The organism is Croceicoccus estronivorus (genome assembly GCF_001625325.1).
Lineage (GTDB): Bacteria > Pseudomonadota > Alphaproteobacteria > Sphingomonadales > Sphingomonadaceae > Caenibius > Caenibius estronivorus.
This window is the reverse complement of the sequence record NZ_JRQQ01000007.1, coordinates 115,343-230,685: the sequence shown is the minus strand read 5'-3', so window position 1 is coordinate 230,685 and position 115,343 is coordinate 115,343. Positions and strand designations below refer to the sequence as shown.

The 115,343-nt window shown below is 58.9% G+C and carries 100 protein-coding genes and 1 pseudogene (2 of these 101 running past the window's edge); 39 read left to right on the top strand and 62 right to left on the bottom strand.

Annotated features, from left to right (window positions below; translation table 11 throughout):
- The 6 genes from MB02_RS12395 to MB02_RS12370 all read right to left on the bottom strand — a co-directional run.
- On the bottom strand, positions 1 to 1,412 hold the 5' portion of the coding sequence (locus tag MB02_RS12395) for an efflux transporter outer membrane subunit (RefSeq protein WP_067537832.1). It extends 7 nt beyond the left edge of the window; the window shows 1,412 of its 1,419 coding nt (coding positions 1-1,412); the start codon lies at positions 1,410 to 1,412; its stop codon lies beyond the left edge, outside the window.
- 10 nt (positions 1,413 to 1,422) lie between these two features.
- Positions 1,423 to 4,602 (bottom strand): efflux RND transporter permease subunit, encoded by a 3,180-nt coding sequence (locus MB02_RS12390; protein ID WP_067537829.1) that lies wholly within the window; start codon positions 4,600 to 4,602, stop codon positions 1,423 to 1,425.
- A 46-nt stretch (positions 4,603 to 4,648) separates the two neighbouring features.
- Entirely contained in the window at positions 4,649 to 5,845 is a 1,197-nt protein-coding gene (locus MB02_RS12385) for an efflux RND transporter periplasmic adaptor subunit (RefSeq protein ID WP_407919340.1), read from the bottom strand.
- 74 nt (positions 5,846 to 5,919) lie between these two features.
- Positions 5,920 to 6,324: a hypothetical protein gene (locus tag MB02_RS12380; protein WP_067537826.1), complete on the bottom strand. Its 405-nt coding sequence runs from the start codon at positions 6,322 to 6,324 to the stop codon at positions 5,920 to 5,922.
- A 407-nt stretch (positions 6,325 to 6,731) separates the two neighbouring features.
- The gene (locus MB02_RS12375; RefSeq protein WP_067537823.1) at positions 6,732 to 7,346 is read right to left on the bottom strand and encodes a TetR/AcrR family transcriptional regulator; all 615 of its coding nucleotides are present in this window, start codon (positions 7,344 to 7,346) and stop codon (positions 6,732 to 6,734) included.
- Positions 7,347 to 7,425: 79 nt separating this feature from the next.
- A complete protein-coding gene (locus tag MB02_RS12370) occupies positions 7,426 to 8,349 on the bottom strand; it encodes a LysR family transcriptional regulator (RefSeq protein ID WP_235829501.1) in 924 nt (307 codons plus the stop codon).
- A gap of 72 nt (positions 8,350 to 8,421) precedes the next feature.
- On the opposite strand from MB02_RS12370, the gene MB02_RS12365 reads away from it, so the two are divergent.
- From MB02_RS12365 to MB02_RS12325, 9 genes are all read left to right on the top strand, one after another.
- Positions 8,422 to 9,921 carry a CoA-acylating methylmalonate-semialdehyde dehydrogenase gene (locus MB02_RS12365; RefSeq protein ID WP_067537816.1) on the top strand — a complete coding sequence of 500 codons (1,500 nt, stop codon included), beginning with the start codon at positions 8,422 to 8,424 and terminating at the stop codon, positions 9,919 to 9,921.
- A 92-nt stretch (positions 9,922 to 10,013) separates the two neighbouring features.
- Entirely contained in the window at positions 10,014 to 11,156 is a 1,143-nt protein-coding gene (locus MB02_RS12360; RefSeq protein WP_067537812.1) for an acyl-CoA dehydrogenase family protein, read from the top strand.
- Complete coding sequence (locus MB02_RS12355) at positions 11,156 to 12,241, top strand: enoyl-CoA hydratase/isomerase family protein (protein WP_067537809.1); 1,086 nt, start codon at positions 11,156 to 11,158, stop codon at positions 12,239 to 12,241. Before MB02_RS12360 ends, MB02_RS12355 begins: the two co-directional genes overlap by 1 nt.
- Positions 12,238 to 13,020, top strand: a complete 783-nt coding sequence (locus tag MB02_RS12350) for an enoyl-CoA hydratase-related protein (protein WP_067538080.1) — start codon at positions 12,238 to 12,240, stop codon at positions 13,018 to 13,020. Before MB02_RS12355 ends, MB02_RS12350 begins: the two co-directional genes overlap by 4 nt.
- Positions 13,021 to 13,056: 36 nt before the next feature.
- Entirely contained in the window at positions 13,057 to 13,926 is an 870-nt protein-coding gene (mmsB, locus tag MB02_RS12345; protein ID WP_067537806.1) for a 3-hydroxyisobutyrate dehydrogenase, read from the top strand.
- Between the two features lie 251 nt (positions 13,927 to 14,177).
- Positions 14,178 to 14,336, top strand: coding sequence for a hypothetical protein (locus tag MB02_RS17720; RefSeq protein ID WP_156495511.1), 159 nt, complete (start codon positions 14,178 to 14,180; stop codon positions 14,334 to 14,336).
- 133 nt (positions 14,337 to 14,469) lie between these two features.
- Complete coding sequence (locus tag MB02_RS12335; RefSeq protein WP_067537801.1) at positions 14,470 to 15,876, top strand: aldehyde dehydrogenase family protein; 1,407 nt, start codon at positions 14,470 to 14,472, stop codon at positions 15,874 to 15,876.
- A gap of 220 nt (positions 15,877 to 16,096) precedes the next feature.
- Positions 16,097 to 16,735: a TetR/AcrR family transcriptional regulator gene (locus MB02_RS12330; protein ID WP_067537798.1), complete on the top strand. Its 639-nt coding sequence runs from the start codon at positions 16,097 to 16,099 to the stop codon at positions 16,733 to 16,735.
- A gap of 297 nt (positions 16,736 to 17,032) precedes the next feature.
- Entirely contained in the window at positions 17,033 to 18,202 is a 1,170-nt protein-coding gene (locus MB02_RS12325; protein ID WP_067537795.1) for an acyl-CoA dehydrogenase family protein, read from the top strand.
- 140 nt (positions 18,203 to 18,342) lie between these two features.
- Here MB02_RS12325 and MB02_RS12320 read toward each other — a convergent pair whose 3' ends face one another.
- From MB02_RS12320 to MB02_RS12300, 5 genes are read right to left on the bottom strand one after another with little or no spacing between them, the layout of a single operon-like run.
- Positions 18,343 to 19,110 carry an enoyl-CoA hydratase/isomerase family protein gene (locus MB02_RS12320; RefSeq protein ID WP_067537792.1) on the bottom strand — a complete coding sequence of 256 codons (768 nt, stop codon included), beginning with the start codon at positions 19,108 to 19,110 and terminating at the stop codon, positions 18,343 to 18,345.
- The gene (locus tag MB02_RS12315) at positions 19,110 to 20,378 is read right to left on the bottom strand and encodes an acetyl-CoA hydrolase/transferase family protein (protein WP_067537789.1); all 1,269 of its coding nucleotides are present in this window, start codon (positions 20,376 to 20,378) and stop codon (positions 19,110 to 19,112) included. Before MB02_RS12315 ends, MB02_RS12320 begins: the two co-directional genes overlap by 1 nt.
- Entirely contained in the window at positions 20,371 to 21,231 is an 861-nt protein-coding gene (locus tag MB02_RS12310; RefSeq protein ID WP_067537785.1) for an SDR family oxidoreductase, read from the bottom strand. The genes MB02_RS12315 and MB02_RS12310 overlap by 8 nt, the downstream gene beginning before the upstream one ends.
- Positions 21,228 to 22,742 carry an AMP-binding protein gene (locus MB02_RS12305; protein ID WP_067538077.1) on the bottom strand — a complete coding sequence of 505 codons (1,515 nt, stop codon included), beginning with the start codon at positions 22,740 to 22,742 and terminating at the stop codon, positions 21,228 to 21,230. The genes MB02_RS12310 and MB02_RS12305 overlap by 4 nt, the downstream gene beginning before the upstream one ends.
- 58 nt (positions 22,743 to 22,800) lie before the next feature.
- Positions 22,801 to 23,733: a BKACE family enzyme gene (locus MB02_RS12300; RefSeq protein WP_067537782.1), complete on the bottom strand. Its 933-nt coding sequence runs from the start codon at positions 23,731 to 23,733 to the stop codon at positions 22,801 to 22,803.
- 222 nt (positions 23,734 to 23,955) lie between these two features.
- Here MB02_RS12300 and MB02_RS12295 point away from each other — a divergent pair, with 222 nt between their 5' ends.
- The 3 genes from MB02_RS12295 to MB02_RS12285 are packed head-to-tail and all read left to right on the top strand — an operon-like array spanning position 23,956 to position 27,537.
- Complete coding sequence (locus tag MB02_RS12295; RefSeq protein WP_067537779.1) at positions 23,956 to 25,428, top strand: acetyl-CoA carboxylase biotin carboxylase subunit; 1,473 nt, start codon at positions 23,956 to 23,958, stop codon at positions 25,426 to 25,428.
- Complete coding sequence (locus MB02_RS12290; protein WP_067537776.1) at positions 25,428 to 25,925, top strand: biotin/lipoyl-containing protein; 498 nt, start codon at positions 25,428 to 25,430, stop codon at positions 25,923 to 25,925. Before MB02_RS12295 ends, MB02_RS12290 begins: the two co-directional genes overlap by 1 nt.
- 4 nt (positions 25,926 to 25,929) lie before the next feature.
- Positions 25,930 to 27,537, top strand: coding sequence for an acyl-CoA carboxylase subunit beta (locus MB02_RS12285; protein ID WP_067537774.1), 1,608 nt, complete (start codon positions 25,930 to 25,932; stop codon positions 27,535 to 27,537).
- Between the two features lie 91 nt (positions 27,538 to 27,628).
- Here MB02_RS12285 and MB02_RS12280 read toward each other — a convergent pair whose 3' ends face one another.
- The 3 genes from MB02_RS12280 to MB02_RS12270 all read right to left on the bottom strand — a co-directional run bounded on the left by MB02_RS12280 (position 27,629) and on the right by MB02_RS12270 (position 31,494).
- The gene (locus MB02_RS12280; RefSeq protein ID WP_067537771.1) at positions 27,629 to 28,408 is read right to left on the bottom strand and encodes an NAD(P)H-dependent oxidoreductase; all 780 of its coding nucleotides are present in this window, start codon (positions 28,406 to 28,408) and stop codon (positions 27,629 to 27,631) included.
- Between the two features lie 10 nt (positions 28,409 to 28,418).
- Entirely contained in the window at positions 28,419 to 29,294 is an 876-nt protein-coding gene (locus tag MB02_RS12275) for an HpcH/HpaI aldolase/citrate lyase family protein (RefSeq protein ID WP_067537768.1), read from the bottom strand.
- Between the two features lie 70 nt (positions 29,295 to 29,364).
- Positions 29,365 to 31,494, bottom strand: coding sequence for a PQQ-dependent dehydrogenase, methanol/ethanol family (locus tag MB02_RS12270; protein ID WP_067537757.1), 2,130 nt, complete (start codon positions 31,492 to 31,494; stop codon positions 29,365 to 29,367).
- 410 nt (positions 31,495 to 31,904) lie between these two features.
- Between MB02_RS12270 and MB02_RS12265 the strand changes: the two genes are divergently transcribed.
- Entirely contained in the window at positions 31,905 to 33,611 is a 1,707-nt protein-coding gene (locus MB02_RS12265) for an FAD-dependent oxidoreductase (protein WP_067537754.1), read from the top strand.
- Positions 33,612 to 35,111: an FAD-dependent oxidoreductase gene (locus MB02_RS12260; RefSeq protein ID WP_067537751.1), complete on the top strand. Its 1,500-nt coding sequence runs from the start codon at positions 33,612 to 33,614 to the stop codon at positions 35,109 to 35,111.
- A 69-nt stretch (positions 35,112 to 35,180) separates the two neighbouring features.
- Here the strand turns inward: MB02_RS12260 and MB02_RS12255 are convergent, their stop codons facing one another.
- The 3 genes from MB02_RS12255 to MB02_RS12245 are packed head-to-tail and all read right to left on the bottom strand — an operon-like array spanning position 35,181 to position 37,521.
- Positions 35,181 to 36,008, bottom strand: a complete 828-nt coding sequence (locus tag MB02_RS12255; protein WP_082826169.1) for an SDR family NAD(P)-dependent oxidoreductase — start codon at positions 36,006 to 36,008, stop codon at positions 35,181 to 35,183.
- On the bottom strand, positions 36,008 to 36,325 hold the full coding sequence (locus tag MB02_RS12250; protein ID WP_067537746.1) for a 2Fe-2S iron-sulfur cluster-binding protein: 318 nt from the start codon (positions 36,323 to 36,325) through the stop codon (positions 36,008 to 36,010). The genes MB02_RS12255 and MB02_RS12250 overlap by 1 nt, the downstream gene beginning before the upstream one ends.
- 23 nt (positions 36,326 to 36,348) lie before the next feature.
- Positions 36,349 to 37,521 carry a cytochrome P450 gene (locus tag MB02_RS12245; RefSeq protein WP_067538074.1) on the bottom strand — a complete coding sequence of 391 codons (1,173 nt, stop codon included), beginning with the start codon at positions 37,519 to 37,521 and terminating at the stop codon, positions 36,349 to 36,351.
- A gap of 243 nt (positions 37,522 to 37,764) precedes the next feature.
- Between MB02_RS12245 and MB02_RS12240 the strand changes: the two genes are divergently transcribed.
- Genes MB02_RS12240 through MB02_RS12230 form a run of 3 tightly spaced genes read left to right on the top strand, consistent with a single transcriptional unit; the run spans position 37,765 to position 40,881 of the window.
- Positions 37,765 to 38,643, top strand: coding sequence for an NAD(P)-dependent oxidoreductase (locus MB02_RS12240; protein ID WP_156495510.1), 879 nt, complete (start codon positions 37,765 to 37,767; stop codon positions 38,641 to 38,643).
- Position 38,644: 1 nt separating this feature from the next.
- A complete protein-coding gene (locus tag MB02_RS12235; protein WP_067537739.1) occupies positions 38,645 to 40,102 on the top strand; it encodes an aldehyde dehydrogenase family protein in 1,458 nt (485 codons plus the stop codon).
- Positions 40,099 to 40,881 carry an SDR family oxidoreductase gene (locus tag MB02_RS12230; RefSeq protein WP_067537736.1) on the top strand — a complete coding sequence of 261 codons (783 nt, stop codon included), beginning with the start codon at positions 40,099 to 40,101 and terminating at the stop codon, positions 40,879 to 40,881. Before MB02_RS12235 ends, MB02_RS12230 begins: the two co-directional genes overlap by 4 nt.
- Before the next feature lie 46 nt (positions 40,882 to 40,927).
- On the opposite strand, the gene MB02_RS12225 is transcribed toward MB02_RS12230, so the two are convergent.
- Together MB02_RS12225 and MB02_RS12220 are read right to left on the bottom strand one after the other, a co-directional pair.
- Positions 40,928 to 41,323 carry a carboxymuconolactone decarboxylase family protein gene (locus tag MB02_RS12225; RefSeq protein ID WP_067537735.1) on the bottom strand — a complete coding sequence of 132 codons (396 nt, stop codon included), beginning with the start codon at positions 41,321 to 41,323 and terminating at the stop codon, positions 40,928 to 40,930.
- Positions 41,316 to 42,143, bottom strand: a complete 828-nt coding sequence (locus MB02_RS12220; protein WP_067537731.1) for an SDR family oxidoreductase — start codon at positions 42,141 to 42,143, stop codon at positions 41,316 to 41,318. Before MB02_RS12220 ends, MB02_RS12225 begins: the two co-directional genes overlap by 8 nt.
- A gap of 207 nt (positions 42,144 to 42,350) precedes the next feature.
- On the opposite strand from MB02_RS12220, the gene MB02_RS12215 reads away from it, so the two are divergent.
- From MB02_RS12215 to MB02_RS12195, 5 genes are all read left to right on the top strand, one after another.
- Positions 42,351 to 43,226, top strand: coding sequence for a helix-turn-helix domain-containing protein (locus tag MB02_RS12215; RefSeq protein WP_067537729.1), 876 nt, complete (start codon positions 42,351 to 42,353; stop codon positions 43,224 to 43,226).
- A 167-nt stretch (positions 43,227 to 43,393) separates the two neighbouring features.
- On the top strand, positions 43,394 to 44,428 hold the full coding sequence (locus MB02_RS12210) for an NAD-dependent epimerase/dehydratase family protein (RefSeq protein ID WP_067538071.1): 1,035 nt from the start codon (positions 43,394 to 43,396) through the stop codon (positions 44,426 to 44,428).
- A complete protein-coding gene (locus MB02_RS12205; RefSeq protein ID WP_067537726.1) occupies positions 44,425 to 44,958 on the top strand; it encodes a nuclear transport factor 2 family protein in 534 nt (177 codons plus the stop codon). The genes MB02_RS12210 and MB02_RS12205 overlap by 4 nt, the downstream gene beginning before the upstream one ends.
- Positions 44,959 to 45,029: 71 nt before the next feature.
- Positions 45,030 to 45,794 (top strand): SDR family NAD(P)-dependent oxidoreductase, encoded by a 765-nt coding sequence (locus tag MB02_RS12200; protein WP_067537723.1) that lies wholly within the window; start codon positions 45,030 to 45,032, stop codon positions 45,792 to 45,794.
- Positions 45,795 to 46,016: 222 nt separating this feature from the next.
- Entirely contained in the window at positions 46,017 to 46,787 is a 771-nt protein-coding gene (locus tag MB02_RS12195) for an SDR family NAD(P)-dependent oxidoreductase (protein WP_067537722.1), read from the top strand.
- Between the two features lie 134 nt (positions 46,788 to 46,921).
- Here MB02_RS12195 and MB02_RS12190 read toward each other — a convergent pair whose 3' ends face one another.
- A complete protein-coding gene (locus tag MB02_RS12190) occupies positions 46,922 to 49,264 on the bottom strand; it encodes a TonB-dependent receptor (RefSeq protein ID WP_170304727.1) in 2,343 nt (780 codons plus the stop codon).
- A gap of 379 nt (positions 49,265 to 49,643) precedes the next feature.
- Here MB02_RS12190 and MB02_RS12185 point away from each other — a divergent pair, with 379 nt between their 5' ends.
- Positions 49,644 to 51,794, top strand: coding sequence for a molybdopterin-containing oxidoreductase family protein (locus tag MB02_RS12185; protein WP_067537716.1), 2,151 nt, complete (start codon positions 49,644 to 49,646; stop codon positions 51,792 to 51,794).
- A 213-nt stretch (positions 51,795 to 52,007) separates the two neighbouring features.
- On the top strand, positions 52,008 to 52,898 hold the full coding sequence (locus MB02_RS12180) for a helix-turn-helix transcriptional regulator (protein ID WP_067537712.1): 891 nt from the start codon (positions 52,008 to 52,010) through the stop codon (positions 52,896 to 52,898).
- A gap of 168 nt (positions 52,899 to 53,066) precedes the next feature.
- Here the strand turns inward: MB02_RS12180 and MB02_RS12175 are convergent, their stop codons facing one another.
- The 4 genes from MB02_RS12175 to MB02_RS12160 form a co-directional block, all read right to left on the bottom strand.
- On the bottom strand, positions 53,067 to 54,722 hold the full coding sequence (locus MB02_RS12175; protein WP_067537710.1) for an arylsulfatase: 1,656 nt from the start codon (positions 54,720 to 54,722) through the stop codon (positions 53,067 to 53,069).
- A gap of 25 nt (positions 54,723 to 54,747) precedes the next feature.
- A complete protein-coding gene (locus MB02_RS12170) occupies positions 54,748 to 57,411 on the bottom strand; it encodes a TonB-dependent receptor domain-containing protein (protein WP_156495509.1) in 2,664 nt (887 codons plus the stop codon).
- A gap of 68 nt (positions 57,412 to 57,479) precedes the next feature.
- On the bottom strand, positions 57,480 to 58,448 hold the full coding sequence (locus MB02_RS12165; RefSeq protein WP_067537707.1) for a FecR family protein: 969 nt from the start codon (positions 58,446 to 58,448) through the stop codon (positions 57,480 to 57,482).
- 1 nt (position 58,449) lies between these two features.
- Positions 58,450 to 58,917 carry a sigma-70 family RNA polymerase sigma factor gene (locus tag MB02_RS12160; RefSeq protein WP_067537704.1) on the bottom strand — a complete coding sequence of 156 codons (468 nt, stop codon included), beginning with the start codon at positions 58,915 to 58,917 and terminating at the stop codon, positions 58,450 to 58,452.
- A 417-nt stretch (positions 58,918 to 59,334) separates the two neighbouring features.
- Between MB02_RS12160 and MB02_RS12155 the strand changes: the two genes are divergently transcribed.
- Positions 59,335 to 59,688 carry a hypothetical protein gene (locus MB02_RS12155; RefSeq protein ID WP_067537701.1) on the top strand — a complete coding sequence of 118 codons (354 nt, stop codon included), beginning with the start codon at positions 59,335 to 59,337 and terminating at the stop codon, positions 59,686 to 59,688.
- 27 nt (positions 59,689 to 59,715) lie between these two features.
- On the opposite strand, the gene MB02_RS12150 is transcribed toward MB02_RS12155, so the two are convergent.
- The 3 genes from MB02_RS12150 to MB02_RS12140 are packed head-to-tail and all read right to left on the bottom strand — an operon-like array spanning position 59,716 to position 61,531.
- Complete coding sequence (locus MB02_RS12150; RefSeq protein ID WP_082826162.1) at positions 59,716 to 60,246, bottom strand: hypothetical protein; 531 nt, start codon at positions 60,244 to 60,246, stop codon at positions 59,716 to 59,718.
- A 15-nt stretch (positions 60,247 to 60,261) separates the two neighbouring features.
- Positions 60,262 to 60,714, bottom strand: coding sequence for a DUF2141 domain-containing protein (locus MB02_RS12145; RefSeq protein ID WP_067538062.1), 453 nt, complete (start codon positions 60,712 to 60,714; stop codon positions 60,262 to 60,264).
- A 52-nt stretch (positions 60,715 to 60,766) separates the two neighbouring features.
- Positions 60,767 to 61,531, bottom strand: coding sequence for a COG4705 family protein (locus tag MB02_RS12140; protein WP_235829500.1), 765 nt, complete (start codon positions 61,529 to 61,531; stop codon positions 60,767 to 60,769).
- A 319-nt stretch (positions 61,532 to 61,850) separates the two neighbouring features.
- On the opposite strand from MB02_RS12140, the gene MB02_RS12135 reads away from it, so the two are divergent.
- Positions 61,851 to 63,065, top strand: a complete 1,215-nt coding sequence (locus tag MB02_RS12135; protein WP_067537699.1) for a cation:proton antiporter — start codon at positions 61,851 to 61,853, stop codon at positions 63,063 to 63,065.
- A gap of 31 nt (positions 63,066 to 63,096) precedes the next feature.
- On the opposite strand, the gene hmpA is transcribed toward MB02_RS12135, so the two are convergent.
- The gene (gene hmpA, locus MB02_RS12130; protein ID WP_067537696.1) at positions 63,097 to 64,308 is read right to left on the bottom strand and encodes an NO-inducible flavohemoprotein; all 1,212 of its coding nucleotides are present in this window, start codon (positions 64,306 to 64,308) and stop codon (positions 63,097 to 63,099) included.
- 155 nt (positions 64,309 to 64,463) lie between these two features.
- Between hmpA and MB02_RS12125 the strand changes: the two genes are divergently transcribed.
- Complete coding sequence (locus MB02_RS12125; protein ID WP_067537694.1) at positions 64,464 to 64,889, top strand: RrF2 family transcriptional regulator; 426 nt, start codon at positions 64,464 to 64,466, stop codon at positions 64,887 to 64,889.
- 208 nt (positions 64,890 to 65,097) lie between these two features.
- Entirely contained in the window at positions 65,098 to 65,691 is a 594-nt protein-coding gene (locus tag MB02_RS12120; RefSeq protein WP_170304725.1) for a thermonuclease family protein, read from the top strand.
- A gap of 44 nt (positions 65,692 to 65,735) precedes the next feature.
- Here the strand turns inward: MB02_RS12120 and MB02_RS12115 are convergent, their stop codons facing one another.
- The 9 genes from MB02_RS12115 to MB02_RS12075 all read right to left on the bottom strand — a co-directional run bounded on the left by MB02_RS12115 (position 65,736) and on the right by MB02_RS12075 (position 75,708).
- Positions 65,736 to 66,629, bottom strand: coding sequence for a helix-turn-helix domain-containing protein (locus MB02_RS12115; RefSeq protein WP_067537692.1), 894 nt, complete (start codon positions 66,627 to 66,629; stop codon positions 65,736 to 65,738).
- A gap of 47 nt (positions 66,630 to 66,676) precedes the next feature.
- Entirely contained in the window at positions 66,677 to 67,846 is a 1,170-nt protein-coding gene (locus MB02_RS12110) for a lipid-transfer protein (protein WP_067537690.1), read from the bottom strand.
- Positions 67,843 to 68,259: a MaoC/PaaZ C-terminal domain-containing protein gene (locus tag MB02_RS12105; RefSeq protein WP_067537688.1), complete on the bottom strand. Its 417-nt coding sequence runs from the start codon at positions 68,257 to 68,259 to the stop codon at positions 67,843 to 67,845. The genes MB02_RS12110 and MB02_RS12105 overlap by 4 nt, the downstream gene beginning before the upstream one ends.
- A complete protein-coding gene (locus MB02_RS12100; RefSeq protein WP_067537686.1) occupies positions 68,249 to 69,403 on the bottom strand; it encodes an acyl-CoA dehydrogenase family protein in 1,155 nt (384 codons plus the stop codon). Before MB02_RS12100 ends, MB02_RS12105 begins: the two co-directional genes overlap by 11 nt.
- Before the next feature lie 3 nt (positions 69,404 to 69,406).
- On the bottom strand, positions 69,407 to 70,369 hold the full coding sequence (locus tag MB02_RS12095; RefSeq protein WP_170304724.1) for a bifunctional MaoC family dehydratase N-terminal/OB-fold nucleic acid binding domain-containing protein: 963 nt from the start codon (positions 70,367 to 70,369) through the stop codon (positions 69,407 to 69,409).
- Between the two features lie 16 nt (positions 70,370 to 70,385).
- Entirely contained in the window at positions 70,386 to 71,564 is a 1,179-nt protein-coding gene (locus MB02_RS12090; RefSeq protein ID WP_067537683.1) for an acyl-CoA dehydrogenase family protein, read from the bottom strand.
- Positions 71,565 to 71,567: 3 nt separating this feature from the next.
- Positions 71,568 to 73,385, bottom strand: coding sequence for a long-chain-acyl-CoA synthetase (locus MB02_RS12085; RefSeq protein ID WP_067537682.1), 1,818 nt, complete (start codon positions 73,383 to 73,385; stop codon positions 71,568 to 71,570).
- Positions 73,382 to 74,266 carry an alpha/beta fold hydrolase gene (locus tag MB02_RS12080; protein WP_067537680.1) on the bottom strand — a complete coding sequence of 295 codons (885 nt, stop codon included), beginning with the start codon at positions 74,264 to 74,266 and terminating at the stop codon, positions 73,382 to 73,384. The genes MB02_RS12085 and MB02_RS12080 overlap by 4 nt, the downstream gene beginning before the upstream one ends.
- Positions 74,267 to 74,499: 233 nt before the next feature.
- Positions 74,500 to 75,708 (bottom strand): TetR/AcrR family transcriptional regulator, encoded by a 1,209-nt coding sequence (locus tag MB02_RS12075; RefSeq protein ID WP_067537678.1) that lies wholly within the window; start codon positions 75,706 to 75,708, stop codon positions 74,500 to 74,502.
- Between the two features lie 271 nt (positions 75,709 to 75,979).
- Here MB02_RS12075 and MB02_RS12070 point away from each other — a divergent pair, with 271 nt between their 5' ends.
- Positions 75,980 to 77,008: a metallophosphoesterase family protein gene (locus MB02_RS12070; RefSeq protein ID WP_067537675.1), complete on the top strand. Its 1,029-nt coding sequence runs from the start codon at positions 75,980 to 75,982 to the stop codon at positions 77,006 to 77,008.
- Positions 77,009 to 77,049: 41 nt separating this feature from the next.
- On the opposite strand, the gene MB02_RS12065 is transcribed toward MB02_RS12070, so the two are convergent.
- The 8 genes from MB02_RS12065 to MB02_RS12035 form a co-directional block, all read right to left on the bottom strand.
- Positions 77,050 to 78,435 carry an alginate export family protein gene (locus tag MB02_RS12065; protein WP_235829499.1) on the bottom strand — a complete coding sequence of 462 codons (1,386 nt, stop codon included), beginning with the start codon at positions 78,433 to 78,435 and terminating at the stop codon, positions 77,050 to 77,052.
- Positions 78,436 to 78,495: 60 nt separating this feature from the next.
- Positions 78,496 to 78,666 carry a YezD family protein gene (locus MB02_RS17475; RefSeq protein WP_082826159.1) on the bottom strand — a complete coding sequence of 57 codons (171 nt, stop codon included), beginning with the start codon at positions 78,664 to 78,666 and terminating at the stop codon, positions 78,496 to 78,498.
- On the bottom strand, positions 78,663 to 79,715 hold the full coding sequence (locus MB02_RS12060) for a sulfate/molybdate ABC transporter ATP-binding protein (RefSeq protein ID WP_082826158.1): 1,053 nt from the start codon (positions 79,713 to 79,715) through the stop codon (positions 78,663 to 78,665). Before MB02_RS12060 ends, MB02_RS17475 begins: the two co-directional genes overlap by 4 nt.
- Positions 79,712 to 80,554: a sulfate ABC transporter permease subunit CysW gene (gene cysW, locus MB02_RS12055; RefSeq protein ID WP_067538043.1), complete on the bottom strand. Its 843-nt coding sequence runs from the start codon at positions 80,552 to 80,554 to the stop codon at positions 79,712 to 79,714. Before cysW ends, MB02_RS12060 begins: the two co-directional genes overlap by 4 nt.
- The gene (cysT, locus tag MB02_RS12050; protein WP_268872970.1) at positions 80,551 to 81,426 is read right to left on the bottom strand and encodes a sulfate ABC transporter permease subunit CysT; all 876 of its coding nucleotides are present in this window, start codon (positions 81,424 to 81,426) and stop codon (positions 80,551 to 80,553) included. The genes cysW and cysT overlap by 4 nt, the downstream gene beginning before the upstream one ends.
- Before the next feature lie 18 nt (positions 81,427 to 81,444).
- Complete coding sequence (locus MB02_RS12045; protein WP_328585423.1) at positions 81,445 to 82,497, bottom strand: sulfate ABC transporter substrate-binding protein; 1,053 nt, start codon at positions 82,495 to 82,497, stop codon at positions 81,445 to 81,447.
- 103 nt (positions 82,498 to 82,600) lie between these two features.
- A complete protein-coding gene (locus tag MB02_RS12040; RefSeq protein WP_067537668.1) occupies positions 82,601 to 83,059 on the bottom strand; it encodes an RrF2 family transcriptional regulator in 459 nt (152 codons plus the stop codon).
- Between the two features lie 60 nt (positions 83,060 to 83,119).
- The gene (locus MB02_RS12035) at positions 83,120 to 84,859 is read right to left on the bottom strand and encodes an SLC13 family permease (protein ID WP_067537665.1); all 1,740 of its coding nucleotides are present in this window, start codon (positions 84,857 to 84,859) and stop codon (positions 83,120 to 83,122) included.
- Positions 84,860 to 84,986: 127 nt separating this feature from the next.
- Between MB02_RS12035 and MB02_RS12030 the strand changes: the two genes are divergently transcribed.
- A complete protein-coding gene (locus tag MB02_RS12030) occupies positions 84,987 to 85,790 on the top strand; it encodes a lipid II flippase Amj family protein (protein WP_067537663.1) in 804 nt (267 codons plus the stop codon).
- 93 nt (positions 85,791 to 85,883) lie between these two features.
- Here MB02_RS12030 and MB02_RS12025 read toward each other — a convergent pair whose 3' ends face one another.
- Positions 85,884 to 86,636 (bottom strand): SDR family NAD(P)-dependent oxidoreductase, encoded by a 753-nt coding sequence (locus tag MB02_RS12025; RefSeq protein WP_235829498.1) that lies wholly within the window; start codon positions 86,634 to 86,636, stop codon positions 85,884 to 85,886.
- A 367-nt stretch (positions 86,637 to 87,003) separates the two neighbouring features.
- Between MB02_RS12025 and MB02_RS12020 the strand changes: the two genes are divergently transcribed.
- The 4 genes from MB02_RS12020 to MB02_RS12005 are packed head-to-tail and all read left to right on the top strand — an operon-like array spanning position 87,004 to position 90,837.
- Entirely contained in the window at positions 87,004 to 87,393 is a 390-nt protein-coding gene (locus tag MB02_RS12020) for a response regulator transcription factor (RefSeq protein WP_067537660.1), read from the top strand.
- Positions 87,380 to 88,462 (top strand): YaiO family outer membrane beta-barrel protein, encoded by a 1,083-nt coding sequence (locus MB02_RS12015; protein ID WP_067537658.1) that lies wholly within the window; start codon positions 87,380 to 87,382, stop codon positions 88,460 to 88,462. Before MB02_RS12020 ends, MB02_RS12015 begins: the two co-directional genes overlap by 14 nt.
- 3 nt (positions 88,463 to 88,465) lie before the next feature.
- The gene (locus MB02_RS12010) at positions 88,466 to 89,419 is read left to right on the top strand and encodes a HEAT repeat domain-containing protein (RefSeq protein WP_067537656.1); all 954 of its coding nucleotides are present in this window, start codon (positions 88,466 to 88,468) and stop codon (positions 89,417 to 89,419) included.
- Complete coding sequence (locus MB02_RS12005; RefSeq protein ID WP_067537654.1) at positions 89,416 to 90,837, top strand: glycosyltransferase family 2 protein; 1,422 nt, start codon at positions 89,416 to 89,418, stop codon at positions 90,835 to 90,837. The genes MB02_RS12010 and MB02_RS12005 overlap by 4 nt, the downstream gene beginning before the upstream one ends.
- 10 nt (positions 90,838 to 90,847) lie before the next feature.
- On the opposite strand, the gene MB02_RS12000 is transcribed toward MB02_RS12005, so the two are convergent.
- The gene (locus tag MB02_RS12000) at positions 90,848 to 94,396 is read right to left on the bottom strand and encodes a PAS domain S-box protein (protein WP_067537652.1); all 3,549 of its coding nucleotides are present in this window, start codon (positions 94,394 to 94,396) and stop codon (positions 90,848 to 90,850) included.
- A gap of 230 nt (positions 94,397 to 94,626) precedes the next feature.
- On the opposite strand from MB02_RS12000, the gene MB02_RS11995 reads away from it, so the two are divergent.
- On the top strand, positions 94,627 to 96,231 hold the full coding sequence (locus MB02_RS11995; protein ID WP_067537650.1) for a class I adenylate-forming enzyme family protein: 1,605 nt from the start codon (positions 94,627 to 94,629) through the stop codon (positions 96,229 to 96,231).
- 82 nt (positions 96,232 to 96,313) lie between these two features.
- Positions 96,314 to 97,213, top strand: coding sequence for a TorF family putative porin (locus tag MB02_RS11990; protein WP_067537648.1), 900 nt, complete (start codon positions 96,314 to 96,316; stop codon positions 97,211 to 97,213).
- A 44-nt stretch (positions 97,214 to 97,257) separates the two neighbouring features.
- Here MB02_RS11990 and MB02_RS11985 read toward each other — a convergent pair whose 3' ends face one another.
- The 4 genes from MB02_RS11985 to MB02_RS11970 all read right to left on the bottom strand — a co-directional run bounded on the left by MB02_RS11985 (position 97,258) and on the right by MB02_RS11970 (position 102,557).
- Positions 97,258 to 99,246, bottom strand: a complete 1,989-nt coding sequence (locus MB02_RS11985; protein ID WP_067537646.1) for a BCCT family transporter — start codon at positions 99,244 to 99,246, stop codon at positions 97,258 to 97,260.
- Positions 99,247 to 99,517: 271 nt separating this feature from the next.
- Complete coding sequence (locus MB02_RS11980; RefSeq protein WP_067537643.1) at positions 99,518 to 100,276, bottom strand: SDR family NAD(P)-dependent oxidoreductase; 759 nt, start codon at positions 100,274 to 100,276, stop codon at positions 99,518 to 99,520.
- Positions 100,277 to 100,311: 35 nt separating this feature from the next.
- Positions 100,312 to 101,397, bottom strand: a complete 1,086-nt coding sequence (locus MB02_RS11975; protein WP_170304723.1) for a phosphotransferase family protein — start codon at positions 101,395 to 101,397, stop codon at positions 100,312 to 100,314.
- Complete coding sequence (locus tag MB02_RS11970; protein WP_067538029.1) at positions 101,394 to 102,557, bottom strand: acyl-CoA dehydrogenase family protein; 1,164 nt, start codon at positions 102,555 to 102,557, stop codon at positions 101,394 to 101,396. Before MB02_RS11970 ends, MB02_RS11975 begins: the two co-directional genes overlap by 4 nt.
- Between MB02_RS11970 and MB02_RS18125 the strand changes: the two are divergent.
- Positions 102,459 to 102,836: pseudogene (locus MB02_RS18125) on the top strand (GntR family transcriptional regulator); the annotation flags it as partial. The gene MB02_RS11970 and the pseudogene MB02_RS18125 sit on opposite strands and share 99 nt — an antisense overlap.
- A gap of 63 nt (positions 102,837 to 102,899) precedes the next feature.
- Entirely contained in the window at positions 102,900 to 103,322 is a 423-nt protein-coding gene (locus MB02_RS18015) for an FCD domain-containing protein (RefSeq protein WP_235829508.1), read from the top strand.
- Between the two features lie 76 nt (positions 103,323 to 103,398).
- Here the strand turns inward: MB02_RS18015 and MB02_RS11960 are convergent, their stop codons facing one another.
- The 6 genes from MB02_RS11960 to MB02_RS11935 all read right to left on the bottom strand — a co-directional run bounded on the left by MB02_RS11960 (position 103,399) and on the right by MB02_RS11935 (position 108,204).
- A complete protein-coding gene (locus MB02_RS11960) occupies positions 103,399 to 103,788 on the bottom strand; it encodes a metallopeptidase family protein (protein WP_067537640.1) in 390 nt (129 codons plus the stop codon).
- Between the two features lie 52 nt (positions 103,789 to 103,840).
- Complete coding sequence (locus MB02_RS11955; protein ID WP_067537637.1) at positions 103,841 to 104,941, bottom strand: zinc-binding dehydrogenase; 1,101 nt, start codon at positions 104,939 to 104,941, stop codon at positions 103,841 to 103,843.
- The gene (locus tag MB02_RS11950) at positions 104,938 to 105,429 is read right to left on the bottom strand and encodes a VOC family protein (protein ID WP_067537634.1); all 492 of its coding nucleotides are present in this window, start codon (positions 105,427 to 105,429) and stop codon (positions 104,938 to 104,940) included. The genes MB02_RS11955 and MB02_RS11950 overlap by 4 nt, the downstream gene beginning before the upstream one ends.
- Positions 105,430 to 105,894: 465 nt before the next feature.
- Positions 105,895 to 106,857, bottom strand: a complete 963-nt coding sequence (locus MB02_RS11945) for an LLM class flavin-dependent oxidoreductase (protein WP_067537633.1) — start codon at positions 106,855 to 106,857, stop codon at positions 105,895 to 105,897.
- Between the two features lie 10 nt (positions 106,858 to 106,867).
- A complete protein-coding gene (locus MB02_RS11940; RefSeq protein ID WP_067537630.1) occupies positions 106,868 to 107,650 on the bottom strand; it encodes an SDR family NAD(P)-dependent oxidoreductase in 783 nt (260 codons plus the stop codon).
- The gene (locus tag MB02_RS11935; RefSeq protein WP_407919339.1) at positions 107,647 to 108,204 is read right to left on the bottom strand and encodes an SDR family oxidoreductase; all 558 of its coding nucleotides are present in this window, start codon (positions 108,202 to 108,204) and stop codon (positions 107,647 to 107,649) included. The genes MB02_RS11940 and MB02_RS11935 overlap by 4 nt, the downstream gene beginning before the upstream one ends.
- Before the next feature lie 323 nt (positions 108,205 to 108,527).
- Between MB02_RS11935 and MB02_RS11930 the strand changes: the two genes are divergently transcribed.
- Positions 108,528 to 109,379, top strand: a complete 852-nt coding sequence (locus MB02_RS11930) for an SDR family NAD(P)-dependent oxidoreductase (RefSeq protein ID WP_067537624.1) — start codon at positions 108,528 to 108,530, stop codon at positions 109,377 to 109,379.
- Between the two features lie 31 nt (positions 109,380 to 109,410).
- Here the strand turns inward: MB02_RS11930 and MB02_RS11925 are convergent, their stop codons facing one another.
- The 5 genes from MB02_RS11925 to MB02_RS11905 all read right to left on the bottom strand — a co-directional run.
- Positions 109,411 to 110,787, bottom strand: a complete 1,377-nt coding sequence (locus MB02_RS11925; protein WP_067537620.1) for a spinster family MFS transporter — start codon at positions 110,785 to 110,787, stop codon at positions 109,411 to 109,413.
- A 130-nt stretch (positions 110,788 to 110,917) separates the two neighbouring features.
- Positions 110,918 to 111,430, bottom strand: a complete 513-nt coding sequence (locus tag MB02_RS11920; protein WP_067537617.1) for a hypothetical protein — start codon at positions 111,428 to 111,430, stop codon at positions 110,918 to 110,920.
- Positions 111,431 to 111,468: 38 nt separating this feature from the next.
- Complete coding sequence (locus tag MB02_RS11915; protein ID WP_082826155.1) at positions 111,469 to 112,308, bottom strand: TauD/TfdA dioxygenase family protein; 840 nt, start codon at positions 112,306 to 112,308, stop codon at positions 111,469 to 111,471.
- Positions 112,309 to 112,327: 19 nt separating this feature from the next.
- The gene (locus MB02_RS11910; protein ID WP_067537614.1) at positions 112,328 to 114,073 is read right to left on the bottom strand and encodes an N-acyl-D-amino-acid deacylase family protein; all 1,746 of its coding nucleotides are present in this window, start codon (positions 114,071 to 114,073) and stop codon (positions 112,328 to 112,330) included.
- Position 114,074: 1 nt separating this feature from the next.
- A protein-coding gene (locus MB02_RS11905; protein ID WP_067537611.1) for a TonB-dependent receptor crosses the window boundary here: on the bottom strand, positions 114,075 to 115,343 show its 3' portion. 1,014 nt of this gene lie beyond the right edge of the window; the window shows 1,269 of its 2,283 coding nt (coding positions 1,015-2,283); its start codon lies beyond the right edge, outside the window — the gene reads right to left on this strand; it ends in the stop codon at positions 114,075 to 114,077.

The window sequence follows — 115,343 nt, the reverse complement described above, 5'->3', positions numbered from 1 at the left end:
TCCGTATCCTGCCATCCACCACCCAGGGCGCGAAAGAGATCCACTTGTGCAAACACCACAGCCCGCCTGCCGGTAGCCAGGTCTGCTTCAGCATTCGCCAACGTCCTCTGCGCGTCGAGAACTGCCAGAAAATCTATGCGCCCGGCACGCTGACGGGCGAGGCTGACATTGGCCGCACGCTCGGCCGCATCGCGCGCGGACTCAAGCCTTGTCTGGCGCAGCATGGCATTCCGGTAGGCCGAAAGCGCTGTTTCCGTTTCCTCAAGCGCCCGCAGAACCGTGCCATCGAAGGTCGCAAGGTCCGCCTTCGCATCCGCCCGGGCCTCACCGATCCGGGCGCGGATTGCTTCCTGATTGGGGAAGGACCACGAGATGAGCGATCCGAGCAGCCAACGCAGTGGCCCGCCTCCCAACAGGTCGGTCGCGCCAATCGCCGTGGTACCGGCCGATCCGCCAAGCATAATACGCGGGTAGAGATCCGCAGTAGCGACCCCGATCCGTGCCGTGTCAGCCGCAAGCCGCCGTTCTGCGGCGCGCACGTCCGGCCTCCGGGCCAACAGTGTGCGACCGTCGCCCACAGGTATCGGCTTGGAAAGCTCTGGAATCGTCGGGCGCTCGCTCGCTGCCTCAGGCAATTGCCCGGGCGTCCGGCCTGTCAGTGTCGCAAGACGAAACAGGGCTGCATCCCGATCCGCCATGAAAGACGGTATGGACGCGGCCTGCTGGTCGCGGAGTTGGCTGACCCTTATCACATCCAGCCGGTCAGCGAGCCCATGTTGCTCCCGCGCGCCGGTAATTCGCACGGAACTGTCCAGCAGATCGACCGTCTTTTGCGCGACTGCTATTCGTTCCGCCGATGCGGCGGCATCGACGTAGGCACGAACGGTATCGGCAACGACTGCGACACGCACTGCTGCTGCGTCTTCTTGCGTTGCCTCGTAATCTCCACGCGACGCTTCCACGCTGCGGGCCACGCGACCGAACAGATCGAGTTCATAGCCGATCTCGATCCCCCCATCGATCGTACGTCTTTCCCTGTCCGCACCGGGCGTGACCTGACTATCAGGAACCCTGCCATACGAGGCAGAAGCACCGATGTCCGTTGAAGGCAGCCGGCTCGATTGCGCCCCGCGTAACGAGGCCCGAGCCCGTTCGATCCGCGCGACGGCGACACGAATGTCCGTATTGGCGGCCAATGCATCGGCAACCAGCTGATCGAGTGTCGGATCTCCGTAAAGCCGCCACCAGTCATCCGCCGGTTCAGACTGGCTGACCCCAGGCGTGGCATCCGCTCCAAGAAATGGGCCAGACGACACCACTGGAGGAACCGGAGCGACATAATCCGGCCCGGCCGCACACCCCGTCAGGCTGGCACTGGCCAACAACGAAAGGAGGAGCTTGTTTGTCTGCATCTCTGCTGTCCTATTCTGCCGGCTGCAAGGCTGGTCCGGCATCAGGCCGTGCCTTCTTGCGCAAGTGTTCGGCAAGCTTGCGGCACACGACGTAGAAGGTCGGCGTAAACAGCAAGCCGAATGCGGTCACACCGGTCATCCCGAAGAATACCGCTGTGCCGAGTGCTTGCCGCAATTCAGCCCCAGCTCCACTCGCGATGACCAGCGGAACGGCGCCCAGGATAAAGGCGAAGCTGGTCATCAGGATCGGCCGCAGCCGAGTACGCGCGGCATGTACGGCTGCCTCCTCTGGCGACATGCCACGTTCCTCTTCCGCCTGTTTGGCGAACTCAACCACCAGAATCGCGTTCTTTGCAGCCAGTGCGATCAGGACGACGAGACCGATCTGCGTCAGGATATTGTTGTCCATTCCCCTGAAATTCACGCCCAGCATCGCAGCGAACAGGCACATCGGCACGATCAGAATGATCGCCAGAGGCAGTGTCAGACTTTCGTATTGTGCCGCGAGCACGAGGAACACGAAGAACACCGCCATCCCAAAGACGATCGCCGCGGTGTTGCCCGCAGTCTGCTGCTGGAAGGCGATGCCCGTCCATTCGTGGGCGTAGCCTGCCGGAAGCACTTCATCGGCCAGCTTCTCCATTGTCGCGAGCGACTGCCCGGATGAATATCCCGGTGCGGTATTGCCATCGACCTCGATGGCGGGAAGCAGGTTGTAGCGTACCACGCGATAGGGGCCGGTCCGGTCCTCAAAAGTGGCAACCGAACCGATCGGCACCATTGCCCCTGAGTTCGAGCGAGCCTTGAGATTGGCTATATCGGCTGTCGATCCGCGATAAGGGGCATCGGCCTGGGCAGTGACACGATACGTCCTACCCAAGAGATTGAAATCGTTTACGAAGGTTGATCCGAAATAGACCTGCATTGCCTCAAACACGCGCTGAGGCGGCACGCCAAGCAGGTCAGCCTTCTGTCTGTCGACGTCTGCGAAAATGCGCGGGGAGTTCAAGTTGAACAAGGTATAGACCTGCGCAAGGTCTTCCGTCTGGTTAGCCTTCGCAATCAGGCCGCCAGCAGCCTGCGCAAGCGGCCCATAACCGCGTCCCTCACGATCTTCCACGATCATGCGATAACCGCCGGCCGGGACGATACCATTGATCGTCGGAGGCGGCAGCAACACGATCTGCGCCTTGTCGTAGCCTGCGATCGCCTGGTGCGCCTGATCCATGATCTGCTGATAGGTGACGCCGAGCTCCTTGCGCTCATCGAAGCTCTTGAAAGGGAAGTAGATGGCACCGGAATCGGGCGACGCCGTCCGGGAGGGGCCATGGAATCCGGCAAACATCACAGCCCCCCTGATCCCCTTGATCGGCAGCAGCTTCTTGGCGACCTCTTGCGTCACCGCGTCAGTGCGTTCGAGCGACGAGCCCGGCGGCAGGAAAATCGCGGCCATGAAATAGCCCTGATCCTGCTGGGGAACGAAACCGGCTGGAGTAGCCCAGAACAGCCCCATGGTTGCCGCAATCAGACCGCCATAGACCATCATGACGCGCTTCGGCCGCTGCACGAGCCTGCGGGTCAGGCTGGAATATTGCGATGAAAGACGTTCGAAACCACGGTTGAAGCGGTCCGCCCATCTTTGCAGCAGGTGCTGCCAGTTGGATGCGTTTGCATCGACCGTACCGTGCGGGCGCAGCAGTACGGCCGCGAGCGCAGGGGACAAAGTGAGCGAAAGCAGGAGTGAGATTGCCGTTGCAGTCGAAATCGTCACCGCGAACTGCTGGTAAAAGGCCCCCGAAAGCCCCGTCAGGAACATTGTCGGCACGAACACCGCACACAGCACCAGGACAATGGCGACAAGCGCGCCGGAGACTTCGTCCATCGAAACGCGGGCCGCTTCGAGCGGCGACAGCCCTTCGCCAATGTAGCGTTCGACATTCTCGACCACGACAATCGCATCGTCGACAACAATGCCAATCGCCAGGACCAGTCCGAACAGCGAAAGGTTGTTCAACGAATACCCCAAGGCCGCCAGCATGACCGCCGTGCCGATCAGCGACACCGGAATAGCGATGATCGGGATGATGGCCGCACGCCAGTTCTGCAGGAAAACGAGTATCACGAGAACGACAAGCACCATCGCCTCGAACAAGGTGTGATAGACTGCGTCGATCGACTGACCGATAAACTCGGTCGGATTGTAGATCACGCTGTATTCCAGTCCCTTAGGGAATGTCCTGGCAAGGGAATCCATTTCGGCGTGAACCGCCTCGGCAGCATTGAGCGCATTCGAACCGGGGCGCTGAAGCACCGCGATCACCACTGTCGGCTTGCCTGACAGGTATGTGTTGATGTTGTAGTCCTGCGCCCCGAGCTCAACCCGGGCGACATCCCGCACACGTACCTGCCGACCATCGGCATCGGTACGGATCACGATATCGCGAAACTGTTCGGGGCTATCGAGCCGCCCCTGCATTTCAACGCCGACCTGATAGGCATTGCCCTTGTCAAACGGTGGCTGACCGATTGCACCGGCCGAAACCTGAACGTTCTGTGCCCTCAAGGCTGCCAGTATCTCGCCCGCGGTTAGGTCAAGCGCAGCCGCGCGGCCCGGATCGATCCAGATCCGCATGCCGTAGTCACGCGCACCGAACAGACGCACGTCACCTACGCCGTCAACCCGCGCAAGCCGGTCCTTCACTTGGGTGAGCGCATAGTTGGACAGGTAATTGCGATCATAGGTGCCGTCTGGCGATTGCAGGTTTACCACCATCAGGAAGTCCGGCGAGGTCTTGCGGGTGACGACGCCAAAGCGTTGCACTTCCTCGGGCAAGCGCGGAGTCGCAACCGCAACACGGTTCTGTACCAGCACCTGAGCCGCATCGAGATCGGTCCCGATCTTGAATGTGACAGTAATCGTGACCTGCCCGTCCCCGGTCGATTGGGAACTCATGTAGAGCATGTCGTCGACGCCGTTGATTTCCTGCTCGATCGGCGCGGCTACGGTGTTGGCCACGGTTTCGGCTGACGCACCAGGATATTGCGCGGTGACAGTGACCGTGGGTGGAACCACGTCAGGATACTGGCTAACCGGAAGACCCAGAAAAGCCAGCGCGCCGACCACGGTGATAATGACCGCGATTACACTGGCAAAGATCGGCCGGTCGATGAAGAACCGGGAAAATCGCATGTTGCTTGCCCCTTTGCGGGAAGGCCCGACAGTGCGCCGGACAGGATCAATCGACGAGAGTCGCCTGCGCGGCCATGGGTTCGGACGGTGTGGCGGTAGGCTCTGAGCGCTTTTCCGGCCGGATCGTCGTGGACTTCACAGAAACTTTCGATCCCGGTGCAGCCGCCTGAAAGTTCGAGATCACCACGGCATCACCCTTGACCAGCCCGGAACGGATCACCCGCAACCCGTCAACCAATGGACCGATCGTGACCGGCTTGGCAGCGACCGTACCTTCGCGCCCGACGACCAGAACGACTTTGCGTGTCTGATCCGACTGGACAGCGGCATCTGGCACCAGCATTGCCTGAACCGTACCACCTGTCGCCAGACGCATGTTCCCGAACATGCCTGGTGTCAGGAAGCCTTTCGAATTTGCGAAAGTCGCACGGCTTCGAATTGTCCCCGACCGGGAATCGAGCCCATTGTCGGTAAAATCCAGCCGTCCTTTCCAACGGTAATCGGTCTCGTCCTGCAGCCGCACTTCAACTTCACCCGGTTGCTGGTTAGCAGCCCGATCTCTCTGTGTTTTGAGGAACAAGGCTTCGGACGCATCGAAATCGAAATAGATCGGATCGATCGCGTTGATCGTGGTGAGCAAGGTCGCATTGGCACCACCTTCCCCCGATACCAGGTTGCCGGCATCGACCCGCCGATCCGAAACCCGGCCTGAAATCGGCGCGCGGACAGTTGAGAATTCAACATCAAGCGCACGTGTCCTTACCCGAGCCTGCGCTGCGGCAAGCGCAGCCGTTGCCGAACGAACCTTCGCTCGCAAGGCGTCGATCTCGCTGGCGGAAATCGCTTCATCGCCTGTCAGGCCGGAGACCCTGCCATAGTCCGCCCTCGCCAATTCCAGGGCACTGCGCGCAGAAGCGGCATCGGCCTGAGCTTCCGCCAATGCGGCACGATATGGGCGCGGGTCGATTGTAAAGAGCGGCGCGCCCTTTCGAACGTAGTCGCCGTCACGGAAATGAATTGCGGCAATCGCACCGGAAACGCGAGGGCGAACCTCGACGGACCGGCTCGGTGAAAAGCGACCAACATAGTCATCCCACTGCTTCACTTCGCGAATGAGCGGGTGGGCCACCCCGACAGTTACCTGCGGCACTGCCGCGACGGCACTGCCGGGCCAATCGATCAGTTTCCAGGATATGCCGCCGACAATGACGAACGCAGCGGCCACAATCGCCCAACGGCGAATATTGCGCTTGCCGGCTCGCGCACCGGAAACATGCTCCTCGTACACGGCTTGGTCGGAAGGAATAAAAGGCAGGTTCACGCTGCAACCCTCCGCAGACCCGCAATCGCTTCGATGATCTGCTTGACCTGAATTTCGCTGTAGCAGGCGGCGACAGCGTCCTTCATCGCCGATACCGGCAACGCATAGTCATAGTGCCAAGCCTGTACTTCCAGTCTCCGAAGGGCTTCGAGGCGCTTGTTGGCCAGTATGGCCGAAGGCGGCGTCGGCCCGAAGACGATCCTGCCCAGCCAGTTGCGGGGATGCTGCGGGCGCAAGGTTTCGATGCCGTCTCCTCGCGCCAGCTCAACCACTCGCCATTCCAACTGCGTCAGTTGCCCCGGCCGTGTTGCGGCGAGCACTGCTTCCGAACCCGTCTCATGCTCTATCGTCGGCGCAGTCACCGACTGACCACGCGTCCCGAAACCGTCCTCATATCTCATGTCTAAAGCTCCCTGAGGGTCCGGCGCGCGCCTATTGGGGGGGGTTGAGGGAGGCGCGCGCCGGGGTTCTCCGGTGTGCGCAAAGTGCACCGGAGAATTATCATGCAGCGATCCTGGCAAGGCGTTTCGTCTGAACGCCCTACCGTAATCAGCCATAAAATTATCGGGATCCGCCAACCGAATGGCAGTGCCACAAATCAGCCGGTCAGCACCGGCCTGTAATCAACTTATGCACACGGCCTCCATTCAGCTGTAGGCACGACCTACTTTCTATACTGATCGGTATATATTGCAATGCAGCAAGCCGTCAACCGATTTATGTACCGACCAGTAAGATTGTCGCCGAAATCCGGATTTCAAGACCTGAATCGCAGATGAATGGGAGTTTTTTATCCCGGCCCGAAACGCTATTTGCTTGGCCAGCAGGCCAGTGTCGTCGCCACAATGCGTTCGAGTGTCTCGCGACTCGTGCCTGCCCCCGCTTTTACGGAAAGGCCCTGCATCACCGTGGTGAGATAGGTGGCAAGCGCTTCAGGGTCTGAGTCTTCAGACAGATCGCCCTCTGCCCGCGCGCGTTCCAACCGGTCAACGAGCGCTCTTTCCGAAGAAGCACGCCGGGCGATGACTTCCTTGCGGATGGACTCCGCTTCGGATCCGCATGCGACGCTGCTGATCACGCCAAGGCAACCTTGCGGGTCATTGTCCCCGCAATGAGTCGCCAGCGCGCCGTGAAGCAAGCGTTCCGCCACTCCACGTGCGGTCGGCGCCTCAAGCGCCGAGCTGACGTAACACAGCTTCTCGCGCTCATAGAGATCCAGCGCCTTGCGAAACAGCGCTTCCTTGTTCCCGAAACACGCATAAAGGCTGGGCTTCGTAATGCCCATGGCCTCTGTTAATTCGGCAAGCGAAGCCCCTTCGTAACCACGCTGCCAGAAGATGCGCAGGGCAGTAGCCAGCGCGTCTTCAGGGTCGAACTCTCGAGGCCGACCGCGCGTTGCAGTAGTGGTGGCGGGACATTGCATAACGAACGATATGTAGTCTGCAACCAGGCTATCGTCCAGAGATGCGTTGATTCCAGTCTCGAAATTGCCTTTTGACCGGTTACCGGCCCGGCGGATTCAGGCGATTGCGATTTTCTTCAACCAGTTCTTTCAGCCACTCGCGAAACACCCTGATTTTCGCCAGTTGACGCGTATCCTTGTGGGTCACCAGCCAGAAACTTCGCGTCAATCGCCACTCCGGTAACAGCCTGATGAGATCGGGATCGCCTTCCCCCAGAAAGCACGGAAGAATGCCGATCCCGGCACCCGAAGCGATCATGCGGTGCTGTGCGAGGATACTCGAAGACCGCAAGCTTGGCGCCAGACCTTCCTGAAGTTCATCCAGATAATTCAGTTCAGGTGCATAGAGCATGTCCGGAATATAACCGACGAGGCGATGGCGTGAGAGCAGCGCGCGATGATCCTGCGGCAAACCGTCACGTTCCACTGATTTTCGCGACCCATAGAGTTGCAAAGCGTAATCGGCGAGCTTCCCGGCGACAACCGGGCCGGCTTTCGGGCGCGACAAAGTCACCGCCACGTCCGCCTCGCGCTTCGATGGGCTGAGAAAACCACTATTGGCAACAATATCGATGGAAAGCTGCGGATAGCGATCCGCGAACCCCTGCAGGTTCTGTGCGACAAGGCAACTGCCGAACGCTTCGGAAACACTGACACGCAGCAACCCGCTCGGCCCGTTGCCGCCTGCGGCACTGGCTGCAATTCTGGCCGCGGACCGTTCCATCGCCTCGACATTGGCAAGCATGGCCTCACCCGCCTCGGTCAACACCTGCCCAAGGCGGGTCTGCTCGAACAAGGTAACGCCAAGCCGCGCCTCAAGCCGTCTCAGCCTGCGCCCCACCGTCGTCGGGTCGACGCCCATCGCGGCTCCGGCGCGCCCGATATGCCCTGATCGGGCAATGGCCAGAAAGGCCTGATAGTCATTCCAGTCCGATACCTGCATTATTGCAGGAGTTAGTCGCATAATTGCACCTTGCCTGCAATCGTCAAGACGGGCAGCAGTCTGGGAAACCCGAAGTTGAGAGGATTCCCAATCATGCGTCAGATCGACCATTTCATCGCGGGCGGGTCAGATGGCACCGCCTCCCGCCTCGGGGATGTTTTCGATCCCAACAATGGCGGCGTGCAGGCGCAAGTCGCGCTGGCAGGTCAGGCAGTCCTTGATCGAGCGGTTGCCGCTGCACAGGCAGCACAGCCGGAATGGGCCGCAACCAATCCGCAGCGTCGCGCCCGCGTGATGTTCCGCTTCAAGGAACTTGTCGAAGCCAACATGGAGGAGCTGGCGCACCTGCTTTCCTCCGAACATGGCAAAGTCATTGCCGATGCCCGCGGCGACGTACAGCGCGGGCTCGACGTGATCGAATTCGCATGCGGCATTCCCCATGTTCTCAAGGGCGAATACACGCAGAGTGCGGGTCCGGGCATCGACGTCTATTCGATGCGCCAGCCAATCGGCATCGGCGCAGGCATCACGCCTTTCAACTTCCCGGCCATGATCCCCATGTGGATGTTCGGCGTGGCGGTTGCGGTTGGCAATGCCTTCATCATCAAGCCGTCCGAACGCGATCCGTCCGTGCCCGTGCGACTTGCGGAACTGTTCCTCGAAGCAGGAGCACCGGAAGGGATTCTTCAGGTGGTCCATGGCGACAAGGAAATGGTGGACGCGATCCTCGATCACCCGGCGATCGGGGCAGTCAGTTTCGTGGGTTCATCCGATATCGCGCATTATGTCTACAATCGCGGCGGCGCGGCCGGGAAACGTGTCCAGGCCATGGGCGGAGCCAAAAACCACGGCGTCATCATGCCGGATGCGGATCTCGACCAGGTGGTCACCGATCTCGTCGGTGCGGCCTTCGGTTCAGCGGGCGAACGCTGTATGGCCTTGCCCGTCGTGGTCCCCGTTGGCGACGATACGGCCAATCGGTTGCGCGAAAAGCTGATCCCAGCCATCGAAGCCTTGCGCGTCGGAATTTCTACGGATGCGGAAGCTCACTATGGCCCTGTGGTTACTGCCGCACACAAGGAAAAGATCGAAGGCTGGATCGCGAAATGTGCTGAAGAAGGCGGTGAACTTGTCATCGACGGGCGTGGTTTCACCCTGCAGGGACATGAGGATGGCTTCTTCGTCGGCCCCACGTTGATCGACCACGTGACGCCCGACATGGAAAGCTATCACAACGAGATTTTCGGCCCGGTGCTGCAGATTGTGCGCGCTGCCGATTTCGAGGAAGCGCTCACGCTGCCCAGCAAACACCAATATGGCAATGGCGTGGCGATCTTCACGCGCAACGGCCATGCCGCGCGCGAGTTCGCCGCCCGCGTCAATGTCGGTATGGTCGGGATCAATGTACCTATTCCGGTGCCGGTCGCCTATCATACCTTCGGCGGTTGGAAGCGGTCGGCCTTTGGCGACACGAACCAGCACGGCATGGAAGGCGTGAAATTCTGGACCAAGATCAAGACTGTCACCCAACGCTGGCCCGATGGGGGCGTGGGTGCCGCTGCCAACGCATTCGTCATCCCCACCATGGGGTGATCCAGTCCGACGAATTGCCAGTCAGCGCTTCTGCCAAGTAACCGCAGCGAAGCTGACTGGCGATTTGGTTGTACAGGCCGGAAGGAAAAGCCATGACCGACCAGTTCCAGCTCACTGATGACCAGCTTGCGATTCAGGAAATGGCACGCCGGTTCACTGCCGATGCGATCACGCCCCACGCTGCAAGCTGGGACGAAAACCATTCATTTCCGCGCGAAACGATCAAGGCCGCCGCAGAGCTCGGCTTCGCCGCGATCTACGTGTCCGAGGAAAGTGGCGGCATAGGGCTGGGGCGGCTTGAGGCCGCTTTGATCATGGAGGCATTGGCCTATGGCTGCCCGACGACCAGCGCATTCATATCGATCCACAATATGGCGTGCTGGATGATCGACTGTTTCGGGGGGGACGAAATCAAGGGCCGGTTCCTGCCGCAGTTGATCACCATGGACAAAATGGCGAGCTACTGCCTGACCGAGCCTGGTTCCGGCTCCGATGCCGCCGCGCTCAAAACCACGGCACGACTGGAAGGCGATCATTATGTCGTGAATGGGACGAAGCAGTTCATAACCGGCAGCGGCGTGAACGACATCTACCTGGTCATGGTCCGAACCGGAACGGAAGGGCCGAAAGGCATTTCCTGCCTCGTGGTCGAAAAAGGAATGGACGGTCTCAGCTTTGGCGTCCCCGAACGGAAGCTGGGCTGGAACGCCTCCCCCACCGCGCAACTGATGTTCGACAACGTGAAAGTGCCGGTCGCCAATCGGATCGGCGCGGAAGGTGACGGCTTTCGCTTCGCCATGGCAGGACTCGATGGCGGGCGGCTCAATATCGGGGCCTGTTCGCTGGGCGGCGCTCAACGCTGTCTCGATGAAGCCATCGCCTACACCAAGGATCGGCAGCAATTCGGCCAGGCGCTCGCCGACTTCCAGAACACCCAATTCACTTTGGCCGATATGGCCACCGATCTCGAAGCCGCCCGCGCCCTGCTCTACCTCGCCGCGTGCAAGGTCAATGCGAACGCGCCGGACAAGTCGCGTTTCTCGGCAATGGCCAAGCGGCTTGCAACCGACAACGGTTCATCGGTGGTGGATCGCGCCCTGCAACTGTTCGGTGGCTATGGGTACTTGTGCGATTACCCCATCGAGCGGTTCTGGCGCGATCTGCGTGTGCACTCGATCCTTGAAGGCACCAATCAGATCATGCGGATGATCGTCGGCAGGGACCTGTTGCGGTAATGGCTGACGAACCGGCAAGTGATGAAGTCCTGGTCCAGACCCGGGGCAATGCAGGAATCCTCTCGCTCAATCGCCCCAAGGCAATCCATGCACTGACACTGGGCATGGTCCACATCATGCGTGATGCCTTGATACAGTGGAAAGACGATCCGGCCATTGCAGTCGTGATTATCGACCATGCCCCCGCTCCGGATGGCGACGTCAAAAAGTCTCGAGGCTTTTGCGCCGGCGGCGATATCGCCTTCCTCCGCAATTCGGCGTTGAACGACGGGGGCGTGACCGGGCGGCAGTTTTTCTACGATGAGTATCAACTCAATCATCTGATCTTCACTTATCCCAAGCCCATCGTTGCTTTCATGGACGGGATCACAATGGGCGGCGGCGTGGGCATCTCTCAGCCTGCGACATACCGGGTGGCCACCACCAATACGCGGTTTGCCATGCCTGAAACGGGAATTGGCCTCTTTCCTGACGTCGGCGGGGGGTGGTATCTCTCACGGCTACAGCACCGCCTCGGGCAATATCTGGCGCTCACGGGTGCGCGGCTCGATGGTGCGGAATGCCTTTGGGCCGGACTTGCCACTCACTATCTGAACGCAGAAGCCCTGGCCGAGGCCAAGCGGAAGATCGCCGAGACACCAGACGGCATCGCCGCTATTCTGGACCAACTCTCCGAAACTCCTCCCGCCCCGCGCCTTGCCGAGCATGCTGACGAAATTGCCCGTCTGTTCGCCTCTGACCAATATGAAGCCATTTTGACCGAATTGGCGGCAGACGACAGTTCATTCGCGAGTGAGAATCTGGCCTCCCTCCAGACGAAGAGTCCGCAGACTTGCAAGGTCGCGTTGCGACAACTCGCAGACAGCACCCGGATGAGCGATTTCGCCGCCAATATGACAATGGAATATCGTATCGCCAGCCGCGTGCTTACCCGACCGGATTTCGCGGAAGGCGTGCGGGCGATCATTGTCGACAAGGACAACACCCCCAGATGGGATCCGGCAACGCCTGAAAGCGTGCCTTCCGAACTGATCCAATCTATTTTCGCGCCGCTTCCGGCAGAGCAGGAATGGAAACCGTTATGAGCTATGAAAATATCCTCGTCGAACGGCATGGCACCGTTTCGCTGATTACACTGAACCGCCCACAGGCGCTCAATGCGCTCAACTCGCAGGTGCTGGAAGAACTGATCTCGGCATTCACCGCGTTCGAGGCAGACCCGGATCTGCGATGCGCGGTAATTACCGGCTCTGGCGAAAAGGCATTTGCCGCCGGTGCAGACATCAAGGAAATGGCGGATAAACCTGCCGCGGATTTCTATGGCGAGGATTTCTTCGCCAAGTGGACCAGCCATCTGGTCAAAGCCACTCGCAAGCCATGGATCGCCGCTGTCAACGGCTTCGCACTGGGCGGCGGTTGCGAACTGGCAATGATGGCTGATTTTATCATCGCAGCCGACAGCGCGAAATTCGGCCAGCCTGAAATCAAGCTCGGCGTGGCTCCCGGCATGGGTGGCTCGCAGCGGTTGACCCGCGCAGTGGGCAAATCCAAGGCGATGGAAATGTGCCTGACGGGCCGCATGATGGGCGCAGACGAAGCGGAACGCTGCGGTCTGGTCGCGCGCATCGTACCGCTGGCCGATCTGCTTGCCGATGCGCTGAAAACCGCTGAAGCTATCGCCGCGATGCCTCCCCTGGCTGCCATCGCCAACAAGGAAATGGTCAACGCCGCATTCGAGACAACCCTCGATCAGGGCCTCCTGTATGAGCGTCGGCTGTTCCAGGTGCTTACGGCGACCGAAGACAAGGCAGAAGGCATGAAAGCCTTCATCGAGAAGCGTCCCGGCAACTGGAAGGGCCGCTAAGCGTAGAAATCCGGCGTTCCCGGTGGGAGAAACAACATGAAAATCGCCTTTATCGGCCTCGGCAATATGGGCGGCGGAATGGCCGCAAATCTCGTTGCAGCGGGGCATGAAGTCCATGCCTTCGATCTGAGCGAACAGGCTTTGGCCAGCGCGCAAGAGAGCGGCTGCGAGCCCTTCACTTCCGTTCGTGACGCCGTTCAGAATGTTGACGCTGTGGTCTCGATGCTGCCCAACGGCGCGATTGTTCAGCGCGTCTATACCGACGACGTTATCGGCCATGCTCCGGCAGGGGCGGTGCTGCTCGATTGCTCCACCATCGACGTTGCCACCGCTCGCGCGGTTGGGGAGGCCGCAAATTCCGCCGGGTACGACATGGTCGATGCGCCTGTTTCCGGCGGCATTGCCGCAGCCAATGGTGGAACTTTGACTTTCATGGTGGGCGGGACCGAGAGCGCATTCTCCCGCGCGGAACCGGTCCTGTCAGCCATGGGCAAGGCGGTCATCCATGCCGGGGCACTGGGCGCTGGCCAGGTTGCGAAGATCTGCAACAACATGCTGCTGGGCATTCACATGATCGGCACATGCGAAGCCTTCTCCATGGCGGAAAAGCTGGGTCTCGATCCGCAGAAGTTCTACGATATCAGTTCCGTCTCATCCGGTCAGTGCTGGTCGATGACCAGTTATTGCCCGATGCCCGGCGTGGGTCCGCAAAGCCCGGCGGATAATGGCTATCAGGGGGGCTTCGCCACTGCGCTGATGCTCAAGGACCTCAAGCTGGCCATGGAAGCCTCGCAAACATCGGGGGCCGAAGTCCCAATGGGGCAGCGTGCCAAAGAGCTCTATGAAGCCTTTGCCGAAGCGGGCAACGGCACCCTGGATTTCTCCGCGATTATCAAGACACTGTGACCTCCGGGCACCGGTCTCTCCATTTTTGCTTCAGTAAAACGGTGATAGGCAGTGGCCGGTGTCGGGTATTGCGTCACACGTCCTTTTTCCAAGGTTATTTACAAGACAACCCGCTCCAATAATCCCTTGCAAGAGGGATCAAGTTGAATATAGTTCATTTTCCGAATGAAGGCCGCTGCTTCCTATGAAGGCACGGCATGAGCATTCCAGTATATACTCCAAAGCGCCATGGCGCCGATATGGGAGACAGGATGTTCGATCTGGTGCATTGCCATGGCTTGGCTGCCTTCTGCGGCAATTTCCCGCTCTCCCGCGTTGCAACGGTTCCGCATTCGCGAGGACAAGACCATGCGATAAGGCTGCTGGCGGACCAGCAGTTTAATGATCTTGCAGGACCAGAGTGGGTCTGAATAATCTGGACGTTTCTCAATATCGTAACAACGACTTTTCATGGTATGAAAAAGTCATTCATGCAGAATACAAGATGCCGGAATACCCGGCCGAACTAACAATAGTGGCAATGAGTAAATGGGAGAGCCTGCCATGCCTAAATACCGCATGTTAATTGACGGAAAACTCGTCGACGGCGCGCAAACGCTGGATGTCATCAACCCCGCAACGGGTGAGGCTTTTACGCAAGTTGCTCGCGCAGACGAAGCGCAAGTGCTGGAAGCGATCGCTGCGGCAAAGCGGGCTCAGCCCGCATGGGCGGCCTTGCCCATCGACGAACGGCGTGCCTCCCTCCACCGCCTTGCAGACGCCATTCGCGACGATGCCGACACGTTCGCCCGCACGCTGGTGCAGGAACAAGGCAAGCCACTGGAACAGGCTCAGGCGGAAACCGCTTTCGCAGAGATCTTCCTGCGCTATTACGCGGACCAGTCGCTCGACCCGGAACTCATTCAGGATGATGCGGATTACCGCGTCGAAATGCATTATCGCCCGCTGGGCGTAGTGGCGGGTATCACCCCGTGGAATTTCCCTCTCCTGATCGGCGTGTTCAAGCTCGCCCCGGCATTGCTGCTCGGTAATACCTACATCTGGAAACCGGCTCCCACCACGCCGGTCATGGCCCTTATGCTGGCCGAACGCGCCGCTGGCATCTTTCCTCCGGGCGTAGTCAACGTCGTTGTCGATCAGAACGATCTGGGCGCAGTTTTGTCGAAGCACCCCGACGTCGCGAAAGTCACTTTCACCGGATCGACCGCAACCGGTCGCAAGGTCATGGAAGCCGGCGCCTCGACGCTCAAGCGCCTGACGCTCGAACTGGGCGGCAACGACGCCGGTATAGTCCTGCCCGACGCCGACGTGCGCAAGACGGCCGAACGGGCGATCGGCAGCGCCTTTTCCAACTCGGGGCAGGTCTGTATCGCTCTCAAGCGGCTTTACGTGCATAGCTCGATTTACGACGAAATGTGCGAAGCACTGGCGGAAGAAGCAGCCAAATATCCCGTCGGTGACGGCCTGCAGCAAGGCACCCGTGTCGGGCCGTTGCAGAATGCCGCTCAATTTGCAAAAGCGAAGGAATATCTCGCTGCGGCCAAACAGGATGGCAAGATCATCGCTGGCGGTGAGGCCCTGCCAAGTGACGGCTACTTCATTCAGCCGACTGTCGTGCGCGATATCACCAACGGTTCACGCCTGGTCGACGAAGAACAGTTTTCGCCCATCCTGCCGGTCATTTCCTACGACGATATCGATCAGGTGATTGATGCGGCGAACGACTCCGAATACGGCCTCGGCGGCTCGATCTGGTCGAATGATACGGATTCCGCGATGAAGCTGGCGGATCGCATCGCGTCAGGAACGGTCTGGATCAACCATCACACGCACTTCGGACCACACATTCCGTTTGCAGGCGCCAAGCAATCCGGGGTCGGTGTCGAGTTCGGCCGCGAAGGTCTGACCGAATTCGCCCAGCGGAGCGTCGTCAACCTCAGCAAGCAATAAGGGCCGGTGTAAATGCCCCCGATCCCTACCGGGAGAGGGGGCACTTCGCCCTGGCGCATGGCAGTGGCACAGCTCCGATATGCGCGCTATGGCGCGCTATTCACGAGTATGTTCCCGGCCGGACGGGGGCTACAGGTTGCAGCGTCGCGGATCACACATTGTCCGCGCCCGCCCTATACCCCTTTGCACCGGCCCCATGACTTGAGGGGCAAGCGACACGATGCCGCGCATCAGTAAGGAGCGCCAGCAGGATCGGCGAAATTCCATTCTGGCCGCAGGCCGCATGGTTCTTTCAGCACGCGGCTTCAACGATGCGGCCATATCCGCCATCGCGGCGGAAGCAGGCGTTTCGGATGGCCTCGTCTATCGCTATTTCACCAATAAACGCGACCTGTTGATCGCGGTCCTTGCCGACTTCTACGAAGGGATCATCGACAATCTGGAAGTCATACTCGACCAGTATGACACGTTCGAGGAACGTATCAGGGCAATTGTCTACGAACATATTGCCAGGTTCGCATCCGACAAGGAAATGTGCGAACTCTTCCTCACCGAAATTCGCGTCTCGAACAATTACCGGGAAACGGAAATCTTCCGTCTCAACCGCCGCTATACGTCGATCGTCGTGCGTACAGCGCAAGACGGTCTGGCACGCGGTGAAATGAATCCGGCCATCGGACCCCGCCTCTTGCGCGATATGCTGTTCGGCGGGATCGAACACTTCGCCTGGCGGCACATCGGCAGAGGTGTCGCAATCGATGTGGATGAAGGCGCCAGCAAAATTGCCGAAGTCTTGCTGCATGGCGTCTGTGCCAGATCCACCCCGCCCAATCCGCCGAAAGCTCATACAGGTAAGTAGCGGGCCTTGCCCCTCTCCATGTCCCTGATTGATGCTTGGGGATCCAAGGCACATGCTGCCATCCATGGCTCTTAATCTTGATGGTCGATCCGGATGTCAGGGCATGCTCTGACATCCTCGACAAACCATTTTTTCACCTCATTTCACAGGTGCTTCAGGCGCGATATCCAGTCTCATTTCATCCATGGCAAGCCGCTCTTGAACCTTCCCAAACGGCCATTCCATGCTATTAGTGAATCATATTCATCATGAGGTGCAGGCCAGTCTGCCCGCACTCGTCATAAAGAAGGTAATGGGATGAGCGACTTTGAACTGACGGAGGAACAACAAGCTGTTCTCGACACGGCGGACGGGTTCGCACGGGAAGAATTCTGGCCGCTGCAACAGCGCATGGATGATGAAGAATGGTGGCCTGATACGGCAATGCCGGCGCTTGCGCGCATGGGCTTCCTCGGCGTAACTGCCGATCCTTCCCTGGGTGGGGCAGGGAGCGACGTCATGACATCCGGCCTGATCGCCCAGGGCTTGGCGCGGTGGAACCATTCCCTAGCGTTAAGCTATGTCGCACACGAAAATCTCTGCCTGAACAATATCGCCGCCAATGGTTCCGACGACCTCTGCAAACGCTACATCCCCGGCTTGTGCAACGGCACCAGCATCGGTGCGCTTGGACTGACGGAACCCGGTGCAGGCTCGGACGCCATCGGTTCCATGGCGACGACTGCCCGGCGCGAAGGTGATACCTACGTCCTGAACGGTTCGAAACTCTACATCACCAACGGGCCAGTGGCGGACATCGTCCTCGTTTATGCCAAGACGAACAAGGCCGCGGGATCCAAGGGCATTTCCGCGTTCGTCGTCGAAACGAACTCACCGGGCTTCAAGGTCGCTCAAAAGCTGGACAAGATGGGCTTCCGCGGATCGACAACCGCCGAGCTGGTGTTTGAAGATTGCGTCGTTCCGGCCGAAAACCTGATCGGAATGGAAGACAAGGGCGTTGGCATCGTCATGAGCGGGCTTGACCTCGAACGGGCGGTGGTCGCCATGCTCAATGTCGGCATGGCAGAACGCGCACTCGATCTCGCGCTCGAATACGCAAAGACGCGCAAGCAGTTCAACCGCGCAATCGGAGAGTTCCAGCTGGTTCAGGGCAAGCTGGCCGAGATGTACGTCGCGGTCGAAACGATGAAGACATTCTGTTACCGGACTCTGGCCAAAGCCAACGCAATGGATAAGGGCACTGCCGGACGAGGGGAAATCCACAAGCTGACCGCAGCCGCCATTCTCTACGCGGCCGAGCAATGCACCAGGGTCGTATCCGATGCCGTGCAGATCCATGGTGGCACCGGATATATGCGTGAGACGGAGATCAACCGCCTCTACCGTGCTTCAAAGCTGCTTGAAATCGGCGCCGGCACCAGTGAAGTTCGCAAGATCATCATAGCCGGAGAAATGCTGCGCAACTGACGCAGCCAGCGCGAACACTGTCACTGAAACGAATCTGGCGCGATGCCTTGGCAACAATCAACCGCCACCGCATCGCGCCAGTCCCCCTCATGGCGTATTAGCCGAACGCTATCGGATGCCCGATGCGCCTGGCAATGCCATTATTCCCCCCGCCACACGGGCTTTCTCTTCTCTGCAAAGGCACGCGGTCCTTCCTGCGCATCAGCGCTGCGATAGGCGTGTTCCCATGCGTGACGCGCCGCCCGCAAGGCGGCTGTCTTGCCCATCTCGGTCGCAAGCTGGACAGTTTCCTTGCCAGCCAACACCGACAGCGGCGCATTGGCAACAATTTCCCGCGCAAGCCCAAGTGCTTCCTCCAACAGTTGTCCCGGCTCTGCCAGACGATTGACCAGCCCGACTTCGTAGGCACGCTGGGCCGTAATCGGTGCCCCCGTCAGGACGATTTCCATGAATATCCGTTGCGGGATCATGTGGATCAACGGCGCAGCCCACGGGGAACCGCGACCAACCTTCGCCTCCGTAATCGCGAAACGCGCGTTCCGGGCGGCAACGCAAAGGTCGCAGGCCTGCGCCAGCAGCCATCCGCCAGCATAGGCAACACCATTTACCGCGGCGATCGTGGGCTTGGTGATCTCAATGTTGTCGCCGGGGACCGGGAACATATCGCGCGGCGGGACGACGAGTTTCAGCTCCGCCATTTCCTTCAGATCACCGCCTGCACAGAAGGCTTTGTCCCCCGCCGCAGTCAGGATCGCAACACGCAGTTCAGGGTCGTTTTCGAACCGTTCCCATCCCGCAAACAGCCCTTCCCGCACCTCCCGGCCCAGCGCATTGCGGCTATCCGGCCGATTGATTGTCATTACAGCGATTCCGGGTTCGGGAACCTCGAACAGAACGGCGTCAGTCATCAAAAACCTCGTTTCAGCAAGTCGTGTGCCTGCTCTTCCAGACCGGCACGCATATCGGGATGTGCGATGGCGATCATGGCGCGCGCGCGCGCGGCAAGATCCAGCCCAGACAATTCAGCAGCACCATATTCCGTAACCACGACATCAATCTCGCTTCGCGCAGTCGTCACCGGTCCTGACAGGCGCGAGACAATCCGCGAAGCTGTCTTGGCCGTGGCAGGCAGCGCAATGATCGAACGCCCCCCGTGCGAGCGTGAGGCACCCCGCACATAGTCCACCTGCCCACCGGTCCCGCCGACGTAGGCACTGCCCACCGTCTCGGCATTGACCTGGCCCGTCAGATCCACCTCGATGGCGGAGTTGATCGAGACGAGCTTTTCAAGCCCGCAGAGGACCGCGTCGTCGTGAGTGGTTCCCGAACCGCACATCAGGAATACCGGATTTTCATGGGCAAAACGGTATAACCGTTCCGACCCGATCAGTGCGCCGGTCACGCACATTCCCTGCCACTGCCCATGCGTGGCATTGGTGACCACCCCGCTCTCGATCAAATCAACGACTCCGTCGCCGATCATCCCGCTATGAATACCGAGATCCTGCCGGTCCCCGATCAGTTTCGTGATTGCATCCGGCACTGCCCCGATACCGACCTGGATGATCGACCCGTCCTCGATATATTTGGCGACAAAGCCAGCGATTGCGCTGTCCGTATCACCAATGCGAGCCTCCGGAACCGAAACCGGATCGCGGTCTGTCTCAATCGCGACGTCGATGGCCGATCCAGGAATCGTCCGTTCGCCAACGGTGCGCGGAACACGGTGATTGACCTCAGCAATGACTACTCGCGCAGTCTCCACAATCGTCCCAACGTAATCCGCGATCAGGCCCATGCTATGATTGCCGTCCGCATCCGCCGGGCTGACCTGGATAAACGCGACATCGCAAGCGATCGCACCACGTTTGATCAACGTCGAGATCTGCCCGACATGGCAGGGAATAATCCCCAGCAGCCCTTCGGCAGACAGCTTCCGCAAAGTACCGATGGCCCCCATGCTGAAGACCTTGATTGCATCGCAATGTTCCGGCTTCAGCATGCCGGAAAAACTCGAACCCGCGAACAGGGACACGCCACCCAGGTCATGACGTTGGGCAATCAGGGCTTCAAACAATGTCGAAGGTTCGCCGCAGGCCTGCCCGGATACGATCCCGTCACCGGGTTTGATCCATTTGGCGAGATTCAGGACATCGGGTTCAACCCATTCAGTCATTCTCCAGATCCACCTTGAAATAGTCGGGCTTGTCGATCGTCCATTGATCGCCCCATATCTGGTTGCCGCCGTCCACATGGACGACCTCGCCCGTCATGAAGCCGCCGGCAGAACCGCCAACGAAGCAGACTGCATCGGCAATTTCCTCAATCTGCCCGAAACGTTTCATGACATTAGTCCGTGTCATTGCGCGGACAGCGCGCTGATCGTAAACATTCATGCCGCTGGTCGAAATGAGACCGGGCGCGACGCAATTGACGCGAATGCCCAGCGGGGCCCATTCGATTGCCACCGATTTGGAAAGCGAAACGACCCCGGCCCGCGCGGCAGCCGTGTGGGCAACGCCCGGCATACCCCGCCCCACGACTGCGATGATATTGACGATCGAGCCTCCACGCCCCACGTCGCGCCACGCAACGGCGGCCTGACGCATCATGTGCCATGTCCCGGTCAGATTGGTATCGATTACGGCATTCCAGCCGCGCGGTGAAATGTCGATTGCCGGTGAAGGGAATTGCCCGCCGGCGTTGTTGATGACGATATCCGCCGCGCCGAAGCGTTCCCCCACGGCTGCGAAGAGCCCCTCCACCGCTTCCGGATCGCGGATGTTGAGTTGATGGGTCAACAGGCCAGAGCCATACGGCGTCAGCGCCGCTTCTAGCTCCGCCAATGGCTCTGGTTTGCGCCCACAAAGCACCACATTGGCACCCAGCCTGGCCGCGAAATAGGCAATGCCTCTTCCCAACCCCGATCCCGCACCGGTCACGATAACGGTCTGGCCAGCGAAGTAGCCATCGCGCATGGATGGGGCCATCGACGCCAGTTGCGCGTCGGTCCTTCCGTAATCAGTCATATGATGGCTTTCTGCCGTCCTTCCCAATAGGGACGCCGCAGTTCCCGCTTCAGCACCTTGTTCGCCGGGCTGACCGGGAATTCCCCGTCAAAGAAGGTGATCGAACGGGGCGTTTTGTAACCGGCAATCTGCGTGCGGACATGCTCGATGATTTCGATTTCAGTCACTTGCACGCCGTCGTGAATGCGAATGATGGCATGAACCGACTCGCCCCATTTTTCATGCGGAATCCCGATGACAGCGACCTGCCTTACCGCAGGGTGAGAAGCGACGGCGTTTTCGACCTCGGTCGAATAGATGTTCTCCCCGCCGGAAATGATCATATCCTTGACCCTGTCGACAACGTAAACGAGGCCAAATTCATCCATGTAGCCACCGTCCCCGGTATGCATCCAGCCGCCGCGCAATGCTTCCGCAGTCTCTTCCGGACGACGCCAGTAGCCCAGCATCATCGTCTCACCGCGAACCGCCACTTCGCCGACTTCGCCGCGCGGCACCTCGTTGTCATTCTCGTCGACAATCTTGATCTGGACAGCGGGGATCGCCCGCCCGGCAGCGCGATTGCGGCCCTTGGCCCTGTGCTCGCCTTCCAGAAAGGCATGCGGCAACACGGCACAGACAGGCGACAGCTCTGTCATTCCATAGCACTGAATGAACTGCGAATGGGGTAAGGCGGCACTGGCCTTGTCGAGCAGGGTCGCGGTAATCGGGGCCGCACCGTAGAGGACCTTGCCGAGGCTGCTCGTATCGAAAGCCGCGAACTCGGGATGTTCGACCATCAATTGAATGGCGGTCGGAACCAGCAGGGTCTCCGTTATGCCATGCGCTTCGATCAGCTTCAGTGCTTCCAGCGGCTCGAACTGGGCCATCAGAACCGCAGTTCCCCCGCTGCCGATAATCGAAAGCGACGGCCAGGTGCCTGCGGCATGAAACATCGGGCCGTTAACCAGATAGACTGCGTCTTCCCGAAGGAACCCCTCTGCCCAGCAATAGGTGGCTTCGCTTACTACGTTCCGGTGAGACAGCATCGCCGCCTTGGAACGGCCCGTCGTACCCCCGGTATATCCCAACTGGTATACGTCATCACCGCCCCGCCCGGCATCGGCAACAGGTTCCGCATCGGCAACAAGCTGCGCATAGTACGGCAGGTCTCCGAAACCTTCAGATAGCGCGACAGTCTTCATTTCCGGGCGGGCTTGAGCAAGCTCCCGACCGGCAGCCGCCATGGTGTGGTCGAACAGCAGGACGGTCGGCTCGCAATCCGCAACGGCATCAAGCAGTTCGGGAACCGACCATCGCCAGTTGAGCGGCACGACAATGCCACCCGCGTGCGGCACTGCCGCCAGCAATTCGAAGTAGGGCATGTTGGTAAGAGACAGGATTGCAACGCGATCCCCTTCCCTCACGCCAAGATTGCGCAATGCCCCGGCAGCACTAGCGACACGATCCGCATATTCGGACCACGTGCGCTGCTCTTCCCCGAAGATCACGCCCACGTGAGAGCCCCGCATCTGGACTGTCCGCGCAAGCATTGTCGAAACCCCGACAGAGGGTCGCGGCGGTAACCCGCTAGAAGCCGACATCATCACCTCCCTTGAGCGACAGAATCTCGCGGGCTTCGTCGGGCGTGGCGACAGCCAGGCCGAGTCCCTCGATGATCTGCCGCACTTTCGTGACTTGTGCAGCGTTGGTTTGTGCCAGCTCGCCACGTCCCAGCCAAAGGGAATCTTCCAGCCCGACACGGACATGCCCGCCGATTGCGGCTGCGGTGGCAGCGACGCGCATCTGGGCCTGCCCGGCGGCCAGCACTGACCAGCGATAGTCTTCGCCAAAGAGACGATCCGCCGTGCGCTTCATGTGCATCACATCTTCCGGATGCGACCCGATCCCACCCAGCAGCCCGAAGCAGGTCTGTATGAACAGCGGGGCCTGAACCAGCCCCTCGGTCCAGAAATAATGCAGATTGTACAGGTGGCTGGTATCGTAACATTCGAATTCATACCGCGTGCCAGTCGAATTCAACGTTTCCAGCGCGTAGCGAATATCCTTGAAGCTGTTGCGAAACACGAGATCGTGGCTCGCCTCCAGCATCTCCCGCTCCCATTCGTGATCGAACTCGCTGTAACGCTTGAGCATCGGAAACAGGCCGAAGTTCATGGAGCCCATGTTGAGGCTGGCGACTTCCGGCCTCAGAACCTCGGCTGGCTTCACCCTGTATTCCACCGGCATATACGGCGAAGCACCGGTAGTGATATTCACCACGACATCGGACCGCTGCTTGATGACCCGTAGGAAGGGCATGAAGTCATCCGGCGTATGCACTGGCCGGCCATCTTCAGGATCGCGCGCATGCAAGTGCACGATTGCCGCACCCGCCTCAGCCGCCTCCACCGCGCTCTGGGCGATCTCCTGCGGCGTCACAGGCAAATAAGGTGACATCGAAGGTGTATGAATCGACCCGGTTATCGCACAGCTTATGATGACTTTTCCTTTATGAGTCATTCACTTGCTATCCCTCTCCTGTTCTCCGTTGACACTATAATGAACTCTATTCATTATAGTGTCAACGGAGTGGGGTTGGGTATTTCATGACGTACGAGGCCGCTTCTCGCCGGCCCTCCGCAACACCCACCCAACGATGCAACAAAGCCGCCGAGCCCTGGTTCGGGCGAGGCAAAAAGGAAAGAAAGGCCAACCCATTATGCCGGAAGGTACCGTCGGGTTATGACAAGCCTGTTTTCGGCCGTTCTGGTCGCCAATCGCGGTGAAATCGCCGCCCGTATCCTGCGTACCGTGCAAGCCATGGGGATGCGCGGTCTGGTCGTGTATCACGCGGTGGACCGCAACACGCCGGCAGTCCGCATGGCTGATGAAGCGATCGAGATCGACGGGCCGTCGCCGGTCGCGGCCTATCTCGACGGGGCACAGATCATTGCCAAAGCGCGGGCCGCCGGGGCCGAAGCAATCCATCCCGGCTACGGCTTCCTGGCCGAGAATGCCAACTTCGCACAGGCCGTCGCGCACGCGGGAATGACATTCGTCGGCCCCAGTCCTGACGCCATCGACCTCATGGGCGACAAAGTGCGCGCGCGTAATTTCGTTGCCGAACGAGGCTTTCCCGTGGCGCCTTCCGCCATTGAGGATGACGAACCCGCCACATTCGTCGAGCGGGCAAGAGCCGTAGGCGCCCCTCTGCTTATCAAGCCATCGGCAGGCGGTGGCGGCAAGGGGATGCGCATTGTCCGCGACCTGTCTTTGCTCGAAGAGGAAATCGCCCGGGGACGCAGCGAAGGTCAGCGTTATTTCGGCGACGGGCGTCTCTATGCGGAACGTTATGTCGAGCGGCCGCGCCATATCGAGGTGCAGGTCCTCGGCGACGCACACGGAAACGTCGTGCATCTGTTTGAGCGTGAATGCTCAATTCAGCGCCGCTTCCAGAAGGTGATCGAAGAGAGCCCGTCTCCCGCTCTCAGCCCCAAGCTGCGCGCCGACATCTGCGAAGCGGCTGCGGGCATCGCGCGCGCCGTCGGCTACACCAATGCCGGAACCGTGGAATTCATCTATGGCAATGGCGAGTTCTTCTTCCTCGAAATGAACACGCGCCTGCAGGTGGAACACCCGGTTACCGAAGAAGTCACCGGTCGTGACCTCGTGGCGGACCAGTTGCGCGTGGCCGCCGGTCAACCGCTGGGTTTCAATCAGGAAGACCTCACGATCAACGGACACGCAATCGAGTTGCGCCTCTATGCTGAAGATGCCGCTCGTGATTTCGCGCCGACCACCGGGCCGGTGATCGTTTTCCGTCCATCGCCCGATGCGCGCATCGATGCGGGGGTTGTGGAAGGCGGCGAAGTCACTGCCGCTTTCGATCCCATGATCGCCAAGGTTATCGTCCATGGCTCAGACAGAGCGGACGCGATTGCGCGGGCGGACAAGGCCCTTGCTGAGACGGTGCTGCTGGGCTGTCGCACAAATAGTGGCTTCCTGCGTCGCCTGCTGGCTGACGAGGACTTTCGGCACGGCGAATTCCACACCGGTACGATCGCGGAAAAGGCCGACCTTCTGCCCGAGCCGGAACTCTCTCCGGATCTCGCGAAGCGCGTACTTGCGGCAGCATCGCTTTCATTGCGGACAACGCGAGAGGCGGCAGAGGCCATTCCTGCCCCCCACAGCCTGATTGGCGACTGGAACAACTGATGCAGCATATTTTCACAATCGACGGCGAGAGAGCCGACGCCTGGCTCTCACCATCAGGAACCAGCTACGCACTCATTCATGAAGGCGAAGTCACGCCGGTCAAGCTCACCGAGCAGACCGGCAACCGTGCTGTCCTGACTTTGGACGGGCAGGATACGCCTATCACGATCGTCACGATCAACGATCAGGTCTGGGTCCACATCGACGGTGCGGCGCACGAAGTCGTGTTGCAAAGCGCAATTGATTTTCTGGGTTCCGCCGATGGTGGGGCGTCCTCCGGTACCATACTCGCCCCGATGCCGGGAACGGTCATTTCCGTCCAGGTTGCCGTGGGCGATGCGGTTTCTATCGGAGAAACCCTGATGATTATCGAAAGCATGAAGCTCGAAACAGCGATCAAGGCCCCCCGTGACGGCGTTATCGAGACGCTCGGCTTCGCTGCGGGACAAACGTTCGACCAGAACGCCCTTCTGGTTACTCTGGAAGGCGAGGACTGACCCCATGTCTCGATTGGTTTCACATCTGGACACGCGGTCGGAAACGTTCCGGCTGAACGCCACGCATAATCGCTCTTTGGCGGAGGAGCTGCACCGGATGCAGCAAACGGCGCGCCATTCCCGGCCTCAGCGTGATATCGAGCGGCTGGAACGGCAAAACAAGACGATCCCTCGTGAACGGCTCAAGCTCCTGCTCGATCCCGGCACGCCGTTCCTCGAACTGTCGACGCTGGCTGCGAACATGGCCTACGAAGGCGAGGCCCCCGGCGCGAGCCAGATCACCGGCATCGGCATCGTCGCCGGGCGGGAGGTCGTCATCCATGCCGACGATGCTTCGGTAAAGGGCGGCGCCTGGTATCCCCTGTCAGTCAAGAAAATCGTCCGCGCACTCGACATCGCGATCGAGAATCGGCTTCCAGTGATCCACTTATGCGATTCCGCAGGCGGCTTTCTGCCTCTGCAGAGCGACCTGTTTGCCGACCGTTATTATGCTGGACGGATTTTCCGCAACCAGTCGATCCTCTCGAAAATGGGAGTGCCCCAGCTGTCCGTCGTCCTCGGGCATTGCACGGCTGGCGGGGCGTACATTCCCGCACTTAGCGATTACAATGTCATTGTCCGCGGGACGGGTGCGATCTTCCTGGGCGGCCCCCCTCTGGTCAAGGCCGCGACGGGCGAAATCGTTACTGTCGAGGAACTCGGCGGGGCTGACATGCACACCACTGTCTCAGGCACTGCGGACTATCCCGCAGCGAACGAGCCCCATGCATTTGCGATCGCTCGCGAAATTGCGGGGACCTGGACACGCCCGGAAAAGGCCCGGGTCAATCTGCGTGATCCCGAACCACCGGCATACGACCCGGAAGAAATCTACGGCATCCTGCCACGCGACAGCCGCACCGTATTCGATATGCGCGAACTGATCGCCCGGATGGTCGATGGCAGCCGGTTCCACGAATACCAGCCGTCATATGGCACCACTCTCGTCTGCGGCTTTGCCCATATATGGGGATCCCCTATCGGAATTCTCGCGAACAATGGCGTGCTGTTCAATGACAGCTCTCTCAAGGGCGCACATTTCATCCAGCTCTGCGACAAGAACCGCACCCCCTTGCTGTTCCTGCAGAACATTACCGGCTTCATGGTCGGGCGCGAATATGAACGGCGCGGCATATCCAAGGACGGGGCCAAGCTGATCATGGCCGTATCCGGGGCATCCGTTCCCAAGTTCACTGTGAACTGCAACGGAGCGTTCGGCGCGGGCGTCTACGGCATGTCCGGCAGGGCGTTCGATCCGCGTTTCCTGTTTACGTGGCCCGGCGCGGGAACGTCCGTAATGGGCGCCGAACAAGCCGCCAATGTGTTGAGCGAAATCAAGATCCGCCAGCTGGAGCGCGAAGGGCGCACTCTGACTGAAGAGGAAATCGCAGCCATTCGCGATCCCGTGCTCGATGATTACAAGCGTCAACAAAGTGCATACTTCGCAACGTCGGAAATCTGGGACGATGGTGTTCTGGACCCAGTAGATACGCGCAACGCGCTCGGCATCTGCATGTCGGCGGCACTCAACGCGCCCATCGACGACCCGCATTACGGCGTGTTTCGCCTCTGAGGGCTTACAACTGCACTGACCGGCGATGTCACGTTGCCGGTCAGTAAAAATGCTTCAGAGTTCCTTATACGCTAAGGCGCTGCGTACCTTCCTATTCCGGTACCTGCCGATGAAGCGAGAATCCCGTGCCTTGAGCGAGGTCCGGTCTGAGCACGCCCCGTTCATAGTCACCGCCATGTTCGGTGCGATAAAGGATCGGAGGGGCCTCTCCGACTGTCAGGAGACGATCACAATAGGCATCACCAATAGCGTCCGCATCGTCCGCTGACATACCGGTCGTGGCGAACGTCACGAATGGATCGACGACCATCGCGCCAGCATAGAACAGCAACCCGTGCATGACCGGAAACAGCAGATCTTCAATCGGGCCGTGAATGCCGTGGGCTGAAAAATGTGCTGCCGGGCCGCCGGTGGATACGGCCACCATGGCCCGCTTTCCAGACAACGGCCCTTCACCATATCGCGCCGCGCCCCGCTGGCCCGGTCGCGGCACGCCGATGGCATAGCCATTGCAGAAAACCCGGTCGATCCAGCCCTTGAGAATTGCAGGCGCGCCGAACCACCACAGCGGAAACTGCAACACCACGACATCTGCTTGCGCCAGTTTCTCATGCTCGGCCGCAATGTCGGGCGACAATCGCCCGCCGGACCAAGCCTTGGCAGAGCTTTCATAATAGATCAGCCGGCTATCCGCAGGCGCATCCTCCTCGGCAAAATCATTGCGGTCCGCCACAGCTTTGAACCCCATGGCGTATAGGTCCGATTGCAGCACGGTATGCCCCGCCTGTTCGAGAGCAGCGACTGCCCGATCACGCAAGAACCCGTTCAAAGAGCGGCGTTCCGGGTGCGCAAAAACAATCAGGTAACGCATGGGTGGCGCATCAGCCCAGCCGTTCGGCTAACGCGACTGTCGCCTGCGCGCGTTTGAGATGGGGCACGTCGAGCATTTCTCCATCCAGGCCCAAGGTCCCGACCCCCGGATTGGCAGCGAACAATTCAACAATCCTGCGAGCCTTGGCGACTTCCTCGTCACTCGGCGTGAAAGCCCGGTTTATGGTTGCGACCTGATCGGGATGAATCGCCATCATGCCCCGGAAACCGGATCGACGCGCCAGAGCAGCCGTCCGTTCCAACCCCTCTGTATCCCTAAAGTTGCCATGGATCGTTTCGATCGCGACGACATCTGCCGCAGCCGCCCCGGCCAGACAAAGGCTGCGCGCCATCTGGTAGAGCGGCGCATAGTCCCCATTGTCATCACGGTTGTCCAGGGCACCGATGGCAGTGGCTATGTCTTCCGCCCCCCAGGTCAGAGCAGCAAGGCGCGGAGCACCTTGGTAATCACCGATCGAAAACAACGCTTGCGGGGTTTCGGTCGCAACGACGATCACCTTGATCGCTCCCGGTTCCACACCTTCCATCGCTTCCAGGGCGCAAAGGTAATGGTCCAGCCGCTCCACATCGGCGCGCGAACGCACTTTCGGCAGCATAAGCCCGCCCGGACACCCACCGACAATTGCTGTCAGATCCTGCAACGCATGCTGGGTATCCAATGGATTGATGCGAACCCACGGCCGCGAATGCGCCGGAGCCGCATCCAGGAACGCACGCACCATTTCACGAGCGGCGGGTTTGGCCGATTCCGCAACGGCGTCTTCCAGGTCGACCAGCAGCAAATCAGCATCTGCCGCAGCAGCCTTCTGCATTTTTCGTTCGCTGTCGCCCGGAACGAAGAGAAGCGAACGTGCCGTAAATTCCATTTAGTTGTCTCCGATTGCATATTGCCCGTCACCTGTCGTCGAAAACCTAGGCGACGGGCATCAGTATCGGCTAGCTACCTTTTTCGTCATCAGAGAGCATTTGCGCCCTCTGACCGATGAAAGCCCTAATGCTTTCGATTTCCTCCGGCGTGAGCTGGTTTGCAAAACCGATCATGCCCTGATCCTCAAGCGCGCCGTCATGGACGATAGTCTGCCAGGCATCCTTGTCCGTCAGATAGGGTGAGCGACGCAGATCGGGCAAAACACCCGCGTTATATGCCGCAGGGCCATGGCACAGGCCGCAGTTCGCACCATACAGGAACTCTCCGCGGTCGATGACAGACGCAGGCCAGATTTCCTTCGGCGGATTGGCCGGGAGCATCACCCTTTCGACTTTGGGTAGCTTGGCTGTTCCGTCCAGCTTGAAAACCAGAATGCGGCCATTCGGCTGACGCCCCTTACCCGACGGGAATGGGGAGCTGAGACCTGCGGAGCCGCCATAGCCGGCCATGACGGCAATGTATTGCTGACCGTCGATTGCATAGCTGATCGGCGGCGCAATGATTCCATTCGGTGTTTTGAAGGTCCAGAGCACTTCGCCAGTGTCGGCCCGCAACGCGCGAAACTCACCTGATCCCGTTCCCTGGAACACGAGGTTCCCCGCCGTCGCCAAGACCCCGCCATTAGACGGCAATTCCTGCGGAACACGCCACCGAGGCGACTGCGACACCGGATCCCAGGCGACCAGTTCCCCCTTGGCCACCTGTTTCAAGCCGTCTAGGCTTGCCTTGTCCCGGGGCCCCATCATCACGTGCGGGTCGTTACCCAGATTCCAGTGCCCCGGTTTGAATTTGAAGTCTTTCTCGTCCCGATAAGGGAATGGAACCAGTTGCACAGGAATATAGACGAGGCCGGTCAGCGGGCTGAAAGCCATCGGGTGCCAGTTATGCGCACCGAACGCGCTTGGCAGCGCAACCCAATCCTTCCGTGTCAGATCCCACCGCGCATCGTGTTTCACGATCGGTCGCCATGTCTTGGGATCGTAGCCTTCCGCCCAGTTGACGGGGACCACGTTCTTGATTGAAATCGGCACGCCCGTGTGGCGGTCGATCACGAAGAAGAAGCCGTTCTTGGGCATCTGCATCATGACCTGGCGCTGCTTCCCGTCAATTTCGAGATCGGCCAATATGATGTTCTGCGATGCCGTGAAATCCCAGGTTTCTCCAGGTGTTTCCTGATAGTGCCACTTGTATTCGCCAGTGTCGGGATCGAGCGCCACAATCGACGAAAGAAACAGGTTGTCCCCATCGTCGCCGGACCGCAATTTGTGATTCCACGGCGATCCATTGCCGACCCCGATCAGGACCTGGTCGAGTTCTTCGTCATAGACGATGGCATCCCAGACGGTTCCGCCGCCGCCCGTTTCCTTCCACTTGCCGTTGGCTCCCCATGTGGCGCCAGCCAGCTTCGCCATGATCCCGTCGGAGGCCGCCCCATCGGGTTTCCCTTCCGGATTGGGCACAGTGTAGAAACGCCAGGCCAGCTTTCCGGTTTGTGCATCATAGGCGGAAACATAGCCACGCACGCCATATTCAGCCCCGCCGTTGCCGATCAGGACTTTCCCCCGCACGACACGCGGCGCGCCGGTAATGGTGTAGGGTTGTGATGGATCGACTGTCAGTGTCGACCAGATTTCCTTTCCAGTCTTCGCGTCGAGCGCGATCAACCGCCCATCGAAACTGCCAAGATAGACCTTCCCGTCCGTAACGGCGACGCCGCGATTGACGACATCGCAGCAACCGTCATAGCCCTTTTTGCCAGGCACCTTGGGATCGAACGACCACAACAGTTTCCCGCTTGCCGCATCGAACGCAAATACTTTGGACCAGGCGGTGGTGGTATAAAGTACCCCGTCCGCGACAATTGGCGTAGCTTCCTGCCCCCGGCTGGTGTCGAACTCGTACGTCCAGGTCAGGTTCAACCTTCCCACGTTGGATACATCTACCTGATCGAGCGGGCTAAATCTCTGTTCGGCATAATCGCGCCCATGGCTCAGCCAGCTGCCCGGTTCCGCATCGGCATTGATGATGCGAGCTTCGTAGGACGATTGTTCCGTCTCTGCCGCCCCGCTGCTGCAACCGGCGGTCAGCAATGCAAGCCCTGCAAACAGCGCCTGCCTGACATGTGGATATCCCAGCATTTCCCCTCCCGATATATACCCGGGCGATCGGTCATTGCCGAGGTAATCCTGTACAACAACCGGGCCCATCTAAGTGGCTTGGCTTAATTGTTAGGTTGCTGTCGTTCGGATGGCAACTCGTCTATAATTAATGTCTGTTAGAAAATTGGCCCCGCCAATGTCCGCCCGCGAATTTGGTCGGAGAAAGACCGCATTGAGAAGTTTCTACGGACGGCCATCCGGCCTTTCGCAAACTGGCCAAATGTCGGTAAACTGACGTCTTGTCGTGCAGACCTGTGCCACGGCTTGTGTCTGCACCCGCCGCTGCGCATGATTGCCATCAATCATAGTCGGCAGATCGAAAACATGTGCGGCGATATGCCAGTGAAGCCCCCGCTTCGGTGTGGCTTGGGAAAGGTGCCATTCTAAGGATGCAATCTGATAGTTTTGACGTCGTGATCGTAGGATCGGGCGCCGGTGGCATGACCGCGGCAATCCGTGCGCATGATCTCGGCCTGTCTGTCCTGATGATCGAAAAGACGGCCGCTTATGGCGGGACGTCAGCGACATCAGGCGGCGGTTTGTGGATTCCCTGCAATCACCTGATGGAAGGGGTTGGCGTACCCGACGACCGGGAAGACGCTCTAGCTTACATGCGTTCGCTCGTCGGCAACGATGTGCCGGATGCCAATGTCGTCGCCTTTGTGGACAGCGGCCACGAGATGCTGCGCTGGCTGCATGAAACAACCGACGTGCGTTACATCGCGATGCCGCATTACGCGGATTATTATCAGGAACAGCCGGGCGCACGCGCCGGGGCACGGTCGATTGACCCCCTGCCGTATGATGCGCGCCGCCTTGGGGCCGACTTCGCCAACATGCAGGCACAGCACCGCCAGGTCCGGGTCATGGGGCTGATCGGTTACACGAACAGCGAGGGCGCAGTCCTGCTCAGCAAGGCACCTGGCTGGCGCAAGGTCGTGGCCTCTCTCGTCTGGCGATATGTGACCGATCTCGGCGGCAGAATACGCTCGATGCGATCACGCCGGCTGACAATGGGCAACGCCCTCACGGGCGGTCTGCGCAAGGCGATGCTGGATCGCGATATTCCGCTGTGGCTCAATACCCCTGCCCGCGAGCTACTGGCTGAAAACGGCGAGGTGCAAGGCGTCATAGTCGAACGAGGCGACACATCGATGCGCATCCATGCCCGGTGCGGAGTGATCCTGGCATCCGGGGGCTTCGAGCACAATCAGGCATTGAGAGAACAGCACCTCCCCCAACCCACCGATGAAAGCTGGTCCGCAGCATCCCCCGCCAACCGCGGCGACATGCTCCATGCCGCGCAGGCGATTGGCGCCAGCACCAGCTTACTGGATGAAGCCTGGTGGAGCCCCACCATTACCTTGCCCGGCGAGGATCGCGCACGCGCGCTCTTTACTGAACGATCCATGCCAGGTGCGATCGTCGTCAATCAGGCAGGCCATCGTTTCTTCAATGAATCAACGGGATATACAGCAGCGGCGCAAGCGATGTTCGCGCCCGGCAATCTCCCCGCCTACATGATCTTCGATGCGCGTTATCGCCGCGAATATCCGTTTGGGCCACTGCTGCCCGGCGGAATGCGTCTCGACTGGATGCAGAAGCGTTCCGTGCGAAATGGGCTACTGGCACAAGCGCAGAGCATCGCGGATCTCGCCCGCAAGCTGAAGCTTGATCCTGACGCCTTGAACGCAACCGTCGAACGCTTCAACGGCTTCGCACAAACCGGGGCAGATGCCGATTTTCGTCGCGGGGAAAACAGCTACGACCTCATCTACGGTGATGTGCGCGTCAGCCCGAACCCGTGCCTCGCCCCCATCCTCGAACCGCCTTTCTACGGGGTGGAAATCCATGCAGGCGACATCGGCACCAAAGGCGGCGTTGCCTGCGACGAGGATGCCCGGGTCCTCGACGGGACTGGAAATCCCATTCCCGGTCTCTATGCCGTGGGCAACGTCTCAGCCTCCGTGACGGGGCGGCATTATCCCGGTGCCGGAGCGACACTGGGCCCTGCCATGACATTCGCGTTCAGGGCTGCCAATCACCTGCACGCCACGGCCACCGGGCGGCCGAACCAGTCTGAAGGAGTTAGTTAAGTGAGCTGGATTCGTTCTTACGAAAGCATCCGGGATTTCGATTTCGAAACCGAAGTCGCCGTTGTCGGCTTCGGTGGTGCGGGTGGATGTGCCGCGCTGGAGGCTCGGCGCGCCGGGCGCTCTGTCATGCTCTTCGAACGCTCCAGCGGGGCTGGCGGATCAACGGCCCTTTCGGCCTGCGAGATGTACCTCGGCGGCAATGGCGGCACCGCGTTGCAGAAGGCCCTTGGCATCGAAGACACGAGCGAGAACTTCCGCGCCTATCTCGACGCCTGCTTTGGCAACAATTGCGATCCCGACCGTGTCTCGATGTTCGTCGATGGCGCAGCCCAGCACTTCGACTGGATGGAAGCTCTCGGCATTCGCTACAACCGATCATTGTTCAGTGGTCGCGATGTAGTGGCGATGACCGGGGATTCACTCCAGTTCAGCGGCAACGAACGGGTCAATTGGTTCGCCAAGCGCTCCAAACCGGTCCCACGTGCCCATCTGGCAGCGGACGCCGATCATAACGGCGGCCAAGTCGTGATGGCAGCGGTGATACGCAATGTCGAAGAAGCTGGCGTCGACATCCGTTACGATGCCCGCGCGACGGCATTGATTCAGGATGCGCACGGCGCGGTGCGTGGATTGGTCGTCCGGATGGACAATCGCGACTATACAGTCCGAACCAGCCACGGCGTCATCCTGTGCGCAGGCGGCTTCATCATGAACGAACTGATGACCCGCCAACACATCCCGCATCTGGAAGGGATCAGCACGCGCCACGGCAACCCCGGAGACATGGGCGATGGCATCCTGATGGGAGTCGCGGCCGGCGGCCAGGCCATCAACATGGGGCAGGCCTTCTTCGGCATCGCGACATATCCCCCGGCGGACCTGACCTATGGCATCCTTGTGAACGGCAATGGACAACGCTTCGTCGCGGAAGACAGCTATATCGCTCGGATTGGCGACGCGGCGCTGAAACAGCCGGATGGCGAAATCTACATGTTCATCGACAATCGTCATTTCGACCGGCCCCACTATGTTCAGGGCATAGAGATCGTGGCAGTCGGCGAAACCGTTGCCGAAGTGGAAGCCGAAGCGGGTTTTACCGAAGGCACGCTCCAGCATACGGTAGAATTCTACAATACCCACGCCGCCGAAGGGCGGGATCCACTGTTCGACAAAGCGGCAAACTGGCTGGAGCCGTTCGATACAGCCCCCTTCGCACTCGTCAGCTATCGCCTGGCCGACATTAAACAGACCGCATTCACGCTGGGCGGATTGGACGTCCTGCCGACAGGTGAGGTCGTGACCCCCAATGAGCGTGCGCCCATTCCTGGCCTCTATGCCGCCGGGCGCACGGTGGCCGGAATACCCCGCACCGGTGCGGGGTATGCAAGCGGCATGTCGGTGGCAGATGTAACCTTCTTTGGGCGTGCCGCTGGAAGGCAGGCTGCTGCAGCGAAACCCAATAATGCCCTCCCCGCAGGAGCGGACGCCGCCGAGGGCTAGCGGATACGCGAAGCGAGGTCTGATTTCCGTCAGGCGCCTCGTCGGCCCTGCGAACGGTTGCGCATGTCTTCAGCCGGGCCGCTTCAGCGGAACCCCGCCCAGACTGAAGCCACCGTCGAACTGTATCGACTGGCCGGTGATATACCCTGCCTGTTCCGATGCGAGGAACGCGAATAGCCACGCCGCTTCTTCGCTGCGCGCCGGTCTGCCCAGAGGGGTCTCCTCGCTGAGTTGGTTGAGAATGCTGTGAATGTGCGAAAGCTCCGGTTCCGGAACCTGAGCGACATCTTCGGCCTGCTCCGCATAACTCCTATCGGATACCCAGGAGACGCCGACACTGTTGGCGCGAATTCCGTAGCAGGCTTCTTCCGACGCGATCTGGCGCATCAACGCCTCGACAGCCCCCTTCGAAAACGGAGAGGCGCCATCGTAAGTGACTACGCGGTAATTGGCGACCGTGGTGCAGAAGGTGATCGATCCGCCGTGCTTCCGCAATTCCGGGATTGTTCGGGCGACAAGATTATGCGCGCCAACGGCATCGGCGACCAGAAAGCGCGACAGGGCCTCGCTGTCGATTTCCGATAGTTTGGCAAAAGGCATCATCGGCCCGCCTGCGGAGAAAACCGGGCCGAGCCCGCCGCCAAGCGTAATTGCAGCCTCTATCGCTCTGTCGATGGTTGCGACATCGGAAAGGTCGATCTGCACTGCCTGAACGTTCGCCCCCTCATCCTTCAGGGTGCGTTCCACGGTTTTAGCGCGCTCCGCATCGCTATGATAAGTGAAAACCACCGGAACTCCGCCACGCGCGAGCAGATGCGTAATCCCCGCACCCACCCGGCCAGACCCGCATACCAGTGCCGCTCCCTCTCCAAAACTGAGCGTAAGTGGCGGCATCATCAGCTCTCCCCGGGCACGATGACGCGTACGCCGTCATGGGCATTGGCGAGCTTTACCTGGCACCCGAGGCGGCTGTGCGGGCGGCGACTTGCCACTGTATCCAGCATCTCGCTCTCTTCCTCGTTTGCCTTGCCAATCAGGTCAGCCCATTCATCGGCAATGACGACATGGCACGTGGCGCACGAACAAATGCCGCCACAGCTTGCGAGAATATGGGGGACACCGCCCATCAAGGCAGCTTCCATCAGCGTCATGTCTTCAAGAGCGTCGACCTCGATCGTCGCCTCGCCTTCGGGTTCAAACAGGACTTTGGGCATGATCTACTCCGGCAACTGGCAAACTATCTGGCGAAACGCAGTGGAAGGCTGGTGAATCCCCGGACCTGAGGCGACTGCACGCGCTTCACACCGCTTGTATCGATGTCGAACTCACTCATCATTTTCGACAGCTCCTCCCAGGCGACACGCGCTTCGAGCCGTGCCAGCGCTGCGCCGAGACATGCGTGCAACCCGCCTCCAAAACCGAGGTGATCGCGTGGGTTGCGCGCAATATCGAACCGATCCGGCGCCTTATATTTTCGTTCGTCGCGATTGCCGCTCATATACAGCAGAGCGACCTTCGCGCCCGCAGGGATGGTCCCGCCATGCAGTTCAACGTCCCTGGTGGTCGTGCGCGCCATCATATGGGTCGGCCCGTCGAAGCGCATCGCTTCTTCGATTGCCTGCCCCCACAGATCGCCGCTCCGGCGGGCTTCGGAATAGGCGCCGGGAACGCGATCGAACTGCCATGCCATGTTGCCGATCAGCTTGGTCGTCGTTTCATTGCCCGCGATGGACAGAATATACAGGTAACCCAGCACTTCCTCGCGTGTCAGGCTGCCCGCCTTCTCCGCATCCGCCAGTTTCTGAACGATGTCATTGCGCGGGCTGCTTGCGCGCGCCGCCAGTTCCTTTTCGAAATAACCGTAGAGCTTGAGGGTCGCCTGCATCCCCTCCTCCGGCATTTCGAACACGCCTTCCTCGCGATGAACGCACAGGTCAGTCCATTCGCGCAGCATGTCTTCATCTTCCTGGCGAAACCCCAGCAGGCGGCAAATGATCGCCATGGGCAGTTTGGCCGCGAAGTCCGCAATGATGTCGAATTCCGCCCCTTCGCGAACAGGTTCGAGAAGCGCCTGCGCATATTCCCTGACAGTGGCCTCCAGACCTTGCACTTGTCCGGGAGTAAACAAGGGGGCAATCAAGTGCCTCAGCCGGGTATGATCCGGCGGATCGCAGTTTATAAGAACCGGAACCTGTTCCTTCAGTGTTTCGAGAGACGTGCCGAACTGGCTCGAAAACGTGCGAAAGTCGCGAACGGCCACAGCCACGTCGTCGTAGCGCGATAATGCGAAAAAGTTCCATTTCCGGTTGTGATACAGCGGATAATCGTCACGCAGCTTGCGATAGATCGGAAAAGGGTCATCGCCCGCCGCAAAGGCGAATGGGTCGTAGATTTCCGTTGCCAATGTCACGGCATCTCTCCTGGAACGCTTATTTTTCTTGCGAACCACCACAGTGGGTACTGCGAAATTCATAGGCCCTGCCCGCAAGTCGGCAAGGGCAGTATATGTTGCAATCACGCCAAAATATTTCCTGTAAGACAACAATACGGCCCTCCGCCGCGTGCGGGCTATCTTGCCCCGATTGTTCGGTTAGGTTTGGAAACAGGCGTCCATCGGCGCCGACGTACCGCACGAAACGATGCGGAAACTTGGGTGAGGTTCGGCAAGATCATGCGAATGGGCTTTATCGGTCTCGGCAACATCGGATTGCCTATCGCTCAACGGATTGTCAGCATGGGCGACCAGCCGCCGATGCTGTTCGATGTTGCCGCGAGCGCCTACGATCCGCTTTCCGGAAAGTTCGACAAGGCGCAGAATGCAGCCGCTCTCGCGCAGAACTGCGAACTGATCGGCATCTGCGTGCGCAACGGTGAAGATTGCGAAAACGTCGTGTCGGGGCCTGGCGGACTGCTGGAAGGACTATCGCAGAGAAAGCGCCCTGACGCCCCCTTCATCGCCATTCACAGCACAGTGCCGTTCAGTCTGATCGACAGGCTTTCGCATTCACTCGCCAGCCAGGGTGCGACCTTGATCGACGCCGCAGTGACGGGCGGCCCCTGGAACGCAGAAGAAGGGCAACTGGTGGTGATGGTCGGTGGCGAGGCGGCAGCAGTCGACTCTCTTCGCCCGATGCTCGATTGTTACTGCAACAAGATCATCCATGCAGGGCCTCTCGGCGCTGGAATGAAGCTGAAAGCTGCAAACAATCTGGTCACATATGCGGAGCTTCTGGCAGCTGTTGAAGCGGTCCGATTGCTGATGACCGGGGGTGTCGCGCCGGAGAAGCTCATCGACGTCATGGAGACGAACGGCAATCTCACACCCTCCATGCGAGCCTATCTGGTTTCTCGTGAAGGCGCGACGACCAGTGAACAACGTGAAAAGCTGCTCGCGGTCCAGTCAGCGCTGGCATCGCTGGCCGAGAAAGATCTCAGCGTGGCGCTAGAATTTGCCGAAATGCAGGAAATTCCGGCGGCTTTCACGGAGAGCGTGAAGGCGCTGTTCAGGCCTGCCGTAGAAAGGATCGACTGACGTGACCTCTTTTCCGACAAGCACCCTGTATATAGACGGGAAGCTATGTGAAGCTCAAGACGCGCGCCTCTATGACGTTGTCGCCCCTGCCACAGGCAAAGTGGTGGGACAGGCTGCGGATGCCGGCACCGCCGACATGGATGCTGCAATCGCTGCTGCCCGACGGTGTTTCGACGAAACCGCATGGTCCACCGATGTACGGCTCCGTGTCGATGCATTGCGGCGGCTGCAAGCCGAATTGCGCCGCCGTGCGGACGCAAATCGCGCACGCGTTGCTGCTGAAACCGGCTCCGCAGCGATGGTCATGGCCGGCCCTGGGCACGATCTGCCGATCGAATTCATGGACTGGACGCTGGAACTGGCGGAAAACTATGAATACGAACGGAAACTGGGGCCGACCCAGGCGTTCGGAAACCCGACTGAGCGGATCATCGTGCGCGAGGCAGCCGGGGTTGCAGGTGCCATCACGCCCTGGAACGTGCCGATGCAAATCAATCTTGCAAAGATCACGCCCGCCCTCGCCGCCGGATGCACAGTAGTATTGAAAGCTGCGCCCGAAACCCCCTGGACCGCCGCGTTGCTGGGGGAGGCTGCTGCGGCAGTGGATTTCCCCGCCGGTGCGCTCAACATCATTACATCCAGCGACAAGGTTGGTGTCAGCGAACAACTCGTCTCCGACAGCCGCGTGGATCTGATCAGCTTTACCGGATCGACCGCAACCGGGCGCCGGGTGATGGAAACCGCCGCCGCCACGCTGAAACGCGTATTCCTCGAACTTGGCGGAAAGTCCGCCAACATCATTCTCGACGACGCACCTTTTCCGCAGGCCATCTACAGTGCACTGACCGTTTGCTATCACGCCGGTCAGGGCTGCGCGATCACGACACGGCTGCTCGTCCCGCGTGAGCGGCATGACGAGGCCGCGGAGCTTGCAACGCAGCTTTTCGCCTCGCTCCCATATGGCGATCCGGATGCTCCCGATCAGATGTTGAGCCCGGTAATCTCGGAGACCCAGCGCCAACGCATCCTGCAATATATTCAATCGGGCATCGAAGATGGCGCAACGCTGATGGCTGGTGGCAAAGCCGATGACCGAAATGGCGGATATTATGTGGAACCCACAGTGTTCGCCAATGTCGATAACAGCATGCGGATCGCCCAGGAGGAGATCTTCGGCCCGGTGCTCGCAATCATTCCCTACGATGACGACGATCATGCGGTCCAGATCGCCAACGACAGCATCTACGGGCTGTCCGGCAGCATCCAGTCGGGAAATACCGATCGCGCGCTGGCGATGGCGAAGCGCATCCGCACGGGAACCGTCAATATCAACAACGCCAATGTCTTCGCGCCGGATTCCCCCTTCGGCGGTTACAAACAGAGCGGCATTGGCCGCGAAATGGGCGTCGAAGGCTTCGAAGAATATCTGCAACTCAAAGTGATCGGGGTAGAGGTATGAGCGCCAGGGACAAAGTCATCATCGTCACCGGTGCAGCCCGCAATATCGGCTATCACGCGGCGGAGACGCTCGCCCGGCGAGGGGCACGAGTGGCTCTGGTCGGACGTAGCGCCACTACAATCGAAGACGCGGCGGCACGGATCGGCGGCACCGCAACCGGGTTCGCCGCAAATGTTGCCGATCCCGAAGACGTCATCGATCTGTTCGCTCGGGTCTACGATCATTTTGGCGGGGTCGATGGCGTAGTGAACAACGCTGGCACCGCTTACCCTAACCCAATCGAAAAGCTCGACATCGCCGAAGTCCGCGAGCAGATCGACATCAACTTCTTCGCGCCCATCATCATGTGCAGGGCTGCAATCGGATACCTGCGCTCTCGTGGCGGGGGACGCATTGTCAACGTCTCATCCGCTGCAGCGCATACGCTGGACGCGTTTGCTCACCTGTCGATCTATGGTTCCACCAAGCTGGGGTTGGAACGCTTTACCGACGAGCTGCGCCATGAAGTACGCGGCGACAACATCGGCGTCACCAACTTCATTCCCGGCGATACCGCGACAGGTTTCGGGACTGGATGGGACGAAGCCCGCGCCGGTGAAGCTTACAAGAGCTGGCTTGAAACAGGGACGCACTTCGGCGGGATGATGGATGTGGCCGATGTCGGGGAACAGATCGCCCATATCTTCGACCTGCCTGCCAACTGCACGTTCGATTCCGTCACGATGCGGCCTGTCGGAAAACGGCCAAAGGTCATGGAAGCCGACATCGACCTGGCTTGATGGCTCCAACCATCAAGCCTGCAAAAGGACAGGCCGCTATTTCGTTTCAGGCGCTCTGATCGCCGTCTTCGGCAAAAATCCTGCCGAGCGCCTGTTGCAGCCCGCTTGCCCGCGGATATCCGACATAATTGACCATGAAGAGCAGCACTTCCTTCAGCTGCTCGTCCGTCAATTCACCTTTCTTGCGGGCCGCACGCATCTGGATTTCCACAATGCCCGCTTCCCCGAGTGCGATCGACGCCCCAAGCAGCAGGAGCCGCCGGTCGCGCACCGACAAAACGTCGCGCGACCAGATCTCTCCGAAGAGATGCCCGACAAGGTCATCGATGTAATCGTCTCGGGCCGCCCCTTCGGGCAAGGACACGATGCCGCCATAGACCTCATCGAACATTGCCTCGCCCAACGCCATGCGAGCAGCACGATCTTTCTTCTCGTCAGGCATCGGCGCTCATCGCCTCTGCCAGCAGTGCATCAAGGTCGATCTGGCCCGTGGTCATCGCCGCAGTGAACCCCGCGTCAACAATGAAGTTGCAACCATTGAGGTAGCTCGCTTCGCGGCTGCCCATGAAAATGAGCGGCCAGGCTTGTTCCTCCGGAGTGGAGCGGCGCCCCAGCGGCTGTGTGTAAACATCGATGATCGCAGGCCCGACGCTGTCGAAATCCGGGGTCATTCCGGTAATGGTCGGCCCAGGGCTGAGGCAATTCAGGCGTACACCGCTGCGGATAAAATCCGCGCTCTGGCGCAGGGTCCAGACAATGGCGGCCTCTTTCGAGAAAGCATAGGGATCGCCAAGCTCTTCAAGCCGGGGTTCGGCCCATGCGACCCCCTGATCGAAATCAGCCGTGGTGATAAAATCCGTCACCGTTTCCACCCGTTGCGGCCAGCCATTACCCGCAGTCGAAGCGATCAAAGAGACTGAACCGTCCTTTGCAATCTTTGGTCGCACACGTTCGATCATGTATCGCAGGCCGAGAAAGTTGACTTTCAGTACATCGAGCGGCGGGCGGGTCTGCGGCAGACCGGAGCAATAGAAAAATGCGTCGATGCCGCTGCCAAATGCCTTCAGCGCACCATCGATCGAACCTGTTTCTCGCGTGTCACATTCCGTGAAAGATGCGAGCGGCAGGTCACAGGGCCTGATGTCCGCCCCATGCACTTCGGCACCCAAGTCGAGCAGACCCTTGGCAGTGGCATGCCCGATACCTGAATAGCATCCCACTACGGCAACTTTCTTCCCCGAATAATCGCACATTCCCGGCATGCCCGCTCTCCTGATTCTATGATTGTTATCGCGCTCTATCTGGTTGTCCTGCATCCAACAGTATCGTGAGCATCGAACCAATTGCCTTGTCACGCCGAACTTAACATTCGCGGCCAAAAATTTGTCTGTCCGCGCATGCTTCGCTAGGATCTTCGCCTTTGCTGGCAGACCTGCGGCACGCTTCGCCAGCCATCAGGGAACAGGAAAATGCCGACAGGCTCGGGCCAAACCCAGACCTACGCACAGTTCGCAACCGAACAGTTCGTCATCGAACTGGCGCAGAACAAAGCGGAATCGCCATGCGACCTGATTATCGGGGAGTCCGACAATGTCGTGGCGATGCAACGACAACGCCTGCAAACATTTTCCACCGGCCGGTTCGAGACGGGCGGACAGACTTCGGATTATGTGAACATTGGCCGCATCATGGCGCTTCCCGCTGGCTGGCCCCTCCATGTACGCGCAGAAGGTGGTCTGACGGATTCCGTGCGCTGCATATTCACGGCCGAAACACTGGAGCGGATTACCGGCCGAACGACATTAATTGCCCCGCAGGATGCGCTGGCCTGTCTCAACATCCGTTCGCCCCATATCGCACAGACACTGACCAAACTTGCTGCAGAGGTGGAAAATCCCGGTCCGCTCTCCCCCGCGATGATCGACGCGCTCGGCACTACCGTAATCATCGAACTCACTCGCCATCTGGCAGATACGCAACGTCCGGGCGGGTTGCACCGCGGCGGACTGGCAAGGCGCACACTGCGTCAGGTTTGCGAATACATCGACAATCGCAATGGCGCAGTGACACTGAGCGAACTCAGCCGCGTGACCACTGTCAGCGAACGGCATCTCAGCCGTGCCTTCAAGGAAAGCACCGGCCAAACCCTGTCACAATACATGGCCGAAGTTCGCCTGAAGCGCGCCATGGAACTGCTTGCCGGTACATCGGCCCTGATCAAGGATATCGCAGAGAAAATCGGCTTTGGCAGTGCAGGAACCTTTTGCGTGTTCTTTGCCCGCGCCACAGGTGAAACACCGGGGGACTTCCGCCGCCGTGTGCAATCAGACGCAGCGCGCGAATAATGGGCTTATCGATTACGTTGGCTTGTCAAAAATGGCTGGATCAACCGATCCGGCCAATAGATTGACCGAAGCCTTGGCCTGATCCTTGTTCAGGCACGCGCCTTGCACTTATCCCTGCACAAACGTCATCTCATTGGCGTGCTAATTGGCAAATCCGGGGAATGGAAATGCTCGACAGCGCAGACCGCCCCGTTCTTGTCACCGGGGCCGGAGGCTTTCTTGGGAGCCATGTCGTCAAGCGTCTGCTTGCCGATAGACGCAAGGTCAGGGTCATCGTTCGCCAGACGACAAATGTGGAGGGAATAGCGGGGCTGCCGGTTGAATGGCATTATGGCGACATCACCGACCCTGCGGCTGTGGAGCGGGCGGTTTCCGATTGCGGAAGCATCATCCATTGCGTCGTCAACACCCAGGCCTGGCTGCGGGACCCGGCACCGATGTATCGGGTCAATGTCGAAGGGCTGATCAATGTCATGGAGGCCGCCCTGACACATGACGTCCGGCGTTTTGTAATGACCAGTACAATCGCGACTATCGGCCTGAACAAAGCGGGTGTCTCCACCGAAGAAGACACTTTCAATTATGCCGATCGGGCGGGGCCTTATGTCCGCTGCCGGGTTGAGGCCGAGCGACGCTTTTTCGAATACGTACACAATCGTGGCCTGCCTGGAATCGCAATGAATGTCGCCAATACCTATGGAGCGGGCGATTTCGCATTGACACCGCATGGGCGGCTCCTTTGCGCGGTAATGTTCGGCGATGCCCCTTTCACCATAAACGCCGGGCTTGCCTGTGTGGGGATAACAGATGCCGCCGATGCGATGGTGCTGGCAGAGCAGAAAGGCCGTGTTGGCGAACGTTATATCGTTTCCGAAAAATGGCTTGAACAGAGACGGCTCTATGAAATCGCAATCGCACAGGCAGGCACCAATGTGAAATTGCGGACACTGCCTCTGCCGCTACTTTACATCATCGGCTTCGTCTCTGATCTTGTGGCCAGGGTACGCAAGCGCGAAAGCCAACTGTCTGTTGAGTCCGTGCGGCTCAGCCATATCATGAATGACATGGACAGCAGCAGGGCACGGCGCGAATTGGGATGGCAGCCTGCCCCGGTCGAGGATTCAATCCGCGCCGCAGCAGCATTTTATCAGGCCCGGCGAAGCACACAGGCCGGCAATCTAACGAAAGAAGCAAACGGATGAACGATACATTGGAAAGTCTGGCTCAACGCGTTCAGACAATCGAAGATACCGCCGCAATCACGCAGTTGAAGATCCGCTATCTGCGGGCATGCGATCGCAAGCAGCCAGATGTAGTGCGCAGCTGCTTCACTGACGACGCAGTGATCGATTTCGAAGGCTTCCCGGTATTTGACGATCCCGATCCATTCGTCGCCCTCTATGCCGAGCATGGGTGCGTCCCCAACGTGCTCGACATGCATCACATGCAAAACCCGGTCATAGAATTCACCGGGCCAGACACGGCAACAGGCCTGTTCGATCTCTATTTCTTCCAGATCGACACGGCGGCCCGCACACTCATCCAACTCGCGTCCTCCTACGAAGACAGCTTTGTCCGGCAAAACGGGAAATGGCTGATGAACCGGAGCAAGTCCCGTCGCCTGTCCTTCCTGATGGACGAAGTGGACGCGGAAGGCGTCCGCAAAGTGGTCGGCCTGGGCGAACAAACGCAGACGGCCTTCGGCCAGGCTGCCGGCGGGCAAGACAACTAGAGAAAAGAGCTGCCTGCGGCCGCAGCAAAGCCTCATGCCGCAGAGATAAACAACGACGAGGAGAGAGTGAGATGGGCCTGCTTGACGGCAAAGTGGCGCTGATAACAGGCGCAGGGCAAGGTGTCGGTCGCGGCATAGCGGAAATATTCGCCACGGAAGGCGCCAGCCTTATGCTGTCCGGCCGAACGGAAGCGAAAGTCATAACTGCCGCCAGGGAGCTGCGTGAAAAGGGTGCGCAGGTGGAGGCGATGCGCGCCGACGTCACCATTCCCGCAGATATCGATGCGAACATCGCTCAGACGGTCGAACGGTTCGGTGGCATCGACATCCTCGTTAACAACGCCCAGATCGTCTATACGAACAGCATGTTGCTCGACACATCCGATAGCCAGATCGGCGAGATGTTCGACAGCGGCCCACTGGCCACGTTTCGGTACATGAAAGCCGCCCATCCCAACCTGAAGGCACGCGGTGGTGGAGCCATCGTCAACTTCTGCACTGCCGCGTCTGAACGATGGGACATGCAGGGATATGGCCCATATGCCGCGGCGAAACAGGCAATCCGCTCTCTGAGCAAGGCGGCAGCGGACGAATGGGGAAGCGACAATATCCGGGTCAACACGGTCGCGCCGATCGCAACCAGCCCCGCGTTCGAACAATGGTGCAAGGACCAGCCCGAACAGGCTGCGGACATCATGCGCCAGGTGCCACTGGGACGGTTCGGTGACCCGGTCACCGATATCGGGCAGGCTGTGCTCTTCCTTGTCAGCGACATGGCGCGCTATGTGAACGGGGTTACTCTGCCCGTTGACGGCGGCATGGCGAATTTCGGCTGATCGCCCCAAGCTCTCTCCGCAGCATGACGATTCTACGTGTTCAAAGTTTGTCCACTTGGCCGTCTCACACAATCCGGCCATCAACGCACCGCCCGGCCCGCCGCGGAATGAGCTTCGCCTTGTCGGGCAACAGGCGGCAGGCCATGGACAAGCCCTGAACTGGTGCCAGCCATGATGAGAGCTGGTGCAGGGAAGATATCCAAAACAGCGGAGAGAAAGACCATGACCATGACGTTCCCTGAAGGCGCCGCCATCGTATTTGGCGGTAGCGGCGGCCTTGGCCGCGGAATTGCAGCCAGCCTGGCGCAAGCGAAGAGCAACGTTGCCATTTGCTATCACTCCAAGAAGGAAGCTGCGGAAGAAGCCTGTCAGGAAATGGCCGCATTGGGGGTTAAGGCAACTGCACATCGCGTCGATGTTCAGGACATCGATCAGGTGCAACAGGTGTTCGACGAAGCAGCTGCGGCCCATGGCCGCGTGCACACTGTGGTATGGGGGGCTGGCCCGCTGGTCGATCAGGTGCCGTTGGCTGACGTGACGCCGCAGCAATGGCGGCGGGCAATTGAAATCGAGGTGTTCGGCTTCTTCAACGCGACACGGGCCGCCCTGCCCCATTTCCGTGCAAAGGGAGGCGGCTCTTTCGTGCACCTCGGATCGGCAGGCGACGACCTCTGGCCTGAACTTGACGGGCTTTCAGTCGCACCGAAGGCCACCAACGATGCGCTGATCCGCGGTATCGCGAAGGAGCAGGGCAAGCACAATATCCGTGCCAATACCGTGCTCGTCGGTGTGATCGAGGCAGGAATGTTTCTCGAACTGAGGGAACAGGGCGTTTTCGATCAGGCCTGGACCGACGAAGTGCAGAAGAATCTCTGCCTCAAGCGCTGGGGTAAAACAGAAGACATCGGCACGGCAGTGACTTTTCTCGCCTCCAACGCAGCCAACTACATTACCGGCCAGACAATTTCTGTTTCCGGCGGGTACGGTGTCTGATGTTCCAAGGGGGCCCGGCGCCCCCTTTTTTCCGCAGTTGCAATGTGCGCCTGTATGATATGACTGCGGGGCAGCCCGTCCGCTTTTTCAAGTCGAACGGTTTACCCCGCAGCCTTCCCCCATATTGAGAGCGATCAGAATTCCATCTTCGCCTCAACTCCCAATACCCGTGGACGATTGTATATCGCGGTTCCGAAGCCCAGCGCGCCGAAGTCGATCGTGCTGACACGATAGTGTTCGTTGAGCAGGTTTTCGCCAAAGACGGCCAGCATCAATTGGCCGCCGGCCAATGGAATTTCCGACAATGCGATACGCCCGCTCAGGTCGTTGCGCCCTCCACTACCAAGCTCGTCGCGAGCATTCGGCAGCCCGACAGGATCGGACGACAGGGATTCAAAGACACGCTTGCTCTTGTAGCTGTAATCCAGCGTGATCGAAGGAACGCCAAAGGAAGTCGCATCAAACTTGTAGGCCATGCCGACATGTGTCGACCACTTGGAAACGTAGCCGAATTTGGCCTCGTCCTTCAGATCCTGCCCCAGGAACAGGAACTGCTTGTACTTCGGGTCGACATAGCTTGCGTCGAAGATCAGCGTCAGGCCACGGGCGGGTACGGCCGTGAGTTCAAACTCGAAACCCTGATAGGTTGCCTTACCGGCGTTGACGACATTGCTGACAAAGCCAGCATCGTCACTGAAGCCCGGCTGAGTGATCTGCAAATTGCTGTAGTCGGTGCGGAACGCTGCCATGTTGGCACGCAACCGCCGGTCGAAAAGTTCCGACTTGATGCCGAATTCATAGACTTTCGCTTTTTCAGGTGCATAGGCCGGGCCATCGAACCCGCGTGGCGAGAAACCGCCCGCCCGATAGCTCGTACCGTAACGAACGTAGGCCGAGATATCCGGTGTCAGCTTGTAATTCACGGTAATGTTGAATGACGTGTTCTTGAAGGTCTTGGACTGATCGCTTTCCACTGCGGGCGGTACCCCGCCGCTATAGACTTGCGTGTCCACAGACTTCTTGTCGACCGTGTATCGAATACCGCCGGTCAACTCGAGATTTTCCTGCAAGATGGCCGGCGTATAGCTGACCTGACCGAATACGGCGTAGGACTTGGTCTGCCCCTGATAAGCAAGCCGCCCTGCGGAAGCGAGCCCGCCATCCACCACGCTGTCTCCAGTGAAGTCACCGACGTAGAGATATGTCTGCGGGTTATCTTCCGCATAATGCGCATTGTAATAGTATCCGCCAGCGACAAATTTGACATGATCGAAGCTACCGAGAAGCTGAAGCTCTTCAGTAAATTGCTTCAAGCGCTTCATCCCGCCGCCGATGTAAGGGTCGATGGTCGTGACCGTAGTACCGAATGGGTATGTCGAAAAATCGGTAATCAGCGGCAGTCGCAGATCGCTGGATGAACCGAACGGCTGTATTTCCGCACTATGCCACTTGCGGTGCCCCGTGATCGACTTGAACGTCAGGTTGTCCGATGCCTGATATTCAATCGTCAGCGCGTGATTATAACTGTTGTTGCGCGCCCGGGGGGCATCGTAGGAATTGACAGTCCCTAGACGCTTGTCGGAATACCGGAGAATATCCCCGCCGTAGAGCGGCGATTGCGAGACAAAATCCCGGTAAGCATCGGTAACCAGTGCCCACTGGTTATGGTAGCCATCGTCACGGCGGCGAACCATGTCAAACGTATAGTCGAGAGTGAGCGGGCCGCTGCCCGCGTGCAGTGCGGCACGCAACGCATGCGCTTCCGATGCCCCGGGGTCACGCCGGTCCGGCCGGGTAATATCGTCCACATAGCCGTCGCGAACACGATATTGATAACTCAAGGATGCCTTGATCCCCTCGGCTATTTCGCCGGTGTCGAGACGCACCTTGCCGACAAATTCGTCATGGGTGGCATACATGCCCTTGAGTTCGACACCGAATTCATCAGCCGGCCGCCGGGTAATGATGTTGATTGCACCACCGGTGGTATTCCGGCCAAACAACGTTCCCTGCGGTCCGCGCAAGACCTCGACCCGTTCCAGATCCAACGTGTCGAACTGACCATAGGAAAGGGCATTCACATAAATGCCGTCGATATACATCGCGACCGACGGTTCATTGGTCAGGATCGGATCGTATGTGGCAATACCGCGAATGGATACACCAACGCCCTGCGTGGTGCCCGAAGGCACGAGTTCCAGACCAGGGGTGAAATTGGCCAGCTTGGACACTTCCTGCACGTTCATTGCCTCCAGCCTTTCACTGGAGAACGCGGTTACCGACACGGGCGTATCCTGGAGGTTTTCCGCGCTGCGGCGCGCTGTAACCACAATCGTTTCCAATCCGCCGTCATCTCGCGCGTTCTCTGCTGGGGCGGTTGTTTGTGCATCTGACGCGGCGAGTGCGGGCGCGCTGCACAATGTCATCGCACCGACAAGGCTGGCGAGACAAACGGTAGATCGTAGTTCGTACTTCATGCGATTTCCCTCCCTCGTGCTTTTCTTTAGTAAATACATTGGCCAAGACATTTCCATCCAATGTAAAAATCTGAAATAGCTATGGAAATTATTCCATCATCACTCCAATAGCCCCCCATTCACTGGCCGGAGCAATGGCTGATGCAGTACATTCTGCGGATCCTTCGTAGGACGGCAGTTCTCCTCTCAAGTTGACGCTTGCATAGAATGAACCCATGGGGTGCGACAGACCTACCGGGCGGTTGCCGCCCAACCGTTGGCCGGATTGCATATTTTGGCCAAATCAGCGCGGACGCACGGCTCGCATAAGGCGCAAGACCTGCTTTAATGGTTCCCGAACAAAGCCGAAATTCATCGGGCGGATGACACGGGAGAGGTAATGGCCGACCGGGAAGCAAATTCGTTTTGCCGAATTTGCATGGGTAGTTGCGGCATGGTGTTGACCTTGGGCGAAGACAATCGCCTCAAGGCCATTCGTGCTGACCGAGAGGATCCGCAAACGCTGGGCTTTGCCTGCTTCAAAGGTCTGCAGGCAGTCGATGCCCATAACAGCCCAAACCGCATCCTCCGCCCGCTCAAGCGAATGCCGGACGGGTCCCATGTCGAAATTCCGCTGGAGCAGGCGCTCGATGAAATCGCCTCGAAGCTCTCGGCAGTCCGGAAGGAAAATGGTGCCGAGGCCATCGCCGGCTACAAGGGCGGCGGCGCATTCTTCACTGCCTCCGCCGCAGTCATGTTGAACGATTTTCTGCGTGCGCTAGGCTCCCCGAAGACATTCAGTTCGGCAACGATCGACCAATCTGCCAAGGCGGTTACGGCAGGTCGCATGGGCACATGGGGCCCCGGTCGCATACCCAATGACAAATGCGACATAATGCTGCTGGCGGGGACCAATCCCATGGTGTCCGTCAATCCTCCCTTCGACACGCGCAACCCGGTGAAGCGGATGAAGGAGGCCCGTAAACGCGGCATGAAATTGATCGTCGTTGATCCCCGCGAAACCGAAACCGCGCAGTTTGCCGACCTTTTCATTCAGCCTCTGCCCGGTGAGGACCCCACCCTGTTTGCAGGCATCATCCGGGCGATGCTCGACAATGGTTGGTACGATCGGCCCTTTTGCGATGCCCATGTGGCCGATCTTGACCTGTTACGCGAAGCTGTAGAGCCGTTCACGCCAGAACTCGTCTCGACCCGCGCAGATGTTCCAGCCGAACAGATAATCGAGGCAGCCAGGCTTCTCGGGGGATCGGGCCTGAAGGGTCTGGCAGGTAGTTCGACCGGCCCGGACATGGGGCCGCATTCCAATCTTGCAGAACACCTGATCGAAAGCCTCAATGTACTGATGGGAGCCTTCATTCGTGAAGGGGAAGAGATCCCCAATCCGGGCGCTATTCTCCCACGTTATCCGCGGCATGCCCAGGTTACGCCCGCCGGTCGTTGGTGGGAGCAAGGCCCGAAGAGCAGGATCGACGGCTCTGGCATGCTGATGGACGAGATGATGACCGGCGTATTGAGCGATGAAATCCTCATGCCGGGCGGTGGCCAGGTCCGCGCCCTGATTGTCCACGGAGGCAATCCGGCCTCGTCGGTCCCGGATCAGCGAAAGATCGTGAAGGCGCTACGCTCGCTCGATCTGCTGGTCTGCATCGATCCGGTCATGTCCGTGACAGCAGAACTCGCTGACTACATCCTGCCGCCGAAAATGCAGTATGAACGGCCGGACCTGCACTTCTGGCTGTACGAGTTCATGATCTACCGTGACAGTGCGTTTGCCCGTTACACTCCCGCTCACGCCGATGTCCCCGAACAGTCTGAACTGACCGATGACTGGTATGTCTTCTGGTCGCTCGCTCGCCGGTTAGGCGTGGAATTGCAGGTCAATGGCGTGCCGCTCAACATGGAGGAGCAGCCAACGACCGACGATATCCTTGCCCTCATTGCAGGCAACTGCGAACTGGAATTCAGCCAGTTGCAACAACACTCCCGCGGCGCGGTGGTGAATTCCCTGCCTCAATATGCCGAGCCGGCAGAACTAGGCTGGACAGGCCGCTTCACCCTGATGCCGGAAGATGTTCGGGCAGAATTGAGCGAAGTCGTGGAAGATATTCGACAAAAGGCCGAAGACGGCAGCAACGAATTCCGGCTTGCTGTGCGTCGGCTCCGCGAAACATTCAATTCAGTAGGGCGCGATCTACCTGCCACACGCAAGCGCCAACCGTTCAACAGAGCCTATCTCAACCCACAAGACATGAATTCTCGTGGGATCAGCAGGGCAGATGAGGTGGTAATACGCTCAGCTCACGGGGAAATCATGGCAGTGGCGGAACCGGACCCGACCGTCCGCAGGCGGGTTGTCTCCATTGCTCACGGTTTTGGCGGTTTGCCGGACAGTCACAACAATCGGGGTTATTATCAGGACGGTGTTTCCACCAATCTCCTCCTGGCCGACGTCCGCCGCGAAACCATCAACGCAATGCCACGAATGACGGGCCTGCCCGTTCATGTCGAACGGAAGGCACAACGGAGTTAATCCACCCAATTTCTCGCAGGACCAAAAAAAGGATTGGCCTCCTATCGCCCGAAATCTCGCGCAAATTCACAAGCATGCGACATTTATCGCACCGAATACGGGCGACAGGTATGCTCAGAAGGACTTGAATTGGAATGCAATATGGACGTATGTTTTTTCGATATTGCGTAAGAATATGAAAAGCATAACTGAAATCTGGTGAGAGTGTGTGTGATGCGGGCACATGAACCTGAATGCCTGGCCAGGGTGAACACTGCGCATGTCGTGGCAGAACTGATTACTCATCCAGGTGAACCGAAACCGGGTGAAGTCTTCGAAGAGCCTTTGCACATCGTCGCGTTGCAGCAGCGACAGCCATCCTATACCTGTCAGGGGCGTTACCACCTGCCGAACCTGCGTCCGGACTTCCACAATATCGGTCGCTTGCTGGTTGTGCCCGCCAGCGTCCCGCTGGAAATCTGCACGACGGAGCGCCCCGATGAAGTCGTGCGCTGTCTTTTCACGCAGGAAGTGTTTGACGAATATGGGGAGGAAGGCGACTTGCTGGAAAGCAGCGTCCTGTCTTCACTACTCAACTTCAGACATCGGGAAATCGAAGAAATCCTCAACATGCTGGGCAGCGAACTGCGCGCGCCGGGCTTTGGCAGCAACGTCGTCATCGAATCCCTCGGCATGGCCCTGCTCATCCAGTTTGCCCGGTATGTCCGTGAATGCCCCAAGGGTGAAATGGTCTATCGCGGAGGGCTGTCCCGCCGCCATTTGAACATCATAACCGCAGCAGTGGAGGGCCAGCGGAGTTGCCCATCCCTCTCGGAACTGAGCGAGTTGACCGGTGTCAGCCTGCGTCATCTGACGCGCAGCTTCAAGGAATCCACCGGGATGACAGTCTATGCCTATATCGAACAGGTACGGTTCGAGAAGGCACGATGTTTGCTGGCGGATACCGACCTTCTCGTGAAGGATATCGCTTTCCGTCTCGGTTTTTCCTGCGCCAGCAGCTTTACGGTCGCGTTCCGCAAACTTGCCGGAGAATCTCCGCAGGATTATCGGAAGCGCATCAAACGGTCAGGCAGCAAACTCATAGCCTCTGCATACACGCATTAGGCTGGCGGAAGCGCCAAGCTCATCGCAATCGCCCGATCTGCAGACCCGATCCCTTCGTCTGCCGGCGCCCATGTCAAAGCGGCTTACGGTCTAACCGTAAGCCGCCAACGTATTGCCAGGAGTTCCGCACGCGGCTTCTCCTGACACTACGATCGATCCGATCAGCCCTTAATTGCCAGGGATGATTGGCGGAACAACTCCCTTCTCATCGGCATATTTGTTCCAGTCCTTGACCATCTTGGCCAATTGATCCGAATTTTGCCGCGCAAGATTGTTCGTTTCACCCGGGTCCGCTTCCATGTCGAACAATTCCCAGTGGCCACTGCCGGTAGGCGGCGGAATGTGAACTGCTTTCCAGCGTCCTTCGCGAACATAGCGTCGGCCGAACATCTCGCCTGCCGCAAACTCGGGCGAAATCTGCGGAGCCGGGGCACCAGGGAAAATCCGCTGGGCGAAAGAAGTGCCTTGCGGGGCGATCACCGGCTTGCCGTTGTATTCTTCCGGATTGTCGACCTTGGCATGAGCCAGATCGAGCACCGTCGGCAATACATCGCGAACGGAAATGTAGCTGGGCTCTATCCCGGTGCGGGCATGCCCCGGATAGCTCAGGAAAGAAACGACCCGTGTTCCCCCTTCCGTTGGGAAGGATTTGTAGAGCCGTGACGGTGCGGAACCCGCTTCTGCCCAGTTCGACTTGTACCAGACATAGGACTTTGCAGTGCCGATGGAATCCAGGCTGTTGTCCGCGCTCGCCAGCATTGCCTTGCCAGCTTCGGGAATGATGAACGACTTGTCCAGTTCATGTCCTTCCGGCCCATTGTCCGAGAAGAACAGAATGACCGTATTGTCGTATTCCCCGCGCTTCTTCAGTTCACTGATCAACCGGCCGACGTTCTGGTCGATCCGATCGACCATCGCGGCATAGGCTTCCATCGTGCGCGCTTCGATGCGCTTTTCATCTTCCGTCAAATCAGTCCATCGCTTCGACGAACTTGGTTCGTGCGCCTTGACGTCCTGCGGCACAAGTTTGAGGTCCTTCAACCGCTTGAGCCGCTCCTGACGCAGGACATCATAGCCCGCGTCATATTTGCCGTGATAGCGCTTGATGTCTTCGGCAGGAGCCTGAATCGGATAATGTGGCGCAGTCAGGGCAAGATAGCCAAAGAAGGGTTGCTTGCTCTTGCCATCAGGAAGGAACGAAATGAATTTGTCCGTGAAATAATCCGTCGAATAGAATTTCGCCGGGATAGAGACTTCCTTTCCATCCTGTGTGTAAACCAGACCCACATTGGGAAGATCGGGCCGCTCACGCCCTTGATCCGCACCAAAGTGGTTATGTCCACCACCCAGCATGGTGAAAGAATGATCGAAACCCCGTGCAGCCGGATTGGCCCGGGGGTCATAACCCAGGTGCCATTTGCCTGATTGGAAAGTGGCATAGCCCGCATCTTTCAGACGCTCGGCAATCGTCACCACACGGTCATTCAGATAGCCTTCGTAACCTGGCTTATCGACCTGATTATCCTGACGTAATTCCGGAAAATTGCCGATCCCCGTCTGATGATGATCGATCCCGGTCAGCAGCTCTGCCCGGGTTGGCGCACAAACCGGGGTGGCGTGAAAGTTTGTAAATTTCACGCCCTTGTTCGCCAGAGCATCCAGATTGGGCGTGCGAATTTCCCCGCCAAATGCACCGATGTCCGAAAAGCCCATATCGTCGACCAGAATGACCACGATGTTGGGCCGGGCCTCTTCCGCCTTGGCCACCGAGGCTGCAATGCCGGTCATGGCCGAAGCCGCCAGCATGAGGTGAAGCATTTTCATAGTTTCCTCCTCTGTTCCGCACGCATTACAGCGATGTACGCAAGGTGACGCCGTATGTCCGAGGATCGCCGGGACCGCCGCTATACTGACCAGTATTAAATGCTGCTGCGTTTATGGAATTATAATACTTGGTATTGAACAGGTTGCGAGCATAAAGGGAGATATCCCACTGGCCATCCACGTGACGCAAGCCAATACGCAGGTTTGTTACACCATAACCGTCGATCACCGCATCTTCAGCTAGGTTGTAAGTGCCGTTGAACTTCGAACGATAGCTATAGTTTCCACTGAGATAAACTTCTGCCGAAGAGGATACTTCTGCCGCGTATTCTCCGCCAAGAGACAATGAATAGCGGGAAACACCCGGCAGATGACGCCCACTCAGGTCACACGAAGTTTGCAGGCCCAGATATTCCACCGGGCAAGGTGCATTCTGATAGTCCTTGTAAATGGCATCGACATAGCTGCCCGAGGCGAACAGGCTGAGATTGCGCATCGGCCGCAAGGATGCGTCGAATTCCAATCCCTGTGTACGGACTGTTCCGACATTGGCGATGTATGCCGTAAGAGCCCCCCCGATATCGATCTGCTGGCTTTGATAGTTCCGTATCTTCGTATGGAAAGCCGCGAGATTGAGGGTCATTGCCCGGTCGAACAATGTCGTCTTGATCCCGGCCTCGTAGTTATCGACCTTTTCCGGGTCGATGACAGGCGGTGCGCCTGTGGCATTGAGATTAAGTCCCCCGGACTTGTAACCTTTCGAGAACGTGCCGTAGACCATCACATCCGGCGTGACCTTGTAGGACAAGGTCAAACCGCCCGAGATGTTGTCTTCCTTCGTCTTGGCCGTGTATCGCGGAATATCGGCGCCAAAGGCATTCCGGATAGCCTGCGCTCCAAACGCAATTTCGGTTGAAGTGAGTGTCGGCCCGCGCTGAACTTGCTCAAAGAAGCCTGTTTTCTTTTCTTTCGTATAACGCACGCCAGCAGTGACATCGAACGCGTCCGACACATGCCAAACGATCTGACCGAACGCCGCGTAGCTCTTCGTGTCCGCACGAGCGGTACCGTCAACGAACAAACCGTTCAGGGCAGCCTGTCCACCAACGGAAGCTTGCGAACTACCCTGCGCGGGCCCGAGAACCCACAAGGCGGCATCGGGACCGTACTTGACGAAAATCTTGTCGTCGATCCGCTGGTTGAAATAGTACAGTCCCGCGACGTAATCGACCGCATTTCCACCATTCGACGCAATACGAATTTCCTGGCTGAACTGGCGCTGCTTCTCGTCAATTCCGGCATCGATGAAAATGTCGAGAGGAGCAAGGTCAGCATCGATCGTCGGCAGGTACTTGAGCGACCGCCAGCCTGTAACCGAAGTAATCGTTGCAGAACCAAGATCGTAGTCTGCGATTGCCGTAACCCCGTGCGTCTTCAGGTTAAGATTGACGGGCCGGTTCAGGTCCAGTTCGCGAGAAAAGGGATCGACAGGGAGAGGATCGTAACCGAACCGCGCCGCGCGAACATAGAAATTGTTGGGCAATACACTCCCGTCGGCCCGAGTGGTGCGAACGGTCGTGGTCGTGCCGATGCAGCAATTTTGTTTGTACTCGCTGTAATCTCCAATGACTCTCAGGGAGAACACATCCGTCGGCTTGAATAGCACTTGCCCGCGGACGGACAGAGTATGGAGATCGGACAATCTCTTGCCGTCATAGACATTCTTCAAGAAGCCCTTGTCGCGTTCCGTATCCGAGACTGTCAGGCGCACTGCCACCTTGTCATTGATCGGGGCGGATCCTGTGGCGCGAACCTGTAGCGACCGGTAGTTGCCGACGCTCACCTCGCCACGGAATTCCGGATCGAATGTCGGGGCTTGGGAAGTGATATGTATAGCACCCGCAGTCGTGTTCTTGCCGAACAGCGTGCCCTGCGGCCCCCGCAGAACTTCGACCTGCTCCAGATCGTAGAGATCGAACGCCGCCTGGGCCGGCCGGCTATAATAGACCTGATCTACATAGACGCCGACCCCATACTCCAGACCAAGACTGGCGAAAGCAGGGGTCGCACCTAGACCCCGAATATTGATGTTCGTTTGCCGGGCATTGGTCGATGTAATCTGCAGACTGGGGGCGAGCTGGGCGACCTGCGTCAGACCGACCGATCCAGGCACTGCCACCTGTTCATTATTCAGCGCGGTAACGGCAATCGGAACATCCTGCGCATTTTCCGCCCGGCGACGCGCAGTAACGACGATCGCATCGATACCAGACGCGCTGGCATCGTTGGAAGGCGCAGGTTCAGGTGCTGCTGCCCTGCGGCTCAAGGCCGGCTCTTGCGAGGCGATCGGGCGAAGCAGCGACGCAGGCCGTTTCCTTACGATCAAGGCCCCTGAAGGGTCGCGCACCACGTCCAGAGGCTTGCCTGCGACCATCCCCCGAAGTGCGTCATCGACTGACATCGCATTGTCGACCGGGTGTGAATTCATCCCACGAACTGCATCGGGCAGAAACAGTATGTTTGCCCCGGTCTTTCGAGCGAGTTCAGTCAACGCCGCGTCCAACGGCATGGAAGGCATCCTGATCGTTGCCGTAGCTTCACCCGCCAATGCAGGCGTTGCCGTTATCGGCAGCATGCCCATTGCGCAGCCAGCCAGCATGACAGACCGAACAGCCCTGAATCCCCTCATATCTCTCCCCTTCCGAATTTATCGTTTTTGCAAGATGCATTGTGGAGACGGACGAGACCGATTTTTCCTCAGTTCTTTTTTCTCTCCTCGTTCAGATCGAGTACGATCCTGTCTCCGTCGATCCGTGAAGCCACTGGCAACAAAAGCCCGAGGGATCTGGCGAAACCTTCGGGATCGTTGGCATCATAAACGCCGCTGACCTGAATAGCGGCAAGAGCCGGATCGCCAACAGACAGCTTCCGCTTGTTATAACGGTTGAACTCCGCAATCGCAGAGAGGAGCGTTTCCTGCGCGAAGACCAGCCTGCCAGATTGCCATGCCGACATCGCCGCCATGTCAGGCCGATCCGCCACCGCCAGCTCCTCTCCCAGAAATACGAGGCGGTCTCCCGGCGACATGACCTTTTCCGGCGCGATCGACAACTGATCTACCGACCGCACGACCACCTGGCCTTCGACCAGCACGACAGTCGTTTCTTCGTCGGCGCGATCCACATCGAAAGCAGTGCCTAACGCGATAACCTGCTGGCTGCCCGCCCGCACCATGAAAGGCCTGGAGACATCCTTGGCCACGGCGAAATGCGCCCTTCCCCTCACCAGTTCGATCTCGCGCCTTTCGGCACTCATGCGCACCGTGGCGAGACTGTCGGTATCGAGCAGCAGCGAAGACCCGTCCTCCAATGCCACGCGCCTGCGTTCACCAACGCGGGTGGAATAGGTCTGCTTCCCACTAAGCATCCATGCCGCAGTTCCACCTGCGGTTGCCGTCAAAACCGCGAGTGAACCTGCCAGAACCTTGCGGCGGCTATGTTTGTAGTCACCAGACGCCCGGCGCTGATGCACACTCATATTGGCAGAGGCTTCCCAGACGTCGGTCACATGCAGGAACGCAGCCGCATGGGCTTCATCCTCCGCCAGCCATGATCGGAAGGCGAGTTCGTCTTGCCCGGTTCGTTCATCCGAACGCAGCCGCGCGAGCCATGTTGCCGCTTCGGCCAGATCGTCGCGATTGTGGGGCTGGGAACCAGCTCGAGTCATCTCACCAGCCTTCCGCCCAGTCAGCGAGAAACAGGACGGCTTTCGCGATATGCTTTTCCACCGCGCTGACCGTTATTCCCGCTTCCTCTGCAATTTCCCGGTATTTCATCCCGTCAATACGATGCATCAGGAAGATTTCACGCGTGCGAGGGCTGAGCTTGTCCAACCCCTTGCTTACTCGTTCCAGCCGTTCGCGTACTTGCGCCACCTCGTCCTGCAAGGGCCGGTCATCGGGCAAATCTATCAAATCATAGACAGAGCATGGCAATTCAGCCCTGATCTGCGTGTGCCGCCCTTCATCACGGGCGATGTTCATGGCGACTTTCACCAGAAAGGCTTCAGGTTGGGCAACTTGCGTATGCACGCGATATTCTTCCATTCTGAGAAAGGCCGAATGCAACAGATCTTCGGCACGCTCCGGTCTTCCGGTGATGCGCGCGATCCGGGCCGCGATGCGACGCCAGTCCAATGGGCCGCGACCAGAAGGCTTGTTTCGGTTTGTCAAACGTCGCCGTCCGAGGAATCGGGGTGTGCCGCCGCCCGGCCCGTTCGGATCGCCTCCTGCATCACGCCCCCTTTCAAACTCACACTCGTCCTCACGCTAGACGATTGAACGGATACTTTCCTCAGTCAATCATGCGTCATTTGGGAAATTCGCTGAATCCTTCGGCCTCCCTCCTGCAATCGCCTCAGCGCCGCTGGCGACCGCATACGACACACTTCCGTATCAAGAATATTTTCCGAAAATACGGCGTTTCGAGTGGTTCGCTACTCGTGAACCTGTGTTCCAGGAATTAAATAAAATCACAGTTCCCTCCAAAAAAATCCATTGATGATAATAAAATTCATATCATAATATTGCCGATGTCTTTTGAGGGATTAGTCTATGTTGTCGATATTACTGGCTGCCGCTATCACCAGCGCCTCGCCCACGCTCAGCGAATATGAACTGACCTGCCTGAAAACCGGTGCGGCACCCGTACGCCTCAGAAAAAACCAAGTCCGCCACACGCTTATCGATACCGATGTACCCGTTCTGATTTCGATTTCCCTGGATCCGAGCGTGAACACACTCCCGATCTTGTTCAATATCGATAATCCGCAGGACAGCGACGGAAATACCTCTGTCCCCGCCGGGTCCGCCTATTTCGCGACTGGAAAACTCCTGGAGTTTGTTTCAGTGAGCACAGACATTTCCGCGTGTATTGATGCGCAACCGATGCACGCGATGCAGCCCTGACTTCTCTCAGTCTTCGCAAAATGCAATCTAGCCGGTGCCATTGGCGTCAGCCTCGGCCGGCGCGAATGACTGATTGGAATATGGAGGCGAAGTCGGCCGGGTAACTACGTTGTATCCGAAGCCAGAAGCCCTGTGACAAGCATTGCAACCTTGGGTCAGGTCATCGAAAGCAGTGATAAAAGCCACATTGTCCTGTTTTCGCACTGCCCCATCGAGGTGAGCCAGTGGGCCATCGACATATTCTTCAATCATCTGGCGCATCGGCTCCGGCACGGTCTTGTGTCTCGGATGGTAACGCTCGGCATCGCCAAAGCCTTCACGAATTTCATCAATCTCATATGCTGCCAGCGGCCAGTTCTCCGCCTTTCCGGCGAACCACAGCTTTGCATGCCGCATCTGGTTGAGCCCCATGATTTCGCCCAACCCCGCGACATACGCCGGGGGATCACCGCGGCCTTGTCGATCTTCCACACGATTTCCGCACCCCGCGAGCAAGGTCGCCGTGAAGAGCGCCAGAAACACGTCGCGGATCGCAAGGGATATCCTCTCAAAATGCATTGGATAGCTACCTGACTACCCGAACAGGTACTTCATTCTGATCGTAACCGTATTCCCCGGAGCCAAATTCACCAGAGACTTGTCGAAACCCGGCATCCCGCCGGGATTATTGGAGATCCCCACACCTTCCACCGGCATGCCGATGAAATTGTGCTTGGTCCGGCCATTGCCATCTTCGTCGTGGACCACTGTTATCGCGTAGTTTCCGGGAACCGGAAGCGGCAGGGCAATCGTCATTGTCCCCGCCTTGACAGACACGACCTTCCGAACGGCTGACTGGCTTTTTTCGCAGTTTGGAAAGCCCGCCTTATCCTTCCACAAACAGATGATGAGTTGCCCCTCGACAGTTCGCAACCCCGCAACAGTTACCTGAAATGTCGGGGACTGCGGCGTCTGGGCCGCCAAGGGAACCGACCCTGCCAATCCAGTCGCAGCGATCGCAACCAACGCCAGTGCCGATTTCTTCATGATGCCAATCTCCGCAACGTCTGCATCCCGCAACTCCCTGGCCGCCAGCTATTCAATGTGCTTTGCCCGCGCGCTGTGGCAGAGTGAGAATGAGCGTGATAATTGCCAGGGCCAAGGCCGCCGAGGCACCGCCGCGGCTGAGTTCCAGCCCGCCGTGAGCCACCGGCTTGTCGAGAAAATCCCCGACCACTGCCCCTAGCGGCCGCGTCAAGATGAAGGCCGCCCAAAACAACGCGACATGGCTGATTGCGGATCGAAAATAGGCGGCGGCGATGATGGCAAGCAGCCCGCCGAAAATGACAGCGGCACCAAGGTAGCCCAAGGCGCTGTCCGCTACCCAGTCACCCAGGGCAGTGCCCAGCGTCTGTGAGAAAGTGATAGTCGCCCAGTAGAAAATCTCAGCTCGACGAGATCGTACCGTGGTGATGGAAACGCTTCCCATGCTGCGGTGCCACACCGCAAGTGACAGCAAAACCGTACACAAGAGAAGGAATGAACCGCCAGCGTATCCCAAGCCGAGCGAACGGGTGGCGAAATCGGCCAGTGTCGTGCCAGCCGTGGTAGATGCTATGATCGTCGCCCAATAAAGCAATGGATGGAAAGCTCTAGCGACGATTTGCAGACCGACCAACACGGCAAGGATAACACCAAAGATCGCACTGCTCGCCAGATAGCCGTAATTGAATGACATGCTTAACGTGTCGCCGGCGGTTTCGCCAAAGGTCGTCGCCAGAATCTTGATGATCCAGAAACCGAGTGTGACCGCTGGCACTTTCGCACAGGCCAGCTCATTATTGCCCATTCTGTCAGCGGTCATCGGCAAGCTCCGCTCAAGGGCCATTTCCATACAGAAATATGGCGAATGCAGCGGCCCATGGAGAGATCGGCGCCCGGTCGCATCACGCCCCATCCCGGCCCGCACAATGGCCCTGGCCGAGTATGGGGAACATCTGAAATCAGGGATCGGCGGGATGAGAAATGCTTGAGCATGCTGATATGACGCCGCGCGCATCCAATATCCGCAGTCAAGTAGGCGGCATTTGCTCACAAGCCGCAAATGGCTCTCCCATTCATGAATAGTCCGTCAATATGAGCGGCATTTGGGTTGAAGGGGAAAGCCGCTATGGTCTGGCACCATGCCAACACTCGATTTCTCCACACTGGGGCTCATGCTGTTCGTCGCTTCCCTGGTCGCGATGCTCACCCGGAGACTTGGAGTCCCTTATTCGGTCGGGCTGGTATCTGCCGGAATTGCCCTTGCATTTCTGCCAGTCGGCCTGCCTATGCCGCTGACGCCCGAACTGGTATTCGAGGTGTTCCTGCCGCCACTGGTATTCGAGGCTGCAATCCAGATAGCCTGGAAACCATTCCGCCGGGAGATGCCACTGCTGCTTATGCTGGTCACTCTGGGGGTGGTTCTGGCGGCGGCGGTGGTAGCTGGCGGGATGCATTATCTGGTCGGTTGGAGTTGGCTGGGGGCGGCGTTCTTCGGGATACTGATTGCCGCAACCGATCCGGTTTCCGTTATCGCCATGTTCAAGACGGTCAAAGTGCCGGAAAGGCTGCATCTTCTGGTCGAAGCCGAAAGCCTGCTTAATGACGGGGTGGCGGCAGTCGGTTTTGCCATCCTGTTGATCGTAGCCCGCGGCACGGAGCCGACCGCAGGCATGATCTCTACCCAGCTTTTCACCACGGTCCTTGGCGGGGTTGCCTCTGGCGCCCTGATCGCGGTTCCTTTGATACTGATTGCCGGTCGGACAACCGACCGCCTCGTCGAGGTCACGCTTACCACGCTGATTGCCTATGGCAGCTTCCTGTTTGCCGAACATTTCCACTTTTCGGGGGTTCTTGCGACGCTGACTGCCGGCCTTATCGTTGGAAATTACGGCTTCATGGGATCGATTTCGGATGAAGGACACCCGGCGGTCGTGAACTTCTGGGAATATGCCGCATTCCTGGTCAACAGCTTGATCTTCATCCTAATCGGAGGGCGCGAAGCGCAGCAAAGCTTCATTCCGGTAATCGGCGCAGCAATGGCCGCAACCGCTCTGTCATTGCTCGGGCGCGCAGTTGCGATCTACCCCGTCGCAGGTCTTTTCGCCAGAACAGGCTTGGCAGTTCCCTGGAAATACAAACACGTATTGGTCTGGGGTGGGCTGAAAGGCGCCCTGGCTCTCGCACTGGCACTTGCCCTTCCCACATCCCTGCCGGAACGAAACGAAATTATCCCCGTAGCGTTCGCCGTGGTTGCATTTTCGATCTTCATTCAGGGACTGACAATGCCGGGTCTGATGCGGCGCCTTGGGCTGATTGAGGCGTCACACGGGACTGAAGGCCCTCAGTCCGTTTAGTGGAAAGAGGGCCTTGCAGGAGCTTGCGTCCTTAGGCCGCCAACAATTCGTCAGCTGGGCCGAAAAACTCGTAATGGATGCGCTGCGAGGCAACGCCCGCCAATGACAGGGCCGAAACCGCCGCTCTCAAGAAAGGGCGGGGGCCGCAGATATAAAAATCAGCGTGCTCTACCGGAGTGTTGGCAATCAACCAGTCGTCCGTGATGATGCCTGCCAAATCGAAATCCCCTCCCTCAACTTCGTCTGCGAGAGGAGTCTGGTGAAAATCGGTAACGGAAATAGCCGGGTTGCGTGCGGCAAGCTCGCGAACGTGATCGCGCATCGCGTGAGTCTCGCGATCATGCGTGCCGTGGATATATTGCACCGAGGGTAACTCATCCTGCAACGCCAGGGTTTCCAGCATGGCAACCATCGGCGTCAGACCAACACCGCCCGACAGGAGCACCACCGGGCGTTCAGGCTTGCCCTCAAGGAAGAATTCGCCCGCTGGCGGCGCAACTTTCAGGATCGTGCCGATTGCTGCCTCATCATGCAGCCAACCGGATGCCAGCCCCTGCGGCTCTCGCTTGACCGAAATGCGATAAGTCTCGCCATTGGCCGCACTGGATATGGAATAATTGCGCTTGATCGCCGGATGGCCGGCAATCTCAAACCAGAAAGTGAGATATTGGCCGGGTAAATGACGCATGACGCTTCGCCCGTCAGCCGGGCGTAGAACGAATGATGTGATAACACTGCTTTCCCTGACGATCTTCTCGATCCGAAATTCACGCCAGCCGTTCCAGCCGCCCTCAGCATCCCGCTGCTCATGATAAACCACGCTTTCTCGTGCGATCAAAATATCGGCCAGGAAGCCATAAGCCTTTGCCCAGGCATCCAGTATCTCCGGCGTCGCGGCATCGCCCAGAACGGTCTTGATAGCACCCAGCAAAGCCGCCCCTACATGGGGATAGTGCTCCGGCAGGATTTGCAGCCCGACATGCTTTTGGGCGATGCGCTCGACGGCAGGGGCCAGTGCTGCGAGATTTTCGATATTGCTCGCATAGGCGAGGATCGCACCGGTCAACGCTCTCGGCTGAGATCCGGCGTCGCCGTGATGCGATTGATTGAAGAGATCGCGAATATCGGGGTTTTCAAACATACGGGCATACATCTCCCGCACAATGTCGAGCCCGTGGGCTTCGAGAGCGGGAACAGTCGCCTTGACGAGCGCAATTGTCTGCTCATCGAGTGTCTTGGACATCAACGTCTCCTATGGTGGCATTTGCAAACGGGAATGGCGCAAATGGAATGAGATCGAACCGTCAGATGGGCACGACTCAAATCATGTATTGTTGATACATCTATTTCCACACACAGAAACATGCAACAACAATGCATCATTGAGGTGATCTATCGATGCGGCTCACTCGCTACACAGACTACGCGGTACGCGTGCTGCTTTATCTCGCGGCGCGAACGGATCGCCTTTGCTCCATTTCCGAGATCGCGACAGCATATGGGATCTCGCAAAATCACTTGATGAAAATCGTCAACGATCTGGTGAATTCAGGCTATCTCGAAAGCGTGAGAGGCAGATCGGGCGGCATTCGACTGGCAAGGTCGGCAGACGCAATCAACATCGGGCAATTGATCCGGCATACGGAAGACGATTTCGATCTGGTCGAATGCGGTTCATGCATCATTGCCCCGGCCTGTGGCCTGACCAGCGTGCTTGACGAAGCATTGGATGCTTTCTTCTCCGTTCTGGATCGCTATTCGCTCGCCGATGTTCTGGCACGAAAGGGCGATTTTACGCACCTGCTTCACGTCACGGCAAAATAGTCTGACAAAAACGAAGCTACATTCCAACCGGTTATCGGTTGCAATCACAAGGCTAAGACTTCCGTAAACATTGCCTTGTCAAAAAGGGTCTATGACACGGCCTTTATGGATCACCGGCCTGGCTGGCCTCCTGGCGATAATGCCGCAGGGCGGACACGCTCAGGCAATTGAGGGTAGCGCCACAGCCATTGACGGGGACACTCTTTCCATGACGGGCACAGTTATCCGGTTGCTCGGCATTGACGCCCCGGAAGAAAAGCAGACCTGCCAAAGAGACGGCATCGATTGGCCATGCGGTAGAGAAGCCAAACAACAATTGGCCGCACTGGTCGACGGCAAACAGATATATTGCCAACAGCAGGGCAGCGATCGTTCGGGACACATCGTAGCAGTGTGCACGGCAGGAGAGATCGACCTTGCCCAGGCTCTCGCGAGTGCGGGGCTGGCCCTGGCATTGCCTGCGGAAACTCAGGACTATGCCATGCCGGCTGCCAGGGCAAAGCAGTTCAAGCTGGGCATCTGGAGTTCAGAGTTCACGGAACCGGCCTTGTGGCGCGCTGCGCATCCAGATAGCGAACCGAAACCGACGCCCACTTTACAGGCCACCCGTCCGCCGCAGCGCGCGCAGCGTGTTTATCGGAACCATTTTGGCTGCGCGATCAAAGGCAATCGCAACCGCAAGGGGGAATGGATCTACCACCTGCCGGGCATGCCATATTATGACGCGACCCGTCCCGAAGACCTGTTCTGCACAGAGGCAGAGGCGCAGGCAGCCGGCTACAGGCGCGCCATCGTGCGCTAGCCAATCAGTCCGACGCCCCCGATCCTATGGAAATTTCGTTAGCATCATTGCTGATCCGGTTGCCGCATCTGCGCCAGTTCATGCCGATAGCGCCTGGGGCTTCTCCCGCTCCAACGCGTGAACGCAGTCGAAAAAGCCGAGCCCGACTGAAAGCCCACAAGGCCTGCTATCTCGCCAATGGACAAGGCAGGATCATCCAACAGTGACGTCGCACGCTTGAAACGCAGTTCGTCCAATTGCTGATGGATAGTCATCCCCGTGGTCTCGTGGAAAGCGCGGGTCAGGTGACGTTTACTCAATTCTGCCAGCGCGGCGAGTTCCTCCAGCGTAGGCGGGGGGCCACCCCCTTCCAGTCTGCGGATGACCTTGCGGTAGGCGGCTCTGGACAAGCCGCCACGAAGATTGCCATCGGCCGGTGTCTCCCGCAAATAGCGGACCAGTTCCACCAGTAACGTCTCGCCCAAAGCGTCAAGCATTTGGGAAGAGGCAAAACCTGGCGTCTCGATCTCTCGCGCAATTCGGAGCATCAGATCGCGGATTGCCGGGCGCTTGACATTAAGACAGGAATTGAGCCGGTTACGCGACTGATCGATCTCCTCGCCCAGCAAGTCCTCCAGCACAGGCGGGCGGAAGAAACACCGGATCGTATTCGTCACCACCCCGTCGGAGCGAATTCGCAGGGGAACGCCGGCAGGCACGAATATCGCACGCCCGATATCGAGAAACTCGCCCGGCGCATCGGGCGTCTCGAACCGTCCTACGGAAAGGCTCTGCTGTAATTGAAGTTGCAGAGACAGGGTATGGACTTTCTCGTCCAAAATGAAGTCCGCCTGCCCGGGCGAAACATGCGTGGCAAGTTGCGCTACGAGAACCGATGTCGAAACACTGACATCGATTCTCGTATCAAAGGCAGATGGCGTTGCTGGCGTCTGATTCACATCCCATCCGGCGATTGCAAAACGATCCGCAATTCATAGCACCCGAATCAACCGGCAGTCAGGATCAGTCCGGACGTTGGCACACCGGTTCCTGCCGTCACGACGACATTACGGCAATCGCCAGGTTGATTGACGCTTTGCCCGCGCACCAGCCTGACGCCCTCGGCCACGCCGTTAAGTCCGTGGATATATGCTTCGCCCAACTGGCCGCCATTGGTATTCACCGGCAACCGGCCACCCCGCGCGATGTTCCCTTCACGCACGAAGTCCGCTGCCTGCCCCTGCGGAGCGAACCCGAAGGCTTCGATCTGGGGTAGAACGAACGGAGAGAAGTGATCGTAGAGGATTGCCGCCTGAATATCATCAGGCCCCAACCCTGCCATCGCGTAAAGCTGATTGGCGACCAGATCCATTTCGGAAAGGCGCGCCACGTCAGGCCTGTAATAACTGGTCATCATCTGTTGATCGTCGCAGGCCCCCTGAGCCGCAGCATTGATGATGACCGGCGGCTGCCGCAATTTTCGCGCACGTTCAGCGGAAGTAACGACCACTGCCACTGCCCCGTCAGATTCCTGGCAGCAATCCAGCAGATGTAGCGGCTCGACAATCCAACGCGATGCCTGATGCTGCTCCAGCGTAATCGGCTGTTGATAGAACCACGCATTCGGATTGGTCGCCGCGAAATCCCGGAAACCGACCGCAATCCGGCCGAAGTCTTCCGACGTTACGCCATATTCGTGCATATAGCGCCGGGCAGACATCGCCACCCAGCTGGCCGGCGACATCAGGCCGAACGGCACATAATAGCCATAATGCGCGATTTCCGCGGTCGGCGTTGCATCCGGCGCAAAACCGGCGCCGAAGCGATATTGAGACCGTTCGTTCATCGCACGGTAGCAGACGACCACTTCGGCCACGCCCGTCGCCACTGCCATCGCCGCATGCATGATCGGCGCACAGGCCGCGCCACCGCCATAATGGATACGGCTGAAGAACTTCAGGTCCCGTCCGCCGATGTTCCGAAACAGCTCGATTTCCGGATTGTTGTCCATCGTATAGGTGGACAGCCCATCGACTTCCTCCGGATCGATTCCGGCATCGGCCAATGCCGCCAGCGTGGCCTCGACCGCAAGGCGCAGTTCGGAGCGCCCGCTGTTCTTGGAAAATTCGGTCGCGCCAATCCCGGTGATGGCTGCCTTGCCCGAGAGAGCGTTCATGCCGCATTCCTTTCAGGGAAATGAAGAGTAACGGTGGCGCCGACATGCTCGCCGATCCGGTTTCGACCGGAAACGGTCACAGCGACTTCACGCTTGGCCTGGTCGACATGGCTCACAGAGCCGTTGATCCGCATGGTATCGCCCACGAAGTTCGGTGCGCCCAGCTTGATTGCGATTTTCCGCACGCGCGCACTGCGCCCTGCCCACTGGCCGACATAGCGCTGGACCAGCCCATTGGTCGTCAGGATGTTCATGAAGATATCCGGCACGCCGGTCGCCTCTGCGGCGGCCTTGTCGTGGTGGACGTTCTCATAATCGTTTGTGGCCAATGCCCCGGCAACAATGGCCGACGCCGTAACCGGAAATTCCAATTCAGGCAGCGCGGCGCCTTCCGTGATCTGTTCAAACTGCATCGAAACCTCCACCAATGGCCGAAAGCGGGCGGGCACGGCCCGCGGCAATGGCTGCACCCAGTTCAGCGAGCATCGGCTGCGCACCACCGAGAGCGGATTCGACCGCCTTCGCGGCCAGGAAAAAGCGATGAATAGGATAAGTAATGTCTGCTCCCATCCCGCCATGCTGGTGTTGCGCTGTGTGCGTCACCCGGTGTCCGCCGATGGCAGCCCAGTATTTGGCGGCGAGAATTTCCGCATCGTCGCAAATGCCCTGGTCGATCAACCATGCCGCACGCCACGTGGTGGAGCGCATCGCCTCGACATCGATGTAACCATCCGCGGCACGTTGCTGGACGGCCTGCATCGAACCGATGGGACGCCCGAACTGTATACGCTCGGATGTGTAGGCGGCTGTTCGCCGCAAAGCCTCCGCTGCAATTCCCAATTGGCTGGCTGACAAAGCAACCCGCATCCGGCCCAGATGCCAGCGCAGCAGATCGGCGGCCCCTTCCCCTGCATCAAGCAACGCATCACCGGAAACATGCACATTTTCGAGATTGAGCAAGGCAAGCGGGGTCAGGTCCGTCCCGGTCTGCGCGTCCCGACGCAATCCTGCACTATCCGCAGGAACCACGAACAGGCCGACTCCGCCTTCATTTTCAAGACGAGCGGACAGCAGAATTGCAGTTGCTTCCATCCCCCAGGCGACGGCCGACTTCACGCCAGACAGACGCCAGCCATTGCCATCGCGCGTGGCGAGAGTTTCAGGCGCTTGCCATGCTGCACCGATTTCATCGCAGGCACTTGCCAGAATGGCCCGGCCCGCTGCGGCCTCGCCAATCAGCGCCGCATGCGCGCCACCAACCATGGCAAGCGTCTGTGCGCAGACAAGCGTTTCGCGCAACGGCACCGGAGCCAGCGTGGCCCCTGCCTGCTCAAGCAGAAACGCCGTTTCGATCATGCCGAAACCGGTGCCGCCGAGATCTTCCTCAATGCCAAGGCCGGTAAGCCCTGCTTCTGCCAACAAACTCCACAGGTCCGCATCGTAGGATTGCGCCGATGCAGCAAAAGCCCGCAGCTGTTCATCCCCGCAAAGGTCCCTCAGAATATTCCGGGCGAGTTCGACGATCGCTTCCTGATCGCTGTTGAGAGCAAATTCCATGGATCAGCCCCCCGTCCTGGCGGGCCGAAAGCCCGGCAGCAGATAACCCGGTTCGACTTCCACGAAGTCCAGTTCCAACGGCATGCCAATGGTCAGATCGCTTGCAGGCAGATCAATGCCATTGGCTACGATCCGCACGCCTTCTTCCAGTTCCACCAGCAGTACCGGCAGAGGATAGTCGAATGTCGGCAGCCGGGGGTGATGCATGGTCACATGGCTGTAAAGCGTACCCTTGCCAGACGCCTTTACGGTTTCCCATTCCAGCGACTGGCACTGCGGGCAGCCGGGGCCCGGCGGGTGGCGAAGATGGCCGCAATCGCTGCATTTCTGGATCAGCAGTTCGCGCTTCGCGATGCCTTCCCAATAATGGGCGTTATCATGCGTGATTGCCGGGCGCGGGTGCGGGAATTCATTGCCCGCACTCTCGGTCGCCGGGGCTTTCGCCTGCGCAAGATTGGGTTTGAACTTCAGCACACGGAACAGCATCCGCCCCACGGGACCCCCGTTCTGGTCCGTGAATTCATAGCGAATGGTTATGAAATGCCCGATGCCGAGACCGGTGCGCTTTTCTTCAGACACATCATCGACAATCGCGGTATAAGATACCCGGTCGCCCTCGACCAGATAGCGATCATATTCCTGCTCGATATTGGTCGCCACGACACCGGTGTAACCGGCCTCGTCGAACAGGTTCAGGACCGGGATACCCTCCTCAGGCAGGCGTCCGCCGGGGCGATAACGCGCCATGGTCCATACTTCCAGCATGGCGGGCGGGCTGACCGGTCCCGGGAACCCTTCGGCCTGGGCGGCTTCCGCATCGACATAGATCGGATTTTCCTCGCCCATGGCCTCGCACCAACGGCGGATCATCGGCACGTTGACCACATCACGCGCCATGGTGGGCTTGCCGGCTTCCTTGCCGATCCACGTCCGGGCGCGGGTGTAAAGATCGCTCACATCATTCATTTCGATCACCTCTTCCTCAGCGCGGCGCACGCGGCATGCCGAGCCCGAACTGCGCAACCATGTCACGCAGCACTTCCACCGCACCGCCACCGAATGTGTTGATCTGGCAAAGCCGGTATTCGCGTTCGATCCGCCCTTGCAGCAAGGCACCGGGCGAACCCGTCCGCACGAGGCCGGCCGCACCCAGAACATCGAGCAGGAGACGCATGACCTTGATCATGCCTTCGGTGCCGAACACCTTTACCCCGCCGGCAAGGTCCGGCTTGGTCGAGCCCTCAGCCACTTCCCAGCCCACGCGGTTGCCCATCGTTTCACTGGCGAGCAACTGGGCATAGGCTTCGGCCAATGCAGATTGCACCCAGGGCAAGTCGATTACCTTGGCGCCGGTTGCCCCGGCTGGCGTTTCCTTCGCCCACGCGACGACCCGGTCGAAATGGCCGTGCGCCGCATAGATCAGCGCTGCGAGCCCGATCCGTTCATGATTGAGCTGTTCGGCAATCAACCGCCAGCCGCCGTTTTCCTGCCCGATGAGCATGTCTGCCGGAACCATCACATCCTGATAGTAGCTGACATTGGTACGGATGCCGCCGACAGTGACGATGGGCGAAAATGAGAAACCCGGATCCCGCGTATCGACCATCAGGATCGAAATACCCTTGTGCGGCGGCGCGTCCGGATCGGTACGACAGGCAAGGAACACATAATCCGCGCCTTCCGCACCGCTGGTGAAGATCTTCTGCCCGTTAATGCGGTATTGGTCCCCTTCCCGCACTGCACGGGTCTTCAACGCGGCAAGGTCGGTTCCCGCTCCCGGCTCGGAGTAGCCAATGGCGAAAATCAGATCGCCTGCGGCTATCTTCGGCAAGATGGTCTGCTTCTGTTTTTCCGTTCCCATCCGCATCAACGCCGGCCCCACGGTATTGACAGTCACGAAGGGAAAAGGCGCGGCAGCAAGAACGAGCTCTTCCAGCAGGATCTTCTGCATGCGGGGGTCCAGCCCCTTGCCACCATATTCGGCCGGCCAGCCGGGGGTCAGCCAGCCATCGCGGCCCATCTGGCGGATCGTTTCACGATAAAGCGGCCCCCCCTCGGCTCCCAGCGTCTCCGCACGAACCTCATCCGTGACCAGCTTGTCCAGATAAGCGCGAAACTCCGCGCGTATGCTGCGCTGTTCATCCGTATATTCGACGCGCATCGGTCAGTTTCCTTCCTGTTCGAACGGCGCGATGCCAAGGCGTTCGAGCACCTCGCCTGTCACCGGCACATATGTCCGCGCATCCGGGTCGACGACAAAGACAGGCTCGCCAGTCAACGCGGGGTCATAGCCCTGCCGTTGAAGCGGCCCCTTGCGGAGCTTGTAAGTGGTGGTCATGTCTGCGGCGGCCGACAGACGAACAAAGACCGGCACGGCATAAGAGGCCAGCCTTGCGCTCGCGAAGGCATAGAAGGCTGCCGGATCGAAAGTACAACCCTCCTCGAAAGTCAGCGCAGCCATGCCCGCGCGCCCTTCGGTTTGCGGTATCCGCACGCCATACACGTTGACCATGTCGATTCCCGGGAATGCGGACAGGACATTTTCCAGTTCCTGAGTGGACACATTCTCACTCTTCCACCGGAACGTGTCGCCCACCCGGTCGACGAAGAACACATAACCGTCTTCGTCGATACGGATGAGATCACCTGACTTCATCCAGGCATCGTCAGGCTTGAACAAACCACGCAGCAGCTTGGCTTCGGTGGCTTCGGCAGACGTATAGCCTTCGAAAAAACCGGCCGGATCGTTGCCGTAAAGCACTTCGGCGACCAGTTCGCCAACTTCATCCGGCCCCGCCAGCACAGGGCGGCCCTCGGCATCCCGCACATACTCACCGGCATCCACGTCCCAGCGAAGCACCCGGATATTGCTGTATTCCGGATAGGGGATGCGCCCTACCGAACCGACAATGTTGTCGACGTTGGTAATTCCGTAATTGGCCTCGGTCGAACCCAGACCTTCGAAGATATTCTCGATCCCGAAGCGATCGACGAATGCCCGCCAGATATCGGGTTTCAGCCCGGCCCCCGCCATATTGCGCAAGGTGTGGTCACGATCGTCCGGCTGCGGCGGGCTCGCCATCAGGTAGCGAATGATTTCGCCGATATAGTAGGCCGCAGTCACTCGATGGCGCCGCACATCCGGCCAGAAACCTGAGCGGCTGAACTTTCGCCGCAACAGCAACGGCACACCGAATGCCAGCGCGGCCGAAGGAACGACCATGCCCCCGGCGCCATGATAGAGCGGCAGGACGCAGTAGAATACGCTGTCCTTGTTGAATTCCATCAGGCCACCCATCATCTCCCCGCTATTGAGGAAGCGCAGGTGGCTCATCTTCGCTGCCTTTGGCAGGCCGGTCGTGCCGGATGTGAAGATGAGATAGAGTGGGTCTGCCGCAACCAGGCCCTGGCGCCATTCCGCTGGCGGATTTTCATCGGAGGCGGCAGCTACCAACTGGGCAAAGTCCTGCTGCCCATCAGCCGGTGCGAAGTCCTTGCCCGCCTCGACATCCACCAACACCGGAATGCCAACCGGCCCGTCCAGAGTATCGAGCGCACCGATCAGGTCGCTGTCGACAATCACCGCCTGCGAATTCACTTGCGTCATGGCATGGCGCAGCACCTCGCCGGTGGCGCTGGTGTTGATCAGCGCAGTAACGATTCCCGCCTTGGACAGCCCCAGCCAAGTCAGCACGAATTCCGGCCGGTTGAGCATCAGCAGCGAAACCACATCGCCCTGCTTCCAGCCCAGGGCGCGTGCGGCATTCGCAATGCGGTTGGCCCGGCGGTTGGCCTCCGCGTAAGTAATGCGCTGCTCCTCGAACAGGATGAACGGCACATCGGCGCTGTCCTTGGCCCGTTCCTCCAGCCGGTCGGGAACGAGGTAGGGCATGTCGCGAGTGAACCCTGCCACGCGCTGTGCGCCCTTCATGAAGCGGGCCATACTTTCCTGGCGCGAAGGGCGCGGGCTATCGACGCTCATCGGCCAACCTCCTGCCCACCCGCATTTGCAAGCAGGAACGGAAGGATCGCTTCATTGAAGCGGGCATTGTCATCACCGGCTATCATATGGCGGGCTCCAGATATTTCGGCCTGCGCGACATGCGGCAGCGCCTGTTTGAGATGATCCATTGTCTCGCGACTGACGACATCGCTCTCGCTTCCGCGGACCACCATGACCGGACCGGGAATGCGCCCGACTGCCGTCATCAGCCTTCGCTCCAGAGCTTCCGGATCCCATTTCTGCTTGCTTCCCGCACTCATGAAGGCCGGGTCCCAGTGCCAGCGGTAGCGGCCATCGTCATCGCGACGCAGGTTCTTCAACAAGCCTTCCGGCCGGCTGGGCCGTTCGCGGTTGCGAGCATAGGCAGCGACAGCCTCCGATGCTTCTTCGAGAGTATCGAATCCATCCATGGTGTCCCGCATGAAAGTGCCGACCCGCTGCGTACCGTGCGCCTCCATCCTGGGAGCGATGTCGACCAGCACGAGCCCGGCGCACGGCGCCTGGGGATCCTCGCCACACGCCAACATCGCCGACAGGCCACCAAGAGAGGCCCCCACGATGACTGGAGGGGCCGGCATCTGTCGCGCAAGCGCGCGCAAATCGTCGGCGAAATGATCGAGTGAGTATTGACCGTCGGGGCACCAGTCGCTTTGCCCATGGCCACGCATGTCTACGGCATAGACACAGAACGTCTGCCCGCCACCATGCTGCGCCAGGTGTTGTGCGGTAGCGCCCCACGACCATCGCGTCTGCCCGCCGCCGTGCAGCAGGATTACCGGCAAGCCATCTTGCGGACCGAACCGGTCCGCCTGAAGCGAAATGCCCGCCGCAACGGGAAATTTGACGATTTCAGCCTGCATCACTCTACCCGAATATCTACGCTTGGCGTCTTCTGTTGGGGCAAACGGTAGAGTACCGCACCGGAGGCAACAAGGCGGCGCAGCCTGTCACGGCCACCTTTGGGCTCTTTTCATAAAATTGGCCCATGCAATAAAAATTGCATGATTGGGAATCGCCTTATCGTTCCAGCGCTTCGCAAACGGCCGCCCCTCGCTGGTGAATGCGCTACGCTGGCAAGTGCACTTGAACGAGATCAGTCATCAAGGAAACGCATTCCATCACGCAACCTCAGCTCGACGTCTCGCGAACGATGAGAGGATGCGTGGGAGTATTGAGTCAGCGCCAGTCCCAGCGACCAGATTGAGTGCAAGTGCGCCCGCTGTCTCTCGCTTGGGGACAACTGAGGCACCCCGTGCATCTTTCCCCGTTCAAGACGCATAAACAGGGCATCAGGCGCCAATTCCATTTCACGCCAACTGGCCAGGAACAATTCACACGATGTAAGGAACAGAGGCGCTTCACCCGCCATCTCATCCACGATCAGCTTGGCAAACAGACCCGCCGCAGGGGCCGCCTGGGCGCGTGGCTCGACCTCCTCCGTGCCCGCCGCCAACATAAAGCGCCTGTGGACCTCTCGATAAAGCGCCATCAGTAATCCGGTGCGGTTCGGGAAATGATACAAGACCGACGAAGGCGCCACTTTGGCGCGTGCGGCAATCTTCCGATAGCTCAACGCATCCGCGCCCACCTCAGCCGTCAGGGCCACGCAAACGTCCAGCAGACGCGCGTACAGGCCTTCCCCTTCTCCCGACGGGTCACTGTCAGGACGAGTTCTTTCATGCCTGGTCCGGTACCGTTCCAGCCAGAATCCACCATCCCAATCGCGTGCGCCGCAGGCAGAGCGAAACAGTTCGCGATTCAATATGTCATTCTCGCAGCGGAACCGCCCCGGCGCGCTCACCAGTGCAGCGCCGATCAGCAGCTCGACAAGAAACTGCGCATCACCCGTTCCCGCCACTCCGACACTTTCGAAAGCGGTTACCGTTCCTGCCAGCCACCGCGAGGCCAGATCACCATAGGACGCATCTCTGACCGCATGGACGAGAAGATGAAGGATCACCGACGTAAGAGTCGCGCGCCCTTCTTCACGCAGCCATTCCTGCATGACCGATGTCGCCATTTCGACGATTACACCCTGACGGGCAGGTTCTGCCACGCGTTCCGCATGCGGGAGAACCACAGGCAGCAACGCTGCTGCGGTAACCTCCAAATGGCAATCCACAGCCCGCGCATATATTCCGTGCAGCAAACTCTCCTTGGCGCGAAAGTGATGTTGCACGGCAGGGGCCGAAACACCCGCCCGATCCGCAATCGCACGAACGCTGGCGCCATCAGGCCCAGCCCCGGCGACCAGAGCCATGCCGGCATCCAGAATCAGATCCACCGTCTTTGTCGTGGCCATCGCTCGCCCCTAGCAGAACAGTCTTCAGCTCACCAAATACACGGCGCCGGAAAAACATTCGTATTGTATTTTCTCAGAAGGCCGGATTGCACGAGGTATTTCCTCACATTTATCTCTGATCTATGGGAATATTCCATATGGATTACCCTCCGGTACGCACAATCCACATTGAAACGAGTGTATTGTATCGTTAAGCAACGCCCAATCTAAAACAAATCTCAAAACCCCCGCCAGGAAGAAGAAAGGGATAGGCCAGATGATAGCAAAATGCATGAAAACGGGCCTTATGGCTCTGGCTGCGGCATCTTTGACCACATCCGCAGCGGCACACGCGGATCATCCTGCCTTTGTGCCCGATGCCCCCGCGCAAGAGGCGGTCGGCTGGACCGAGCCGCCCAGATCCGATCCCGATACGATCCGGTTTATCGTAATCGGCGACCGCACCGGGCTCGCCCGACCAGGTGTGTTCGAACAGGCTGTAAAGCAGGCTGATGGATTGCGGCCGGAATTCGTTATCAATGTCGGCGATCTGATCGAAGGCTACACGTCCGATGCGGCGGAATTGGCGCGCGAATGGAACGAAATCGACGCCGCCATCGCGGCAACCCGCACTCCGTTTTTCTTCGTTGCCGGCAACCACGATCTTGGCAACCAGTTGATGCTGGATAGCTGGCGTCGGCAGCGGGGCGAGCCGTATTATGCCTTCACATGGAAAGGCGCCCTGTTCCTCGTACTTGACACGGAAGATCCGCCTATTGACATGCCTCCGGCTTTCGCCGCCCAATTTCATCAACTGGCAGCCGCAATGAAAGTCGACCCGAAAGGTGCGGAGGAACAGCTCGGCGCAGCGCTGGCAGACGTTAACGCCAAACGCGCAAGTGGGGCCTCCGACCCTGCTATGAAAGCGATGGAAAGCGCACGTTTCAGCGACAAACAAGTGCAATGGGCGATCGACGTCCTTCGCCGGCACGCTGACGCCCGCTGGACGTTCGTATTGATGCACAAACCAGCCTGGAAACTCAATTCAGCGCAGTTCACCGAGATAGAAACCGCATTGGGCGACCGAGGGTACACAGTCATTGCCGGTCACAATCACTATTATGCCTACGAACAGCGCAACGGGCGCGACTATATTACCATGGGCACGGCCGGAGCCGTATCGCACCAGCATGGCCCCGGCGAGATGGACCATCTGGCATGGGTCACTCTCGAAAACGACGATGCCCCTTCGATAAGCCTGCTGAAGCTGACAGGTATTCTCGACCGCGAAGGGGAAAGTCATCAGCCACTCGCCAAATAGCCCGGATGCTCCTGTCGGCGGCGGCACTGCGTCGGTTTGCTTTATATCGTCAGTGTCACGTCGACATAACTGTACAGTGTTTCACCGAAACGATTGCGGTTGGGCGCTTCCCTGAGGAAATGCCCACGGATCAACGCCGCACCACCGGCTTCAAGCCGCAACGTGCCGGGAAGAAGCCAATAGCGGACACGAGCTTCCACCTGATGCCCTGCAAACCTGCCTGATTCCCCCGATCCATCCCGTATGCCCGTACTGGCGAAGCTGTCAGTCCCGCTCTCCAGCCAGGCTGCACGATAGAAAACGAAGCCATCCCATCGTTTGGATGGCTTTACCGCAAGGCGGATTCCCGGTGAGTTGATATTGCTGCGCCCCAGAGGTCCGTAAATGCCGGTTGGGCCATAATCGGACCGTCGCGGACCATACAGGCTGTCGAAACGGCCGTATTTCCCATCAGGGCCGTCACCAGTCGCCACATCATATTCGAGCGCCAGACGCGGTTGCCACGGCCCGGAGAAACTGTAGCCGACTTCAGCGTGCAGCATATGGGCAGACACATCCTGCTTGCGCGCGTCAGGAGACGAGTTCTCGCTGATGTGACCAAACTGATAGGCATACTCGAACTCGTAATCGAACACGCCCGGCGCCGGATCGCGATAGATCCGCACACCGGGTGTAAAGAGATGCCGATCACGCGTATTCCGGCCGGCCCGGTCATCCTCATCGAGCGCGAAGAAATATAGGTCCAGGTTATTGGGCCCCAGGGCCTGCCCCTTGCTGAAGATTCCGCCCCAGAAAAGCAGATCGCGGCCCTCCCGATCCCATTGCACCTTGTTGTTCAGAATGTCGGCCTTGCCAGAAGGGCGGCGCTGTTGGGGGTAGGTATAGAACAACGTGAGCTGTTCCCTCGCGCTGCCGCGAACCGCAAGTTTCAGACCTGTAAATGCATTGGTCGTGTTGCGAAAACCATTGCGCCCGACCAGCCGTCGCCCTCCCAGATCGAGCACGAAGCGCCCGACATCCAGACTGGCAGAACTACCCGGCCCGAAAACAGGCCCGAAATCGGCACCGATATAGGCCTGCACCGGTTCAAACGTGTTGACTTCACCTGTACCGACAGAGCTTCCAGTGCTTGCGCCATAGGCTCGCGCATCGATCAATTCCCCGCCAATACGGACCGGTCCCGTGCGGTATTCCGCCGCGATCGCAGTTCGTATCGTGAACAATTCGGCATTCTCGTCCAGCCCCGGACGGAACTGGTTCGCCAACGCTTCGAAGCGAACACGAACACTTGCGGTGATCTTGAAATCGGCGGGATCACCCAGCGCTTCCTGCAGCGTCCAGGGTTCATCGGCAGCCAGGACCTCTGCCGGGCTGACCACAATGGCAAGCGCGGCGATGCATGGGCCGGATAACAGGCGTGCGATCATCTTTTCATCCTTTCTCTAAGATCGCGAAGCCTCCGGTGGTCCGGTCAGCGTCGAAAGCGCTCAAAAAGCTCCGAGGCGCTTCTTTTCGGTAACGTCTATCTGCACCACCCGTCCTTCATGGACCGTGACGGCGACATTGCCATAGCGAAGTCCCAGAAGCGCTTTCCGCAACTCGCCCAAGCTCTCTTCCAGGTTTTTGCCTTTGGCGTCTGATTGCGAAAACTCCGTCATTGTGGCGCACCATTTGCAGCGAACAGGCGTGCACGTTTGATAGACAAACCAAGACGGCTGCCGATCGCCGGCGGAGCGGCGTCAGCGACAACGTCGACTTCCACGATGCGGCTGGAACCATCCACCGTGCCCTCGACCCGCCAACTCCCGCCGCGTCGATAGACTCCCGTCACGAGCAACGGCAGGGCGTCCGCCCCACCGGCATCGAGCACCACGTCGTGAGGCCGAAAATCAAGCCGCGCTCCGCCATTTCCGGTCTCTCCGGACAGTCGGTAGATAGGCCGTTCGTGGAAATATGCGCTCCCTTCGAACAGATCCACCGGCAAGCTGTTGCTGTCGCCCACAAAACGCGAGACGAACCCGCTGCTCGGTGTCATGTAGACTTCTTCCGGCGAACCTACCTGCTCGATTGTCCCCTGCTCCATCACGACCACCCGATCGGCAAGCTCCAGCGCCTCCTCCTGATCATGCGTGACGAATATCGACGTCAGCCCCATCTGCTCGTGCAGTTGGCGGAGCCAGCGCCGTAATTCCTTGCGAACTTTCGCATCGAGCGCTCCGAAGGGCTCATCCAGCAGCAGCAATTGCGGCTCGACGGCAAGGGCGCGCGCCAGTGCAACCCGCTGACGCTGGCCGCCGGAAAGCTGCGCAGGATAACGGTCCCCCAAACCACCGAGCTGGACCAGTTCGAGAAGCTCACGCGCGCGTGACCGGATTTTAGCCTTTGGCGGACGTTCTTTACGGGGCCGCACCGAAAGCCCGAAGCCGACATTGTCGAGGACGGTCATGTGCTTGAACAGCGCATAGTGCTGGAACACGAAACCAACCTTGCGGTCCGCGACCCCAAGGGCAGTCACATCCTCTCCGTGAAAACGCACCTGTCCCTGATCCGGGAAGGCCAGCCCTGCCATGATCCGCAGAAGCGTGGTCTTGCCCGACCCGGAAGGCCCCAGCAACGCGAGAAACTCTCCGTCCCGAACCGTCAGATCTACGCCATTCAGGGCAGCGAACGTACCGAAGCGTTTGGAAATATTATGCAAGGCGATCAATGCCGGACACTCCCATGCGAATAGTCGAATTTCCATTCGAGCGTGGATTTGAGGACGAGCGTCAGCAGCGCCAGCAGGGCCAGGAGCGACGCAACTGCGAAAGCGGCCGTAAAGTTGTACTCGTTGTAGAGGATCTCCACATGCAACGGCATGGTATTGGTCAGTCCGCGCAAGTGGCCGGACACCACCGATACCGCCCCGAACTCTCCCATGGCCCGGGCATTGCAGAGCAGGACGCCATAGAGCAGGCCCCAGCGGATGTTGGGCAAGGTGACGCGCAGGAACGTCTGCAAACCTCCAGCCCCCAGCGAAAGGGCCGCTTCCTCGTCGTCACGTCCCTGTTCCGCCATCAGCGGTATAAGCTCGCGCGCAATGAAGGGAAACGTCACGAACACTGTCGCCATCACAATGCCAGGGACCGCAAAAATGATACGGATTCCGTGCTCGATCAGCCATGGGCCGAACCAGCCCTGCGCGCCGAACAGCAGGACATAGACAAGGCCCACGACCACCGGCGAAACGGAAAACGGCAGGTCGATGAATGTGATAAGCAAGCTTTTACCGGGAAAATCGAACTTGGTGATTGCCCAAGCGGCGCAAATCCCGAAAATGACGTTGAGCGGTACACTGATCCCGGCCACCAGCAGCGTCAGCTTGATCGCGGCGAGAGCATCCGGTTCGGTCAGCGCGGCGACGAACACCGCCACTCCCTTGGACAAAGCCTCCACGAACACTGCGATCAGCGGCAGGAGCAGAAAAAGCGCTACAAACGCAGTTGCGGCAAGGGTCAACGCGATCCGGACCATCCGGTCCCCGCGAAATGGGACAGAGACGCTCATGAGTTCACCACCTTTCGCCGGCTCCACGCCTGCGCCACATTTATGAGCAGAAGCACTCCGAAAGATGCGAGCAGCATGACGGTGGCGATGGCTGTCGCCGCGCCGTAGTCGAACTGTTCCAGCTGCGTAACGATCAGGAGAGGAGCGATTTCGGACTTGTAGGGCATATTGCCCGCGATGAAGATGACGGAGCCATACTCCCCAATCCCACGGGCCAGAGCGAGCGCGAAACCAGTCAGCAGTGCAGGCGTGATGGCCGGCAGGATGACGTAGCGAAAAACCTGCCAGGGCCGCGCGCCCAGTGAGAGAGCCGCTTCCTCCACTTCAACGCTGAGGTCGGCGAGCACCGGTTCGACCGAACGCACGATGAAAGGCAGACCTACGAAGATGAGAGCGACCGTAATGCCAAGTGGCGTATAGGCGACCTGTATTCCAAGCGGATCGAGGAACTGCCCGATCCAACCGTTGGTGGCATAGAGAGTAGTCAACGCAATGCCCGCCACCGCCGTTGGCAGCGCGAATGGCAAGTCGACCATCGCATTCAACAGGCGTTTGCCGGGAAAGTCATAGCGCACGAAAACCCAAGCCGTTAGCAGGCCGAACACACCATTGACGATTGCAGCGGCAAAGGCAGTGCCGAAACTGACGATGTAGGCAGCCATCGCGCGATCAGAAAAACCGACCGCCTTGAAGTCGCTCCAGCCCAGGCCTGCCGCCCTTAGAAACAAGGCGCTGAGCGGCAGCAGGACAATCAAAGACAGCCATGCCAATGTGAAACCCATGGTCAGGCCGAACCCTGGAATGATGGACTTTCTGGTGCGCGTGGCCATTGGCTGCGCATGTGTGCGCCGCGCTGCGAAAGGTTCTTTCAATGCGATTTCCATCACGGCTCACTTTCGACCATCGGCGAAAATCCGGTCGAATATGCCGCCGTCACTGAAGAAGCGCTTCTGCGCGGCCTGCCAGCCACCAAAAGCCTGATCGACCGTCACCAGATTCACCTTCGGAAAGACATCGGCGAATTTCTTCTGAGCAGCCGGATCGACCGGGCGGTAGTAATTTTTTCCAATAATATCCTGAGCTTCAGGCGTATAAAGGAACCGCAGATAGGCTTCCGCCACTTTCTCCGTCCCGTGCCGTTTTGCGTTTCCGTCAAGCACTGTGACCGGCGGCTCCGCCAGAATGGAGAGCGAAGGAACCACGATATCGAACTTGTCCTCGCCCAGTTCCTTCCGAGCGAGAAAGGCTTCGTTTTCCCACGTAAGCAAAACGTCGCCAATCCCCCGTTCAGCAAACGTAGTGGTCGCACCACGGGCACCGCTGTCGAGCACCGGAACATGGGCGTAGAGCTTTTTGACGAAATCCTGCGCTGCCGTATCTGAACCATACTTGCCCTTGGCAAACGCCCAGGCGGCGAGGAAATTCCATCGGGCGCCACCACTGGTTTTCGGATTAGGCGTAATCACGGCGACGCCCGGCTTTATCAGGTCGTTCCAGTCGGAAACCCCCTTCGGATTGCCCTTGCGCACAAGGAAGACGATCGTAGAAGTATAAGGTGCGCTGTTGTTGGGGAGCCGCGTTTGCCAGCCCTTTGACAGAGCCGGTGTCTTTTCCGCAATCTCATCAATATCATAGGCAAGGGCCAAAGTGGCCACATCGGCATCAAGACCATCCATGATCGCTCGCGCCTGCTTGCCCGCACCGCCGTGGCTCATGTTGATAGTGACATCCTCTCCGGTTTCGGCCTTCCATCGGGCTTGAAACTTCGGGTTGATCTCCTCGTAGAGTTCACGCGTGGGATCATAGGATACGTTCAGTATCTCGATCCGTTTGCTGCCGCCTTCGCCAGCCTCACCTCGCGAGGCGCCACCTGAGCAGCCGGCCAGCAGGGCAGCGCCAAGCAGCGCAACAGTGAACGGCAGGCACTTTCCGGAAATCTTCACTTCGCATTCTCCCTGTTCAGGCCGGACGCACTTGTCCAAGAGCCGGAGGACAATCCCCCTTATCTCTACCTGCTAAATAGGGATATGCAAGACCTCTCTTGATTCAGCCTGCGAGACGCTGCTGATCCTCCCCTGTATCGTCGTAGGGAACATTGGCGAGGGCATCTGCAATAGTGCGTGAATCGAGCACCTGACGACTGGCATCATATGCGCGCGCGAATTCGCGCCTGATCTCGCAGTTCGCCTCGCTGGCACAGTCCTCACAGCGGCGATAGCTTTGCCGTGAAAGGCAGGGCAATGGCGCAAGTGGACCTTCAAAAATCCTCAGAACTTCGCCAAAAGTAATAGTGTCTGCGGGGCGAAGCATGATGTAACCACCACTCTTCCCCCGGCGGCTTTCGAGGATACCCGCCTTCTTGAGGTCGAGCAGTATCTGTTCGAGAAACTTATGGGGAATTGCATGACGGCGGGCGATTTCGGTGCTGGTCAACGCCTCTCCCTCCGGAGCTGCGGCAACGGTCAGAAGTGCCCGAAAAGCATATTTCGCCTTGTTCGAAATCACAGATCAATTCCCTACTTATAAAGTCGACATTTAGAGCGCAAAAGCATTTATTGCAATCGGTCATCCGGGTAACATGAAAGACAGAACGATGATGGCAACCACCAGGCAAAGGATCGTCAGTGGGAAACCGAAACGGGGAAAGTCAACGAACCGATAGCCCCCCGCACCCATGACGATCGTATTGTTGTGATGGCCGAAGGGGGTCATGAAATCGAGAGAGGCCCCGATCGCCACAGCCATAAGCAACGGTTCGACCGGGGCGCCCATCCGCGATGCCAGACCTGTCGCGATCGGGCTCAGCACGACTGCAGTCGATACGTTGTCGATGAATGGCGTGATGATAACCGCCAGCAGCAGCATGGTAACGGCAACCACCAACGGATGCGTTGCCGGAAGATAGACCGCAATTTCGTTGGCGATGACGCGCGCCGCGCCCGTATCCTCCACGGCCAGCCCCAACGGGATCATGCAAGCGAGCAGGATCACGATACTCCAGTTCACATCCTGTAGCGCGGTGCGCAGATTCAAGCTTCCGGCAAGGGCCAGAGCCAGTACTACCGCCCCGAAGGCGATTTCCGGAGGAACGAGATTGAAGGCGGTCAACAACACGCCTGCGGCAAAGATTGCAACGCTGCGCCCCGCTGGCCCGCTGAGCCGCGCGAACGTGCGCGATGACAGCGGCAGAAGGCCGCATTCAATTTCGACCTGACGCAGACTTTCACGTTCGCCCGCCAGGACGAGCACGTCGCCGATTCCGATCTGCAATTCTTCGAAGCGCCCTTCAATCCTGCCTCGCCTGCTTGTCAGGCCAACCACATCCAGTGAATGCTCCGCAAAGGAATGGACGCTGCCGATACGAGAGCCGAGCAAGAGACTCTCCGGCATGATTATGTATTCCTGCCGTTCCGCCGTTTCTCCGGCGGCATGTACCGCTTCCAGCACCCCTGCCTGCTCAAGATCGTCGAGCAGGGCCAGGTCGGCCTCCAACAGAACCACATCGCCTGCGGCCAGCGCAATATCCGCTCGTCGCGCGAATACGTGGACGTCCTGACGCAAGACCCCATGCACGAACAGGCCGCGTTCTTCCTCCAGCCAGGGAAGTGATTTGCCGATGAGTGACGAGCCAGCAGGAATACGGCGTTCAGCCACGATCTGAGGTGGGGCATAAGCGGCAGATCGCGGGCTGTCGGAGAACCCCGCGAAGGCTCGCGGTGCAGCTGCTATGATCCATATCAGGCCAGCCAGTGTGAGCGGCGCCCCGAGCAGGGCCAGTTCGAAATATCCAAAGGCTCTGCCCGTATCGCCGATCAGCCACTGATTGACTACCAGGTTGGCCGGTGTCCCGGTAAGCGACCACATGCCGCCCAGCAAAGTCGCAAAGCTCAGCGGCATGAGCACGCGCGCGGGGGGCAAATCCAGCCGCTGGCAAATGGACATCGCAACCGGGAACAGCAGCGCGAGCGCGCCGATATTGTTCATGAATATGGAAACGACGGCACCGGACAGGCACAATACCGTCAAGACCGGCCGTTCCCCTTGAACGCGTGAAACAATCCGCCGAGCAAAACCGTCGATCACTCGCGTCCGCGATAATGCCGACACAACCAGCAGAATTTCGATGACGGTTATCACCGCGGAACTCGAAAAACCCGCAAAGACGTTCTGCATCGGAACAACGCCGGTCAAGAAGCCGAGCCCGAGACCGCAGAGGGCAACCAGTTCCACCCGGATCCGCTCCATCGCGTAGGCAATCAGCATGCCGACCAGGATTGCGATGATCGCCACCTGTGCGAATGTCATGATGGGGTCTGTCCGAAATCGGGAATCACGCGTGCCTGCCATCCATCGGGTACTTGTGACCAATAGCTATAAACACACCAAGCGTCTAAAACCTAGTTTCCCTATCGGTTAAGAAGAGTGAGTCCCGGTGGATATCCAGTTGGCCGTCATCTGCAGCCTCACTTTCGCGATTCAGTTGATCGGGGCACTGGCCTATGCCGCCCGCATTGCAGGCATCAGAACCGGACGGATCGCAATGTCGTTTGCGCTGTTTAACGTGCTGGTCCTGCTTTCGCGTCTCTCAAACGGTTTCCTTGGGCCGTTTCTGGCAAGCCGTATCGAAAGCGCGCTGGCTCAGGGGACAGGAGAGCACTTGCTTGGCGATTTCAGACTTGTCCTGCTATCCGCAACGGGCGCAACAATTGCTGGCACTTTGCTGATCCCTACTGCCCAGCGGTGGTTTTGCAGCGCAATCGGACAGTTTCAGGAACATCGTTCAATCTCACGCCTGCTGCTTCACGCATTTGCGCGCGGCGGCGTGAGTTATCTGCGAAAAACGGCAACTGCCCCGCACCTCACCCATATCAAGGATCTGACCAAGCCTCGTGGCGTATCGTGGCAGGTTATCGTGCTCAATGTCCTGGCGCAGGCGTTGCTCACGGTTGGCGTCATCGCTTCACTCTACGCTGGCTATCTCTATCCGGAATACCGGGTCACGGCCTCGCAACTATCTGCAATAGTGAACGGTCTTGCCACCTTGATGCTTTTCATCCTTATCGATCCCCAACTCTCGGTCATGACCGACGATGTGATCGCCGGGAAAGTCAGCGAGCCGATTTTCCGCCGTACTATCGTCTGGCTTTCATTGAGCCGCATTGCCGGCACCGTGATAGCCCAACTCCTGTTTCTGCCAGCCGCATGGCTGGTAGTCATTGCAGCGCAAGGATTCTGATTACCCGAAATCCAATTCACCGAAAAGTGGCGCAAACCATCGGCAGCGACCAGCCAGACTCACGGCCAGTGCCGCCATCCCGATGACTATAGGCTATCGCGCAAGGTAGCCGCCATCCACGGCCAGCATGTGCCCGGTTACGAAGCTCGCCCATTCGGAACAGAGGAAAATGACCGCATCCGCCACTTCATGCGGTTGTCCCAGCCGGTTCATCGGATGCATCGAAGAGATGATGCGGGCAGACTCCGGATCTTTCATGGATTCTGCCAGCAAGGGTGTCTCAATGGCCCCCGGACAAACGGCATTGATGCGAATGCCTGCGGCCGCGTATTGCAATGCCGCCGAACGGGTCAGCCCGACCACGGCATGCTTGCTGGCACAATAGGCAGCGGTCGGCGTTCCCGCGACACCCGCAATCGACGCGGTATTGACGATTGCCCCCTTGCCCGCAGCGGCCATGTGCTTGAGCTCCGCAGTCATGCAATTGAGCACGCCCCGCTGATTGATGGAAACCACCCGGTCATAAATCGCATGATCGCCCCATGGGGTAGTGGTATCTTCCAGAGCAATACCGGCATTATTGAACGCACAATCGATGCCGCCCCATTCGCCGACAACTTGGTCCACGGCCATGTTCACAGCATCGGCATCAGTAACATCCAGCGTGATCGCCATCGCCTTGCCGCCTGCAGATTCCAGTTCGGATGTGACCTGACGGGCCGCTTCGCTGTTGTTGTCCGCTATCGCAACCCACGCCCCCTGTCGCATGAAGGCCAATGCCGCAGCATGCCCGATACCGCTGGCTCCACCTGTCACAAAAGCAATCCGATCCTCGAGTAGTTTCATTATTCCTCTCCCTCCGATTGTGGAAAACAACCGATCGCAATTGCGCAGCGTGATCCGACAGGTTCGTCATGCGACTAAACCGGTGAAGCCACCGTGTGAAGATCGAAGAGAAACACCTGCGGGGGTTTTTGGATCATTCCTGTCCGGGACAACAGAGAATGCGAAACGATGTGTCAAGGCTCTGAAACAGCTCGACCCGCTGCGTCATCTTCCCTTTACCGCATCGTTGTTCAGGTCTGAAATCTGCTTTCAGTGAGCGTTCAAATATCTCAGTTCGTCGAGATTAGGGGGATAAAACTATGAATTCTCACAAATCTCAACACCATCAGCCTTTACAAGTTTCGTTACACATCCGAATAAATTACCCATGGCTTTGATCCTCCTCGCCGACGACGATGATATTCTCGTCGATTTGGTCCGTCACCGCCTCGAAAGTGATGGGCACAGCTTTCTCGTCGCAAACGATGGCGAGACTGCCGTTCGGCTTGCCCAGAGCGAGAAGCCCGATCTCATCATTCTGGACGCCATGATGCCCATCCTAAGCGGCGTCGAAGCGTTGCGCCTCCTGCGGGAGAATGGTGCTACTCAGGATCTGCCGATCATGATGCTGACCTCCCGCAAGGGCGAAAGCGATGTCGTAAATGCCCTGAACCTGGGTGCGAACGAATATATCACCAAGCCTTTCCGCCCGCAGGAATTGGCCGCCCGTGTCGAAGCCTTGCTGCGCCAGTACAGGGCCAGCCGTGCCGCGCGCTAGAACGCTTCTGATAGCGGCGGTTCTCTCCGCGGCGCCCGAAGCTGTTCATGCACAGGATGCCAGCCAGCATGAAACGATCGAGTCACTCGCTGCTCAGGCTGCGAATGACCCGCAGAACACCGACATCATGCGACGGCTGGCGCAGGCCCAAGCGGCTGAGGGCAATCTGAACGGGGCACTGGCAACGATCGATCGGGCCATAGCCCTTGCTCCGCAAGACAACGACCTCCTGCTGGTGCGCGGCTACATACTTCTTTGGATCGGGCGACAGGAGGCCGCCGCAAGACAGGCTTCCACGCTGCAGGCCCGCGCACCGGGTTATCCGGGACTGGCCGAGCTGCAACAAGCACTGGATCGTGCGAAGGCAGGCGACACCGGCGGATGGAAAGGCGGGATGGCCGTCTATGCCGGACTGTCCGGTATCGATTTCACAAACGGCAGATCCGCGACGTGGCGGAGTGCGGGCGCGAGCCTGTATGGCAAACTTAACGACGCAACTACACTGGCGGCCAGCGCCGACTATGAGAAGCGGAGCGTTTCGGACACACGGCTAGGCTTGCGACTGGATCACCGCATCGGCTCGGGCACCGCCTTTGTGGCGGCATCGGTAACGCCAGGCGCGAACTTTCGCGAAAAGTGGAGCCTCGCGGCCGGTGGCGAGCTGCCTTTATCAGAAAAGGTCACAGTGATTGCGGACGCCCGCTACGCTGAATACGCGCAGAACGAGGTCGTCGTCGTGCGCCCGGCCCTGCGCTTCAATGCCACCGACCGGCTCTCTCTCACCGCCCAATGGATCAATCTGTTTCAGAGCGATGGCGGCCACCGCAGCGGCGCATCCGGGCGCGCTGATTATCGGCTGGCTGACGAAGGGAATCTCTTCCTGGGCGCTGCGACCTATCCGGATACGGAAGCAGGCGTGACTCGTCAGGTCCGTTCCATCTTCACCGGAATATCGCTGCCGCTTTCGCAAAAGCTGACACTGCGCGGGGCCCTGGAATATGAGGAACGGGCGCAAACCTACAAACGCAAGGCCGCGACCATCAGTCTTGGCTGGCGATTTGGCGAGTGAGCCGTGGCCTCTTTCATCTTGCAGATCTCCCTTCTGTCGCTGGCGGTCATGGGCTGCCTGCTGGCAGGACTGATCGCGCATCGCTGGTTTGACGAACATCTCCGTGACAAACGGAAAGACCTGAGACGTTCCGCCGTACAAGCCTACCTCACGCGCGTCGAAGGTCAGGAAGAGAGTGTCGCGGCATTGACCGATCATCTCCCCCTTGCCGTGAGGCTGGAGGCCGTCGCCCATCTGATGCGCCTCGTGCGTGGGGAACACCGGGAGAAGCTGCTGGCGCTGGCGGATGAGGAGAGACTGTTTGAAAAGGCCGTGAAGACTGCCAGGAACGGTCGTGCCGCGCAGCGGTCCGAAGCGATCCTGACACTCGAACAGTTCGGCAGCCCTCAGTGCATCAGGGCATTGAACGAACTGTTGGCGAACGAACCGCATATGTCCATTCGCCTGGAGGCGGCAAGCGCGCTGGCCCGTCTGGAAGCCCTGCCCTCCGTCCGCGACATCATTTCCCTGTTGTCGATCAGCAGCGAACGGCCAACACGCCTGCATCTGGCGTTGTTTTCTTCCATTGCAGCATCGCATCCCGAACAGATCCGCCAGCTTCTCGAAGACGAGCCAAGCGGAGCCATGCGGGCGATGTTGATCGAAGCGCTCTCCAACAGTGGCGATTTGCATGACGTCGCAGAACTCGAACGCGCGGCAAACGATCCCGATGCCGAAGTACGTGCGGCGACGATGCGCGCGGCGCGGCATATCGGCGATCCGCGCTGTGAACCCTATGTACTGCGGTTGCTATCGGACCCTGTCGATTTCGTGCGCATGCAGGCGGCACAGACTGTCGCAAAGCTGCGTTTCCAGAATGCCCGTCCAAAGCTTGAAGAGCTGGCGCAGGAAGGCTCGATCTGGGTACAGATCCGCGCCAGAGATGCACTGTCATTGCTCGAAGGACGCAAGGCATGACAGCGGACGAATGGCTCGGCCTGGCCGCCACCGGCATACTTTGGCTCGCCTGGGGATGTTTCCTGATCGTGTTGATCCGCAATCTGGTCAGTGTCATCCAACTGGCCGTTGCCGGTTGGGTGTTCTGGTCACGCCCCCGACCCACTTCAAAACTGATCGACCTCTGGTCGCGCGGTGTGGACCTGGCCCTGCCGATCTCGGTGATCGCGCCAGCCTACAACGAAGAACTGTCGATCACGCAAAGCGTGCGCGCATTGCTGGCGTTGGAGTATCCCGAACATGAAGTAATCGTGGTCAATGACGGGTCGGGCGACCAGACGCTGAAACAGCTGATACAGGACTTCGAACTCATCCCTGTCGATCGGCCACAGATTGCACAGTTACAGAAAACAAAAATTCTGGGCGTTTACCGTTCCCAGACACATCGCAATCTGATTGTCGTCGACAAGGAAAACGGGCGAAAAGCCGACGCCGTGAATGCGGGGATCGGTTTCGCCCAGACACCGCTTGTCTGCGTTATAGACGCAGATTCGATCATCGAGACCGACGGCCTGCTGCGGGCGGCCGAACCCTTCATGATGGATGAAGGGAAACTCATGGCGGTTGGCGGCGCCATTCGTGTGGTCAATGGCTGCGAAGTGCGTGGCGGCTCCTTGCAGCGGATCGGTATTCCGCGTGAGTGGCTCGCGCGTTTCCAGGTGGTGGAATATCTGCGCGCATTTCTCACTGCCCGCGTCGCCAATGCGGAGTTCAATGCGCTGTTGCTGATTTCCGGTGCCTTTGGCCTCTTTCGACGCTCCATACTGGTCGAAATCGGAGGCTACCGGCACGACACGGTGGGCGAGGATCTGGAAGTCGTCCTGCGCATCCATCGGCATTGCCGCGAACGCGGCATTCCCTACCATATCGGCTTCGTGCCCGAAATCGTGTGCTGGACGGAAGCCCCCATCTCGCTCGTCGGCCTTCGGAACCAGCGCGCACGATGGCAACAGGGCGCGCTGGAAACACTGCAGGCCCACAAGCGCATGATTTTCAATCCGCGCTACGGGAAGATCGGCATGCTCATGCTGCCGCAATTGGTGATCGAGGACGTTATCGGACCGCCTGCCGAATTGATCGGCTACCTCGTGATACCGGCGGCATGGGCGCTGGGGATCCTTTCACCAGAGCTTGCGCTTGCTTTCCTGGCGCTGACGTTCGTTTTCGGCACTGCTTTGAGTTTCGGCACACTGGCTTTGGAAGAGGCACAATTGAAACGCACTTCCAGCGCACGCGATCTTTTCAAGATCGCCTTGGCCGCGATCATCGAAAACTTCGGATACCGTCAGGCAAACCTGGTTTTTCGGCTGAGCGGCGTTGCCCGGTTTCTGCGCAAGGAAACGGGCTGGTCGGCCGTCCCACGCATCGGCTTTAACTGACCCGCAGCAATCAAAGGCCCCCTGCCCGCCGATGGGCATCGGTGATGACATCCTCGATCCTGCCTTCGGCCGCCCCCTGTTCCATGGCTTCGATCGCGTCTTCAAGTTCGCGCGCCAGGTCCCCCAGGGCCTCGTCACCGAACATCGCGGCAGATCCGGAAAGCTTGTGCATCAGCCGCTTCAGTTCAGCGAGATCTTCCGTATCGGGCCGAGGCAGCCTCTGGAAACATTTCTCCAGCTGATCCAGCGTTTCCCGCTTGAAGCGTTCATAGCGCGGGCGCAGTGCCACAACGCTGTCGTCAGCACCATCGGGATGGTCGTCGTCCCGGCGTTTCGGCAACCAGGCATCGAATATCCTGCCGAGTTGATCCATCTGGACCGGCTTGGCCAAATGTCCTTGCATGCCGGCTGCCAGACATTGCTCCACGTCCGATTGATATGCATTGGCCGTAATCGCCACGATTGGCAGATCGTCGGCTGAAAAGCCCATCTCGCGGATACGGCGGGTTGCATCGAAGCCGTCGAGATTGGGCATCTGGATATCCATCAAAACCATCGCATAGGGCGTGCCTGCCTTAGCCGCCTCCCTGACTTTACGCACAGCCTCCAGCCCGTCCTCGGCAATCTCGAAGCGATAGCCCGCCTTGTCGATCAGGGCGGTGAGCAAGAGGCGATTGATCTCGTGATCTTCCGCCAGCAGAACGCACCGCTCGTCCACTTCCGCACGAGGCACGCTGCGCCGTTCAGCGTTCCGCTCGTCCCGGCGAGGAACCTTTCTGGAGGTGGGACGATAAGGGATCGTCAGCGTGAACGTCGCACCCTTACCCAAGCTGCTGCGGACAGACAGCGATCCACCCATCAGTTCCGCCAGGCGACGGCTGATGGCCAGGCCCAAACCAGTGCCGCCATATTTGCGAACCGTGGAACCGTCTGCCTGGACAAACTCATCGAATATCGCTTCCTGTCGGCCCTTGGCGATGCCGATTCCGGTATCGGTAACGTCCAGCCGCAATTGCGGAACGTCATCCCCGTCCCGAAGCATGGCGCTGACTTTTACGGAGCCCTCATCCGTGAATTTGATAGCATTCCCGACAAGATTGGAAATGATCTGGCGCAGCCGCAGGCGGTCCCCGATTATAGCCTTGCCGATGGCCGGATCGTAGTCCGCCTCTATCGAAAGCCCTTTTTTTGTCGCAGCGGCACGCATCAGGCGCAAGGTACCCTCGACCGTGTGCCGCAGATCCATCGGATCGGTAGCAATCGTCAGTTGACCGGCATCGATCTTGGAAAGATCGAGAATATCGTTGATCAACGCCACCATGGATTGACCTGACTCCGCAATCAGTTCGGCATATTGGCGCTGAAGCGGGTCCAGATTCGTTTCCAGCAGCAGATCCGCAAATCCGTTCACTCCGTTCATCGGCGTTCGGATTTCGTGGCTCATATTAGCCAGAAAGCTGGATTTGGCCTGAGCGGCCTGTTCCGCGGCGTCACGCGCACGGCGGAGCTGTTCTTCCAGCGCAACACGCTCCGTAATATCACGCACGGAGGCGATGGTTTCCAGTGGCTCCCCCGTTTCGAGATTGCGGATCAGCCGGATATGCGATTCATGCCAACGCCATCCCTTTGTCTTGTGTTCGATGCGGTATGCCAGCTTGGTCCGCTCAAACTCTCCGCCAAAAAGCCCCTCATAAGCCGCCTTGAGCTCTACGGCATCCTCCTCGCCTGGCAGAACGTATACGGGCTTGCCGATGACTTCTTCCGGTGTGTAACCGGTCAGGTCGTAGATTGCCTGAGACACAAATCGACAAATGCCGTCCGGGCCCGCGGAAATAATCGCATCAGTCGCATTTTCGGCCAGATATTTGAACCGGCCGCGTTCCTCCTCCAGTTCGCGGCGAGCTTCCACCACATCGCTGAAATCCAGTACGACGCCGATATGGCCGGTGGTATTGCCATCCTCGTCCACTTCCGCTGCCGCAACAGCCATGACCGGGGTGATATGTCCGTCCGGCCTGCGAAAGCGGAATTCCTCTCTGAACGGAGCCCCGGTCTCCACCGAGACTTGCCAGCGCTGCCCCAGCCGCTCCGCATCGCCCGGATGCAGCCCCTGCACCCATCCATCGCCCATTGCGTCTTCGAACCGCATACCGGCAAAACCCATCCAGGCAGCATTTACGTAAGTGCATTCACCATTGAGAGCGGTCCGGAAAACGCCTGCTGGGGAAAGATTGGCCAACTGCTGGAAGCGCTTTTCACTCTCTCCCAATGCGTGCTGGGCCTCTCGTGCTTCCGTCACGTCCCGGATGTTGCCCGTGCTCCCTACGAACCAGTTATTTTCATCCCGGATCGCGCGGATGTTTACTTCCACATAACGCGTGGCCCCATCCGCACGCCGAAACTTCTGCTGCAGGACGAGATCTTCCACTTCTCCGCGAAACAGGCGCGCATATTGCTCGTGCGCACGTGCCTGCTCTTCCGGCAGCAGTAAAACGGAAACGTGCTGCCCCAGACTTTCGGCAATGGAATAGCCCGTCAGTTTCTCCCACGCAGGGTTCAGGAAAGTCCACCGCCCATCCATATCGGTGCGAAAGATGATTTCCCTCATGTTGTTGAGGATCGACCGGGCATAATCCCGGCTCTTCGTCAGTTCTTTTTCAAATTGATCCCGGCTCGCCAGGACTGCTGCAACGGGGATCGCCCCGGCAAACGTAAACGCAAGGAATATCTGGAGAACGAGAACCCTGGACTTCAGATCGCCGTGAACCAGATGGATCGGGCCCACGTCATTGGCCGTTGCGACCATTGCGAGTATTGCGACAATAGCAGTTGCAGCCGCTGCGCCCGTCATTCCCAAGCGGAAGGCCGCGAACAGAACGAACAGTGACGCCATGAACAGGAACGGATAGCTGGATTGCGCAAATACCAACGCAGTCCCGAATGTCCCGATGCCCATTACGGCAAGCCATTGAACCGCCTCCTTTCGCTGAAACTTCACGGTTCCTTGCAAGGCCCGGAAAAGCACGACGAACAACGGCGTTCCTACAAGCATCCCCAGCCCGTCCGCAGCCAGCCAGGTCATCCACGTATCGAATGTCCTGCCTATGCCCGCCAGGATCAGCGCCATGGTGGCAATACTCGCGGAAACCGTGGGCGCTACCAACCCGCCAATTAACGAGAACCAGGCCAGTGCCTTGATATCCGTCAGTTCGGGCTGCGCCCCCGCGAGCCGGCGAACCGCGAAATAGACGATGGCCACTTCTACCGTGTTGCAGGCCGCAAGAGCGATGGCGATTGTCGGCCCGTCTCCCATTGCAAGGCCAACCGCGACATTCGCAAGGTTGCAGGCCACCATTTTTGGGAAGGCCCGCCGCCAGTCGTCCTGCAGAATTGCCGCCACCAGCATCGCGTTCGGCAACCAGACGGCAGCAATACGGCCAACATCACGGGTAAGCGTAATCCCGAGCCAGGCAAAAAAGGCAAATCCGGCGGCAATCAGCAGAGTGCCGAACACAACCGTCGAGCCACCCGGCGCCCTGTCCCGCTCAAGAACCTTCACTCATCGCACTCCCACTTACGCGGGAGCCAGACTTTCACATGTTCACCTTAGATATGGTTAACGAATTTCTGGATCGGCACGGAACGTAGAAGTTGAATCTGTAGCGATATTTCCGTTTGATGGGCATCGGGATAGGATGTTGCGGCCATAAGCCGGAGATAGAGTGATTGGCCTGCAAGCGCGGTTAGCGGTTGCCCAATCCGATAAGAACTGAGGGGATAAAAGCCATTATGCCAAGCTGGCCAGTTGCCGAAGGGCAGTTCCGCATGGAAACACATTATGGAGACCATGCGGTGCCCTGTCTCCGCCATCGGCCTGCCTCGCTGTACGCGATGCTGGAAAACGCCGTATCGGCCCGTCCTAACAGCGAAGCCCTTGTCTGCGGAGATTTCCGCTGCACCTGGCAGGAACTCCACACCCTTTCACAGGCATTCGCGACAGGCATGGTCGCACGCGGCATAAAGCCGGGTGACAGGGTCGTGCTCTTCCTGGGCAACCGACCGGAATTCGTCATCACACTCTATGCAATCATGCGCATCGGCGCGGTTGCAGTGCCGGTCGGGATACGTGAACAGGCTCCAGGCCTCGCCTATATTGTCGAGCAGTCCGGTGCGAGCTTGATCCTGCACGAAGCTTCGCTCGCACACCTGCTCCCACAGGGAACTGATGCGGTGGCGATCGGCGAAACCGACACTCGCACATTCATCGCATCCTTTGCCGACCCGCAAACTCCAGCTCCGATCCATCCGCCCCAAGATGATGACGCGGCACTGATCATGTACACTTCCGGCACGACAGGGAGACCGAAAGGCGCAATTTCGTCTCACCTGGCCCTGACGCACATGAGCGCAACTTACGCCACCTGCATGAAGCTGAGCGAGCAAGACCGCTCTATCTGCATAGTTCCACTATCTCACATCACCGGTATCACAGCCGAACTGTGCGCGATGGCCTATGCACAAGCCTGCCTGATCATCGTGCCGGAGTTCAAAGCGGATCTTTTCCTCGCCCTCGCCGAACAGGAGGGGATGACTCACACCTTGATGGTGCCAGCGATGTACAACCTGATCCTGGACCGGGTTGATCTGTCGCAGTTCGATCTTTCCGCCTGGCGCATAGGCGCCTTTGGCGGCAGTCCGATGCCGATACCGACCATTCGCCAATTGAAGGGGCAGTTACCCCTGCTGCAACTGATGAATGTCTATGGGGCGACGGAGATCAGCGGCGCAGCCACAATCATGCCCCATGATTACGTGGAAGAGCGTTCTGGTTCTGTCGGGCTGGCGGTGCCGGGAACGACAATCCGTATAGTTGACGACACGGGTAATGACCTTCCTGCGGGCGAAACCGGTGAACTGTGGATCAGTGGCCCCACCATTACTCCCGGCTATTGGCGCAATACGGAAGCGACAGCCATCAATCTGATTGACGGATTCTGGCGTTCAGGCGATCTCGGCTTTCTCGACCAAGACGGATTTGTCCACGTTCTCGACCGACTGAAGGACATGATTAACCGCGGCGGGTACAAAATATTCACCGCCGAGGTCGAAAGTATTCTGATGGAACATCCGGCTGTTCTGGAAGCAGCGGTCATCGCCAAACCCTGCGCCATTCTCGGCGAGCGCGTGCACGCCTTTATCACGCTCTCGGAAGATACCGGCACAGTCAGCCAACACGAACTGACCGAGTATTGTTCAACGAGAATGACCGACTACAAACAGCCCGAAAGCTATACTATCGGCCACGTTCCATTGCCGCGGAACCTGAACGGCAAAGTGGTCAAGACGGAGCTTCGCCAGATGCTCGCCTTGAGGGCCAGCCCGGCAGCCTTTTGAAGTGAGCCGGCTTTTTGGAACAAGCACATTTGGAATCCGTTGATTCCGGATCAAAGTCTGTTTCAACGATCTGGAGAAGAACGTGAAGTATCTCCTTCCAGTCATCGCCCTGGCGCCGGGGTTTGCCGCGCCACTGGCGGCACAGGAAAGCGAACCGCCTGCGGAAATCGAAGCCACAGCCGCCGTCACTCTGCCGGATAACTCGGTTAAGCAGAGCAATCGACTGTCGGCCAATGTCGGTACCGGTCTCGTGACCGAGTACATTTCGCGAGGGGTGCTGTTTGCCAAGGAAGTCAGCCTACAACCCCAAATCACAGTGACGCTGGACCTGCCTTCGCTAGAGGGCGGAGCAATTACCGGGGCAAATGTCTTCGTCGGAAGCTGGAGCAGCATCAAACTGGGACCCGTCCCATCGGGATCGGGAGGAAGGCTGACCCGCTTTTATGAAACCGATCTCTATGCGGGAGCTGCGATTGAACTGGCTGACAGGTGGGCCGTTTCGGGCACCTACTATCGTTATGAATCACTGGGTAATTCATTTGCCGGCTACAATGATTTTGAAGTGATTGTCTCCTTCGACGACACAGGCATGTGGGACAACAACATTTCACCAGCCTTCAGCCTGTCCCCTTCCTTGCGGCTAGTTCAGGAAGCCGGACGCCCCGGTCGAAAAGACGCGCTGTATATTCAGCCTTCGCTCACGCCTTCCTTCGACACGCGACTAGGCAACACGAAGATCAATCTGGCTTTCCCGATCGTTGTCGGCCTATCCGACGAATACTATGACGGGACCGATGGCGGGAAAAAGACTTTCGGCTTTTTCCGCACTGGCATGATCGTTTCGGGAAAGCCCGCGCCAAGAGCAGCCCCCGGGCTGACTCTTAGCGGCGGTTTCGACCTGTGGGTGCCGAACAGCGAAGTCAAAAGCGGCCTCGATCAATACGATGTTGTCGGCCGCATCGGCCTTGACTGGAGCCTTTGAAAGACCCTGCCGTCGCACTTGGCAAATCTGAGGATCACATGTGGTCAGGCGATGCGCCTGGAATGACGGAACCGAGCATAGCGATTCAGCAGATCGTTGATTATCTGCTCCCTCGAAAAGCCAGTCACATCATGGGGTGTTTCGCTTTCGGATGTGTGAGCAATGGCACGGTAGTGTCGCGGTTCCGCATCTTGCGCCTTACGTGTTTCCGCCCAGACGAAGCTCGGGAGCAGAAACGGGCGGTTGCGCAGGGTGTAACGAAACGCGCCCCGCTCCCCATGCGGCACAGTGAGTTCCAGACAGTCCGGTTTCTCGACAAGTTCCGGCGCGAAGCCGCTTGCCTGCATTTCTTCAGACACCGCCTCCAACGCCGGGCGTGCGGTCGTCGAGAGAAAACTGGTGATGTGATCTTTTCCGAAATGGCCCATGATGGACGTGAGCCTCTGTTGCCAACTGAGTTCAGGGGTGAGCGGCGCGGCCGCCGCCAATTGCAGATCGGTCGAGGTGCCCTGGCTTTCCATGCTCAGTGCCCGATAAAGGCCGTAACAGATGAATATCATGACCACGGCGAATGGCAGGGCACTCGCAATCGCCGCGGTCTGAAGCGCTTCGAGCCCGCCAGCCACAAGCAGTACGGCTGCGATGCCGCCAGCACACATTGACCAGAAGAGCCGTTGCCAGACCGGCGGATTTTCTGCCGCACCCGAAGTGATCATGTCGATGACCAGCGCCCCGGAATCGGCGGAAGTGACGAAGAAGGTGATGACGAGCAGAGTCGCAATCAGCGAAGTGACAGCCCCCATCGGCAGCGCCGCCAAGGTCTCAAACAGCGCAACCGGCATATTGTTTGCCACTGTCTGCGCAATCGGCTCAGTCCCCGACAGGTCGAGTGAAATGGCCGTGTTCCCGAAGACTGTCATCCAGAGAAAGGTGAACAGCACCGGGACCAGCAGCACCCCGCCGATAAATTCGCGGATCGTCCGGCCATGGGAAATCCGCGCTATGAACATGCCGACGAAAGGTGACCAGGCGATCCACCAGCCCCAATAGAACAAGGTCCAGTCGGCCAGCCAGGGATTGGGCTCGTAGGCGTACATACGGAAAGTTCGCGGTATGACCGACCCCAGATAAGTCCCGACATTCTGCACGAAAGCTTGCAGCAGAAACACTGTGGAGCCCGAGAACAACACGAAGCCGAGCAGCAGGATCGCCAGAATGATGTTCAGTTCCGATAGCCGCTTCACACCCTTGTCGAGCCCCAGAAAGACTGACAGCCCTGCCATAAGAGTTATGACCGTGATCAGCACCAGTTGGACCGGCGTATCAATCGGGATCCCGAACAGATAGCCAAAGCCGGCATTCACCTGCAGCACACCGAGCCCCAGCGAAGTCGCCACGCCAAACATGGTGCCCAATACCGCGAAAATGTCGATTGCATGCCCGATCGGTCCGTCGATCCGGTGGCCGATCAGGGGATACAACGCAGACCGGATAGTGAGCGGCAATCCCCGGCGGAAAGAGAAATAGGCCAGTGAAAGGCCGACAACGATGTAAATCGCCCAGGCGTGCAGACCCCAGTGGAAAAAGGTTAGCATCATCGCCTGCCTGGCCGCCTCCACAGTGCCGGGATTTCCGGTTGGCGGGGATGCATAGTGCTGGATCGGTTCGGCCACGCCGAAGAATACTAGGCCGATCCCCATGCCCGCACTGAACAGCATCGCAAACCATGAAAGGTGGCTGTATTCGGGCTCGCTCTCATCGGGGCCCAACTTGATGTCGCCGTATCGGCTGAACATCAGATAGATGACGAAAAGCAGGAAGCCAGCGACTGATGAAATGTAAAACCAGCCGAAGTCCTGCACGATAAAGGACTGAACCTCGCTGAAGGTACGCTCTGCCCGCGCTGGGAACAGCGCCCCGAACAGGGCGAACGCCAGGATCAGGCCTGCGGACGTGTAGAATACAGGTGGATTGACCTTTATCCGACGGCTTTCCTCAATAGTGGCGGCTTCCGTAAGGACGGGATCGGACATGGCTCTCCCCTGCTCATCGTGTCCAGCTTCACTCCCGGAACGAACGGGATGGCAACAAGTTGCATTGCTATTTTCCCTTACCCTATCTCACCGGGACCCAATGGGGGAAGGCCCTGGCCTCATCGGCAGATCGCAAAAGCCAGAGCAGAGACGTGCGCAGGGTTAGTATTTCAGGCTTCGGGCAACATCCGATGCCTTGCGCTGGACCGGGAACGATACACTCCCCCAAACCGAAAGGAAGTACGAGAGAATTATTCGCAAATTCAGATAATTACAGAGTGGACAGAATGTGCCCGCCATCCACTGTGATGATACTCCCCGTCATGTATCGCGATGCATCCGATGCCAGCAGCAACAGGGGCCCATCGAGATCGGATAAGTCCCCCATTCGTCTCTGCGGAATGCGTTTCAACATGGCTTGGCCAGAGCCAGTCTCGAAAAACTCGCGATTCAAATCCGTTGTGAAATAGCCAGGAGCCAGCGCGTTCACGCGGATCCCATAGCGCGCCCACTCCAGCCCCAACTGCTTCGTCATCTGTATGACGCCCGCTTTCGAAACTGCGTAAGGCGTAATTCCGCCTGCGTTTCGTATGCCGGTAATTGACGCAATGTTTATAACGGAGCCGCCCCGCTCAGCCGCGACCATCGCTTTCGCCGCCGCTGTGCTTACATTCCAGACACCTTTCAGATTTGTATTCATCACCAGATCGAAGTCTGAGTCGCTCTGTTCCAATGCCGTCGCCGAACGCGCAACCCCTGCATTGTTCACGACAATGTCGGGGACACCGAACTCCTCAAAAGCAGCGTTGACTGACGCGCTGTCCGTAACGTCCATCACTACCGCATGCGCTTTCCCCCCGCGCGCTTCAATATCACCAATCACCTGCTCCAGGAGGTTGAGGCGCCGCGCAGCGACAATTATTTCAGCACCGGCCTCGGCCAGTACCTTTGCAAAATGCGCCCCGAAACCGGCACTGGATGCCCCGGTTACAAGCGCAATACGCCCCGCAAGATCGAAATTCGCACCCATGCTTCATACCTCCCCAAGAACCAGGGCAGGCAAGTTCAGGCCTGCCTGCCTGCTTTCACCACCTGACGCCATGCAAGATCGACCAGTTCCGGCAGAATTTGAACCCGTTGCCTCGCCTGCGCGCTTGAGGCGTTGCCGCGGATCACCCGCCCCTTGATGCCGTGGAAAATCGCGGCCAGCCGAAAGAAATTGAATGCGAGGTAATATTCATACGCCGGCATTCCATTGCGGCCCGTACGGCGGCAGTAACTCGCGAGATATTCCTCTTCCGTTGGAATACCAAGCTCTGCAATATTCGTTTCAGACAGTCCCGCCACGATATGGGGCGGCATTCGGTACATCATCGCGTGATATGCAAAGTCGGCACCCGGATGGCCCAGCGTGGACAGTTCCCAGTCCAATACCGCAACGACACGCGGCTCGGTCGCGTGAAATTTCATGTTATCGATGCGAAAATCCCCATGCACGATCGAAGTCATGTCGTCTGCGGCAGGAATGTTTTCCCGCAGCCATTCGATCACACGTTCCAGGGTCTCATCACGGCCAGCATCCACATCGTCGCGGTACTGGCGGCTCCACCGGTCAATCTGACGGGCAAAGAAATTACCTGATCTGCCGTAGTCGGCCAGACCGATCGATGTGTAATCAATGCAGTGCAACCGGGCGATGACCTCGTTCATCGCATCGTACATCGCAGCCCGCTCAGCGTTGGTTACATCGGGAATCGACGCATCCCAGATGACCCGGCCATCCACCATTTCCATGACATAGAAGGGAGATCCAATGATGCTCTCATCCTCACAAAGGCCGTAAACCTGCGGCACTGGAAAGCCTGTACCTCCCAGACAGGTCAGTACCTTCGCTTCGCGCTCGATCGCATGCGCACCCTTCAGCAATTTCCCGGGAGGCTTGCGCCGCAGGACATAATTTCGCTCTGCGGCGAGCAATTTGTATGTCGGGTTGGACTGACCGCCCTTGAACTGCCTGACATCCGAGATCCCCTCAAAATCCGGTATATTGTCACGCATCCATGCAGACAGGCTTTCCCGATTGATTTCGTGACCTTCGCGGATTTCGGTTGTGCCTGTATTGGCATTTTCATTGCTGCCTATGTCCGTCATTCACGCCCCGCGAGGACAGATTTCTTTATCTTTTTTGCAAGGCTCCATTTGTGAACTTCGGTTGGCCCGTCATAGATGCGGAAGGCGCGCACTTCACGGAACATCTGCTCCACAATCGTGTCATCGGTTACGCCGGTTCCCCCCATGACCTGAACACAATTGTCGGCAATTTTCATCAGCGCTTCGCTCACAGCGACTTTCGTCATGGAGCTTTCAACGGTTCCGAAAGAGCCATCGTCCAGCACACTTGCGCACCAGTCGATCATCAACTCGCTCTGCTTGAGAAGAATCTGGTTTTCGGCGAGAAGGAAGCCCACGCCTTCGTGATCAATCAGCAGCTTGCCGAATGCTTCCCGTTTGCAGGCATAGTCCGATGCGATCTCGTGCGCGCGGATGCAGCCACCTAACCAGCGCATGCAATGGGAAAGACGGGCAGGCGCGAGCCGGACCTGCGCATAGACGAAGCCCTCACCACTTTCGCCCAGCATCTGGTCAGCCGGGACTCTCAAGTTTTCGAGCAAGAGCGACGCGTGGCCGCCCGGCATCGAACTATCAATGGTATGAGGAATGTCCTCCACAGTGATTGCCGGATCCGGCAAATCGATCAGAAACATGCAGGCCCCATCCTCGGACTTGGCCATAACAATGCCCACTTTGGCGCCTTCATACCCGGTGATGAAGCGTTTCCGTCCGTTCAGAACCCAGTGATCGCCATCACGATAGCATGTCGTCTTCATCATCGAAGGATCGGAACCTGCGCCACCTATATCGGCAGGTTCAGTCATGAGGAAAGCCGAGCGAACCGTTCCGGCAACCAAAGGTTCGAGAAAGCGAGCCTTCTGAGTTTCCGTGCCCTTCTTGCCCAGAAGATAGATGTTACCCTCGTCAGGCGCCATCGTATTGCAGGCCAGTGGCCCCAGTGGACTCAGTCCCGATCGGATCAGGACAGTGGCCGTTTCCCGTTGCGTCAGATGCTCGCCATTGTCGAGGATGTGGGGAGTAAGCACACCTGCAGCCCGCGCTTTCTCTCGCATTTCAGCGACGAGTTCATCCGCTGGACCATGTTCTCCTCTGGCGCGGGGATCTCGCTCATACGGGACGATGGTGTTGCGGACGAACCGCTCCACTCTCTCTGCAATTGCAATAGCGCGTTCAGTCACTGTGATTTCACCTCCACACACTTCATGGAACAATATTGTAGAACAATCAACACAGGGTTGCCCCTTGAAAGTGTTCGGTTCAAATCGGGGATGATGACCAACGACAGTGAGACACAAAACGCGCTTGGCCCCGTTCAACGTGTATTTCGCGGAGTTCTCTTGGGGTTAGAGACGGGCTCGATGGTGCCAGGGCAACGCCTTGTCGAAACTGAACTGGCCGAAACTTTCCACGCAGGCCGAAACGCCGTGAGGGAGGCGATACAACTCCTTGCAGGGCGAGGCGTGATTGACCCATCGCCCAACCGTTCACCCAGGATTCGGCGTTTCAGCGCGGATGAAACCATGGACGTGCTGGATGTGGCGGAAGACATGACTGCCTTCGTTCTGAAAGTCGCCGCAAAACGCTTCGATATGGCGCGCCACGATCAAACCTTAAATCGAGCGCAGATCGCGATTGCGACCGCAGCAGCGGAGGATGAAATACCGCAATTCAGCCGTGCCCGCCGAAAACTCTACCGAGCGTTTTTGGAGATAGGCGGCAACCGCGAGTTACAGCGACTGTATCCTGCGATTGGCATGCATATCGTCCATGCCCAGTTTCCAACACCCAAATTGCGCGGAATTAGATTGGCAGACTATGAAGAGATGATTGCGGCCGTTCGCAATCGAGATTCATTGTCTGCCGAGCAGGCCGGCATTCGTCATGTTGAAAATGTGCGGGCGATCGTGATCGAGCAATTGGCCGGCTCCAGGATCGACAGGTGATTGCGCTAGGTGACGTGCAAGCGACGGCAAGCCACATTCTTCGCGAATTCGATACCATATCGCAAGGGAGTGCCTCTCAGTCCGGCTCATCCTCGATTGTATAGATCTGTTGATCGGACAAACCGAAATGATGGCCCACCTCATGCACGACGACATGGTTCACAACATCTTCCAGCGCGGCACCTGTTTCCCGCCACTCGTTTATCAATGGACGCCGGAACAGTGTAATGGTGCTCGGCATATCGCCCGATGACCAGATCGACTGCTTGCCGAGCGGGTGCCCGTGATACAGTCCGATCAAGCTCCACGGATTGGTCAACCCTACCGAATGCAATGTCTCCTCGTCGGCAAACTCTTCCACGCGAATGACAACATCCGCCAGGTAATCACGGAATTCCTTTGGGAGCTTCCGGATTGCGTCATGCGCAAGGCGCTCTATGGCCGCTGTTCCGGGTATCTCGGTCATTGCGTGCAATATCGCCGAAAATGACCTCCCCGAATAGAGCCGAACTCGCCAGCTAGAATTCCAGAACCGTGCGGATACCTTTGCCGGCACGAAGGTCATTCAATGCCAGGTCGATTTCTGCAAACGGGCGCGTCTGCGTAACCATTGGTTCCATACGCAAGAGCCCGGCACACCACATCTCCATGTATCGCGGATAATCGCGAGGCGCATATGCCGTGCCGACATTACATCCCATGATACGCTTTTCCTGCCCGATAAGCTGATTGGGGGAAACGCCGGATAGCCGGTCCTCCGGTCGGAACGCCCCGACCAGAATGATCGCACCGCCAGGCATGGTTGCCTTGACCGCCAAATTCACCAGGTCAGGTACACCCACAGCATCAAAAGCATGACGCACGCCGCGTCCGCCCGTTAAGCCACGAACCTCTCGCAGCACATCGCAGGAGTTGGGATCCAGAACATCTGTCGCGCCCAGAGCTCGCGCAGTCTCCCGTCTCGATTGGATCGGATCGCAGGCAATAATACGTGTCGCACCGGCAATCCGGGCGCCTTGCACGATAGCCTGTCCCACACCGCCCAGCCCCATGACCAGCACATGATCGCCGGCTTCCACCTTTGCGGTGTTGAACACGGCACCAACGCCAGTCTGGATCGAACAGGCAAGCAGGCAGGCATAAACCAGAGGCGTCTCTTCCGGCACAGGAACAACGCCTGCAGCCGGCAGCACTGTCATTTCCGACCAGCCGCCGACACCGTTTCCCTTCATGACTTCCTGCCCATGCCAACGAAATGGTGTCGTTCCATCAACGAACCGGCCGGACATCCATATTCGGGCCTCATCGCAACAGGCCGGATTGCCGTTGCAGCAGTAAGTGCAGCGGCCACACGCCGGCATCGGCGTAATAGCGACAGGTTCGCCAACGCGAACATGCGTAACGCCCTCACCTACCGCATCGACAATGCCCGCAGCCTCATGGCCGGGGATGATAGGCAAGGCATCCCCGAAGTGCCCCTCCATCGTATAGAGGTCTGAATGGCATAAACCGCAGTGGGTTATGCGCACGCGCACATAACCTGCCCGCGGCTGTTCAACTTCCAGATCATCAACCAGTTGGAGCTCGGAATTGTGATTGAATAGAATTGCAGCTCTCATTTTTTGATCGCGAACTGCATGATTTCAATCACTGTGCCGTTGGGGTCTTCAACACAGAAGAATATTAGAGGCACGCCACCCAGTATCACGCGCGTCGGTTCGCTGATGGGCTGATGCCCGGCCACGACAAGATCATCGAAAACAGCCTGAGCATTTTTGACTTTCAACGCTATCCGGCCAACGCCGGGCTGCGCCATGCTGACCCTCTGCTTCCCTTCGTGAAGCGGGTGGTTCCACTGAATGATATCCAGCTTCGTACCACGTGGATCAGAGCCTGCGGACATCAGCACCGCTGCACCAGCCAGATCATCGGGCAGCCCTAATGGCGGGCCAAGGCCGATATCGGAAAATTCCACGGGATGATCCGCCACGGGAACGCGAAGATCGGTACTGATCTGAAACCCGATCAGTTCATAGAAAGAAACTGTCCTACCAAGATCCGTGCAATTTATATTTATGTGATAAATTTGAAGTAAATTATCAGGCATATAACGCTTCTATTTAGAAATTCTATTCAAATAGAAGTGTTATCACTCCGAACAGGATTAATAAATGTTATAAAATCCAACAGCAGTCCATAATTTTGCGACAGCCCCGTTCCTCGCCGAAATTGATCGATCAGAAGTGACCGCCTCGACAACGGGGAAAATCAGAGCTCCCGCAATATCACCAGCACCAAGGGCCGCTCAGGGGCGGAAATAGAACCAACTCCGCCTCAGAGCGGCAGGCCTTGACTTCCCCCCTGTAGAAACAAGCCCTTGAAATCACGCACTGTGAAGAGGGCGCCGAGCAGACCTACCAGGCGCGGCACCGCTTCACTCCCAGTCTTGGCACAATCTCCTACTGGAACGGAACGTGCGAAATTCCCCCACCGTCTATCTGGCTATCTGTCCCTGACCGGCATCTCGACCTTGCCGTAACACTCCGGCAACAGCTTGATGGCCGACAACGTATCATCCCTTCCAAGGGTAAATGCCGCGCAGTATGGGGAGCATAGGCTCCAGCGCGCCAATCTGCGACATTATCTCTTCGGGCTGTACGCCCGGCACATGAATGCGCAAGTTGATCGCATCGGCGCCAACCTCGTGCGCTGCCTCAGCCAGCCGCTCGGCAACTTCCTGAGCGGACCCGTTGATGAGCTGGTTTTGCTCACCCCAATGCTTCATCAGATCCTGATTGCCATAGCTGCGATAGACACCAACCTGGCGTTCCTGTCGCTCGAAGGTACCCTCGCCCACCCACACGCGCCGGATCAGGATGATCGGACCAGGGCCACCCGCATCGTAATACATTTGCGCAAGTTCGCGCAGCCGCGGCGGTGGCGTCAGGGATTCGAACAACAGCCCTGCACCCATCTTGGCAGCGAAACGGCAACCGCGCGGGCTCGCACTGGCGCTCAGCATCGGAATGGGATGCTCGATACAGCGCTTGATGGCCGGGTCCTTGGCCAGTTCACCATCGGGCCGCCCGCGCAGCGCCTCGGCAATATGCCCAAACCCGTCGAGGAAGCGGTCGATATAGCCTTCCTTAGGCAGCCCCATGATGTCGAAGTCTGTTTCGAGCGAGCCTGTCCCGACCCCGAGACCGACCCGCCCCGGAAAGCGCGCGTTCAGCCAGGCAATATCTTCTGCCGCCATTGCCCAGGAACGCAGCGGCAACAGTAGCGGGGCAGGTGCGGCCCAGCCCCCCGGCATCGCTTCCAGCATCCATCCGGCCACCTGGATCGTGTTTGGTATATAGCCGGGAAACCCCCCATGATGCTCCCCCATCATGATGCCGTCGAAGCCGACTTCGGCCGCGCGTTTGGCCTGTGCCATCTCGTGCCTGACAATCTCTTCGGCTGGCAGGCCGTCATGCAGGTAGATGCGTAGCGAGACGGATCCCGGTGCGAATGGCGGCAGATGCTGGTAGCTCATGATGGTATCCTCAAAGAGTGGTGAAGCGGCCGCCGTCGACAATAATCGTCTGGCCACTGATATAGCTGCTCCCGCCGCTCATCAGAAAAGCGACGACAGGCGCGATGTCCGTTTCCGGATCGCCCACGCGGCCGAGCGGGACGACCTTGTCGAGCCGCGCCTTGAGTGCTGGATTGGCGGCGATGGCGCTTTCCATGCCCGGCGATGTGGAAAGCGGGGAAATACAGGTCACCGAGATGCCGAGCGGTCCCCATTCGACCGCCAGGCTCTTGGCAAAGCCTCGCAACGCGCCCTTGACCCCAGCATAGGCATGCCGACGCACTGCCCCTTCCATGGCGGCAGGCGAAGTCATTACCAGAAAGCGGCCGAGCCCCGGCTTCAGATGGGGTACGGCCGCGCGCGCCAGATTGTAGGCCCCGCGCAGCGAAACGCCCACGGCAATGTCCCAGACTTCGTCCTCGACATCCTGTATTTCCATCTCCACTCCGCTGCGGCGATCGATCGCGTTATGAACCACGCCATCCAGCCCGCCGAAGACCTGGACGGCCCGTTCGACCGCATTCACCACGTCGCCCGCGACCGTTACGTCACCCTGTACCCAGAGCGCCTTGCCCCCCCGCGCGCGGACCGCTTCCTCGGTTCTTGCACCGTTCTCGCTCGGCGCCAGAACCAAGACGTTGCCACCGGCATCCCCGCAGGCCAGGCATATCCCACGACCGATGCCCGCACCGCCACCAGTCACGAGTATCGTGCGCCCGGAAAGGTCCGGAAGATAGTTGGTGTGCTCCCTCATGGTGTCATCCACCTCCCACCGTCGCCGCCGATTGTCGTTCCCGTGACCGAGGAGAAACCCGGAGTCAGCAAGGTTGCCAGCAAGGCCGCCACAGGCGCCATTTCCGACGATGCGGCATTGAGGCTCGTCATCGGCAACCCCGGCCGTTCAAGTTCGACATCCGGATCGAGGCCAGCGAGAAGAGTCGCCTGAACGGCCAGAGTGTTGATCCGGATCGGGTATCTGCCCCAGGCACGCGCGGCTGCTTTACCAAGCGAGCGCTGGCCTTCCGCCGCCGCGGCCCAGGGTAGCAGCCCATCAGAACCCGTCATTGCCAGCGAAGGCAGCAACTGGACGACATCACCACCGCCTTCATGCAGTACGGCGTGAGCAAGCTTAAAGAAGTTTCGGGCATAGCGAAGCGGCAGTTCACACTTCGCCGCCCATTCCGCCTCGGACATGGCCGCAAGCGGTTGCCTCTCGGCCATGGCAGGATCGACCCATGCATAGACCATCGCGTCGACCCGCCCCAGTTCCCTTTCTGCTTCGGAAATTGCAGCCATTCCCGCTTCCATGGTTTCAAGCGGGCAGCAGGCAGGATTACCTGCGGATCCAAGAACGGTTTTCGCCCCGCATCGTTCGAGCTCCCGAGCCAGGTTCAGGCCGGTTGCTTCTCTCGCGAAAATCACAATCCGAGGGGCCGTCCTCTCGTCTGGGAACACTCTTATTGATGGTTCGGCTGTCATAGCATTCGCTTGAGTTTAATTGTCGCTTTCTCACCAGAACCCACCCAGTCATTCCGATATTCCGGAATTCTACTCCGTATTGCGAAGTATTTTTCGTATAAGTGAGGATAAGAACGTAGCGTGGGAGCGCGAAAACAGGTGGAGGAAACAAAGTGCTTGATCTGGCCGGAAAGCTCTATGTCGTCGCCGGAGCGGGCGGTGGAGGCATTGGAACGGAAACCTGCGCGATGCTTGCAAGTGCGGGCGCCCACGTGCTCGCACTCGACAAGACGACCACTGGATGCACCAGCGCCCTCGCCGCGCTCGGCGGAGATACCGAACGGCATGGCGTCATTCAGGCCGACCTCGAACATGAGGCAGAACTGGCCGGGATATTGGCGAGGGAACAGCAACGGTTTGGACCGGTGAGAGGCCTTGTCAACATCGTCGGCGGCATTCCCGCAAGGGAACTCGTCGCGCCCTTGCTCGACGCCGATGCCTTGGCCACCTTCGAACAGTTGATGCACTTGAACCTCATCCCGGCACTGGCTGCTTCCCGTGCGGTTGCCGAACTGATGACGGCCCACCGCCAGGGAGGAAGCATCGTCAATACCGCCTCGGCATCCGGCCACGTCTCGATGGCTTTTGCAGGAGGTTACGGCGCGGCAAAGGCCGCTCTGATGAACCTGACGCGAACGATGGCGGTCGAATGGGGCCGCTGTGGCATTCGCGCAAACGCCGTCTCGCCGGGCACGATCCGCACAGCCAAGATCGGTCGCGACACCTTGAGCACCGGGCAAGCCGACAGCGGCGAGGAGGGAATGGGCGTCATCCCCCTGAACCGGCGCGGCCTTCCGCGCGACGTTTCCGGCGTGATCCTCTTCCTGCTTTCGGATCTGGCAGCCTATGTCTCCGGTCAGGTCATCGGCGTGGACGGAGGCATGATGGCGCGGCCACCTTATAACGACGCGTCCGAGTTGCCGGTTTTCATGGTCGACCCTGCCCTGCGCGAGCGCCTGACCTGACCGATAGCCGGCCGGGCAGTCTATCATCCTGTCAGGCAATGGCCATCTCCACCGCCGCATCCTCACGCTCTCGCCGTAATGCCCGCAACGCGAGGAGCCAGTGGAACGCAGCCCAGAGAAACGCCGCCGAAAAGATTGTCAGCGCCATTCGCAGCCCGGCCGAAGGATCGCCGAACATTCTCCCGAACCAGTCGCTCAGCAATCCGCAGACGAGCGGCCCTGTCGAAACGCCGATCAGGTTGGCCGCCACGATCCGCACAGCCGCGGCGCGCGCGCGCGTCGCAACCGGTGACAGGTTCTGCGTCAATGCAATTGCCGGCGCGGTCCAGAATGCCCCGAAAATCGTGGGCAGGAGCAGAATGGCCAGTGCGAACCTACCGCTGCTAAAATGGAAAACAGCGATGTAGAGGGGAACACACAGCAACAGGCCAGCGATCGGCAACCACAGCATTGCATCCATGCCCTTGCGCCCCAGACGTGATGCCTGCCAGCCGCCAAACATAGTGCCGATGGCTCCGCCGGCACCCGCGATCACGCCCATCATCGGGCCAACTTCGGCCAGCGGCAGCCCATGCGAACGGATGAGGTAAGACGGAACCCACGCCATCATGGCCGCTTCGACGAAAGAGGTCACAGCAGTGGCGATGATGACATGGACGAAGGATATCCGCCGCAACAGTAATTTCAGCGCGTTCGCAAACGCAATCGGGACGATCGATTTTGCGGCAGCGTCGCGTACATTCTCCATGGCTCCCCGGATCGGCTCACGCGCGAACAAGGCAAACACAACGGCTGCGACGATCCCCGGCGCACCAGCGACGAAAAGCGCCGTCCGCCAATTGGAATATTGCGCCACGAGGCCACCGATCGATAGACCCGCCATCACTCCCAAAGGGATACCGAGCGAAAAAATACCCAATGCGCGCGGGCGTTCGGCAGCCGGATAGAGATCGGAAATCAGAGCATGCGCGGTCGGCGTAAATCCCGACTCCGCCAGACCAACGCCCATGCGAGCCATGAAGAAATGCGCATAGCCTCGCGACATGCCGCAGACGGCGGTCATCGCACTCCAAACCGCCACCAGCCCGGCAAGCAACCGGGTTCGATTGATACCGCGATCGACGATCTGCGCGATCGGCACACCCATGACTGTGTAGAAGAAGCCGAAGGCAGCACCGGTCAGCAAGCCCAGATGCCAATCCTGAAGCTGGAACTCAGCCTTGATCGGTTCCTGCAGGATGACGATGATCTGGCGGTCGAGATAATTGAGCATGTAGATGAAGCACAGCATGAACAGGATCGCACGCCGCCGCGACGCACTGATCCCAGACCGATGGGCTTGCATCTGCTCCACTGCCGCATGGCCCCCGACCGGTTCGCCAACCGTTGCGATATTCTGCTTGGTCATATCAACGCTTCAGCGCATGTGGATCGGCACGCCGTCCAAACCTCGCACTGCCCTTCTTACTGTACTGGCTGTGTCGGCTGGCTCCGGACGTGTCCGCACCTGACCGCGAACGGTAACTGAGTCACCTGGCTCAACTCCCGTCCTTCGTGATCGCATTTCTCGGATCGGCGAACCAATCCGGCAATTCCAGGTCTACGTCAGGCAGTTGTTCGACACCGCGTTCCCTGCGCAAGGCTTCGAAACCTTCGGGATCGGCAGGAAAGGAACCGGGATCGCCCATCATGATCATGTAGGACGTGCAGCCTTCCGGTCCCGCAATGAACGGCCCGAAGGTATCGCCCTGGTCCAGCGCAATATGTGTTCCGGGGCCGCATACGCGATCCCCACACGTCATTTCACCCTTCAAAACGAAGACGATATGATCGCTGTTGTGACCGTGGGCACGGATCATCATGCCGGGATCCCATTCCGCATAAAGCGAATTGTAGCGGGGATTCCACTCCATCCACTTTTCCCGTGCTTCCACCACCCGATCGCCGATCTTCTGCCGACGCACGATTTGCCACCTGTGATCGTCAAGGTGACTGAAGCGGGCTTTTTCATTGATGCCCGGAAGTGGATATTTTGTTTCCTTGTCGGCCATGACGGCAACTCCCCTCGAATTGTTTTACTTGTTCTCGTTCAGGCGGCTTTCGCCTCGCGTGGCCCCTTGGGGGGATGACCGACCAACGCGACCCGCTTCATCACACGGCGGGTGGTAAAGTCGGCAATGGCGCAATGCAGCGCCGTGCGATTGTCCCAGAAGGCAACGTCTCCGACATTCCAGTGAAAGCGCACGTGGAACTCCGGACGCTTCACGTGTTCGAGCAGGAAGTCGAGCAACATCCGGCTCTCCTCCTGCGACACACCAACGATTTCCGTGGTCCAGTTGGCGTTTACGTTCAGCGCCTTTACCCCGCTTTCGGGGTGCACCTCGACCAGCGGATGGACCGCGCTCGGCCAAGTGTGCAGCTTTTCACCGAGCGTATCCCGCACGTCCTGGCTCCGGGCCGCCAGCGGACGAATCGAATGCAATGCCGAAAGGCCGTCGATCAACCTGCGGATGGGTTCCGAAAGGGCGTCGTAAGCCGCCACCGAACTCGCCCAGCACGTATCGCCGCCGACTTCGGGCCGCACCATGCATTGCAGGATCGATCCCATCGGCGGTGCTTCCAGATATGTCCGGTCGCGATGCCAATATTCGGCACCCCGCCCTTGTGCATAAGTGGCTTCCATCCACAGCACTTCGCGGTTGGCCGACGGTTTGGGTTGGATCTCCGAAATGTCGAGCGTGCCGAAATACCGGCCAACGCGCATGTGTTCTTCTTCGGACAAGGGTTTCTGGTCACGGAAGAAAACGACGTAATTCTCGTTCAGCGCAGTCCGGATCGCCTCAACCGTCGATGGTGGCAACTCGGTCGAGAGGTCCACTTCGCGGATTTCTGCTCCGATCGCTCCGGTCAGCTTGCGCACTTCCACCATTTTCGTTCTCCCAGCTTCCTCAGGCCGCTTCCAGCGCGGTTCCCGGAGCCACAACGTGCCCCGGCAAGGCGCCGGTCAATTTCCCGTCGAGCACGATCACCGCACCATTGACGATGGTTGCCTTGACGCCATTGCCCAATGCCTTCCAACGGCCGATGTTGCCGGGCAGATCGCGCACGAATTCTTTGCGCCAGGGACCGATCGTTTCCGGATCGAAGATCATGATGTCTGCCCAGCCACCGACCCGCAACGTCCCGCGATCGGCAAAGCCGAGCATCGCCGCCGGCACCTGAGTAATCTGCCGGATACCCTCTTCCAGGGACCAGCGTTTGCGGTCGAGCACCCAGGAGCGCAGGAAATAAGAGCTCCAGTCTGCGCCATCGTCCTTGTGCAGATGAGCCCCTCCGTCGGACACACCCACAATCATGCTGGGATGGCCCTGCGCGACATCGACGGCAGCGGCCCACTCCGGGCTTTCCGTCCGCCAGCGGAACGTCGTTTTCATGTTCTCATCCAGCGCAAGATCGAGCATGGCATCCATCGGCGCCACTCCCCGTTCTGCAGCGAGTTCGGCGATCGACTTCCCTTCGTGGGCTCGATTCCGCGCCTCTGCGACCTGGACGATATAGACGTCCGGCCATTGCGGTGCCGGCAGAGTTGTCCCCTTTTCTGGATCGCGATTGCAGTTCTCGACCGAATCGCGCAGCCGGTCCCGCCATGCAGGATCGCTCAAAGCCGCCAGACGTTCCTCATCCGACAGGTTCAGAAATTCGTTGAACGCGAAGCATGCCCGATAATGGCCATTGTTTGGGCCGAGCTCCACCGTCCGATCAAACGGGCGGCTCATCAGGAGAGAATAGACAGGGGTGCCGCGCGCCGTCGCCTCATCGAGGAATTGCGAAGCCGCTTCCCAGCCAGCTGTCGGCACTTCGACCTTGCTGCGGCCGCCGATGCCCTGGATAATGATCGGCAGGCCCGAAGCATCGCCCATTTCGAGCAGCAGATCGTAATCGTCCTGCGTCATTCCGCCGATCGCACTTGCCGGCAGATAGCAGATCGTGCCCGGTCGTCCCTTGCCAGCCGTTGCGGACAAGGCCAGCAATTCGTCGCGCCCTGCTTTGCGCGACGGCACCGGCCGCCCCTTGATATCGAGGTGCGTTGCCGCGGCCGAAGAGGACAAACCGGCTGCACCCGCTTCGACCGCTTCGTCCACGACAGCCTGCATCGCGGCAATCTCTTCAGGCGTTGCTTCCCGCTCATAGGCGTCGTCGCCCATGACCCATCGACGGACATTGGAATGACCGACGTAGCATGCGAAGTTCACGCCCAGTTTGCCTTTCAGCGCATCGAGATATTCCGGGAAGGTCTCGAACCGGTCCCACGGCACGCCGCTCAGGGCGATCGGATTCATGTCTTCGACACTTGCGAAGATGTCCGTCAGGAATTCGATATCGTCATGCCGCACAGGTGCGGCGGAGAAACCGCAATTGCCGGCCAAGACAGTCGTCACCCCATGAAAGCACGACATGGTGGCATATGGATCGAACGTGATCTGCGGATCGTAATGCGTATGCGGATCAACGATCCCGGGGGCGACTATCAGACCGGTCGCGTCGATCTCCTCAGCGGCTGTGGCATCGTCGAGATGGGCGAGCGCAGCGATGCGCCCGTCCCTTATCCCCACATCGACACGCCGGCGCGGCAATCCCGTGCCATCGATTACATATCCGCCACGGACGATCAGATCGAATTGTTCGGCTGCCATGTTACATCTTCACCCGGAAATCGACGCCCACACGGCGCGGGATGCCATAAACGCTGCCCGCGTATCCAAGCGATGGAACCAGATCGATGCCCATGACCGTATACTCCTTGTTGAAGATGTTGTCGGCCCACAGGCTGACCTCGCCTGTTGCGCCGCTACCCAGCTCAATGTCGCTGAGCGTGACTCTCGCATCGAACAACGAGTGCGGGCCGTCGGAAAGCGCATCGTTATTGGGCGAAAGGTTGGACAGGCTGGACGCAGCAAACCAGCGCCGCGTAGTGAAGGTATGGTCCAGCCGCATGGTCAGTTCACCCACATCGGCAATGGAGAAGCTGTACGAGATGCCGTTCGCAACCGTCCACTTCGGCGTGTAGGGGAAATGCGTCGAATCCGCGTAGTTTTCCAGGATCCCGCTCGAGGGATTCGGGAAGTATATCTGCTTATAACGCGCGTCGGTGTAGCCCACATTGCTGTATAGGTTCAGCCCCGGGATCGGTACGACGACAAGCTCTGTCTCAAACCCGCGATAGTCAGCCGCAGCGTTGAGCGTGAGGCCTTGCGTGCCGTTTGCTGTCACGCCCGCGAATTGAGACACCTGAAGATCGCGATAGTCCGTGTAGAAAGCGGTCGCATTCAGGCGAACGTGACGATTGAGGAATTCTGACTTGATCCCGATCTCATACACTTTCGCCTTTTCCGGTTTATAAGCCGTAGGCAGGCTTGCACTGGCACGTGGATTGAAACCACCTGCACGATAACCGCTGCCGATACGGGCGAAGGTCATGACATCAGGCGTCCACTTGTAACTCAATGTCGCGTTGTAAGAGAGATTGTCGAACGACGCGTGGCCCGAACGAACAATCGACAGTACCTGATCGAAGTCCTTGACGTCTTTCGAATAACGGAGGCCGCCGGTGAGTTCGAGCCGCCCGTCCGCCCAACCGGGACGCCAGGTGAGCTGTCCGAAAGCAGCCTTGGCCTTGCTCTTCACCGTAAATTCGGTGCGCGAATTGTAAGGGGTGCCGATCAGGTCCGTGGAAATCGCCGTGAAGCGCGTCAGCCCGACCTCGTTCACGTTCTCCTTGAAGTAGTAGAGACCTGCCAGATATGAAAGATCGCCTGCTTCACCGAAGATATGGAATTCGACAGAGTCCTGATCCTGAGTCTGATTCGGCCGCGAGAGATTGAGATTGACCGGCATCGGACCACTCGCTGTCATACCGACGAGCCCTCCCGGACCGTATGGCAGGACGCCCTTCTTCTTGTAGTC

Coding starts and splice junctions, on each gene's coding strand:
- MB02_RS12390 (WP_067537829.1), bottom strand. CDS start 4,602: ATGCGATTTTCCCGGTTCTTCATCGACCGGCCGATCTTTGCCAGTGTA.
- MB02_RS12380 (WP_067537826.1), bottom strand. CDS start 6,324: ATGAGATATGAGGACGGTTTCGGGACGCGTGGTCAGTCGGTGACTGCG.
- MB02_RS12375 (WP_067537823.1), bottom strand. CDS start 7,346: ATGCAATGTCCCGCCACCACTACTGCAACGCGCGGTCGGCCTCGAGAG.
- MB02_RS12370 (WP_235829501.1), bottom strand. CDS start 8,349: ATGCGACTAACTCCTGCAATAATGCAGGTATCGGACTGGAATGACTAT.
- MB02_RS12365 (WP_067537816.1), top strand. CDS start 8,422: ATGCGTCAGATCGACCATTTCATCGCGGGCGGGTCAGATGGCACCGCC.
- MB02_RS12360 (WP_067537812.1), top strand. CDS start 10,014: ATGACCGACCAGTTCCAGCTCACTGATGACCAGCTTGCGATTCAGGAA.
- MB02_RS12355 (WP_067537809.1), top strand. CDS start 11,156: ATGGCTGACGAACCGGCAAGTGATGAAGTCCTGGTCCAGACCCGGGGC.
- MB02_RS12350 (WP_067538080.1), top strand. CDS start 12,238: ATGAGCTATGAAAATATCCTCGTCGAACGGCATGGCACCGTTTCGCTG.
- mmsB (WP_067537806.1), top strand. CDS start 13,057: ATGAAAATCGCCTTTATCGGCCTCGGCAATATGGGCGGCGGAATGGCC.
- MB02_RS17720 (WP_156495511.1), top strand. CDS start 14,178: ATGTTCGATCTGGTGCATTGCCATGGCTTGGCTGCCTTCTGCGGCAAT.
- MB02_RS12335 (WP_067537801.1), top strand. CDS start 14,470: ATGCCTAAATACCGCATGTTAATTGACGGAAAACTCGTCGACGGCGCG.
- MB02_RS12330 (WP_067537798.1), top strand. CDS start 16,097: ATGCCGCGCATCAGTAAGGAGCGCCAGCAGGATCGGCGAAATTCCATT.
- MB02_RS12325 (WP_067537795.1), top strand. CDS start 17,033: ATGAGCGACTTTGAACTGACGGAGGAACAACAAGCTGTTCTCGACACG.
- MB02_RS12320 (WP_067537792.1), bottom strand. CDS start 19,110: ATGACTGACGCCGTTCTGTTCGAGGTTCCCGAACCCGGAATCGCTGTA.
- MB02_RS12315 (WP_067537789.1), bottom strand. CDS start 20,378: ATGACTGAATGGGTTGAACCCGATGTCCTGAATCTCGCCAAATGGATC.
- MB02_RS12310 (WP_067537785.1), bottom strand. CDS start 21,231: ATGACTGATTACGGAAGGACCGACGCGCAACTGGCGTCGATGGCCCCA.
- MB02_RS12305 (WP_067538077.1), bottom strand. CDS start 22,742: ATGCGGGGCTCTCACGTGGGCGTGATCTTCGGGGAAGAGCAGCGCACG.
- MB02_RS12300 (WP_067537782.1), bottom strand. CDS start 23,733: ATGACTCATAAAGGAAAAGTCATCATAAGCTGTGCGATAACCGGGTCG.
- MB02_RS12295 (WP_067537779.1), top strand. CDS start 23,956: ATGACAAGCCTGTTTTCGGCCGTTCTGGTCGCCAATCGCGGTGAAATC.
- MB02_RS12290 (WP_067537776.1), top strand. CDS start 25,428: ATGCAGCATATTTTCACAATCGACGGCGAGAGAGCCGACGCCTGGCTC.
- MB02_RS12285 (WP_067537774.1), top strand. CDS start 25,930: ATGTCTCGATTGGTTTCACATCTGGACACGCGGTCGGAAACGTTCCGG.
- MB02_RS12280 (WP_067537771.1), bottom strand. CDS start 28,408: ATGCGTTACCTGATTGTTTTTGCGCACCCGGAACGCCGCTCTTTGAAC.
- MB02_RS12275 (WP_067537768.1), bottom strand. CDS start 29,294: ATGGAATTTACGGCACGTTCGCTTCTCTTCGTTCCGGGCGACAGCGAA.
- MB02_RS12270 (WP_067537757.1), bottom strand. CDS start 31,494: ATGCTGGGATATCCACATGTCAGGCAGGCGCTGTTTGCAGGGCTTGCA.
- MB02_RS12265 (WP_067537754.1), top strand. CDS start 31,905: ATGCAATCTGATAGTTTTGACGTCGTGATCGTAGGATCGGGCGCCGGT.
- MB02_RS12255 (WP_082826169.1), bottom strand. CDS start 36,008: ATGATGCCGCCACTTACGCTCAGTTTTGGAGAGGGAGCGGCACTGGTA.
- MB02_RS12250 (WP_067537746.1), bottom strand. CDS start 36,325: ATGCCCAAAGTCCTGTTTGAACCCGAAGGCGAGGCGACGATCGAGGTC.
- MB02_RS12230 (WP_067537736.1), top strand. CDS start 40,099: ATGAGCGCCAGGGACAAAGTCATCATCGTCACCGGTGCAGCCCGCAAT.
- MB02_RS12225 (WP_067537735.1), bottom strand. CDS start 41,323: ATGCCTGACGAGAAGAAAGATCGTGCTGCTCGCATGGCGTTGGGCGAG.
- MB02_RS12220 (WP_067537731.1), bottom strand. CDS start 42,143: ATGCCGGGAATGTGCGATTATTCGGGGAAGAAAGTTGCCGTAGTGGGA.
- MB02_RS12215 (WP_067537729.1), top strand. CDS start 42,351: ATGCCGACAGGCTCGGGCCAAACCCAGACCTACGCACAGTTCGCAACC.
- MB02_RS12210 (WP_067538071.1), top strand. CDS start 43,394: ATGCTCGACAGCGCAGACCGCCCCGTTCTTGTCACCGGGGCCGGAGGC.
- MB02_RS12205 (WP_067537726.1), top strand. CDS start 44,425: ATGAACGATACATTGGAAAGTCTGGCTCAACGCGTTCAGACAATCGAA.
- MB02_RS12200 (WP_067537723.1), top strand. CDS start 45,030: ATGGGCCTGCTTGACGGCAAAGTGGCGCTGATAACAGGCGCAGGGCAA.
- MB02_RS12195 (WP_067537722.1), top strand. CDS start 46,017: ATGACCATGACGTTCCCTGAAGGCGCCGCCATCGTATTTGGCGGTAGC.
- MB02_RS12190 (WP_170304727.1), bottom strand. CDS start 49,264: ATGAAGTACGAACTACGATCTACCGTTTGTCTCGCCAGCCTTGTCGGT.
- MB02_RS12185 (WP_067537716.1), top strand. CDS start 49,644: ATGGCCGACCGGGAAGCAAATTCGTTTTGCCGAATTTGCATGGGTAGT.
- MB02_RS12180 (WP_067537712.1), top strand. CDS start 52,008: ATGCGGGCACATGAACCTGAATGCCTGGCCAGGGTGAACACTGCGCAT.
- MB02_RS12175 (WP_067537710.1), bottom strand. CDS start 54,722: ATGAAAATGCTTCACCTCATGCTGGCGGCTTCGGCCATGACCGGCATT.
- MB02_RS12170 (WP_156495509.1), bottom strand. CDS start 57,411: ATGAGGGGATTCAGGGCTGTTCGGTCTGTCATGCTGGCTGGCTGCGCA.
- MB02_RS12165 (WP_067537707.1), bottom strand. CDS start 58,448: ATGACTCGAGCTGGTTCCCAGCCCCACAATCGCGACGATCTGGCCGAA.
- MB02_RS12155 (WP_067537701.1), top strand. CDS start 59,335: ATGTTGTCGATATTACTGGCTGCCGCTATCACCAGCGCCTCGCCCACG.
- MB02_RS12150 (WP_082826162.1), bottom strand. CDS start 60,246: ATGCATTTTGAGAGGATATCCCTTGCGATCCGCGACGTGTTTCTGGCG.
- MB02_RS12145 (WP_067538062.1), bottom strand. CDS start 60,714: ATGAAGAAATCGGCACTGGCGTTGGTTGCGATCGCTGCGACTGGATTG.
- MB02_RS12140 (WP_235829500.1), bottom strand. CDS start 61,531: ATGACCGCTGACAGAATGGGCAATAATGAGCTGGCCTGTGCGAAAGTG.
- MB02_RS12135 (WP_067537699.1), top strand. CDS start 61,851: ATGCCAACACTCGATTTCTCCACACTGGGGCTCATGCTGTTCGTCGCT.
- hmpA (WP_067537696.1), bottom strand. CDS start 64,308: ATGTCCAAGACACTCGATGAGCAGACAATTGCGCTCGTCAAGGCGACT.
- MB02_RS12125 (WP_067537694.1), top strand. CDS start 64,464: ATGCGGCTCACTCGCTACACAGACTACGCGGTACGCGTGCTGCTTTAT.
- MB02_RS12120 (WP_170304725.1), top strand. CDS start 65,098: ATGACGGGCACAGTTATCCGGTTGCTCGGCATTGACGCCCCGGAAGAA.
- MB02_RS12110 (WP_067537690.1), bottom strand. CDS start 67,846: ATGAACGCTCTCTCGGGCAAGGCAGCCATCACCGGGATTGGCGCGACC.
- MB02_RS12105 (WP_067537688.1), bottom strand. CDS start 68,259: ATGCAGTTTGAACAGATCACGGAAGGCGCCGCGCTGCCTGAATTGGAA.
- MB02_RS12100 (WP_067537686.1), bottom strand. CDS start 69,403: ATGGAATTTGCTCTCAACAGCGATCAGGAAGCGATCGTCGAACTCGCC.
- MB02_RS12095 (WP_170304724.1), bottom strand. CDS start 70,369: ATGAATGATGTGAGCGATCTTTACACCCGCGCCCGGACGTGGATCGGC.
- MB02_RS12090 (WP_067537683.1), bottom strand. CDS start 71,564: ATGCGCGTCGAATATACGGATGAACAGCGCAGCATACGCGCGGAGTTT.
- MB02_RS12085 (WP_067537682.1), bottom strand. CDS start 73,385: ATGAGCGTCGATAGCCCGCGCCCTTCGCGCCAGGAAAGTATGGCCCGC.
- MB02_RS12080 (WP_067537680.1), bottom strand. CDS start 74,266: ATGCAGGCTGAAATCGTCAAATTTCCCGTTGCGGCGGGCATTTCGCTT.
- MB02_RS12075 (WP_067537678.1), bottom strand. CDS start 75,708: ATGGCCACGACAAAGACGGTGGATCTGATTCTGGATGCCGGCATGGCT.
- MB02_RS12070 (WP_067537675.1), top strand. CDS start 75,980: ATGAAAACGGGCCTTATGGCTCTGGCTGCGGCATCTTTGACCACATCC.
- MB02_RS12065 (WP_235829499.1), bottom strand. CDS start 78,435: ATGATCGCACGCCTGTTATCCGGCCCATGCATCGCCGCGCTTGCCATT.
- MB02_RS17475 (WP_082826159.1), bottom strand. CDS start 78,666: ATGACGGAGTTTTCGCAATCAGACGCCAAAGGCAAAAACCTGGAAGAG.
- cysW (WP_067538043.1), bottom strand. CDS start 80,554: ATGAGCGTCTCTGTCCCATTTCGCGGGGACCGGATGGTCCGGATCGCG.
- MB02_RS12035 (WP_067537665.1), bottom strand. CDS start 84,859: ATGACATTCGCACAGGTGGCGATCATCGCAATCCTGGTCGGCATGCTG.
- MB02_RS12025 (WP_235829498.1), bottom strand. CDS start 86,636: ATGAAACTACTCGAGGATCGGATTGCTTTTGTGACAGGTGGAGCCAGC.
- MB02_RS12020 (WP_067537660.1), top strand. CDS start 87,004: ATGGCTTTGATCCTCCTCGCCGACGACGATGATATTCTCGTCGATTTG.
- MB02_RS12005 (WP_067537654.1), top strand. CDS start 89,416: ATGACAGCGGACGAATGGCTCGGCCTGGCCGCCACCGGCATACTTTGG.
- MB02_RS11995 (WP_067537650.1), top strand. CDS start 94,627: ATGCCAAGCTGGCCAGTTGCCGAAGGGCAGTTCCGCATGGAAACACAT.
- MB02_RS11985 (WP_067537646.1), bottom strand. CDS start 99,246: ATGTCCGATCCCGTCCTTACGGAAGCCGCCACTATTGAGGAAAGCCGT.
- MB02_RS11980 (WP_067537643.1), bottom strand. CDS start 100,276: ATGGGTGCGAATTTCGATCTTGCGGGGCGTATTGCGCTTGTAACCGGG.
- MB02_RS11975 (WP_170304723.1), bottom strand. CDS start 101,397: ATGACGGACATAGGCAGCAATGAAAATGCCAATACAGGCACAACCGAA.
- MB02_RS18015 (WP_235829508.1), top strand. CDS start 102,900: ATGGACGTGCTGGATGTGGCGGAAGACATGACTGCCTTCGTTCTGAAA.
- MB02_RS11960 (WP_067537640.1), bottom strand. CDS start 103,788: ATGACCGAGATACCCGGAACAGCGGCCATAGAGCGCCTTGCGCATGAC.
- MB02_RS11955 (WP_067537637.1), bottom strand. CDS start 104,941: ATGAGAGCTGCAATTCTATTCAATCACAATTCCGAGCTCCAACTGGTT.
- MB02_RS11950 (WP_067537634.1), bottom strand. CDS start 105,429: ATGCCTGATAATTTACTTCAAATTTATCACATAAATATAAATTGCACG.
- MB02_RS11945 (WP_067537633.1), bottom strand. CDS start 106,857: ATGAGCTACCAGCATCTGCCGCCATTCGCACCGGGATCCGTCTCGCTA.
- MB02_RS11940 (WP_067537630.1), bottom strand. CDS start 107,650: ATGAGGGAGCACACCAACTATCTTCCGGACCTTTCCGGGCGCACGATA.
- MB02_RS11935 (WP_407919339.1), bottom strand. CDS start 108,204: ATGGAAGCGGGAATGGCTGCAATTTCCGAAGCAGAAAGGGAACTGGGG.
- MB02_RS11925 (WP_067537620.1), bottom strand. CDS start 110,787: ATGACCAAGCAGAATATCGCAACGGTTGGCGAACCGGTCGGGGGCCAT.
- MB02_RS11920 (WP_067537617.1), bottom strand. CDS start 111,430: ATGGCCGACAAGGAAACAAAATATCCACTTCCGGGCATCAATGAAAAA.
- MB02_RS11915 (WP_082826155.1), bottom strand. CDS start 112,308: ATGGTGGAAGTGCGCAAGCTGACCGGAGCGATCGGAGCAGAAATCCGC.
- MB02_RS11910 (WP_067537614.1), bottom strand. CDS start 114,073: ATGGCAGCCGAACAATTCGATCTGATCGTCCGTGGCGGATATGTAATC.